69 protein-coding genes, 2 pseudogenes and 1 riboswitch (1 of these 72 only partly in view) are annotated in these 95,366 nt (G+C 49.0%); of the genes and pseudogenes, 26 read left to right on the plus strand and 45 right to left on the minus strand.

The window, feature by feature from the left end; translation table 11 throughout:
• Together CVT49_05850 and CVT49_05855 are read right to left on the minus strand one after the other, a co-directional pair.
• A protein-coding gene (locus CVT49_05850) for a hypothetical protein (protein PKK83948.1) crosses the window boundary here: on the minus strand, positions 1 to 762 show its 5' portion. It extends 804 nt beyond the left edge of the window; 762 of the gene's 1,566 nt are visible here — the first part of the coding sequence; its start codon is at positions 760 to 762; its stop codon lies off the left edge, out of view.
• 68 nt (positions 763 to 830) lie between these two features.
• Positions 831 to 2,582 carry a carbon starvation protein A gene (locus CVT49_05855; protein ID PKK83949.1) on the minus strand — a complete coding sequence of 584 codons (1,752 nt, stop codon included), beginning with the start codon at positions 2,580 to 2,582 and terminating at the stop codon, positions 831 to 833.
• Positions 2,583 to 2,743: 161 nt separating this feature from the next.
• Here CVT49_05855 and CVT49_05860 point away from each other — a divergent pair, with 161 nt between their 5' ends.
• Positions 2,744 to 3,913: a hypothetical protein gene (locus CVT49_05860; protein PKK83950.1), complete on the plus strand. Its 1,170-nt coding sequence runs from the start codon at positions 2,744 to 2,746 to the stop codon at positions 3,911 to 3,913.
• Positions 3,914 to 3,920: 7 nt separating this feature from the next.
• Here the strand turns inward: CVT49_05860 and ggt are convergent, their stop codons facing one another.
• From ggt to CVT49_05895, 7 genes are all read right to left on the minus strand, one after another.
• Positions 3,921 to 5,630: a gamma-glutamyltransferase gene (ggt, locus tag CVT49_05865; GenBank protein PKK83951.1), complete on the minus strand. Its 1,710-nt coding sequence runs from the start codon at positions 5,628 to 5,630 to the stop codon at positions 3,921 to 3,923.
• Between the two features lie 38 nt (positions 5,631 to 5,668).
• The gene (locus CVT49_05870; GenBank protein PKK83952.1) at positions 5,669 to 7,855 is read right to left on the minus strand and encodes a hypothetical protein; all 2,187 of its coding nucleotides are present in this window, start codon (positions 7,853 to 7,855) and stop codon (positions 5,669 to 5,671) included.
• A 369-nt stretch (positions 7,856 to 8,224) separates the two neighbouring features.
• Positions 8,225 to 9,163: a hypothetical protein gene (locus tag CVT49_05875; GenBank protein ID PKK83953.1), complete on the minus strand. Its 939-nt coding sequence runs from the start codon at positions 9,161 to 9,163 to the stop codon at positions 8,225 to 8,227.
• A 325-nt stretch (positions 9,164 to 9,488) separates the two neighbouring features.
• Positions 9,489 to 11,903 carry a hypothetical protein gene (locus CVT49_05880; protein PKK83954.1) on the minus strand — a complete coding sequence of 805 codons (2,415 nt, stop codon included), beginning with the start codon at positions 11,901 to 11,903 and terminating at the stop codon, positions 9,489 to 9,491.
• A 339-nt stretch (positions 11,904 to 12,242) separates the two neighbouring features.
• Complete coding sequence (locus CVT49_05885) at positions 12,243 to 15,683, minus strand: hypothetical protein (GenBank protein PKK83955.1); 3,441 nt, start codon at positions 15,681 to 15,683, stop codon at positions 12,243 to 12,245.
• 537 nt (positions 15,684 to 16,220) lie between these two features.
• Positions 16,221 to 20,927, minus strand: coding sequence for a hypothetical protein (locus tag CVT49_05890; GenBank protein PKK83956.1), 4,707 nt, complete (start codon positions 20,925 to 20,927; stop codon positions 16,221 to 16,223).
• An 18-nt stretch (positions 20,928 to 20,945) separates the two neighbouring features.
• Positions 20,946 to 29,414, minus strand: coding sequence for a hypothetical protein (locus CVT49_05895; protein ID PKK83957.1), 8,469 nt, complete (start codon positions 29,412 to 29,414; stop codon positions 20,946 to 20,948).
• 19 nt (positions 29,415 to 29,433) lie between these two features.
• Between CVT49_05895 and CVT49_05900 the strand changes: the two genes are divergently transcribed.
• From CVT49_05900 to CVT49_05910, 3 genes are read left to right on the plus strand one after another with little or no spacing between them, the layout of a single operon-like run.
• Entirely contained in the window at positions 29,434 to 29,688 is a 255-nt protein-coding gene (locus CVT49_05900) for a hypothetical protein (protein PKK83958.1), read from the plus strand.
• Between the two features lie 33 nt (positions 29,689 to 29,721).
• Positions 29,722 to 29,970 carry a hypothetical protein gene (locus tag CVT49_05905; protein PKK83959.1) on the plus strand — a complete coding sequence of 83 codons (249 nt, stop codon included), beginning with the start codon at positions 29,722 to 29,724 and terminating at the stop codon, positions 29,968 to 29,970.
• A 27-nt stretch (positions 29,971 to 29,997) separates the two neighbouring features.
• Positions 29,998 to 30,195: a hypothetical protein gene (locus tag CVT49_05910; GenBank protein ID PKK83960.1), complete on the plus strand. Its 198-nt coding sequence runs from the start codon at positions 29,998 to 30,000 to the stop codon at positions 30,193 to 30,195.
• A 13-nt stretch (positions 30,196 to 30,208) separates the two neighbouring features.
• On the opposite strand, the gene CVT49_05915 is transcribed toward CVT49_05910, so the two are convergent.
• The 6 genes from CVT49_05915 to CVT49_05940 form a co-directional block, all read right to left on the minus strand.
• The gene (locus tag CVT49_05915) at positions 30,209 to 31,330 is read right to left on the minus strand and encodes a hypothetical protein (GenBank protein ID PKK83961.1); all 1,122 of its coding nucleotides are present in this window, start codon (positions 31,328 to 31,330) and stop codon (positions 30,209 to 30,211) included.
• A gap of 42 nt (positions 31,331 to 31,372) precedes the next feature.
• A complete protein-coding gene (locus CVT49_05920) occupies positions 31,373 to 34,144 on the minus strand; it encodes a hypothetical protein (GenBank protein PKK83962.1) in 2,772 nt (923 codons plus the stop codon).
• A gap of 11 nt (positions 34,145 to 34,155) precedes the next feature.
• Entirely contained in the window at positions 34,156 to 36,159 is a 2,004-nt protein-coding gene (locus tag CVT49_05925; GenBank protein PKK83963.1) for a hypothetical protein, read from the minus strand.
• Positions 36,160 to 36,677: 518 nt separating this feature from the next.
• Positions 36,678 to 39,272, minus strand: a complete 2,595-nt coding sequence (locus CVT49_05930; GenBank protein PKK83964.1) for a hypothetical protein — start codon at positions 39,270 to 39,272, stop codon at positions 36,678 to 36,680.
• A 3-nt stretch (positions 39,273 to 39,275) separates the two neighbouring features.
• Complete coding sequence (locus CVT49_05935; protein ID PKK83965.1) at positions 39,276 to 39,461, minus strand: hypothetical protein; 186 nt, start codon at positions 39,459 to 39,461, stop codon at positions 39,276 to 39,278.
• A gap of 102 nt (positions 39,462 to 39,563) precedes the next feature.
• Positions 39,564 to 40,667 carry a hypothetical protein gene (locus CVT49_05940; protein PKK83966.1) on the minus strand — a complete coding sequence of 368 codons (1,104 nt, stop codon included), beginning with the start codon at positions 40,665 to 40,667 and terminating at the stop codon, positions 39,564 to 39,566.
• Between the two features lie 741 nt (positions 40,668 to 41,408).
• Between CVT49_05940 and CVT49_05945 the strand changes: the two genes are divergently transcribed.
• Complete coding sequence (locus CVT49_05945) at positions 41,409 to 42,338, plus strand: hypothetical protein (protein ID PKK83967.1); 930 nt, start codon at positions 41,409 to 41,411, stop codon at positions 42,336 to 42,338.
• Between the two features lie 29 nt (positions 42,339 to 42,367).
• Here the strand turns inward: CVT49_05945 and CVT49_05950 are convergent, their stop codons facing one another.
• Complete coding sequence (locus tag CVT49_05950; protein PKK83968.1) at positions 42,368 to 44,728, minus strand: hypothetical protein; 2,361 nt, start codon at positions 44,726 to 44,728, stop codon at positions 42,368 to 42,370.
• A gap of 665 nt (positions 44,729 to 45,393) precedes the next feature.
• Between CVT49_05950 and CVT49_05955 the strand changes: the two are divergent.
• Positions 45,394 to 45,796, plus strand: a pseudogene (locus CVT49_05955) (DNA methylase).
• 157 nt (positions 45,797 to 45,953) lie between these two features.
• On the opposite strand, the gene CVT49_05960 reads toward CVT49_05955, so the two are convergent.
• From CVT49_05960 to CVT49_06035, 16 genes are all read right to left on the minus strand, one after another.
• Positions 45,954 to 46,850 (minus strand): DUF58 domain-containing protein, encoded by an 897-nt coding sequence (locus tag CVT49_05960; protein ID PKK84017.1) that lies wholly within the window; start codon positions 46,848 to 46,850, stop codon positions 45,954 to 45,956.
• A 289-nt stretch (positions 46,851 to 47,139) separates the two neighbouring features.
• Positions 47,140 to 47,937, minus strand: coding sequence for a hypothetical protein (locus tag CVT49_05965; protein PKK83969.1), 798 nt, complete (start codon positions 47,935 to 47,937; stop codon positions 47,140 to 47,142).
• Positions 47,938 to 48,129: 192 nt separating this feature from the next.
• The gene (locus CVT49_05970) at positions 48,130 to 49,170 is read right to left on the minus strand and encodes a hypothetical protein (GenBank protein ID PKK83970.1); all 1,041 of its coding nucleotides are present in this window, start codon (positions 49,168 to 49,170) and stop codon (positions 48,130 to 48,132) included.
• A gap of 150 nt (positions 49,171 to 49,320) precedes the next feature.
• Positions 49,321 to 49,944: a hypothetical protein gene (locus CVT49_05975; GenBank protein ID PKK83971.1), complete on the minus strand. Its 624-nt coding sequence runs from the start codon at positions 49,942 to 49,944 to the stop codon at positions 49,321 to 49,323.
• 75 nt (positions 49,945 to 50,019) lie between these two features.
• Positions 50,020 to 51,018, minus strand: coding sequence for an AAA family ATPase (locus CVT49_05980; GenBank protein PKK83972.1), 999 nt, complete (start codon positions 51,016 to 51,018; stop codon positions 50,020 to 50,022).
• A 246-nt stretch (positions 51,019 to 51,264) separates the two neighbouring features.
• The gene (locus CVT49_05985) at positions 51,265 to 51,705 is read right to left on the minus strand and encodes a hypothetical protein (GenBank protein ID PKK83973.1); all 441 of its coding nucleotides are present in this window, start codon (positions 51,703 to 51,705) and stop codon (positions 51,265 to 51,267) included.
• Positions 51,674 to 52,462, minus strand: a complete 789-nt coding sequence (locus tag CVT49_05990) for a hypothetical protein (GenBank protein PKK83974.1) — start codon at positions 52,460 to 52,462, stop codon at positions 51,674 to 51,676. Before CVT49_05990 ends, CVT49_05985 begins: the two co-directional genes overlap by 32 nt.
• A gap of 13 nt (positions 52,463 to 52,475) precedes the next feature.
• Positions 52,476 to 53,327: a chromosome partitioning protein ParB gene (locus CVT49_05995; GenBank protein PKK83975.1), complete on the minus strand. Its 852-nt coding sequence runs from the start codon at positions 53,325 to 53,327 to the stop codon at positions 52,476 to 52,478.
• The gene (locus CVT49_06000; GenBank protein PKK83976.1) at positions 53,324 to 54,082 is read right to left on the minus strand and encodes a hypothetical protein; all 759 of its coding nucleotides are present in this window, start codon (positions 54,080 to 54,082) and stop codon (positions 53,324 to 53,326) included. Before CVT49_06000 ends, CVT49_05995 begins: the two co-directional genes overlap by 4 nt.
• 77 nt (positions 54,083 to 54,159) lie before the next feature.
• Positions 54,160 to 54,813: a hypothetical protein gene (locus CVT49_06005; GenBank protein ID PKK83977.1), complete on the minus strand. Its 654-nt coding sequence runs from the start codon at positions 54,811 to 54,813 to the stop codon at positions 54,160 to 54,162.
• Positions 54,797 to 56,683 (minus strand): tRNA uridine-5-carboxymethylaminomethyl(34) synthesis enzyme MnmG, encoded by a 1,887-nt coding sequence (locus tag CVT49_06010; GenBank protein ID PKK83978.1) that lies wholly within the window; start codon positions 56,681 to 56,683, stop codon positions 54,797 to 54,799. The genes CVT49_06005 and CVT49_06010 overlap by 17 nt, the downstream gene beginning before the upstream one ends.
• A gap of 29 nt (positions 56,684 to 56,712) precedes the next feature.
• Positions 56,713 to 58,134 carry a tRNA uridine-5-carboxymethylaminomethyl(34) synthesis GTPase MnmE gene (gene trmE, locus CVT49_06015; protein ID PKK83979.1) on the minus strand — a complete coding sequence of 474 codons (1,422 nt, stop codon included), beginning with the start codon at positions 58,132 to 58,134 and terminating at the stop codon, positions 56,713 to 56,715.
• A complete protein-coding gene (locus tag CVT49_06020) occupies positions 58,131 to 59,855 on the minus strand; it encodes a hypothetical protein (GenBank protein ID PKK83980.1) in 1,725 nt (574 codons plus the stop codon). Before CVT49_06020 ends, trmE begins: the two co-directional genes overlap by 4 nt.
• Positions 59,856 to 59,868: 13 nt before the next feature.
• The gene (locus tag CVT49_06025; protein ID PKK83981.1) at positions 59,869 to 60,123 is read right to left on the minus strand and encodes a membrane protein insertion efficiency factor YidD; all 255 of its coding nucleotides are present in this window, start codon (positions 60,121 to 60,123) and stop codon (positions 59,869 to 59,871) included.
• Positions 60,116 to 60,427: a ribonuclease P protein component gene (gene rnpA / locus CVT49_06030; GenBank protein ID PKK83982.1), complete on the minus strand. Its 312-nt coding sequence runs from the start codon at positions 60,425 to 60,427 to the stop codon at positions 60,116 to 60,118. Before rnpA ends, CVT49_06025 begins: the two co-directional genes overlap by 8 nt.
• A 38-nt stretch (positions 60,428 to 60,465) precedes the next feature.
• A complete protein-coding gene (locus tag CVT49_06035) occupies positions 60,466 to 60,618 on the minus strand; it encodes a 50S ribosomal protein L34 (GenBank protein PKK83983.1) in 153 nt (50 codons plus the stop codon).
• A gap of 343 nt (positions 60,619 to 60,961) precedes the next feature.
• On the opposite strand from CVT49_06035, the gene CVT49_06040 reads away from it, so the two are divergent.
• Positions 60,962 to 62,884 carry a hypothetical protein gene (locus CVT49_06040; protein ID PKK83984.1) on the plus strand — a complete coding sequence of 641 codons (1,923 nt, stop codon included), beginning with the start codon at positions 60,962 to 60,964 and terminating at the stop codon, positions 62,882 to 62,884.
• A 74-nt stretch (positions 62,885 to 62,958) separates the two neighbouring features.
• Here the strand turns inward: CVT49_06040 and CVT49_06045 are convergent, their stop codons facing one another.
• Positions 62,959 to 63,210, minus strand: coding sequence for a hypothetical protein (locus tag CVT49_06045; protein ID PKK83985.1), 252 nt, complete (start codon positions 63,208 to 63,210; stop codon positions 62,959 to 62,961).
• A gap of 30 nt (positions 63,211 to 63,240) precedes the next feature.
• Entirely contained in the window at positions 63,241 to 64,218 is a 978-nt protein-coding gene (locus tag CVT49_06050; protein ID PKK83986.1) for a hypothetical protein, read from the minus strand.
• Between the two features lie 246 nt (positions 64,219 to 64,464).
• Here CVT49_06050 and CVT49_06055 point away from each other — a divergent pair, with 246 nt between their 5' ends.
• Positions 64,465 to 66,120 (plus strand): hypothetical protein, encoded by a 1,656-nt coding sequence (locus CVT49_06055; protein ID PKK83987.1) that lies wholly within the window; start codon positions 64,465 to 64,467, stop codon positions 66,118 to 66,120.
• A 63-nt stretch (positions 66,121 to 66,183) separates the two neighbouring features.
• Positions 66,184 to 66,402, plus strand: a complete 219-nt coding sequence (locus CVT49_06060) for a hypothetical protein (GenBank protein ID PKK83988.1) — start codon at positions 66,184 to 66,186, stop codon at positions 66,400 to 66,402.
• Positions 66,403 to 66,563: 161 nt separating this feature from the next.
• On the opposite strand, the gene CVT49_06065 is transcribed toward CVT49_06060, so the two are convergent.
• Both CVT49_06065 and CVT49_06070 read right to left on the minus strand, forming a co-directional pair.
• The gene (locus CVT49_06065) at positions 66,564 to 67,922 is read right to left on the minus strand and encodes a succinate-semialdehyde dehydrogenase (protein PKK83989.1); all 1,359 of its coding nucleotides are present in this window, start codon (positions 67,920 to 67,922) and stop codon (positions 66,564 to 66,566) included.
• A gap of 12 nt (positions 67,923 to 67,934) precedes the next feature.
• Positions 67,935 to 69,590 carry an acetolactate synthase large subunit gene (locus CVT49_06070; protein PKK83990.1) on the minus strand — a complete coding sequence of 552 codons (1,656 nt, stop codon included), beginning with the start codon at positions 69,588 to 69,590 and terminating at the stop codon, positions 67,935 to 67,937.
• A gap of 218 nt (positions 69,591 to 69,808) precedes the next feature.
• Between CVT49_06070 and CVT49_06075 the strand changes: the two genes are divergently transcribed.
• On the plus strand, positions 69,809 to 70,288 hold the full coding sequence (locus tag CVT49_06075; GenBank protein ID PKK83991.1) for a hypothetical protein: 480 nt from the start codon (positions 69,809 to 69,811) through the stop codon (positions 70,286 to 70,288).
• On the opposite strand, the gene aceE is transcribed toward CVT49_06075, so the two are convergent.
• Entirely contained in the window at positions 70,289 to 72,988 is a 2,700-nt protein-coding gene (gene aceE / locus CVT49_06080) for a pyruvate dehydrogenase (acetyl-transferring), homodimeric type (protein ID PKK83992.1), read from the minus strand. It lies immediately after the preceding gene.
• A 346-nt stretch (positions 72,989 to 73,334) separates the two neighbouring features.
• On the opposite strand from aceE, the gene CVT49_06085 reads away from it, so the two are divergent.
• The 3 genes from CVT49_06085 (at position 73,335) to CVT49_06095 (ending at position 76,647) form a co-directional block, all read left to right on the plus strand.
• Positions 73,335 to 73,853: a flavodoxin gene (locus CVT49_06085; protein PKK83993.1), complete on the plus strand. Its 519-nt coding sequence runs from the start codon at positions 73,335 to 73,337 to the stop codon at positions 73,851 to 73,853.
• 155 nt (positions 73,854 to 74,008) lie between these two features.
• On the plus strand, positions 74,009 to 74,620 hold the full coding sequence (locus CVT49_06090; protein PKK83994.1) for a flavodoxin: 612 nt from the start codon (positions 74,009 to 74,011) through the stop codon (positions 74,618 to 74,620).
• A gap of 305 nt (positions 74,621 to 74,925) precedes the next feature.
• Positions 74,926 to 76,647 (plus strand): alpha-amylase, encoded by a 1,722-nt coding sequence (locus CVT49_06095; protein PKK83995.1) that lies wholly within the window; start codon positions 74,926 to 74,928, stop codon positions 76,645 to 76,647.
• Between the two features lie 72 nt (positions 76,648 to 76,719).
• On the opposite strand, the gene CVT49_06100 is transcribed toward CVT49_06095, so the two are convergent.
• The 3 genes from CVT49_06100 to CVT49_06110 all read right to left on the minus strand — a co-directional run bounded on the left by CVT49_06100 (position 76,720) and on the right by CVT49_06110 (position 79,177).
• Positions 76,720 to 77,142, minus strand: a complete 423-nt coding sequence (locus CVT49_06100; GenBank protein PKK83996.1) for a ferritin — start codon at positions 77,140 to 77,142, stop codon at positions 76,720 to 76,722.
• A 130-nt stretch (positions 77,143 to 77,272) separates the two neighbouring features.
• Positions 77,273 to 77,812 carry a hypothetical protein gene (locus CVT49_06105; protein PKK83997.1) on the minus strand — a complete coding sequence of 180 codons (540 nt, stop codon included), beginning with the start codon at positions 77,810 to 77,812 and terminating at the stop codon, positions 77,273 to 77,275.
• A gap of 159 nt (positions 77,813 to 77,971) precedes the next feature.
• Complete coding sequence (locus CVT49_06110; protein PKK83998.1) at positions 77,972 to 79,177, minus strand: hypothetical protein; 1,206 nt, start codon at positions 79,175 to 79,177, stop codon at positions 77,972 to 77,974.
• Positions 79,178 to 79,335: 158 nt separating this feature from the next.
• Positions 79,336 to 79,431, plus strand: a riboswitch (TPP riboswitch).
• Positions 79,432 to 79,499: 68 nt separating this feature from the next.
• Here CVT49_06110 and CVT49_06115 point away from each other — a divergent pair.
• Positions 79,500 to 81,953 carry a hypothetical protein gene (locus CVT49_06115; protein PKK83999.1) on the plus strand — a complete coding sequence of 818 codons (2,454 nt, stop codon included), beginning with the start codon at positions 79,500 to 79,502 and terminating at the stop codon, positions 81,951 to 81,953.
• A gap of 17 nt (positions 81,954 to 81,970) precedes the next feature.
• Positions 81,971 to 83,365 (plus strand): hypothetical protein, encoded by a 1,395-nt coding sequence (locus CVT49_06120; GenBank protein PKK84000.1) that lies wholly within the window; start codon positions 81,971 to 81,973, stop codon positions 83,363 to 83,365.
• On the opposite strand, the gene CVT49_06125 is transcribed toward CVT49_06120, so the two are convergent.
• On the minus strand, positions 83,342 to 84,628 hold the full coding sequence (locus tag CVT49_06125; protein PKK84001.1) for a hypothetical protein: 1,287 nt from the start codon (positions 84,626 to 84,628) through the stop codon (positions 83,342 to 83,344). The two genes, CVT49_06120 and CVT49_06125, sit on opposite strands and share 24 nt — an antisense overlap.
• Positions 84,629 to 84,958: 330 nt before the next feature.
• Here CVT49_06125 and CVT49_06130 point away from each other — a divergent pair, with 330 nt between their 5' ends.
• Both CVT49_06130 and CVT49_06135 read left to right on the plus strand, forming a co-directional pair.
• A complete protein-coding gene (locus CVT49_06130; GenBank protein ID PKK84002.1) occupies positions 84,959 to 86,131 on the plus strand; it encodes a hypothetical protein in 1,173 nt (390 codons plus the stop codon).
• 10 nt (positions 86,132 to 86,141) lie between these two features.
• Positions 86,142 to 86,693, plus strand: coding sequence for a hypothetical protein (locus CVT49_06135; protein ID PKK84003.1), 552 nt, complete (start codon positions 86,142 to 86,144; stop codon positions 86,691 to 86,693).
• Between the two features lie 18 nt (positions 86,694 to 86,711).
• On the opposite strand, the gene CVT49_06140 is transcribed toward CVT49_06135, so the two are convergent.
• Positions 86,712 to 87,143 (minus strand): hypothetical protein, encoded by a 432-nt coding sequence (locus tag CVT49_06140; protein ID PKK84004.1) that lies wholly within the window; start codon positions 87,141 to 87,143, stop codon positions 86,712 to 86,714.
• 249 nt (positions 87,144 to 87,392) lie between these two features.
• On the opposite strand from CVT49_06140, the gene CVT49_06145 reads away from it, so the two are divergent.
• The 7 genes and pseudogenes from CVT49_06145 to CVT49_06175 all read left to right on the plus strand — a co-directional run bounded on the left by CVT49_06145 (position 87,393) and on the right by CVT49_06175 (position 91,952).
• Complete coding sequence (locus CVT49_06145; GenBank protein PKK84005.1) at positions 87,393 to 87,872, plus strand: hypothetical protein; 480 nt, start codon at positions 87,393 to 87,395, stop codon at positions 87,870 to 87,872.
• A 170-nt stretch (positions 87,873 to 88,042) separates the two neighbouring features.
• Positions 88,043 to 88,540 (plus strand): peptide-methionine (R)-S-oxide reductase, encoded by a 498-nt coding sequence (gene msrB, locus CVT49_06150; GenBank protein ID PKK84018.1) that lies wholly within the window; start codon positions 88,043 to 88,045, stop codon positions 88,538 to 88,540.
• A 133-nt stretch (positions 88,541 to 88,673) separates the two neighbouring features.
• Positions 88,674 to 89,111: a hypothetical protein gene (locus CVT49_06155; protein ID PKK84006.1), complete on the plus strand. Its 438-nt coding sequence runs from the start codon at positions 88,674 to 88,676 to the stop codon at positions 89,109 to 89,111.
• A 191-nt stretch (positions 89,112 to 89,302) separates the two neighbouring features.
• Positions 89,303 to 89,644, plus strand: coding sequence for a GYD family protein (locus CVT49_06160; GenBank protein PKK84007.1), 342 nt, complete (start codon positions 89,303 to 89,305; stop codon positions 89,642 to 89,644).
• A gap of 163 nt (positions 89,645 to 89,807) precedes the next feature.
• Positions 89,808 to 91,382, plus strand: a complete 1,575-nt coding sequence (locus CVT49_06165) for a hypothetical protein (protein PKK84008.1) — start codon at positions 89,808 to 89,810, stop codon at positions 91,380 to 91,382.
• Between the two features lie 14 nt (positions 91,383 to 91,396).
• Complete coding sequence (locus CVT49_06170) at positions 91,397 to 91,792, plus strand: hypothetical protein (protein PKK84009.1); 396 nt, start codon at positions 91,397 to 91,399, stop codon at positions 91,790 to 91,792.
• 40 nt (positions 91,793 to 91,832) lie between these two features.
• Positions 91,833 to 91,952: pseudogene (locus CVT49_06175) on the plus strand (sulfurtransferase TusE).
• A gap of 21 nt (positions 91,953 to 91,973) precedes the next feature.
• Here CVT49_06175 and CVT49_06180 read toward each other — a convergent pair.
• On the minus strand, positions 91,974 to 92,333 hold the full coding sequence (locus CVT49_06180) for an anti-sigma factor antagonist (GenBank protein ID PKK84010.1): 360 nt from the start codon (positions 92,331 to 92,333) through the stop codon (positions 91,974 to 91,976).
• Between the two features lie 200 nt (positions 92,334 to 92,533).
• Between CVT49_06180 and CVT49_06185 the strand changes: the two genes are divergently transcribed.
• Both CVT49_06185 and CVT49_06190 read left to right on the plus strand, forming a co-directional pair.
• On the plus strand, positions 92,534 to 93,235 hold the full coding sequence (locus tag CVT49_06185) for a hypothetical protein (GenBank protein PKK84011.1): 702 nt from the start codon (positions 92,534 to 92,536) through the stop codon (positions 93,233 to 93,235).
• Between the two features lie 76 nt (positions 93,236 to 93,311).
• Positions 93,312 to 93,824 carry a hypothetical protein gene (locus CVT49_06190; GenBank protein ID PKK84012.1) on the plus strand — a complete coding sequence of 171 codons (513 nt, stop codon included), beginning with the start codon at positions 93,312 to 93,314 and terminating at the stop codon, positions 93,822 to 93,824.
• Positions 93,825 to 93,927: 103 nt separating this feature from the next.
• Here CVT49_06190 and CVT49_06195 read toward each other — a convergent pair whose 3' ends face one another.
• Complete coding sequence (locus CVT49_06195; GenBank protein PKK84013.1) at positions 93,928 to 94,416, minus strand: hypothetical protein; 489 nt, start codon at positions 94,414 to 94,416, stop codon at positions 93,928 to 93,930.
• Between the two features lie 195 nt (positions 94,417 to 94,611).
• A complete protein-coding gene (locus CVT49_06200; GenBank protein PKK84014.1) occupies positions 94,612 to 95,100 on the minus strand; it encodes a hypothetical protein in 489 nt (162 codons plus the stop codon).
• Positions 95,101 to 95,366: the final 266 nt, after the last annotated feature.

The raw sequence follows: 95,366 nt of genomic DNA on the forward strand, positions 1-95,366 counted from the left end.
CTGGCCGGCAATATTGCGCCCTCTGTAAATAAAGTTATTTCCGGGGCCAACCAACAGTAGTCCGCTGGCAGGATAAGCCAGGATTGACCCCATAATCTTCATAACGCCTTCGGCCATGCCATCCACATCAAGCGTTCCACCCAGAATACGGGAGTTCTCATATATCATTTCAAGGTGGGCCTGCGATTTCTCGAGCTCCGAGGTCCGCTGATTTAGAGTATCAAAAAGTTTAAGCAGCCGCCGTTCGGATCTCCTGACATAATCGGAAACGAAGGCAATAGCCAACGGCAGGCACCAGATCAGACCAATCCTGAGAATCAGGCCGAAGATATTGTTCATTTCCAGGTTTAAAATCGAAATTACCAGATAAGCCGCCGTCGTAATGCCGACCAGAATCAGAGTGGCACTCATAGTCAGCAAATAGGCGGAAAATCCAACCATGACAAAATAAAGCAAATAGAAATCGGAATGATAACCGCCCGAATATTTTATCAGAACGGTTATGAACACCAGTTCAAATATAATGATCGAGAGGTATGGCCGTCTCAGGTCGCGTTGACTCTGCTTGAGAAGCCTCCAGAATATGACTAAAGTCAGGAAATAAGTAAAAGACAGAATAATTATGGGGATCATTCCCCAGAATTGCGGAGTCGAGTTGACGATAAACCATCCTGTCCCCAATAGAATGAGCAGCCGCGACAGAAGAAAAATGGAGTCCACGCGGGGTAGGATTGTTTTTCCTTTATCCTGAAATATCTTCATATATATAAATCTGCTGTTCAAAACATTTATCGGCAGAAAATTGGGTTTATTTATTGCCGTTTAACAGATTATGAAGAAATTCGAGGAGCTTTGCGAAATTGCGGGGAAAGAATGGTTTTCCTGACCGATTGAATGATGACGCCAATCGACAAAATCAGGAGGATAATATCGGTAATTATCAAGATCACATTAAAAGCGGGAATATAATGTTCAAATAGATAATATATCAATGCAGCTATTGTGGTTACAACCATTATAACCGCCGGCACCAGGGTAAACCAGCTCTTTCGTCCTGACATATTGAGCCAGACCGTCACGGCAATAAGTGTCAGAGCGGCAAGCAATTGATTGCTGGCGCCGAAAACCGGCCAGATAAGTTTGTAACCATTGCTGACGGCCAGAACGAACATAAGGATCACGGCCAGCCCGGAATTGAACCAGAATTTCCTGAAGATAGGAGGAACGGTCGTGAAAAGACGCGCCCAGAATTCCTCGAATATGTATCGATTCAGCCGCACCGCCGAATCAAGGGTTGTGACGACAAACCCTTCGACCATCAAAATCCCGATGATAGCGCCCATGGCGGTCGGGATGCCCAGCGCGAAGTTGACCAGATGGCCGATCGACAGCGCAAAGGCCAGGACCGGATTTCCCGCTCCCCCGGTCGGCCAGGCAATGGCCATATAGTCCGGCATTTTTAACGAGGAGGCAATAGCCAGGACCACCAGAATGGCCAGGATCGATTCCAGAATCATGGCGCCGAAACCGACCTTGCGGGCATCGCTTTCGCGAGCCAGCTGCTTGGAGGAGGTCCCGCCCGCGACCAGGGCGTGGAAGCCCGAGATGGCACCGCAGGCAATGATGATAAACAGAATCGGCCAGACCGGCCCCATATGCTGATTCCCGGCGGAAAGATTGAACATCGGCATCCGTGTACTCAGGCCGTTAAAGCCGCCGATAATAACGGCCAGCATTATTACTCCCAGACCGGCATAAAGAATTTGCACATTGATAAAATCGCGCGGCTGCAGAATTACCCAGACCGGCAGCCCGGCCGCGAACAAAACATATATCGAGAGTATAATCATCCATGCCAGACCCGGCAACTGCACTGGAATGATGAAACCGACATATATCGAGACGATGCAGACTAACATGGCCAGGGCAAAAGCCAGAGATGTTTTCAATGATTTCCTGAATATCAGAAATCCAAGCAAGGGCGCCATGGCGGTGATAATAATGACCGAGGTTGATGCGATCCCGCCGATAATTCCCATTTCGCCGCCATCAACCATTTTGGTCTTCAGCAAAGTCTGGCTGTGGTCCAATCCAAGTTTGTCGATCGGCCAAATCGAGGTCAGCGAAACCGCGGTCAGCGATAGAAAAGCCGATGTCACTAATAGGAGCATGATCGAAGTAAAGATAATAAACATCAAAAAGCCGCTCTCTCCCAAAGCCTTGCGGGCGATTTCGGCCATCGAGCTTCCATTTTCTCTGATTGAGGCAAAAAGGGCGCTGAAATCATGAACCGCTCCGAAAAAAATTCCGCCGATAACGATCCAGAGCCAGGCCGGGCCGACGCCATACAATATTCCGAGAGTCGGGCCGATAATCGGGCCGGCCCCGGCAATCGTGGCATAATGGTGCGCAAAAAGGACCGCGGTGCGGGTCGGCACATAATCGACCCCGTCGTTCCTTTCCACGGCCGGTGTTTTTCGGCCGGGATCTTCGCCCAGTCGGGAAGCTATAAAACGGGCATAAAAGCGGTATCCAAGGATGAAGCAGATCAGCGCAAGCAAAAACAGGTAAAGTATATTCACGGCAGTTTTTTATTGCATTTCAATTCAGTCTTTATCATTATAAATATACGTCCATAATTTGGCAATAAGTTTTATGATTCTGTGTATGAGGCAACCTTCTATAATTCTATACGTAGATTAATACAGGAGAAAAAACGCCGGGAAAACGGCCCTGAGACATTATGAGCAAAAAACTGACCACATTATTGATCCTGCTGCTGGCCCTCGGATGGACATCTGCTTACGCATCCGTTTTCATGTCAAAAGAATCCAATGTCGTCTCCAGCCTCGATTCTCTTGATGACGATCTTTATATTTTTTCCAACTATGGTGAGGTTTACGGCATTGTCGATGGTGACCTGTCCGCTTTTTGCTTTAATTATGAGGCCGACGGTTTTATAACCGGTAATGCCAATATTTTCGCATATACGGTGCGTCAGGCCGGTGATGTCAAAATGTCGGCCAGGATATTCGGCTATGACGTTTATATCGACGCTGTAATCGGCCGCAATTTACTTGTTTATGGCAATGATATTGAAATTAGTCCCGATGCATCGGTCGGAAAGGACCTTAATTGCGGCGGTGATATCATAAATATCAAAGGCAACATCAAGGGCAATGCCGATATCAAGGCACGGGTCGTATATATCACCGGCGTGATTGACGGCGATGTTGAAATAAAGGCGGATGAAATATATATCGATGCTCCCGCGCAGATAAACGGTGAGTTGATATATACCTCGAAATACAAAGCGGAAATTGATGATGACGTCATAATCGGCGGCGGTGTCGATTGGATCGAATCAGAGGAAGACAATAGTGGAAAAGGCACGGGATTCCATCTCCCGCCGATTATTCGGGCCATTTTATTCATGATGACGCTTTTGACGGGATTCGCTTTAATTCTGGTCCTTAACCGGCATACACGGGAATCCGCCCTGCAGATCGAGCACAAATTCTGGCGGACGCTGGCCATCGGTCTTCTGTCGGAAATAATCTTTATCGGGGGATCGGTGGTATTATGCCTGATGATTATCGGCATTCCTCTGGCCGTGATACTCTCCTTTATTGGCTTTGTCCTTTTCTATGTCGGCAAGATATATGTATCGATCGCAATCGGGCGATTCATCTTTGGATTGCTGGCCCGGGGCAAGAAAGTGGCCATGGGCTGGGAATTCCTGGTGGGTCTGATTATCCTGACCATTCTCTTCAGGATTCCGGGGCTCGGAGTTATTGCCTACATTGTTGCTTTTGTACTGGGAACGGGCGCGGCCGTGACCGGCTACATATCCCTGTGCCGGATGCTGAAAAGCCAGGACAAGCCTCCTGAAATCGTCGAATCTGCTGCGTGAAGATAAATTAAAAACCGGCCGACCGGCCGTTTTTCCTCGGATCGGATGCTCCCGACATCAAGCCGTTGACGGCAATATGAACCATTTGTAAATCGGAATAAGGCTCTATTTCTTTGATGACATGACCCCGCGAAATCAAATCCTGTTTGACATTAATGTCAAAACCGCCCAACTCGAGATATAATGTGTCGGGCATCCACTGATGATGGAACCTGGGACATTCAACCGTCTTCTGAAGATTCAGGTCAAAGCGGGTGAAATTTATAATCGCTTCGGCTACAGTCGTGATAATTTTGGATCCGCCCGGCGCACCGAGCGCCAGAAAAGGACGGTCCTTCAGCATCACAATCGTGGGCGACATCGATGAAAGCATTCTCTTCCCCGGTTCGATTTCATTGGCGCGGCCGCCGATCAGCCCATACAGATTGGGCACACCCGGTTTTATCGAGAAGTCATCCATCTCATTGTTGAGCAGAAAGCCGGCCCCTTCGACGACCAGTTTGCTGCCAAAAGAGGCATTGATGGTATATGTCAGGCTGACCAGATTGCCGTCCTTGTCGGAAATACAAAAGTGCGTCGTCGATTCCGATTCGACCGACTTATCCGGCAATCCGGAACCAATCTCCTGGGAATTGGCCGCGCTCTGAAGATTGATCAGGGCCCGTCTCGATTCCAAATAATTGGGGTTCAGCAGTTCCGCCACCGGATTATCGACAAAGGCGGGGTCACCGAGATGCACGGCGCGGTCAGCATAAGCCAGCCGGCAGGCTTCGGTGAAAAGATGAATATATTCCGCATGATCGGGACTGTATTGAAAGAAATCGAACGGCTCGATTATCTTGAGAATCTCGCCGATAATAACGCCGCCCGACGAAGGCGGAGGCATCGAATAGATATCAAGTGAATCGAACTTGAAATGTACCGGCTGACGCCATACGGGCCGATAACCGGACAGGTCCTCATGGCTGATCATGCCCCCGTTTTTTTCCATGGATTGGACGATCAGGTCGGCGGTCTCCCCGGAGTAAAAGCCATCGAGCGAGTCAAGACCGATTCTTTCCAGCGCCGAAGCCAGCTCTTTCTGGGTCAGCTTTTCGCCTTTGGCAGGGGTCGAACCGCCCTTGAAGAAAACGCTTTTGGTTTCGGGAAAATATGAAAGATCCCGGGCATATTGGGCCAGTCTGCCGGCAAAGTAATCATCCAGCAGAAAACCGGTGTCGGCCAGCTTTATGGCCGGCTCGATTAAGCGGTACCAGTCAAGGGAGCCATATTTTTTCCACATTTCATAAAGACCGGCCACCGTCCCGGGCACTCCGGCCGCCTTGGCCCCAAGCAAAGAGCTGTTCGGGATGACATTTCCCTGCTCGTCAAGGTACATTTCCTTCGTGGCGACAGCGGGTGCGGTCTCACGAAAGTCCAGCGCTTCGATCCGGCCGGTTTGGGCGTCACGAATCATCGCAAAACCGCCGCCTCCGATATTGCCGGCTTCCGGATAACAGACAGCCAGTGCAAAGCCGACCGCCACGGCGGCATCAACAGCATTTCCGCCTTCCTTCAATACCTCAAGGCCGATATCGGTGGCGATGGGTGAAGCGGTTGCGACGACACCGTCGGGATAATACTTCTCGACCGTCACCATGCCGCAGGCAAAAATCAGAAATGAAACAGCGGCAATCAGCAAAATCGCCGGAAACAAAATAGGACTATGTTTTCTCATTATCTGCTCGAAGCTTAATCGAAAGCCGCCAAGATGCCTTATTTCTTTTCGATCAGGAAAATGCGCCCGTCGGGGAAGTCAATTTTCACCGGTATACCCTTGCGCATATTGTCCGAAGTTATAACCACCGGTTCCACGCCCTCACCCGCCAGCAGGTCGGTCATTTTGAGACGGGCCGAGGCGATTCCCAGCTTACGCAGATCCACCCTGACGATAACATCGCGGGAAGAGGTATCATTGATCGACGATAATTCACCCGCCGGCGGCGCCACCATAAACAGCACCGCTTTCTTGCCCGATTTATAAACCGAAATATCGACCGAAGGATCGGAACAATACAAATATGGCTGGATGCCGTTTTCGGCCAGAAGGTTTTCCAGAAAGACCATCTTGTTATGGTCGCAGTTGGAACCAAGATTGAATGTGAAAAGATACAGGGTGCCCTTGTAGCGGGATGAGGCCACACCCACGTTTTTCTTGCTCAGAGTAGCCAGCTTCCGGACCTTGTTGTCGGTCGAAAGCACGTTGCCGTAGTAGCCGGCGGTAAACTGGATACCTTTCAACTGGATCAGTTTAATAATGTCGATGCCACCGCCAAGAGCGGTCTTGATTCTCATATGTCGAGATAAAACCGGGCAATCCTTGAACTCTTCGTCATACTTGGGCATCAGGCCGCACATAATGACATTGACGCCTCTTTTCAACAGTTCGATAATGGCCTCCTGCTGAGCCTCCGGCATAAATTCGGCGCTGGGCATGATCACCAAACTGTATTTCTTCAGCGTATCCGGGTCAATGGTCTCCCGGATGTCATAGTCGATCTTGAGGCGCATCAAGTCGCGGCACAACCCGCCCTGAGAATCACGCATCAATGACTCAACATAAGTGAATTGCTGAGGATTGTTAAGTAGATTCATCCACTGATAATATCTATTCCCTATAAAACAGACCTTGGTTTCTCTTTCCATTTCATTGAGTTTAAGATCAAGGATGGCGCTGTTGAAGAGCTTGATGACTTCATAACCGCCGGTGATGGTTCCATCGACGGCCAGCGGCGCCCCATGCCAGTGGTCGCGATCGACAAACATATAATGATTGAAACCATTGAAACCGCTGAGCAGACCGGAGATTAAATAGAAGCGGCGTAACCCGTCCGGATATGAAATATCGCCCATTTTTAATTCTTTGTCAGTGGCCGGTTTGCCCGATGTGAACGAGGAGGCCCAGGCAAAACCGTATTCACCGCGTAAATAGCGCCCTTTCTGGACGAGGTCGAAGTAGGTCCCCTCCGGAAAGACATTGGTCCCAATAACCAATTCCCGTTCCTTGGAATAAAGATTAAAGGCCGGCAGAAAATCTCCCGGTCGGAAATAAAGAGACCTGAAAAATAACGGCTCAACCGTGTATGACTTGAATAAATCTTCCAGAAGGGCCAGATATGACCGGATCATAAACTCGCGGAACCGGAACCAGTCAAAAACCTTCGGCAAATCCCGGATATCGAGATCATTGAAGACTCTGGGCGGCTCGATCGCCTCGAAGGTTTCATCCTTGCTTTTATATACCTGTCGTAACTTTTTGATATCTTCATACCTGGAAGCCAGAAAACCGGGATAGTATTTGGCCAGGACATCAGGGTTGAAGTCAGCCGAACCGGGATCCAGATACCGACCGAATGATGTCTCGAAATCAATCTCCAGCATAAAAACGGGGCCGCGCGGATAAATATAATTCTTTGTCGCTTCGATAAGGTTCTTAAAATAGGAAGTCAGGAAATGATGAAAATGCGGGTGCATATAACTGGGTAAATATCCACCTTCCACGCCGGCATCGTTCTTAAGTTTCAGTTCCTGGCCTTTGGCATCGCGGGCAAAGATTTTTAAATCGGAGAAAAGGAATTTCGGCAGCCCGCCGTTCGGCCACTGGGCGGATACCCATGGCCCGGGCCGAAGAATTACCTTAAAGCCGAACTCTCGGGCCAATTCAAGAAAGACAAGCAAATCCTTCCTGGGGTCGGAGTATCCGGTAAAATCGACATCTCGCTTGTTGTCCTGATGGAGATTCCATGGAACCGAGGTGGAGATAATTCTGAATCCGGCCTTTTTGATTCTCTCAAAACAGATCGACCAATATCTCTTATCGACGCGGAAATAATGCATTTCCACTGAAAAGGGATAATATTGTTCCTTCCCGATTATGAATTTGTTGTCAGCGACTCCAAGCATATAACACCTTATCCTTCAAAGAATTACAAAATCCATGGGTTTTCCCCCGTTATCTTGAATCTTAATGAAAATAGAGAGATAAGTCAACAAAATTTATTTTTTGTCAAAAAATATATCATCAGAATATATTTTAAATAAAAATATAACGCGATAACTCCTTGTTGTATAATATCATAAAATATGAGATAATTTTGCATAAAGAGGACATAATGGACTAAAAAACTTTCAAGAACCATAACTCATTGTTCTTAATGGGTTTACAAACTGAATGAAAGATACTGCAGAATATCAAACCTAATCCATTGTTGTACAAAAAATTAACCCCCCGGCCTTATGGGGCAGGGGGGTCAAATTTCCAAAATCAAATCATTATCTAATCAGCATCAACTTCTTCGTATTGGTGTAGTTATTGGCTTCGATTTTGTAGAAGTAGATACCGGAAGCGACTTCGCTACCATTATCTGACCGGGAATCCCAATCCACCGAATAATATCCCGCGGCATATTCGCCGTCAACCAGAGTGGTTATTTTCTGGCCGAGAATGTTGAAAACCGAGATGTTGACATTGGATTTTTCCGGAACCGCGAATTCAAACCGGGTGGTCGGGTTGAACGGGTTGGGGTAATTCTGGCCCAGTTCAAACTGAGTCGGCAGGATATTCTTGTCCAGGTCGCGGACATCGGTGCCGGCGGTATCGACAACCTCCCAGCACAGCGGCGTGGACGGGCCTTCAGAAGCGCCAAGGAAAAATGCGTCCATATCTTCCCACAACCAGTCAAATTTTTGAAGCACCGGAGTCGTATTCGGAACGGAACAGGAATCGATACAGAAAAAGCCTTCGTTCAGGATCTGCATCGCAAAAGTAATATGATTGGTAGTATCCTGAATGGGCCAGGCGACTATACCGGCGCCGGTCCAGTTCAGGGTATCGGGAAAGATTGCGTCACAACCAATGCCGGTGTAATCGTCATAAACATTGAAGTAACCGGGCCAGGCGGCCGACTCCGAAATAAATGTCTCGGTCACCGTGGAGCCCCGATAATCTATGGGAGCCTTGGTTCCGGTACCGATATACTGAACATTCATCGGGTTGCCATCTTTCTCAAACAGAGCAAATGGAATACTTCCGCCTGCATGCTCACCATAATCATTAAAGAAATAAATCTTGACGGCGATTGTATCATTCAGGGCGATTTTCCCATCAATCAGAGGCTCGACTTTCGCCGTAATGGTCGTGGCCGCATTGGCGACTCCAAATGAAAGAAAGATTACCGCGACAGCAAATAATAACATCAAATTTCGTTTCATGCTTTTAACTCCTATGTTGGCAGATTATTTTTGTTCCTCACCCAAGTTTTCGACTAACCTTTGCCTTTAACACGGTCATTATATAAAGACTGACCAGAGGCGCTAAAGGATTAATCGAATTTTAAAGATTGCTAAAAAACGCCTCCCTGCGAAGCAAATTTAAGATAGCGTTATCAATAAAGTCCCTGTCTCACCTCCCTCTATTGGCCATCAATAGTTTAGGCATATTTACCCAATATCTGTTTAATCACAGATTATACAATCTGATATAAATTCCGTCAACAAAAAAATCGATCAACTGCAAAAAATACGTAAAAACCGGCAATCACAACGGAGGTGGGGGACCGCCTTTATATAAATAACTTATAAGATAGGTCGCATCCAGAATATTCATGGTTCCGCTGGCGTTGGCATCGCCGCAATATAAGTCGGGCGCCGGGCCGCCTTTGTATAGGTAATTGATTAGAAATGTCACGTCAAGAATGTTGATGGTGCCGCTAAAGTCGGCATCTCCCCGATCACAAGCAGCAACCGATATCTGCCCCGCAATCTTAACCGGAACATAATTACTCACCACCGATCCCAGTTCCAGAATACGTCCGGAAAGCGTGGTGTCCGAAATGGTTAAGACTTCGTTCGAGGGCGGATTTCCGATATAGAAATACAGCTTCAAAATAACGCCGGTATCGGCCGGCAAATAACTGGAGCCGGGAGTGGTGGTATTGGGAAGCATGCTGATCATAAAACGCTGGCCGACCGGGTCGAAATAGATATTTTTGACCTGGTCAAAATACTCGGTGCGCAGACCGACTACGGAAGCCGAGTCAAATCTGACATATGCCGGGTATGCCGGCGGTTGTCCATTGGGACGCCTGATTTTGAAGGGGAACATGATCGAGCTGTTCAAATATTTGTTATCCAGATAGACCGGAACCACAATACTGTTATTCGGCTGGGTCGAAAGGGAAGCTATCCGCAGGGTGTCGGCGGTGACCATGACAAGGTTTTTCTGAGTTTCAGTCGCGGTTCCGTTGGCATCGTCAACAGTCAAGGAAACGGTTTTCAGACCATAATCATAATAAGTGTGGCTCGGATTTTGACCCAATGATGATCCTCCGTCACCAAAATCCCAACTCCATGTGGTCGGCGAATTGGGTGACTCATCGACAAAATCGACCGCCAGAGGCGCTCCGCCCTTTAATACCGGTCCGGCGCTGAAAGCGGCGGTGGGAAGATTTTGCAACGCTTTGTAAGCGTTAAGCCTTCCCGAACCGAGTTTACCCTGAAGCCAGAGCGGTTCACTGTACATATCATCGGTATTGTTCAAAATCAGGGGCATTATTTCATCATAACCATAGTCCGGCATATGCGACTTGATTAAGGCCACGACACCGGCCACATGCGGTGCGGCCATGGAAGTGCCGCTTAACGAAGCATAAGTCTCCGCGCCGAAATTACAGAAAGTATTATAAATATTGGTGCCTGGAGCACAAAGATCGACCCACGTCCCATAATTTGACCAGGTATTTTTCCTGTCATCAGAGTTGGTCCAAGCCACCGATATGAACAGCGGATGGCCGGCTCCAAAAGGATCTTCCCAGGTATCATAATAGTCGGGATTGTCGGCTCCGTCATTGCCGGCCGCATGAATCACCGGAATACCGGCGCTGTCGGCCCGACGAAGAGCCGCGGTCATGGCGGTTGACTGACTTGTGCCGAAACTGCAGTTCATGACACAGGCCCCGGCAGTAACGGCATAGTCAATGGCGGTGGCCACGTTGGCGCTGTTAACATAACCGGTATAACCGGCCTCCGGCGTGTAGCCGTAGCCGCCGACCCGAAGACACATAATGCGGGCACCGGCATTGGGGCCCTTGCCGCCCCCCCAGCCGCCGGCAACACCGGCGACGCCGTAGCCATTGTTGCTTACGGCGGCCGCAATTCCGGCCACATGCGTTCCGTGCCCGTCATAATCGGACGGCTTATTATCGGGAATACTGCAGTCGGCATCATAACAGGTGGCCCCGCTGAATCCGGTGAAAAAGTCGTATCCGATAAGGTCGTCATAACCGTTTCCATCGTCATCGACCATATTCGAATCATCGACATCAAACACGATCATGTCGCCGTCAAGATCCTCACCAGGATTGACCCAGATATTATCTTTCAAATCGACATGGTTAAACATAACGCCGGTGTCAATTATGGCAATCTTGGCGGTATCCGAGCCCTTTTCTATTCCCCAGGCAAGAGTATCCTGGATTATTTTGACGCCCCATTGAAGATTGAAACTGGGGTCATTGGGAATCCACCCGCGGATCGGTAAAATATAAACCGGTTCGGCGGTTCTGACGTAAGGGTTCTGCAGCAATTTATCAATAACCGCCTGCAAGTCTTTTTCTTCCGGAAAAATAATTTCATAAAATTTCGACATATTGACATTGCCGAAATTATCTTTGTCCTCATTATGTCCCGGGAACATTCTGTTTACCTGGTAGACCTCGATCTCTTCAAGAGTATTATCCAGGATTGGTATTCCGAAACCAACTTTATCAATCGACGCCGACAACTTATCGGGCAGCACATCGGTTTCGAATTGCACTTCAAGCCGTCCCGGCATAACTTTGGCGCCGTTGCCGGTTTGATTATCCATGAACCTGGCTTCAAGCGAGGCGGCTGTAAGAAAACATGTGAGGGTCACTAAAAGGATGGCAGGGAGGAACTTAGCTCTTTTCCTCATGTCTAATTCTCCGGTTAAAGACCTATCTTAACACCATTTTTTCAAATTTATTTCAAACACTTATTTTCGACTTAAAAGGCGGCAAAGAACCACCCCTATCTGTTATTAACAACTGATTTATCAAGTTGTTTCTACTAATTTGGCTTTGTTACTATATCGGAAAATTATTTAATCTCTCAAATAAAACAAGCGAGTAAAATGATCCCCTTTTAATGTCTCTCTTGCGTGGTTCAAAATTCCCGGGGAGCCGTTGTTAGCGGCCCCCCGGTTTAATTACAGCGTAAATTCTGCTGCCAAAATCTTTAATTCAGATTTAAGGCAACATTCAGTAATCCGTTTCTATATACCGGTACACAAAGCACATGGCGGGGTCGGACACTTGGGTGCCGCACCGCCCTTGTACAGGTAACCAATGGTATAAGTCACGTCAAGAATATTAATCGTGCAGTTGCCGTTGGCATCAGCCTCGGCCGGACACGGCGGAGGATTGCCACCCTTGTAAAGGTAACCGATCGTATAGGTTACGTCAAGAATGTTGACGGCACCATTGTTGTTGGCATCGCCCGGAAGATTACAGCAGCACAGTGCTTCTGAACGACTCGGCCAACTGAAGATATCCGGTCTCGCGGCGATCCAGGCGCGAGCTCTGTCGATAGTAGCCTGGAGGTCGGAAACACCGCCACTCTTCTCGGCCGCAAGAATCTTGACGAAGACAAGCGTATCGGTCGTCTTAAGATTAAATGTACCGAAGACCGAAACCATATTCAGATCCTGATACAGCGAATCTTCCATCGACGGGTTGGTTGCTTCCCAGGTTTCCCAGGAACTGCCCATCGCTTTGACCTTTTTGTACAGCTGTCCGGCGACAAAATCACCGGTAGGACCGACCCAATCATCGTTGATATGAGTCCACCACGGACCAGCCGGATTTTCAAGACTGTCAACGCCATAAACAACCGGTGAACCTTCGTACCACGGCGCTCTAAAGCCGTTATAGAAGGCCATACCACCGACACGCTGATCGGCCAGGATACAGTCGTTATTTTCAATACTGTCGGCGTCATATTCGGCGCCATAGCAGTACATCAGGTCGCGACTGGTTGTGCCGGTACCGCGATCAAAGCCGGAACCGTTTTCAACGCCGGAATCGGAAGGAATATCCCAGTCAAAGATATCGCCGATGATAACATTGTTAAGGTTGCCGCCTTTGTTGATATAGAATCTCTCTTTCATAACGATGAAATCGCAGTCCACGGGAGTGGTCGGGGCGAAGTACTCAACCTCGACGCCAATGGCCGAGTCTTTGGTCAGGTACTTTCCGGTATAACCATAATTGTAGTCGGCATAAGAAGTGGAATCAATAAGGAGACCCTCAGTGGGACGCATGGCGTATTTGGAAAGCCAATCGGTATCGAACATGTAATAGTTCAGGATGGTGTCACCGGCCTGGTTTATCCGCAGGATAAACGGACTGGCCTCATACAGATAAACACTGATATTGTCATCCTGCCCGGCCACGTTAGCCGTGGTATCGCAATCACTGAAGTAGCTCATGTTGACACCACCGGTGGGATAATTGCCGCCGTCACCGATATTACCGGCATTGTTGATGCTAATGCTGAGGCAATCGGTTCTGATGACAGCCTTCTCCGGGAACTGAACGGTGTCGGCCACAATCAGATAAATCGGGAAGTGGAACAGCGATTTGCCGGCCGCATCGGAATCAATAATCAGTTCGCCTTCCAAACCAACACCGTCGGTAGTAACGACACCGCCGGCATTAAGCGTTACGGAAAGCTCATAGAAGTTGGGCGACAGATGAGAAATGGTAAGCGGGCCGCTGTTGCCAACACTGATCCAGCCGGTATAACCGGGGGTGATATAGTTGGCGGAAATCGAGGTCACATGCAGCACGGCATTACCGACGTTCTCCAGTTTAATGACGGTATCGAGCGGAATGCTCGGTTTTGTCCAGGTGGGATCGTCAATCGTCGCAGGAGAAATGGACAGCACCGGATTCGGAACCGGATCAACGCAGGGAACGCGGAACCATTTCAACGGGTTATAGGTCCAGATCGCCTTATCCTGGACGGCCCCGCCCGGATGTCTGTCATTTACATAAAAGACATCAAGGAAATAATCTCCGGTATATCCGCCCGACGGATCAACTATGGTGGCGTCGGTGAAATCGCCGGAGACAACCTGCATACCGAATCTTGCGATCGACGGCCAGTTGTCAGCCTCGCAGAGGACGGCCCCGGTAGTATCGCAGAGCGGGGTATAGGTATTGGTCAGGTTACGGGAGATATCCCAGTTATATCCGCCATTGTCGGAAACCGAGATATGGAGCTCGCCGTTGGCCGTTCCCGAAACCGAACCAAAGTTGGTGGCATCTTTATGACAATCGTCGTAAATGCCGGCATTATAATCGTTAAACTGCACGAATACCGCATAGAATTTGCCGTCGCATTCGGACAATTGCATTTTGACAACCGACATTTCGTTCCAGGCACCACCATAGCACCAGGTTCCATCTTCCGGAGGAGCCCAACTCGAGAAATCCTTGATGGTACGCTTTTCATCGGTGGTCTCGTCCCAATGCCAAAGACGGCCGGCTGTCGGCCAGCCCTGGAAACTGCCGCCATTGACCGGTGACCATGCGAAAGCGTCCCAGATAACATGCAATTTGTCATCGGTGCCGATCAAGGCTGACAAGTCGCAATGCGCGCGCCATCCAACCACCGAAGAGTCACTCTTGGTGATATTGATCTTGGAACCCCAGGAGGCGCCCATGTTGGTTGAAGTCATATAATAAATATCATTTTCTCTCTGGCTGCCGCGGGTGACCGACTCGCCGCCACCGGTGACAGCGGGAAGGTTGGCAATCCAGACCAGACAGACTTTGCCGCTGACGCGTGAAGCAGTCACTATTTCACCGAGGTCATCAACGGTATCGACCATCATCGGAGGATATGACCAGGCACCCAGAGTATCGCTGCCGACTCTGCGGAAATAAGCGATACCGCTGGAACCCTGGGTATTACCCTGCTGGGCAATAAGATGGGTTACCGTATCGCCGCCAAAAACATGATATTCATGGTTCGGCCAGATATATTCCGGATCGCCGGTGTGCTCCAAAGCAGGATAGGCATAAAATGAATCCGGAATGCGGCTCTTATGCGGTGAGAAGAAACAGCCGCCCGGGAAAAAGTCATACCAGAGAGTCGATGAGTAGCCAGCGCCCTCTTCGTGATGGTTGCTGATATTAACCTTTCCGGTCGTACCGACATCAAGTCCGACATATCCGGAATAGTTGATGCCCTGTCCAAGGCGAGGATGAATATCGCAACCGCCGCCGACGCCGGCCTGTGAAAAATCACCGGTCTGGTCGTCCCAAGCTTCATAGCCGGTACCGCGGTCATCACCCAGGATGCGGGTCAGTGACTTCATCCAGGCAAAATGAACCATTTCGGTGCCACGCCAATCGACCTGGCGGTTCATACGACCGTTGGACTGATAGTCATAAGTCGTATAACCAACCACCTTACCCGGAGAGGCCGCATTAACCTCATCAAAACCCAGAGACTGGGTTCCGCCGGGATTATAAACATAATCCAGATCTCTCTCGGCCCCTGCCAGTTTGTACTTCGGAAGCGAACTGGCCGGTGTCAGTTTGGGACCATGATTCTTCTTGGACTCGTGCATACCGAAGGCAGTAACGGACAGCAAAGCAAAGATCAACAAGGAGAGGAAAAGAATCGTCCAAAGATTCCTTGTCATGTTCTTGCTCCTTTCAAATTTTTTACAAATTCCCAATTGAATCCCTAAATTCCTCAAGGCATTTTTGGATTTTTTCAAAACGATTTCGAGATTGAATCCCGAACAGAAAATTTTTACAAAAAGAACTTATTTTCCCGGATCTCACCTCCTCAAAGAACACATAGACGTTTATGACAATAACCAACTACATTTATTGTGCAATTATCATTGGTCACATTAACCAATACGTTCCCGTTTCGATATGCTGAAGCATAAATTAAGATATTGCCCAGCATATAATTATAGCGTCAGATGTTTACAATACATTAAATCACTTAACGAGTGTACAGCAAGTGAGGCTATACGGGTAAAACCGTCGTACAGTCAAATTTGTCTATAATTCCAAAAACCCTTGTAGCAACATTAAAATAATCAGAAGTGGTTCTTTTGTCAAGGTATTAATTCTTTTTCCCCAATAAAGAATCTGTCTTTTGGGCCAAAAAAAAGACCGCCCGCAGATGCGGACGGTCCGGAAGTAAAGAGGTCTTATATACTAAATTATTGCGGCGGAGGCGGCCCCGATTTGTAGAAGTAATTCACCAGATAAATGGCATCCAGCAGGTTGAGAGCAGTGTCATAATTGGCATCGGCCGCCTCACTGGAAACCGGCGCATCTCCGGCCTTGTACAAGTAGTTAATAATAAACAAAACATCCATCAGATTTAGCAGATTGTCGGTATTGGCGTCACCGCGCAAGGTCTGAATTACCCTGTAAGTGGCAGTCATAACATTGCTTCCGCCAAGGTTATCGGTAACGGTGAAATTGACCGTGTATGAGGTCCCGGTCTGAGTCATATTGGGAACAAAAGTGAAGGCGGCGGTCCCGTTGCCGGAATCGACAAATGTAGCGTATGGAATCAGGTTATCGATGGAGAATGTACATGACCCGCCCTCGGGATCCATCGCATGAAGGACATCGACATGTGTGAAATCGACCACGGTCACGATGGTATCCGGCAGTTCGGCCATGAAGATCGGCGCCTGATTGCCGGCCTCGACCACCGTTATATGGCCCACCAGGGTATCTTCGGAAACACCATCCGAGGCAATAAATCTGACATTATAGATACCGGCCTGGGTGAAATTGGGATAGAATTGGAAGGTTTTGCGATAGACAAAGATACCGGTAAAATAGGAATTGACCGGCAGGTTTTCGCCACGAAGCGCCGGCAGGCCACCGTCAGGATCGGACGAGATGACTTCGAAAGTAAGCGTACCGCCCTCGAGGACGGAGAAATTAAGAGTGTCGCCTGTCAGAGTCGATCCCAGGTACTGGACCTGAAGCACCGGCTTTTGGTTCCTGTTAAATACATTTATTTTTACAGGATCAATTACGGTAGTATCCGCAGTGTATATCTCATCAACTGCCATAAATGCAATATAGTAGATCACGGGAATGACAGGATTCGACGAATTTCCCTGAGTATAATCGGGCGCAAAACTGAAGGATCCGGTCCCGTTACCATTGTCGACAAATGTCATGTTTGTCACATATGTCGAAGTTGACGTATACACGCCAACACTTGGAATAGTGCTGTCACGATCCAGAGTCAGCACGGTTATACTAATGACATCACCCTCAAAAATATTATAAGTCAAAATATCAGGGTCAATCGCAATCAGCGGAGGTTGATTCAAATCGGTAACCGTAATACTAACAAATATAGAATCCTGCAAACCGGGATCATCCGAATCGGTAGCGACTATTTTGACGGTATAATTTCCGGCAGTATAATAGCTCGTGGTCCAGTTGAATCTTCCTGTAAAATCGCCGTTGTCGGTGAATGTCGCCCCGGTCGGGAGCCCGCTGGCAGTCAATGTCGGCGGAACCATATCCACGTCCGAAGAAGTGACATTGAAAGTAATCACGGAATTCTCAGAGCCGGTAATGGCGCTCACCGGTGTCAATGATGGCGGCTGCGGGCCGGCATCGGTAATGACAATAACAACAATGATGGTATCGACGAACTCGGCATCGGCGGCCATTATATATACATTATAGGTTCCGGAATCGGTAAAACCGGGCTGAATGAAGATACTTCCCGTGCCGTCACCATGGTTGGTAAAGGTTGCAAATGTGGGCAGCGAATCAACTGTCAGAGTCGGTATCGTGCCATCGGGATCAGTCGCATTGATGGCAATTGTCATGGTATCCGTTTCGACGACATTCGGGCTTGTAATCGGATCAATAACCGGTTCCTGGTTGCCCGCTTCATAAACCTGAATCAGAACATTTTTCTTGGTGACGTCAATGCCGTCATAGGCCTGGACGACGATTCCATAAAGCCCGGCCTGAGTGTAGGCGGGACTAAAGGTAAACATCCCGGTGCCGTCGCCATTATCGACGAATGACGAATTGGCCGGAGCCTTTGAAACACTCAATTGCGGGAAGCCGCCGTCGGGGTCGGTCGCCGAGACCGGAATGTCGAGAGTTCCGCCTTCCCAGACAGTGAAGGCACTGCCTACCACCAGGACCGGCGGGCGGTTCTCCAGAACGATGGTGATCGTTACCGGCAGAGTCGCCGTCAGCTGCGGGGCACCCATGTCGGTAGCAATAAAGGTCACACTGATGACGCCGGTTTGAGTCGAATCAGGTGTAAAAGTAAAGGTTCCGGTGTTATTGGCATGATCGACAAAACTGGCATGGGCGGGCGTGCCGACAGCCGTCAGGAAGAGTCGATGAGCGGCGACCGGATCGGTGGAGTCGGAAGCAGTAATTGTAAAGGTCAGCGTTTCATCGACCACCACACCAAAAGGCCCGGCCGGTTCAATAACCGGCGGCCGGTTGACATCGGTAATAGTTACCAGCACCTCATTGGTGGATACGGCCGGAGGACTTTGGAAATCAAAGGCCGCAAACCAGATCGTATCCTGGCCGGCATCGAGATAAGTGGCATGATAGCGGAAAACAGCGACACCATTACCGCTGTCAACAAAGTTGTAATTTAACATGGTGGTGTTGGCCGTAAGATTCACGCCGGAACCATCGGGATCGGTAGCCGTAACCACTATTACCAGCGAATCACCCTCGAAAATAGTCGTGTCATTGACAATGCTCATAACCGGCGGCTGGTTGCCCGATTCGGTAACACTGATCGCGACCAGTTCCGAGTCGGCCAGAGAGCCATCGGAGGCATAGAACAGGACATTGTAAACGCCGGCCTGATTGAAGTTGGGATCAAAGGTAAAGGTCCCGGTGCCGTCGCCATTGTCCACGAAACCGCCATTGGTCGGTATCGATTCGGCAATAAGCCCGGGGATGGTACCATCAGGATCGGTCGCGCTGACATTAAATGTCAGGTTGCCGCCCTCAGACACAAACTTCGCGCCGATGGCGACCAGAACCGGCACCTGATTGCCGGCATCATTGACCGTTATATTAACTAACTCGGAATCAATATCAATATTATCAGAAACATAGAATGTCACCGGATAGAGGCCGGCTTCGGTGAATCCCGGTGTCCAGTCGAAGGTGCCAGTGCCGTCGCCGTTATCGATAAAGGTAGCGGTTCCCGGCAGCGCCGAAGTGGACAAGACCAGAGGATCGCTATCGCCATCTGTCGCCGTAACCGCGAAATTGAGATTGACCTGCTCATCGGTTGCGCGAGGTCCGATTGCGGCCAGAACCGGCGGCTGGTTGGTAGTAACAACATCTATCTGAACGACTTCCGAATCGACTAAAGCGCCGTCGAAAGCCTTAAAGGTGACGGAATACGTTCCGGCCTGAGTGAGGTCGGGATTGAAGTCAAAGACACCGGTACCATCGCCGTTATCGGTGAAGGTGGCATTGGTCGGAACATCGGTGGCTGACAATGACGGCGGAATTCCATCAGGATCGGTGGCGCTGATGGCGAAGTTCAAATTCCCACCTTCGACAACCGACCGCGGGCCGATGGCCGCGAGCACCGGCGGCTGATTGCCGGCATCGGTAACGGTTATGTCAACCAGCTCAGAGACAGTATCGATATTATCGGTAACATAGAATGTCACAGGGTATACTCCGGCCTCGGTGAATCCGGGCGTCCAGTCGAAGGTCCCGGTTCCATTGCCGTTGTCAATAAACGTGGCCGCACCCGGCAGGGCGGAGGTATAGATAATCAGCGGATCGCTATCGGAATCAGTCGCAGTCACAGTGAAATTTAAATTAACCGCCTCAACAACATTCCGCGGGCCGATAGCAGTCAGGACCGGCGCCGAATTAGCCAAATAAGTGTATCCGCTGACCAGCGGCGAGGAAGGAAGCCCTGATGCGGTATTGGTGACGACGATGTCCGCCAGTCCGGCTGTTCCGGGCGGTGTGATACCGGTGATCCGATAAGGCGAAACCACCACGGTCGAAACCAGTGAAGCTCCGCCGATAGCTACTGCAGCGCCGTTGATATCGAAATTGCTTCCGTTAATCGTTACGGCCGTGCCGCCGACATAGGAACCGGAACTGGGAATGACTGATGCCACGTTCGGTGGTTCGACCAGAGCGGAGTTGACGGTCATCAGGTCGGAATGCGGGCCGAGAATGCCCGAACCATTCTGCGCAATTACCATATAGGTGTAACTGTCGGTGCCGTTGACGGTATTATCGACAAAGAAACTGTCGGCAGTCCCGGGATTAGCCAGTGAACCGGATGGAGCGTCGATTCTGAAGAACGAGCCGCTTGAGGTCGAGGGCCTGCGGTAGACATGATATGTCTGCCCTGCCATATGGTTCCAGGTGACTATCACCGACGAGCCGGAAACAGCTCTCCCGGCCAAACCGGTCGGTCTTACCGGCCAGGTTACCGGACCAAGGGTTATATTTTCCTGCTGGAAGGAGTTATTGGGTATCAGTTTGGATAAGACTGCTCCTTCGCCGTTGGCAACATTATAGAAATAATAATCGTATGGAATCCCGGGGGCCTCGGTCAAATAATTCTGGAAATCATCGAACCAGTTGCCGGCGTCATAGCCCGCACCGATGGAAGTTTCAAGGCGAACTTCTTCATCGGTATCACCGAGAAATCCATAGAAATTGACTTCGCCGTTGACCGGGGTTGTCGCATTGGAATTGGCCACCGTTCCGAATATGGACCCCTGCGCAAAGGCTGAAGATGAATATAGAAGTAACATAACCAACAGCAGATATAGCCACTTTGGTATTTTGCGTTTTGACTTTTTGAAATGCACGTCGGCACCTCCAGATATGTAAAAAACTATTTTATTCATCATCATTTTTCTCCTTTCCTCTTCCTATGGTCCGGGAAAAACGTCAACTTGCGCGGCATTGGCCTGATACGGTTTGCCCGGCTTGACCGGGAAATTGACTCCGAATCCGGCCGCAAAGCGTGATTCATAACTCTGCGAGCCCGCAATATATCTATTAAGCGTATTGAAACTTCCTGGTAAATTATTCAGCACATCCTGCGCCCTCATAAAATCGGCCTCCCTGTCAAACGGTATCGACAGGAAGCTGAAGTCGGTTGTCGACGTCGTCACCAGTGAATAGCTGATGCTTCCCGGGGCAGGGACAGAACCGGCCACGGAGAAGATTGTCGCCGCGGCGGCGTTGACCTGATAAACACCGCCCGGAACAACCGCGAAATTGACACCAAAGCCGGCTGCAAAGCGCGACTCGAAATTTTGCGAAGCGCTCTGATAATTATTGACCGTATTGACATTGCTGCTGCCAATGGCCGTAATCAACTGAACGGCGTTGGTGATGCCGGTATTCTCGAAAGGAACGCAAACCAAATTGAAATCGGTCGTCGCCGTGACAATGATCTGATAATCATACTCGCCGACACGGTTGGAAACATCCGATCTGTTTCCGTAAATGTCGAAGGCCACCACGACATAGAAATATTGATGCAAGGTATCGCCGACGACATTGACCCCGTTAATATTAAAGTCGGTAAAGGTTAAAGTCAACGGATCGGTGGTACCGATAGAGTCGGCTGGCTCCGGTGTGAAATAGGCCGTCGTATCGCGATAGATTATATATCCGGCGACCGTCGTGGGGATACCGTCGGTGTCAAGCGTTATTTCGCTCCATGACAGATCGATGGCATCGGCATTAATCACCGCGGCCAGATCAGATATGGCCTGGGGCGGCGAAGCATTGATGGCCGTCACCAAGACCGTATCCGGCAGCGAGAACAGGGCGCCGTCATAAACCGTCAGCTCGAACAGGTAGCTGTCCGGCATCGGCGGCATAAAGCTCGGTGACGGATTGGTCGGGTCGGACAGGGTCACCGAGGCGCCACTCACCTGCACCCAGCTGTATGTCAGCGGGTCGGAGTCGAAGTCGCTCGAGTTGTTGCCGTCGAGGAAGACGGTCGAATTGACATAGACATCGAACTGATCCGGTCCGGCACTGGCCACCGGCGGCAGATTGACATGATTGACCGTAATGGTCACAAGCTCGCTGTCAATCGCAATGCCGTCATCGGCATAGAAGGTTATATCATAGATTCCTGATTGCGTATAGTCAGGTGTCCAGTCGAAGACGCCGGTGCCGTCATTGTTATCGGTAAAGACCGCGCCGAACGGCAAGGTTGACGTGCTCAAAGCCGGGAACGTGCTGTCGGCATCGACCGCCGAGACACCAAAATTGAGATTAACATTTTCATCGATAACTTTCGGCCCGATCGGACTGAGGACCGGCGCCTGGTTGCCGGCATCGCTCACGGTTATGCTGACAACCTCGGAGTCAACCGCTGATGAATCATCGGTGGCATAGAAGGTAACACTGTAAAGGCCGGCCTGTGTGAACAGCGGCGTCCAGTCGAAGGTTCCGGTGCCGTTGCCGTTATCGACAAAACCGGCGCCGAGCGGCAGAGTTGATGTAGTCAGAACCGGTATTGACTCTATATCCGTCGCAGAGATACCAAAATTCAAATTAACATCTTCGGTCGTTGTCTGCGAACCGATTGTCGCCAGAATCGGCAACTGGTTGCCGGCTTCAATTACGGTTATTGTTATCGTTTCCGAATCAACTGCCAGCGAATCATCGGTGGCATAGAAAGTGACATCATAAGTGCCCGACTGCAGGAAGGTCGGCGTCCAGTTAAAGGTACCGGTGCCGTTACTGTTGTCGGTAAAGCCGGCGCCAACCGGAAGCGTCGAAGTTGTCAGGGTTGGGATTGACTCTATATCGGTGGCAGATACGCTAAAATTCAAGTTTATATTTTCAGTCGTCGATTGCGCACCGATTGACGCCAGAATCGGCAACTGGTTGCCGCCCTCGATAACCGTGATGGTAATCGTCTCCGAATCGACCGCCAGCGAGTCATCGGTGGCATAGAAAGTGACATCATATGTACCGGACTGCAGGAAGGTCGGCGTCCAGTCGAAGGCACCTGTGCCATTTCCATTATCGACAAAGGCGGCGCCGGCAGGAAGTGCCGAGGTCGTCAGGGTCGGAATCGATTCTATATCGGTGGCGGAAACACCAAAGCTTAAATTAACATTTTCATTTGTTGATTGCGAACCTATTGCGGTCAAAATCGGCAACTGGTTGCCGCCGTCATTGACGGTGATGGTTACCACTTCCGAATCAACGGCCGATGAATCATCAGTCGCATAGAAGGTCACGAAATACGTGCCCGACTGCAGGAAGGTCGGTGTCCAGTCGAAGGCACCGGTGCTATTTCCATTATTGACAAAGGCGGCGCCGGCAGGAAGTGCCGATGTTGTCAGGGTCGGAGTCGATTCGATGTCAGTGGCCGAGATGCCGAAGGCCAGATTGACATTTTCCGTCGTTGTCTGCGACCCGATTGCCGCCAGAATCGGCAACTGGTTGCCGGCTTCAATTACGGTTATTGTTATCGTTTCCGAATCAACCGCCAGCGAATCATCGGTGGCATAGAAAGTCACCATGTAAATACCGGTCTGCAGATAGGTCGGGGTCCAGCTGAAGGCACCTGTGCCATTTGCATTATCGACAAAGGCGGCGCCGGTCGGCAGAGCCGATGTGGTCAGGGTTGGGATTGACTCTATATCGGTGGCAGATACGCTAAAATTCAAGTTTATATTTTCAGTCGTTGACTGCGCACCGATCGCGGTCAGAATCGGCAACTGGTTGCCGCCATCAATAACGGTAATGGTAATAGTTTCGGAATCAACCGCCAGCGAGTCATCGGTAGCATAGAAGGTGACATCATAAGTGCCGGACTGCAGGAAGGTCGGCGTCCAGTCGAAGGCACCTGTGCCATTTCCATTATCGACAAAGGCGGCGCCGGCGGGAAGTGCCGAGGTCGTCAAAGTCGGGATTGATTCTATATCGGTGCCTGAGACACCAAAACTCAAATTGACATTTTCGGTAGTTGACTGCGCCCCGATTGCGGCCAGTATCGGCAACTGGTTGCCCGCTTCGATGACATTGATTGTAATTGTTTCCGAATCAACCGCCAGCGAGTCATCGGTGGCATAGAAGGTAACATTGTAAATACCGGACTGGAGGAAGGTCGGCGTCCAGTCAAACGACCCTGTGCCATTTCCATTATCGACAAAGCCGGCACCGGCAGGAAGCGCCGATGTCATCAAAGCAGGTACTGACTCTATATCAGTAGCGGAGATACCAAAATTCAAATTGACATTCTCGGTGGTCGATTTATTCCCGATAGTCGCCAGAATCGGCAACTGGTTGCCGAATTCGGTAACATTAATGGTCACCACTTCCGAATCAACAGCCGAGGAATCATCCGTCGCATAGAAGGTCACAAAATAAGTGCCCGACTGCAGGAAGGTCGGTGTCCAGTCGAAGGCACCTGTGCCATTTCCATTATCGACGAAGGCGGCGCCGGCAGGAAGTGCCGACGTGGTCAGGATCGGAGTTGATTCTATATCTGTGGCGGATATGCCAAAACTCAGATTTATATTTTCGGTGGTTGACTGCGCACCAATCGCGGCCAGGATCGGCAGCTGATTGCCCGCTTCGATCACGGTAACGGTAATTGTCTCCGAATCGACCGCAAGCGAGTCATCGGTGGCATAGAAGGTAACATCATAAGTGCCGGACTGCAAGAAGGTCGGCGTCCAGTCGAAGGTTCCTGTGCCATTTCCATTATCGACAAAAGCGGCTCCGGCAGGAAGTGCCGAGGTCGTCAAAGTCGGGATTGATTCTATATCGGTGCCTGAGACACCAAAACTCAAATTGATATTTTCGGTTGTTGACTGCGCCCCGATTGCGGCCAGTATCGGTAACTGGTTGCCCGCTTCGATGACATTGATTGTAATTGTTTCCGAATCAACCGCCAGCGAGTCATCGGTGGCATAGAAGGTAACATTATAAATACCGGACTGGAGGAAGGTCGGTGTCCAACTGAAGGCACCTGTGCCATTGCCATTATCGGTGAATCCAGCGCCGGCAGGAAGTGCCGATGTCGTCAAAGTCGGAGTCGATTCTATATCGGTGGCGGATATACCAAAACTCAGATTTATATTTTCGGTGGTTGACTGCGCACCAATCGCGGCCAGGATCGGCAGCTGATTGCCCGCTTCGATCACGGTAACGGTAATGGTTTCCGAATCGACCGCCAGCGAATCATCGGTCGCATAGAAAGTGACATCATATGCTCCTGATTGCAGGAAAGTCGGCGTCCAGGTAAATGATCCGGTGCCATTGCCATTATCGGTGAATCCAGCACCGGCCGGAAGGATCGACGTTGTCAAAGCCGGAGTCGATTCTATATCACTGGCTGAAATACCAAAGTTCAGATTCACATTCTCGGTTGTTGATCGGTCACCGATTGCGGCCAGAACCGGTAACTGGTTGCCGAATTCAGTCACGGTTATGGTAACTTCTTCGGAATCCACGGCCAGCGAGTCATCGGTCGAATAGAAGGTAACATTGTAAATACCGGACTGGAGGAAGGTCGGCGTCCAGGTGAAGGCACCTGTGCCATTGCCATTGTCGGTGAAACCGGCTCCGGTCGGAAGGGTCGATGTTGTCAAAGCCGGGGTCGATTCAATATCAGTGGCCGATACGCCAAAACTTAGATTGACATTTTCGGTAGTTGTCTGGGTTCCGATTGCGGCCAGAATCGGCAGCTGATTGCCCGCTTCATTGACCGAAATCGTGATTTTCTCCGAGTCAACCGCCAGCGAGTCATCGGTGGCGTAGAAGGTAACATCATAAGTACCGGACTGCAGGAAGGTCGGTGTCCAGTTGAAGGCACCTGTGCCATTTCCATTATCGACAAAAACGGCACCAGCAGGTAGAGTCGATGTCGTCAGACTCGGGGTTGATTCTATATCGGTAGCGGAAATTATAAAGTTCAAATTGGTATTTTCATTTGTGGACCGCGCTCCAATCGCCGCCAGAATCGGCAATTGGTTGCCGCCGTCATTAACAGTAATCGTGACCACTTCGGAATCGACCGCCGCGGTATCGTCGGTAGCATAGAAGGTTACACTATAGATGCCGGACTGGAGGAAGGTCGGTATCCAGCTGAAGCTTCCGGTCCCATTATTATTATCAGTAAAGACGGCCCCGATGGGCAACGAAGACGTTGTCAGATGCGGGATGGTCAAATCGGCATCACTCGCTGAGACACCAAAACTGAGGTTCACATTTTCCGTCGTTGATTTCGGGCCGATAGCGGCCAGAACCGGTGTCTGATTACCGGCTTCGTTGACGGTAATGGTTACCAAATCGGTATCGGAATAGACACCATCGGTGGCATAGAAGGAAATATTGTACGATCCTGATTGCGTAAATCCGGGTGTCCAGTTAAATGTACCGGTGCCGTTATGATTGTCCACAAACGTTGCGCCGGAAGGCAGCGCCGTCGTCGTCATAACCGGATTGGTTCCATCGGGATCGGACGCGGTGACGCCAAAATTAAGATTGACGCCCTCGGTGGTTGACCGATTGCCGATGGTCGTCCAGACCGGAGCCTGGTTGCCGGTTTCAAAAACGTTTATGTATATCTGCTCGGAATCGGTGGCAACACCATCCGAGGCATAGAATGTCACGCTATAAGCGCCTGCCTGCGTAAAGTTGGGCGTCCAGGTGAAATTGGCGGTGCCGTTGCCGTTATCGGTAAAGCCGGCGCCGGAAGGCAGAGCCGAGGTTGTCAATGCCGGGGTTGTCGAATCCGCATCGGTCGCGGAAACATTGAAATTCAGGTTGACACCTTCACTGATAAATTTATTCCCGACTGCGGCCAGCACCGGAGTCTGGTTGCCGGCCTCAACGACGGTTATCGTCACAACTTCGGAATCAACCGCCAAAGAATCATCGGTCGCATAGAATGTAACGGTATATATACCGGACTGATTGAAGACCGGTGTCCAGCCGAAGGTGCCGGTGCCGTTTCCATTATCACTGAATGATGCACCAGAAGGTAATGAGGAACTTGTCAATACCGGTATGAAACCATCGGCATCACCGGCCGAAATACCAAAACTCAGATTGACCCCTTCGGTAACTGATCTTGGGCCGATCGCGGCCAGAACCGGCGGGAGGTTAACCTGATTGACGGTTATGGATATTACTTCCGAATCGACGACGAGCGAATCATCAGTTGCATAGAATGTGATCGAATATGGCCCCGCTTGGGTGAAATCAGGTGTCCAGATGAATGTCTCGGTTCCTGTGCCCGTGCTGCTGAATGTTGCACCGGACGGGAGCGCCGATGTCGTCAGAGTCGGAATTGTACCATCCGGATCGGTGGCCGAGACGGTGAAATTCAGATTGACGCCTTCGTCAACAATTTTATTTCCAATCGCCGCCAGAACCGGCGGGAGATTGACCTGATTAATGGTAAATGTAACCACCTCGGAATCAACCGCGGTAGAATCATCGGCGGCATAAAATGTAATATTATAAATTCCGGACTGCCCAAAATCGGGTGTCCAGTTAAATGTCTCGGTGCCCGTTCCGGCAGCCGTAATTGTCGCGCCGGTAGGAAGCAGGGAAGTGGTTATAGTCGGAGTCGATTCTATATCGGTGGCGCTGACCGTGAAATTGATATTAACATTTTCATCGGCCGATTTCGGGCCGATCGCGGCCAGAATCGGCAACTGGTTGCCGGCTTCGATGATATTTATCGTTACGATTTCCGAATCAACCGCAGAAGAATCATCGGTGGCATAGAACGTAACCGTGTATGGCCCTGATTGCAGGAAAGTCGGGGTCCAGTTGAATGTCCCGGTACCATCACCGTTATCGGTAAAGCCGGCGCCGGTCGGAAGAGACGATGTAGTCAATGCCGGTATGTCACCATCAGAATCGGAAGCACTCACCGCAAAATTGAGATTTATATTTTCGGTCGTGGATCGACTGCCGATCGCCGCCAGAATCGGCGGCAGATTGACCTGATTCACCGTAATAGAGACAACTTCCGAGTCAACCGCTGATGAATCATCAGTCGCATAGAAAGTAACCGAATATGTACCCGACTGGGTGAAGTCCGGTGTCCAGTTAAAGGTCCCGGTTCCACCGCCGGCACTCGTAAAGGTGGCGCCGCTCGGTAAGGCCGAACTTGTAATTATCGGGATGGTCCCGTTGGGGTCGGTGGCGCTTACGGCAAAATTCAGGTTTGCACCTTCGTTAATCGATTTGGAACCGATTGTCGCCAGAACCGGTGCCTGATTACTGTTGAAGACCTGGATGGTCACAGCTTCCGAATCAATGGCCAGTGAATCATCAGTCGCATAAAACTTGACGATGTAAACACCGGACTGCGTGAAGTTGGGCGTCCAGCTAAAAACACCGGTACCGTCATGATTATCGGTAAATCCGGCACCATCCGGCAATGACGATGTACTTAGGCTCGGAATGGACTCAATATCGGTGGCCGAAACACCAAAACTAAGATTGACACTTTCGGGTGCCGACTTAAAGCCGATTGCCGCCAGTACTGGAAGCTGATTGCCGGCCTCTATAATATTTATCGTAACGATTTCCGAATCTACCGCCAATGAATCATCGGTCGCATAGAAGGTGACCGTGTATGGGCCGGACTGCAGGAAGGTCGGGTTCCAATCGAAGGTGCCGGTGCCGGTGCCATTGCCATTGTCATTGAAAGCGGCGCCGGCCGGCAAAGTTGAAGTTGTCAATATTGGAGTTGATTCTATATCGGTAGCGGAAATCACAAAATTCAAATTAACATTTTCGATCGTGGACTGTGTTCCGATCAATGTCAGCACCGGAGCCTGATTGCCGCCGTCAATGACTGTAATGCTTACGACTTCGGAATCAACGGCTGAAGAATCATCCGTCGCATAGAAGGTCACGGAGTAATTCCCGGACTGCAAATATGTCGGTGTCCAATTGAATGTGCCGGTATTATTGCCATTGTCACTGAAAGTGGCGCCGCCCGGTAAGGTCGTATGGGTCAGCACGGCAATAGTGCCGTCAATATCGCTGACACTGATGCCAAAATTAAGATTGATCCCCTCAGTTGTTGACTGGGAGCCAATTGCGGCAAGAACGGGCGGCTGATTTATCTGGTTGACCGTGATCGTCACGACTTCGGAATCAACGGCTGAAGAATCATCCGTCGCATAGAAAGTAACTGTATATGGCCCGGCCTGAGTGAAATCAGGCGTCCAGTCGAATGTCTCGGTGCCGGTCCCGGTTGACGTGAACGTCGCGCCGGTATTCTTGGAGCCGATCGAAGCCAGAACCGGTACTAAATTAACCTGGTTGACGGTTATCGATACAACTTCGGAATCGACGGCTGAAGAATCATCCGTGGCATAAAATGTCACTGTATATGGACCGGCTTGCGTGAAGCCGGGCGTCCAGTCGAATGTCTCGGTGCCGGTTCCGGTTGACGTGAACGTCGCGCCGGTCGGGAGCGCCGAGGTTGTTATTATCGGGGTCGTGCCGTCGGCATCGGTCGCTGATACGGTGAAATTCAGATTGACGCCTTCATCGGTGCTCTTTGAACCGATCGAAGCCAGGACGGGTATTAAATTAACCTGGTTGACCGTGATTGAGACGACTTCGGAATCAACCGCCGAAGAATCATCAGTCGCATAGAAAGTAACTGTATATGGCCCGGACTGGGTAAAGTTGGGTGTCCAGTCGAAAGTTTCGGTGCCGGTTCCGGTACTCGTGAAAGTCGCGCCGGTCGGGAGCGCCGAGGTTGTTATAATCGGTGTCGTGCCGTCGGCATCAGTCGCCGAAACACTGAAATTCAGATTGACGCCTTCATTGATGTTCTTTGCGCCGATAGCTGCCAGAACCGGTGTCAGATTGACCTGGTTGACCGTTATCGATACAACTTCGGAGTCAACGGATGAAGAATCATCAGTCGCGTAAAATGTAACTGTATATGGCCCGGACTGCGTGAAGTTGGGTGTCCAGTCGAATGTCTCGGTGCCGGTTCCGGTACTTGTGAATGTCGCACCGGTCGGGAGGGCCGAGGTTGTTATTATCGGAGTGGTGCCGTCGGCATCGGTCGCCGAGACACTGAAGTTCAGATTGACACCTTCATCGGTGCTCTTTGAACCGATCGAAGCCAGGACGGGTGTCAGATTGATCTGACCAACTGTAATGGTTACAACTTCGGAATCAACGGCTGAAGAGTCATCAGTCGCATAGAAAGTAACTGTATATGGCCCGGCCTGAGTGAAATCAGGCGTCCAGTCGAATGTCTCGGTGCCGGTCCCGGTTGACGTGAACGTCGCGCCGAAACACTAAAGTTCAGATTGACACCTTCATCGGTGCTCTTCGAGCCGATCGAAGCCAGAACCGGTACTAAATTAACCTGGTTGACCGTGATTGAGACAACTTCGGAATCAACCGCCGAAGAATCATCAGTCGCATAGAAAGTCACCGTATATGGCCCGGCCTGAGTGAAATCAGGCGTCCAGTCGAATGTCTCGGTGCCGGTCCCGGTCGAGGTGAACGTCGCGCCGGTTGGGAGCGCCGAGGTTGTTATAATCGGGGTAGTACCATCGGCATCAGTCGCTGAAACACTGAAATTCAGATTGACACCTTCATTGGTGTTTTTCGCGCCGATCGAAGCCAGAACCGGTACTAAATTAACCTGATTGACTGTTATCGTCACAACTTCGGAATCAACCGCCGAAGAATCATCCGTGGCATAAAATGTCACCGTATATGGCCCGGCCTGTGTGAAATCAGGCGTCCAGTCGAAAGTCTCGGTGCCGGTCCCGGTCGATGTGAACGTCGCGCCGGTCGGGAGCGCCGAGGTTGTTATAATCGGGGTCGTGCCATCGGCATCGGTCGCCGAAACACTGAAATTCAGATTGACGCCTTCATTGGTGTTCTTCGAGCCAATCGAAGCCAAAACCGGTACTAAATTGACCTGGTTGACGGTGATTGAGACGACTTCGGAGTCAACGGATGAAGAATCATCCGTGGCATAAAATGTAACAGTATATGGCCCGGCCTGAGTGAAATCAGGTGTCCAGTCGAAGGTCTCGGTGCCGGTTCCGGTACTTGTGAATGTCGCACCGGTCGGGAGTGCCGAGGTTGTTATGGTCGGGATGCCTTCGGTGTCAGTTGCGGAGACGCTAATATTAAGATTAACGCCTTCATCAACCGATCGATTTCCAATCGCATTTAATACCGGTGGTTGATTGGCCTGGGCCATGGCCGAACCTGATAAAAAGACGGCCATTGCCGCGATGTATATTAGAATCCTTATATTCATACCTCTTATACTTCCTCTTGTATTCATTGCCAGTCCTCCGGTCTATTTCAGTAAGAGCATCTTTTTGGACTCGGCTCTGTCTCCGACCTCGAGTCTGTATAGATAAATTCCGGTTGCGACGCGCTTTCCATAGTTATCGGTCGCATCCCAAATCACTGTATGTCGTCCGGCCGACATTTCTTCATTTACCAGCGTCTTAACCTGTTGGCCAAGGATGTTATAGACATTTAATTTCACTTTTTCCATGGCAATTCCATTAAGACCGATTTCGAAATCGATTCTGGTCGCCGGATTGAACGGATTGGGGTAATTCTGATATAGTTCGAAAGTGGTCGGAAGAATCGGCGGATTATCAGGTTCAGTCGGTATTTCCGTGGCTTTGGCGGTCGACAAAAAGACCTGTGAAATTTTGATTTTCGACTTATCGTTGGCCTGAATATCCTGCTTTGCGACGGCCGGGATGCTGATAATATCAGAGGCTCCGGCCGGTATTAATGATTCGGGGTTGGCCAGGTCGAAGCTGTTATACATGACAATTTTCAGACGACCATTAAGATTGTCATTGGATATCAATGTGAATTTTTTGTCCGTGAAGGCCAGTTCCGGCTTCAGCAGATCGATGGCATGGGGGTCATAATCGACCCGCAATTCGATTCCGGCGACATCATCAGGAAATTCCCCGCGAACATTCAGAGTCGTAAATTTACCGGCCATCAGATTGTCGTAATCCATATCAACAGTGGCATAAACGCCATCATAGGACACCGGCGACGGGGTTGATTCGACCGGAATACCGAGTATCATATTAATGATACCAACCAAATCGATGACATTAACGATCGTATCCTGTATGATGTTGGCACAGTCGAAGTTACGTTTCGGGAGGATATTCAGTTCCAAAATGTGGGCCACAATAGCGGTCAGATCGGCGACGTCAATACGTCCTTCGAGGTTAACATCCCCAAGCCGATCAACCTGAATAATTCCGGAATCGACCTTGAGAGCCAGCGATGAATCCTGATAGCTCGGGCTGATTGACTCCCAGGCGTCGAAGAAATGCACCCAGTAATCGCCGGGCGTGGCCGATGAATCCATGGAAAAATAGGCGTTCAATATCGCCTGCGAGGAGCCATCGGCAACCGGCTCGCTGGCCAGACCAAAAGTAATGATCCTCATGACATCCGGTGTCTGACCGAGAGCATAGACAATGTATTCAGGAATTCGATCCGTTACGTTAACGGAATCCAATTCGACAATAGAAAGTGGAAATTGCATGTCAAAATTAAGGCCATAAACGGTTCGTGACGTGACAAGATCAATCGGCATTACGATAGGAGTTGTCCCTGGAATACCACCCACAGGCCAGTTGTTGGGACTCTTGACCGATGACGTAAAGAGTCGATCCTGATCAAGCTCTTTTACTACAACGGTTACTGTCTTTTCACCGGTAGCATTCAAAATATCAGTGCCTCTGAAAGTGATATTGAATGACCCCTTCTGGCTGAAATTTGGGGTCCAACTGAAAGTGGTTGTAATCGGCCCGACTCCGCAGGGATTTGCAGGAGATACGCTCGCGCCCGCCGGAAGAGTACCAATGGCGGCAAGACAAAGACTCTGGCCGTCGGGATCAGTAGCGCTAACCGTGAAGGCCAGCAATTCGCCCTGCATAATTTCATAACTTGACTGCGAAACCGTCACGATAGGAGCATTGTTTGTGCTGGTGCCTGAAACAGTAATCGTCACCGACTTGGTCACCGGCGCCGCGATACTGTCGGTCAGCTGAAATGTTGCGGTATAAGTGCCGTTAGCGCTCGGTACCCAGCTGAACTGGCGAGAGACCGCGCCCGCACCCGAAGCGGACGAAAAACTTGCGCCCGCGGGCAGGTTGGTGGCGGTCAAATAGATCATATCACCGTCGATGTCGCTGCCGTTGACCGTGAAATTGACCGCGGTACCGGGCGTAACATTATAAGTATCCGGAGAAATCGCCAGAACCGGAGCATGATTAATTTTGGGCGCCACCCGGAAAAGTCCCCGGGTTTTCATCGGCTCAATATAGAGAAGACCGGTGCTGTCGGAGAATTGGCAGACCGGGTCGGTCGCGTCATACTGGTTATTTTTCGGTGTAACCCACGTCGTTTGATCAAGAACAGCATTGGGATTGACCACCATCGGAATATACATGATAACATCCTGAGTAGCCGAAGACGGCAATAGCGGCCAGTTTGAATATTTCAGGGGATCAGGCGCCGTCGGCAAAAATTGAATATACATGACATCGGAACTTCGGGCCTCAGGCGGATCATTCTTGACATTAATATGACTATAAATCGTATCCGGAAGCTGCCCCGGCAATGGAAACAGCCCCATTTTAATACCACGACCCACCATCTCAAACTGGAAATAGTAAACGGCCGTATCGCCGGAAGGGAGGACGGCGGCTTGATCAACAACCGGGACAAGCAGCGGGTTGGTGGGTGTCCAAGCGGCTTCCGTATTTAGCTCGAATCTAAGTATAAAACCGCCCAGCGAACCGTCAGCGGCGAGCTCCTCACTGGTCACCGGGTCCGTCACCACGTGAGTCGTATCATAGTTCTTGATTATTATCGGCATCAGGACCGTATCGCCCGGCAAGGCCTGAAAGCCGCCGACAATGACGGTATAATTGGGATCATTAAAGACCGGTTCATTGACCTGTGAATTGCCATATATAGGCATCAGCAAAATCATCATTGACAGTAATAGCGGGATTTTGACAAATCGCATTACCCACCTCTCGGTATTATCATTTTTGAATATTTTTTCCCTGTTCATATATCAATACCTCACTTAAGAAGTAACATTTTTTTCCTGGCTGAAAATATATCGCTGTCCAGACTGTAAAAATATATCCCGCTGGCGACTGCCTGCCCCTGATCATCACGGGCGTCCCATACGGCAACATGTCGGCCCGCGGGAAGAATCTGATCGACAAGGCTCCGGATTTCCTGACCAAGAATATTATAAACGGTCAAGCGCACCGAAGCGGCCTGTGTAAGGTCGAATCTTATTTCTGTCGACGGATTGAACGGATTGGGATAATTCTGATAAAGAGTGAAAGACTCGGGAAGGAAAGCATCCGAATTATTTTCGAGACTCGATTTCATGATGTACCCGTCAACCGTCGAAAGTTGAATATCTTTTATCGTGAAACCGGAATGATTCACAACCTCGATAAACTCATGCCGGCCGGACGGCATAATCTCACCTTCATCACTGTAAATCAAAAACCTGATGAGATTGCCCTCCACGGCCGACTTCACTGTCATTCCGGACATTTCAAATTGCGACCTGATAACTGTTTCAATATCTAACTTATTATCTCCCTGCAAAGTAATGGCCAATCCACCCAGATTCTCCGGGGAATCATAAATAAGGCGGTAATAGCCTTCATTATTGTCAATGCCGATACGCACAATCCCGTCAAAGGGCGAAATTTTGGGACTGCCCATCCCCGCATTCACAATAACGTTAAGCAAATAGACCAGATCGGCGATCGTTCCGCCATGGCCGTCCCGGTTGACATCCGAATTGAGCCACTGAGCCGGTGACAACGGCACCAGGGTCGGATTAATAAAATAATTCGTAAAATAAATAACATCGCCGATCTCATAAGGGACGCCATTGAGGTTGATATCCCCCAGACTGTTGAGAGAAGTCGACTTAATTTTGATATAACCGCGGGTAAAAGTGATCTGATTCGGAATTATTTTATCACCGAGTTCATTGGTCAAAGAGTTGTCATTTTGCTCGATCGGATCGCGAAAAACAAATATCAAAGGAATTGAAAGACCGGCATACTGTAGATTATTACTGACGTAAAATTGCATCGCCGCCAGCGGCCCTGAACCGGGCTGAATATCGGTTCCAGCCACGCCCCCTTCAAGATCGGCGATACCGGTCAGAAGGACATCCCCGAAGATGCCGCGATTATTCAGCTTATATGTAAAATACTCAAAACCTCCCGACCTGGTCCCGGTTTTCGTGATTGAGGACAGTGTCAGAACGCTGACATCATAATTGAAAAGAATGTTAAATCCGGAAATTGCCTCAAGATTATCAAACATCAAATGTGCCGTCGCATATTCACCCGGATAAACCGAAATGGTGTCAAGCGCCAGACTGTAAACATCCGTCGATAGGACATTCAGGGCCACCGTGGCGGTATCGGCAGCGCCAAACTGATCGACCAGACAAACCTTAACATCATAAAAGCCGGAGTCGGAAAAAGCCGTTTTCCAGGTAAATGTTCCGGGATTGCCGCCGAGAAATTCCACGCCGCCGGGAGCGTCAAGTATCATCCAGTTGACCGGATCCAGGTCGGGATCGTAACCGGAAACATCAAAAGCCAGTTCTTCGCCCGAATTAATGGTCACGGTCCCGGGTGATGTTATAACAGGATTTCTATTACGATTTATTACAATCACTTCCGTCTGCAAAACGGCGGTATTCTGGCCGTCGCCGGCCCAGAATGTCAGGGCATAAGGCGAGCCCTCGGATGAATTCGGGCCGCCGAAATCGGTCTGCCATATTAAAACGCCGGTTCCATCTCCATGATCGGCAAACGAGGCGCCGGCGGGACGGGTCAAAGTGCCCAGCGAAAGCGGATCACCATCACTATCAACAGCTTCGACAGCCAGTTGAAGCCTATTACCCTCAAGAACATACTGGCGCGATATCGGCTTAAACTCGGGAACGGCGCTTCCGGCTACCGCCAAAGACGGTAACACCATGGCCCCCAAGCCGATTATGAGCAGGATTATGATAATAGTTACTATTCTATAAAACATATTTTCTCGAAGCAGAATTATCCGCTATCTCTTTGAGCAATTAGCAGACCAATAACCGGTCAATTTAAGACGCGGCTCCGTCACCGGCCCAAGCTGGGTCAGCTGCCCCAACTGCTCTTCCGCAATCTCCTATAAAATCTTATAATCCCTTATCAAACAACGCTTTACAATCCATGCAAACATTTTGCGCGCAATTAACTTATACTCAATACTCATCCCCTGAAAGAAAGCCTGTTGTTGTAAGGTTTAGTATGGCGGGTAATCTTGAAAACTTGTTACAGACTTTGCTATTTTGATGCAAACTGATGCAAATAAAAATGCTGGCTATCCGTGCCAGAACAAAAAAGCCCCGGTACCTCCCTGGTATCATATCTCTTAAGGTTTTAAGGGCCATTAAACTCTTTCCCAAGTAATTCGAAAATCTTTACTCTTATCGATCCCTCAAAAATTTTATCTCCCTCTCTTATTTATTCCCCGCAGGGAGGGTTACCCCTCCCCGCGAAGAAAATTAATGCCGTTTACTTCAGCATTACCATCTTCTCTGTAGCCGAGAAAGCACCGGCCTGAGCACGATAGAAGAATACACCTGATCCGACCTGTGAGCCGTCGAATTCGACAGTCACAATACCGGCTTCACTGGTGCCACTGTAGTTCGCAACCTTCTGACCAAGGACGTTATAAACGTCGATCGACCAGTCGGCGGCAAGCGGCAGAGACATCTCAATGGTGGTAGCCGGGTTGAACGGGTTAGGATAGTTCTTCAGGCTGAAATTGGCCGGAAGTATCTTAGCTGTGTAGCCAATACCATTGTAGTCGGCAGCTTCAACCGAAATGAGCTCGCCGTTGGTATTGATGACATTACCGGAGGCAGTCATGCCTTTTTCAAAGCTGTAAACCAGAGCGACGGTGTTACCATCGATCATTCCGGTCGCCAGCTCCATACCGGCAGCGCCACTACCCAGAGTCACCGGGACATCGCCGGCCAACACGAAGTAGGCGGCGCCGACTTCACTGTTGAGCACAACACTGTGGCCATCGGCAACAGCGTTCAGGACGATGTTTGGGTTTTCTTTCGGCAGCGGAAGGGCATCACCAACGATGACACGAATGAGATAAACGAGGTCGGCAACCGTCAGAGCGATACCGTCGCCATTGATCTCAGTCGCAGCCTTCTGACCTTCATAGTTGACTGTGAAGGCAGCGGGGCCATAGATGAAGTAGTTGGTGAACACAACCGCGTCCGCGATTTCGTTGGCAACGCCGTTCAAGTTGACGTCGCCGCGGGCATCGATCTCATCCGTTGAGATAATATCAACGCCGCCGCCATAGAAGTATACGAAATCAGCCGGTACCGGCTTGTCAGGAAGCGGATTCACGAAGCATTCTTCCTGAGCGCCGAAATAAGTCGGGAATCCGTACAGCGGATTGGTGACTTCAATATAAGGATTGCCGTTGTACCAGAAGACACCCAGTGACAAACCGGTGGTGACTTCAAGCGGACTGGACGATCTGTAGTTGAAAGCTATGGCGTTGTCGCCACAATCCATCCAGAAGAAATTCACCGGAGCGAACATGCCGGCGACATTATAGTTATTCGAGACCAGGAAGTCGAGGGTGAACAGGACTGTCCCGCCCGGAAGAACCATAATGGTCGGATTGTGCGGACCATCGTTGTATTCAGCCATACCGACGACACGGAGCAGGCCGCTCGGGCAGCCATTGCCGCAGTTGCCGTTATAGTTGTAACGATAGGTGAAGTATTCCCATTCATTGGCGCCCGGAATATCAAAGATAGCGCCGGGGATCGCGCCAACAAACGCCAGCACGGAAGGATCATAGCCGATCAGCATGTCAAAGCCGAGCAGGTTCTCGGAACCTTCTTCGACGGTGACATCGACATAAGCATGATGACCCTGGAGCTGACCATGGATCTTCTCGATGACGATCTTGAACGGAACTTCACTGATGACACGGAGTGTAAAGGTGCACTCTGAGAATTGACCGGCACAGTCAGTCACACGAACGGTGACGGTCCAGTCACCATCATCATCGGTTACCGGCGAAGCAGTTACAAGACCACTGTTATTAACAGTTACTGAACCCCCAAAAGTACCGGGACCAACTATTGATTCGACGGTCCAGGCTTTGGTATCACCCAGGTTGGCATCGGTAGCGGTAAACTGCAGGGTCTTGGTCGCGCCAGTACCCACGGTCAGTACCGAACCGCATCCGCCGCCAATAACCGGTGGTGTATCCAGAACATTAACCGTGAAAGCACATTCCGTGAAATCACTGTGCTCGGTATCCTGGACGCCGACGACGACATCATGGGAACCGACCTGCGCACAGGTAGGATTGAATGTCCAGACACCGGATGTCGCAACAATCGCGCCGGGACCGGAAATCAGGGCAAAGTTCAGAGGAAGATTGCCTTCCACATCGGTCGCATTGAAATCATAATTGAAGCCAACATGGAACTGAGCGGACAACTCCACTGTCGGGCAGTTGGAAAATTCCGCATTCACGTTCGGCTGCTTCTTGATGGTCATGCAATACGGGCCGCCAAATGTCGGGACTGGATCTTCGAACAACCAGTCATACTTTCCCGGAGGAACCTGATTCGGGATACTGCAGCTGTCGATACAGAATGTAGCGAGCTGGGTAGGATCCAGAGCGGGCGCCGTGAAAGTAAAGATAAAGCGAGGCACCATTGGAGCGCCATTGGGCATACCGGCAATACCGGAACCGGTCCAGTTTACGGTGTCAGCCACCGCACCGTTCCAGCCCCAATACGCGAATTCATTCATCAGGGCCCACCAGGCACTGCCGGCTTCAAAGCCGTTTAATCCCACAGGATTGTTGGTTGTCCAGGTAGTCGCATCACCGCTCATGTAAAATGTAAGCGGGATACTCATACCGGTGCGATCAAAACCATCCGGATTGTCCAAAGAAAGAGTAAGGGTGAACGTAGCGCCCGCCTTAATATGGTCGGCGCCGTCGTTCCAAATCGCAGTAGTTGGACCAAATTCATGCTGGATGGTCATCGCGTTTGCTAGCCCAAAAGAAAGAAGAATAATCGAAGCGAATACGAATGCAAACAAAACGCGTTTCATCTTTTACTCCTGTTTTGTTTCGTTAACAAATAAATTCATATTCAAATGACTCCTTTGAGTCAATTTCCCCCTCGGAATCCGAATCTTTAATTGTTCTCTCCGGCGAGAGCCACCAGGCCCGAGAAAAGCGACAGATTCGAAAAGAAGAATCTGAAGTATAAATTCTTTTTCTTCTGAGCGCGTGTCCAAAGAATTACCTCTCTAAAGTTTCACCTCCTTTCTTTCTTTTCAAAATAATTTCCAACTTATCAGTTAATGTCAGCCTTTTATTAAAGCTGTATAATTTTCATGTTAACCGCAATTGGGAGGCGGACCACCCTTGTACAGGTAATTTATCAGGTATGTGGCATCCAGCAAATTAATGCCACCCGAATGATTAACGTCGCACATAGCCGGCAATTCCGGTGCCGCGCCGCCCTTATACAGGTAATTTATCAGAAAAACCACATCCAGGATATTGATCGCACCGTTATTATTCATATCGCCGCACAAACCGGCAGGCAAAACAAAAAGAGAACCGTTGTAAATGGCAACATAGTCGCTGTCGAGACGGCCGCTCAAGATTGTGTCGCAACACCAGAATGAATCGTCGGGCCCATTTTGAACTTCGCTGAAATAATAACAGGTGTCGAAAGAGGCATTCCAAACATCACAATGATACCAGGTGGTATCAAAGGTGGTATCAGTAATAACACCAATGGCGTTGCCGGCCTCATCCGAAAAGCTGAAATTGTCCAGATTTGTCGCCTGAATAATAATATTCACCGTCCGATCTTCCTGATCATCCGGGATATTATAAATATCAGCCCTAATTTTGATTAAAGGCTTGTTGGTCGTTTGCGGATAAGGAATACCCGGTGTATATGGCGGCGCAATCTCGTTGGCATAAGCCGCTATTTTCAAATCATGCCCGGTATAATTGCTGGACCGGGAACGAACGAATTCCCATCCCGAACATAGGGTTCCGGTAGTGTCGTGATTTCCAACTAATAAACTATAAATGTTGACATCGACCGAATCGTAATCAATTTCCAACTCCGGGAAAGCTATCACCGAATCGGTCACATCCATCCAATACTGACAAATTCCCGGCGCGGCATAAGTGGTACAGCGCCAGAAAGCAGAGTCATAAAACGTTGCAGTATCGGTTTGAAATTCCATTATGTCGGGTCTGTCGAGAACCAGCCATAATTCAAAACCGGCCACGGTATCCGCATAGGACTTCATGTAAATCGAAATAACGGAATTTTGCTGTCCCGATGTACCCGTGGTATCACCAACTCTTACGCGCAGATTTTCAAACTGCCCGAAGGCTGGAAGCGCAAAAAACATGGCGACAGCCACGGCAATGGGAACCAGCCTGTTCAGCCGAAGGGATAAAAAGCTGAAGGACATTATCCTCCTCCTTGATTGAATTTCCAAGCTCGTCGACTCTTCCTTAGCTATTCCGGCCTATACAAAACACCTACAGCTTAACCGTTACAATCTAAGTGAATAGCCAAGGAGGTCTTAACCATCCTATCGGCCTTTTCACTTTTTTTTTCAGCAGCTTAAATCCATCAATCAAGTTAACGTGCAGTTGCTTCCTTTAAGCAGCTTCCCCCTCGCCAACTTAAAGCTGATTTTCGTAAATTTGACAGTGTACTTCTAGAGTATGTAGAAGACCAATTTTGTTCACCTTATTGTTTTAACAAGGTTGTTCTGCGGACATTACACCTATCATCCGAACTTGAATATATACATAAAGTCATTATCTGTCAATAAGAAAATCAGTATAATTTTACAATTTCTTTATATAGCAAATAAGCGACCAAACCGGCCGGGCCGGTCACAGCGCCGCCAGGCGGCGCCCCCCCTCTGACTAGTGTGAAAAACGAAGCATATAATAGGCAAGATAATGTTCATTTTACCGGACTGCTGCAATTACTAAATTTGACAATAATGACCCGATATGATGATAAAAAATATTTTTGTGACAAATTTGGTCGTAAGGAAGCCTGCCTTATAGACGGGATGATTTTTCTCCCAAAAGCCTTCAGCTTCAAAGCTGTGTCCAAAATTATGGTTGCGATAATCATAATTAATGCGTAACCTTAGCCATTATTAAAGCTCAATAACTGAGGGATTAGAATAAATATGGCCAAATTAATGAGTAAAAAAACCAAAGAAACCGTCCAGACAATCGTTGTTCTGGCCCTGATCATACTTTTCGTCGGCTTCTATATAATATATCCATTGATAACTGTTCGAAAAATGACCAGTCGTCCAGATGCCGGAAATTTCGGGGATCCGGAATACGTCCTCGAAAACAACCCGGCCGCTTTTGTCGAAGAAGGCCTCCGGCCGGACACTTTTGCTGTTTCCACCGATGATAATATCCGCCTGGCGGCCGCCTATTTTTACCCCGATTCCACCCTTTTTGCTTCGCCGCTCGCCACGGTGATTCTGATTCATGGTACCGGCCAGGACAGAACCGCGATGATTCCGTTTATTCGACCGCTTATCGATTCAGGCATGGCTGTGGCCCTATATGATCAACGGGCCGGCGGTGTTTCGGGCGGAAGATACCATACGCCGGGAAGGTATGAAGCGGAAGATCTCAACCAGTTGATTACCAATCTCAAATTCAATGATAGAATCTTCAGACCGCTGATAGCAGTCGGTTTTGGCGGCGGCGCTGATGCCGCCATGCTGGCTTCGGAAGAGGAAATGCGGCTTGACCGGATAATCGCCGTCGAGCCGAATTTAACGCCGAATCGATGGATCACAAATCTAAAGAACAGGCGCGGTTCACTGCCCATCCCGTTTTACCGAATGGTCTATTACTGGTGGTATAAAAAGATTTTCGGTTATCCCTATGACCGTTTCGGCACCGACGGCATCCAGGCCCTGACGGCCAAAACCAGTCTGATAATGGATGAAGGAAGCCTGGCCCTGGATGAGGTCGCGCGGCTCAAGGAAATATCGGGCGAACTTCTGACGACATTTCCGAAACCCGACAATGACCTGACCCTTCGGGAGATGATTCTTGGTGAGATATATTCGGCAGTTAAAGAAGCAAAGTAATAAAGACTTCTGCCAATAATTGTCATTTCTTAAAATTCTATGCCGAGATCAACCGAGAAATCCTCGGTATTATAATCGGATAATTGCCAGGTAAAAAGTAATTTCATATTCATCAGGGGAAGCCGCCCGATGCCAAAACCTATTTCGCTATATGGCCGGGCCGCCGACATACTCAGTTGGTCATCAGGAAGCGGGTCCTGATTATGGAAATCTGTCCAGAAAATCCCGCCATTTAAGCTCAAAGAAAAGGGAATGTTTTTTATCAGGGGAAGACCGCTTTTCTTGAAAAGAAGCCGCCCGAAATTATGGTCCAGATAGACCAGGGCGGCCCTGTTTCCGATAAAATTATTTTCGCCCAGAGTTTTAAATGAGCGATTGGCCACCATTTCCTCGGCCCCGAAATCGACCGTGAAATATCTTTGTGGAGGAAGGATTTTATCCGAGGCGCCGGCATAAATCGACAGTGAGCTGATGCCCAGACCGAGCGTCCGCTGGCGGCGCTCGAGCATCAGATAATATTTTGAAAACTCGAAATCATTGTCGATAAAATCGGGCGAAGCATACTCAATCCCGGCCTTGAAAATAGTATATGGTATGGTCTGAAGCCGCTGAATCTGTCTTTTACTTTTCATAAGCGGCCGGCTGTCCCAGGTAAATTGACCGGTGACAGCGCGAAGCTTGCCGGGGCTGATTCTTGGATTCAAACGATGCGGCTCGCCGTTATCGAAAAAGCTGAAAGTCGTATTATTGGGTGCCGAAAGCTGGTCGAAATCATTGTATATGATCGAGACCCTGGTCTGGTTAATGACTTTGGTTTCGACTCCGACTTCGAATCCCCGTTCATGGTAATAATCAAGATTGTCATAACGATTGAGCAGCGAAAAAAGGGTCGGATTGTATGCCGGACTTGATATAATTGTCGGGCGGCGGGCTATCAGATCCCGATATTCTATCCCAACCTTCAAAGCCTGCCGCTTCGAAAGCGTGTAGTCAAAGGCATAGCGGTGCTGCCAGTACTCACCATCGAAGGCCCAGCCGGTTTTCAGCGCAACATCAAGCCGCGGGAATAACTCCCGCCGGCTGAAAGCCGCACCAAGGTACGGCCCCTCGACCCGGTTGAAATGAAAATAATCATACGCCGCAATGGTCAGGGCAATGGCTCCCAGTCCGACCCGGGCCGCGATTTTGGCTATCGATTTGGGCACATTTTCGAGAGAGTCGATTCGCTTGTAACCGCCCAGCTCGTTCTCGGTCAGTGGTATCAACTGGCTGGCCAGCCAGGCCGAGGAATCGATATTGTCGGCATCTTCCGCGACCTCAAGAATATATTCGTCGAAAGTGTTATCGGGAAATTCGACATCAAAACGATAATTATGAATAGCCGCGGCATAATCGAAACGAAAGACCGGGATACCGGGAAAGGTAATATCGACAAGGGCGGCCATCCGCTGCTCGATCGGCATCCAGTAATTATTATCGAACTGGGCAAAACTCTGGCGGAATCTAAGGCTGTCGATAAACGGCAAATCGACCACATCATTGAAACCAAGGTCGGCCCCGACCACCGCGAACTGCGAATCGACAATGTCGATTGTCCCGTAAAAAAGCGGCCGGCTTTGACTTTTCGGTTCCACCTCAAGCCGGAAAATGGCGGTGCTGTCTATATATATGGTATCGAGCAGGTAGTAATTATAATGGTCGAGGGCATCGCGCGCGGTCGGTGAAACAATCGAATATTTGTCGATATCAAGGCGATTCCGGTTAAGATTCAATATCCCCCCGACCGATACCAGATTCTGCTCCGGGGAAAGATTAGCCGACTGCTTGCGGGCCGTGATAATTTCCTTTTGCTTATCCGGATATTGCCAGAAATATTTAACCTGGGTTTCGGTCAAAATTCTGATATTTTCGCTGTCGGCTTTGGCGGTATCCCGCACTACCAGCTTGGTATAGGCATCGAATGAATAACTCTTGAGCCGCGAAAGAATATCATCCTTGCGGTCAATCGCTTCGACAATAATCCGCTGGGCCGGATCATAAGCCCGCTGATAAACCTTCATGCCTTTAATCGTCAATACCGATGGGCGCAGCCTGATATCCAGGGTCAGCACCGAATCGACAATATCTACATTAACCTTCTCGGAATAATGGGCAATATGGCTGAACTTGAGTTGATATTGTCCTGGCTTAAGCATCAGCCGATACTGCCCGTCCTGATTGGCCACCATTGACCGCCCGGTTCCCTCGACGCGGATTGTGGCAAACGGGACCGGTTCGCCGGAATCATAATCGGTGACCAACCCCTCAACAACGGCATTGGCGGAAAAACCGGGCAGAGCGATAAGTATTAATATTATAAGGAGTAGTGACGGCGTCAGCTTATTTATCATAATACATTTTATCTATCATGATTTGGTATAATGTATCATACGCCGCTCAATGCTATTAGTTCTGAGTTGATGAGTTTATTTTGTATTAAATTGCCTAAAACATAACCGCCGGGACAAGTCCCGGCGGTTATGGTGTGTGAATGGGTTCGGGAGCGTTGCACCCCCGAGGATAGTAACAAGCGTGATAGAGTCTCTTTTATGTCATATAATTACGGCAATTCTAATTCGCAGAAGCTTCTTCAAAATCCCGGAAACTAATACCGGATGCCAAAGTGCCGGTTCCCGTTATGTTCTGTGAAACAAAAAAGCTTCAATAAAAAGGTGATGTGACCTTTTAAAAACCTTTCAACAAGTATGTCGAGTTAGACTAAGCTTCCCCTTAATATTTCGAGTATATAAAACAGGATATAATTTGTCAAGTTTATTTTTTGATAAATTTTGAAGTGTTTTTTTGATGAAGAACGCGCCGCCCTAGTTCACCCAGGCGCCCTTCGGGCACCCCTCTCAAGAGGGGAAAATAATAATCTTGTTTAAAAGTCATTTGTTCATGGATATTCCTCTTTCTTGGACCGAATTTATGATTGACTCGGAGATATTATTATCGATTATTTATCATTAAGTCCCCTCTTGAGAGGGGATTTAGGGGTGTGTAAAACAGCGCCTATATGAAGAAGAAAATCATTACATATAATCCCTCACTTAAAGATACTGCCCTGAAACTGCGGAAGAACAGCACCCCGGCGGAAATTCGACTATGGCAACACCTGAAAGGAAAGTAGCTTATGGGGTTTGATTTTCACAGACAAAAACCTGTCGATAATTTCATTGTGGATTTCTTTTGCCCGGCATTAATGCTGGCCATAGAAATTGACGGATCATCACATATATAGCAAATATGACGCCGATATAAAAAGACAGAAAAGACTTGAGTCTTTTGGGTTGAGATTTCTAAGATTTTCTGAAAAAGATGTTATGCAGAATATTGATGGCGTCATGACCACAATTGGGTCTTGGATTGAAGAACACACCCCGCCCTTCGGGCACCCCTCTCGAGAGGGGAAAGAGTGACGCAATATTAATTGCTAAAAGAATATCTGATTTATCAAAATCATCTCACCGTAGACCGAACCTGCAATCGACTGGGCGAATATATTATCTCAAAGATTATTCTTGATCCCCTCTTGAGAGGGGATATAGGGGTATGTAAAATGGTAATAATTAATTACTAATACAACCTCTCCCGTTTCGCCAGGAAGGCGTAAAGGGCGATGTCGAACGGGACCGAAGTATCGATCAGGTGGTAATCAATCCGGCTCTGGCGGCATTCGGCAGCAATACGGTCCGAAAATTCCTGCGTCATCCGGGCATAATGTTTCTTGATCTGCCACGGAAGCGTCGTCAGTTCCTCGCCGGTCTCGATATCCTTGAATATCGCCTCGCGCGGGAAAGCAAAGTCGCGCTCGCGCGGATCCAGAATATGAAAGACGATCATTTCATGATTTCTGTACCGGAAGTGCTTCAACCCCGAAATAATCTTGTCGGCGTCATCGAGTAGGTCGGAGAAGATAATTATCAAACCGCGGCGGTGAATCCGCTCGGCCATCTCATGGAGGGTCGATGAAATATCGGTCTTGTCCGACGGTGCCTGGTTGGCGATTTCCTGCAAAAGGACATGCAGGTGCCCCGATTTCGAGCGCGGCGGCACATAGCGCCGGATTTTCTCATCGAAGGTCACCAGCCCGACCGCGTCGCGCTGACGCAGCATCATATATGACAGCGCCGCCGCCAGGGTGGCGGCATAGTCATGTTTGACCGTGCCGCCGGAGGAATATTTCATCGAGGCCGAACAATCGAGAAGCAGATATGCCTTGAGATTGGTTTCTTCTTCATACTGCTTGATATAATACCGGTCCGATTTGGCATAAACTTTCCAGTCGATATCGCGGATATTGTCGCCCGGCATATACTGCCGATGTTCGGCAAATTCGACCGAGAAACCATGATAGGGCGATTTGTGCATCCCGGCGATAAACCCCTCGACCACCATCCGGGCGCGAAGTTCCATCCCTTTCAATTTCCCGACCACTTCGGGATCAAGATATTTTCTATATTCAACCGGCATATTTTCCACCATCTGTGAACGGTCGGTTCAGAAAAAAACCGACCGCGGCAAGTCTGAGGACTTGCCGATCACATGAATCTTTATATTTTCTATTATACGCTTTTATCGTCCAATCGGCAAATGGGAAGATTTGTTTCATAGAATTGATAAATATAAAAGTAGGGACAGCACATTGTGCTGTCCACGAATAACAAAGGACAGAACAATGTTCTGTCCCTGCACTTTAACTAAAGCACTGTGTCTTCGGCCCTGAAGACCCCAGACAGGGGATTTCGACGCCAGCCCGTTATTATTTCTTCAAAACGGCTCTTCCCGAAGCGGTCCCGATATGAACGAAAGGAACATCGCTGCCGCGAACAAATGATTTTCTGATATAGACCTGATCGCCGTTGTAATACTCTTCCTCGTCATCGAAATCATATGGGCATTCAATATGCCCCTTTCCCGGCCGGTATGAAAATTCGAAATTGCCTTTAATCTCATGACCGTTGTACATCAGAATCGCTTTGCCCGAGGCGGAACCGACCCGGATATCATACTCCGGGGTTTCGGCCAGATCGACCCGCACCGTCCCCGAAGCGGTCCCGAAAACGGCGTCATCCTCAATGGTTATCCCGGAAGCATCAATATCCCCCGAAGCGGTGTTGATATCGAAAACTCCGGAGCAGTTGGTAATGTCGATATTACCAGACGCGGTGTTTACTTTGAAATCTCCGGTCATATCCTCGACACTGAAACTGCCCGAGGCGGTTGTGAACTCGATTTTGGTACCTTCAGGCACACGGACAATCCATCTTGAGTCGCCCGAAGATGAGCCCCTGATGATTTCCTCCAGTTCCAGGACCGATGAACTCTCGGTAAATTTCGGCTTCATGGCCCCATCGGGCCGCGTGTGCTGGATAAAAGTGGCCGTTATTTCATTGGTCTCACTCTTTTCGACAATGCAGTCGCCGGAAACAGTGTTGACAGTAACTCGTTTTTTGGCCTCAAACTTTTTGGTGACTTCATCGCCATAGACTTGAACGGCAGCAAGCATAATCAAGAGAGCCGCCGTGAATATGACAATTATTTTGACGGATTTTGACATAAAACCTCCGGAGCTTTTAAGATTTGCTACCCTTGAATACGGAGATGCGGTCAATCTGTTTCGGCTGTGATTCGGAAAGGCAGCCGGATAGCTGTTTTTTGAACGGAATGATGATAAATGGTCAGCTGCTTGACGAGTTACGGCAGGTCACATCCCGTTTTTAACGGGACAAGACCTGCTACGACATTTAGGTTACTGACTCACTTTGCCATTGTAAAATATATTAAACATCCAAGTTCTGAGATTTTCAGATTTTGCAAGAAGTTTTTTATAGATACAAAGTAGGTCGATATTTCTATTTGCCAAAAGAAATTCTCCAAAATTTTGCATAGTATAATCCAATATTAAAAACATCTCTTTTTCAACATCGAAGAGACTGGAATCATTATAATCATAAAAGAATTGAAATTCACCAGTCTTAAGATCATAATGTGGGATACAGCTATAGGGGCTTCCATGCACATAGTTTGAATAATGTTTATAACTAAATAATAATGTCTCCAACCATGGATATTCTCCCAATTTTCTTGTAATTTCATCAATTGATGCTTCTTCCTGGATATCATTCGCAATAATATAATAATCAGAATGAGCTTTAATTGCATTCAAGATTTCTGATGGATTGTTTTTTATATCAGCAGTTTTAAGTAATTTTTCTAGTCTTGCCTTGCCTGTAATATTAATAACCCTATTTAGCTTATCAGGAAAACTTAAGCCAGACCAGTTTTTCTTATATATTGATCTAATTTTTTTATCAATCAAATTCGGGCCAATAATCGGAGATTTTTCAGATTCTGGATCATGGTTTAATTTCGCGTTTAATATGATATCTTGAAAATCAGAATATATATATTCATTGTATTCTTTTTCAATCCTTGGAATATCATCCTTTAAAAATTGGATGAGATCCTTTACCCAATATCTCTGTAATAAATAATAGTTTGAGAATTGCCGATTTAGTTTCACGTCATCGGATATGCATAAGAATTGCATATCAATCATATATTCAATAATACTTCTATTCACGATTTCACTAATAAGCTTATTTCTGATGACAATGCTTTGATAACAGCCCCGGATAGCCTCAAAAATGGTTGTTACAATGCACCTCGCTACCGAATCCGTCACTTGTAGATTCTTCGCAAATGAGTACTCTTTTAATTCAAGTTGAATTTGATTAATAATGTTTTCAATTTCATCCTTGAATCGCGGCTTATATAAATTTGTTTTCATTAAAAATCAAATCCCAATGTACCGGCGGGTCTTGGTCGGACGCCGCCAGGCGGACGAGTGTGATCCACTGGCGATATACTTAATGTCCTGTCAGGTCCTGTCCCCGATTTTAATCGGGGATGTGACCTGACAGTAAAAACTATATTTGTACTACGCTTTCTTCCGTACGTTCGTCAGGATCATCAGGGACATGATGAACAACGTGATCAACAGAAGCGGGCCGCATACCCAGGTGAAAAATTTAGCCGGCCAGCAGAAATCAAAACCGGAAATGCCGAGCACATGCAATATGATCAATATCGCCGGCAGCCATAAGAAGAATTTCTTGACCCCGGCCGGATAAGTCGTGAAGATAAACAGCAAACCGAGTCCGAAAAATATCAATGTCTGGGTGGAGAGATGCTCGATGGCCCATTCCATATTTTCCTTGAACTTCTCCCAGAAAGTCAGCGCCTCATCATCCGCGTCAACCTGATCCTCGGCATACTCTTCGTAATCGTCAAGTTCTTCCGAGTCGATCGGTTCCTGCTCGCCCGAATCGGACCAGTCGGGCGGGGTCACCGCCTTGTCATCCAGTTCGATCGTATTGAGATCGGCCTGGGCGTCATATTCTTCGAATGCCTGCTCTTCATTGGCGAAATCGCCGATAAGGCGCGCTTCCATCATTCCAAGTATGCTCATCCAGATGACAATGAATAATACCAGCACGCAGAAAAGTGTCACGAACAATTTTCCATACGGCGGCAGCTTGGTCAGATTGAAATCATTAAGCATAGTCTCCTCCTATCTGAGGGATCGGCCGGCATCCCTGCCGGCCTGTTATAAATTTTCCATGTAAACTATAAAAGATTAACTTTTTTCTTTGACAGTATCAAGAAGTTTTTGAACGATGGCCGGGGTATCGACACCATCAGCCTCGGCATTGAAGGAAGTCACGATTCGATGTCTCAGCACCGGCAGCGCCGCAAATCTTACATCCTCCGGCCCCGGTGTCGGGCGGCCGTCGAGAATGGCGCGTGTCTTGGCGGCCAGAATCAAATATTGCGAGGCGCGCGGGCCGGCTCCCCACGAGACCCAATTTTTGATAAAATCAAGCCCTCCGTTTTCGGGCCGGGTGGCGCGGGCAATATTGACGGCATACTGAATCAGGTGATCCGAAACCGGCACCCGCCGGACCAGCCGCTGTAAAGCAATTATCTGTTCGGCATTTAATATTTTTTCGAGTTTATATTCCGGGGTCACCGTGGTCGTTCGGACAATCTGCTGCTCCTCGGCATTGGATGGGTAATCGACACTGACATGAAACATAAACCGGTCGAGCTGAGCTTCAGGCAGCGGGTAAGTGCCTTCCTGCTCAATCGGGTTTTGCGTGGCCAGAACAAAGAACGGCTCATCAAGACGGAAAGTCTGGCCATGTGAAGTCACTTCATGTTCCTGCATGGCCTGCAGAAGCGCCGCCTGCGTTTTTGGCGGGGTTCGGTTGATTTCATCTGCCAAAATGACATTGGCAAAAACCGGCCCTTTGACAAACTTGAATTCACGCCGGCCGGTTGAGCGATCCTCTTCAATAATCTCCGTTCCGGTAATATCCGAAGGCATTAAATCAGGAGTAAATTGAATGCGGCTGAATTTGAGATCTAAGATATTAGCCAATACAGAGATAAGTAAAGTTTTGGCCAGACCCGGGACGCCCACCAGCAAGCAGTGCCCGGAGGCAAGAAAGGCAATCAGGAGTTGCTCAATTACTTTATCCTGTCCGACAATAACTTTGGCTATTTCTTTCTTTATATTCGCGTATGCGGCGTTAAGTTGTTCGACAGCTTGAAGATCACTTTTATTTTCGGCCATTTTATTCCTCCTATGAACCGATTAGAGGCAGAATATCGCACTGATCCAAGTAATCATTTCGGCACTATATATAATGGTAGCGGGGAAATAACAACCATAGCTATAAGTCTTTTAGGGCAGGCAATTTGTGGAAAAGCGGCTAAAATTAGGCTTCATATATATGATGCAAGCTTCAACCGCACATAGCAATAGCTACATATCCACAATATCGGTTAGTTATCCACACTATCAACCGCTTGTTGATAATTACTTCTTCAGCTCCGTACCGACCTTAACCTGATCCTTCAGTTGTTCATTTTTCTCCTGCGGCGGGATAAATCCCAAACTGGACTTTCCCTCTTTCATATGACAGGAGCCGCAAAACACTGCGCCTTGCTCAACCACCAAAGATTTAGTCCTGATATCACCTTCGATATCGGACTTGGCCTGGAGTTCTATCTTTTCGGAGGCAACCAGATTACCGACCACTTTGCCGGCGATAACGGCGGTCTGGGAATCGACATCCGCTTCAACATAGCCGCCGGATCCAACCGTGACCACATCGGAGCAAATAATCTTGCCCTTGACCGTTCCGTCGACGCGCACAGCGCCCTTAACTTCGAGTGTGCCGGTAAAAACGGTATCCTTGCCGATGATAGTGTTCATAACTCCACCTTCATTTTTGCTCATTAGTTCCCTCATGTTCACTAATATATATTAAAGGGTTAACTGGTATGTCATTTTCTCTAATTTCATAATGCAAATGCGGTGCCGTCGATTTGCCGGTATTGCCCGACAGGGCGATTCTTCCGCCGACCAGAACATCCTGACCCGCCTCCACCAGCAGTTCGCTGTTGTGACCGTATAGAGTCGAGATGCCGTCATCATGCTCAATAACCACCATCAGGCCGTAGGTCGAGTCTTCACCTGCAAAAGTTACTTTGCCCGAAGCGGTCGCCAGCACGGCGGTTCCTTCGGCCACGGCAATATCGACGCCGGGATGATAATCTTCCTGGCCGTCTTTGAAACCGCGTGTCATGTAGCCCTGCAGCGGCAATCCCTCGGGTCGTCCGAACCCCGACAATACCGAGCGAGTCATCACCGCCGGCCGGGGGTTATCGATCTCCGCGAAAATTATCGAGTCGGGAGGAATCTCGGCCAATTGGATATCAACTCCGGCCAGTTTCGAGATTCGGCTGACCACCTCGCGCGCCTCGCTCATTCTTTCTTCCAGAAGCGAAACCTTGTATTTATATCTCTTGAGCGATTCGTTTTCCTCTTCCAGCCGGCCGGCCAGGGCGGCCCTCACTACAATCTTGCCATAGAAGGCGAAAAACAGAATCAACCCCACCATTAATAGAGCCGCGATCGCAATACCGGTCTTGAACAGCCATGCCCTGACTCTGATTCCAAAGGGGTTCTCGACTCCGTCCGGAACAATCATCAAATTGTAGTACTTGCCCATGTTTATCAGTTTCTCAATTTATTTTGCGGAACAATTCCAGTAATCGCTCCAGATCTTCCTCACCATAGTAATCGACCTCAATCCGGCCTCGCTTGAGCCCCGGTGTAATTTTTACCGCCGTTCCTAACAACTGTTTCAAATAATTTTCCGTTTCGATAATCGAAGGATTTTTCCTGCGGGGCAGCGAACGCCTGCGCTTGCTGTGTCGGGCCGTCTCCTCGGCATCGCGCACCGACATATTCTCGCTGATAATCCGCTCTGCCAGCCGCACTTGCGACACCCCGCCGTCCACCGCCAAAACGGCCCGCGCATGACCCTCCGTCAATTTGCCGGCCCGTATCATTTCCTTGATTTTATCCGGAAGACCCAGCAGCCTGAGACTGTTGGCCACCGCGGCACGGCTCTTGCCGACCCTGGTCGCGAGCTGATTCTGTGTCATGGCGCCGTCATCCATCAGCCGCTGAAAAGCCTCGGCGGCTTCGAGCGGATTGAGGTCCTCGCGCTGAAGGTTCTCCACCAGGGCCATCTGAAGCATCTCGCCTTCGTTGCTCTGGTCGATGATAATCGCCGGGATGTTTTTCATTTCCGCCAGATGCGCCGCACGGTACCGCCGCTCCCCGGCAATAAGGATAAACATGTCATTATTTTGCCGGACAAGAATCGGCTGAAGGACACCCTGGCTCTTGAATGATTCGGCCAGTTCATGCAGGGAGCTCTCGTCAAACTGCTGACGCGGCTGCATCGGATTCGGTGCAATTTTATCCAGCGGGATCAACCGATATGTACCATTGGCCCTGGCCCCGCTTTCTTCCAGGGTCGGAATAAGGGCATCAAGGCCCCGACCCAATACTATCTTGCTGCTCATCGACTCAACACCTCCTTGGTCAGAGCCATATAATTTTCCGCTCCGCTCGACAGAATATCATAAAGGATGATCGGTTTCCCGAAACTCGGCGCCTCCGACAAACGCACGTTGCGATTGATGATGGTGTCATACACGCGGCTGTCGAAAAACCGCCGGGCTTCATCGGCCACCTGGCGCGAAAGATTCAAACGCCGGTCGTACATCGTCAGCAACACTCCCTCGATCTCCAGACCGGGATTGAGATTACCCTGCACCAGCTTGATCGTATGAAGCAGCTGCCCCAGCCCCTCCAGAGCATAGTACTCGCACTGGATCGGGATCAGCACCGAATGCGCCGCCGTCAGGGCATTGACGGTGAGCAGGCCGAGCGACGGGGGACAATCGATAATAATGTAGTCATACATGTCGATGATAGGTGCAAGCGCATGGGCCAGGATTTTTTCACGCGACATCATCCCGACCATCTCGACCTCGGCGCCGACGAGGGATATCGAGGACGGCGCGACGTTGAAATAGGATAATTCTGTCGGCGTTATAATATCGACCATATTTTTGCGGCCAATCAGGACATCATAGATTGATGATTCAACCTTAGCCTTGTCGAACCCGACCCCGGAGGTGGAATTGGCCTGCGGATCAATATCGATCAACAGCGTTTTCTTTTCCGCCACCGCCAGACAGGACGACAGGTTAATCGCGGTGGTGGTCTTGCCGACACCGCCCTTCTGATTGGCTACCGCAATAACTTTTGCCACACAAACCTCAACCGAAAGATTTTATTAATTTTACGTGAAGAGGTTACTTCTTTTATAACCTTTGCGCAAGTAAAATATCAGTCGCGTTTGGAAAAAATAGTTATGGCGCGAAGTTGTTTAATATCATCCAAATAATAATTGTGGATAACTCGCTCGAAAGAACCGGGGACGTCGCTGGAGATCTTTTCCGCGGAGGCATAATAAATGAGCCTCCCGCTCGGCCTAAGAAGCGAGCCGGCGCCGCGGAATATCTTTCTATCGGGGCGAACCAGCTTGATCGTGCCGAAATCGAAAGAACCCGGCTCGAGCCGGCGGACCGCTTCGGCAAAATCAAGGTCGATCACCTCGGCCGGGAGGTGAGACTGTCTGATGAAATCACGCAGGAAGACCGCCTTTTTCCCGATTCGCTCGAAAAGGGTCGCTTCCACACCGGGGAAGGCCAGAAGAAAAACGATCGCGGGGAAGCCTCCTCCTGAGCCGATATCGAAAAAACGGCCTCGAGGCAGCATTCCGAACTCAAGAGGAACCAGGCAGTCGGCCGCGATTTTCAGAAGATCCGGGACCGATGTTTCACGTGAAACAATATTGACTTTCTTATTATAATCCAGAACGGCGTTGATGAAGCCATTCACAGCATCTTTTATATTATATTTGGCGATAATATCTTCTGAGTGGAAAAGGGGGATTTTTGCCGAAACAGCCATACTCTGCCGATCAATGATTACTGGCATCGGGATGAATCGCCCGGTGCTTTTTGAGGTGAATCGATAGCGCCGCCAGGTCGCCGGTGGTGACCCCCTCAATACGCCCCGCCTGGCCAAGCGAAGTCGGCCGGAATCTGGCGAATTTCTCGCGGGCCTCATTGCGAAGGCCGGTCAGACTCTCGAAGGGAAGATCGTCCGGAATGATTTCACTTTCCATCCGCTGAAAACGCTCTACCTCACGCTCCTGTTTTTTGATATAACCCTCATACTTTATATAAATCGAAGCGCGTTCGATAATTTCCGGGAACAGAGCCACGGCGCTATTATCGGCGATGTCCATATGGGCAATCTCGGCGTAGGAGACGTTGGGGACCTTGAGAAGGTCGGCCAGCGAAATATGCTCCTTCTTTATAAAGTGCTGCGCCAGTCCGTCAAGCTTCGAAACCGGGACCACTATCTTTTTCAACCTTCGAATCTCTTCCTTAGTCGCCTTCTGAATCTGCTCAAACCTGTCATAATCCTCACCAGGAATCAGCCCCAATTTCCCGGCGTAATCAAAAAGCCGGTCTCTGGCATTATCTTCCCGAAGCCGCAAGCGGTATTCGGCACGGGAAGTGAACATTCGATAAGGTTCTGTAGTCGATAATGTTATCAAATCATCAATCATGACACCAAGATATGACTCAGCCCGACTGGGAACAAAGGGCAGCTGACCGGTGATTTTCAAACAGGCGTTGACAGCCGCTACCAGACCTTGTCCGCCCGCTTCCTCGTAGCCGGAAGTGCCGTTTATCTGACCCGCAAAATATAATCCCTCAATCTTCCTCGTCTCGAGTGTCGCCCTGATCTGATAGGCCGGGCAGTAATCATACTCAATAGCATATCCCGGCTTGGTGATAATAGCTTCCTCCAGGCCGATCACGGTCCGGATCGACTCAAACTGGACCTCTTCCGGAAGCGATGTCGAAAAACCGTTGGGATAAATCTCATCGGTTCCGCTTCCTTCCGGCTCAAGAAATATCTGGTGCCGCGGTTTATCGCTGAAACGATGTATCTTATCTTCTATGGAAGGACAGTATCGCGGCCCGATCGACTTAATTTGCCCGGAGAACATCGGCGACCGCAACAGGTTTCGGGTGATGATTTCCTTTGTCTTGTCGGTCGTATAGGTCAAATGGCAGGGAACTTGATCAATATGAAACGGTCGGGTGGTATATGAGAAGAACGGAATCGGCTCCATTCCGGGTTGCAGCTCACACCGGTCGAAATCAATGGTCTTACCATCCAGCCGAGGCGGCGTTCCGGTCTTAAGCCGGCCCACCTCGAAACCAAGGTTTCGCAGCGATTCGCTCAGACTATAAGCCGCTTTGTCACCACGACGGCCGGCAGGGATTTTTGTCTCACCAATATGAATCAGGCCGCCCAGAAAAGTCCCGGTACACAAAATCACCGCGCGGGAGAATATCTTATGCCCATCCTCGGTCTCAATCCCAATAGCCTTGCCGCCTTCAGTCAAAATTGACCCGGCGGTAGCTTCGATTACTGTGACTCCCGGCGCACTGGTGACAAACTGCGAGACGAATCTCGTATAGGCCGCCCGATCGGCCTGGGCGCGCGTGGACCATACGGCCGGTCCTCGCGAAAGATTGAGCTTCCGGAACTGTATGCCGGTGGCGTCTATGGCCTTGCCCATCAAGCCGCCAAGCGCATCTATCTCTTTGACAATATGTGATTTACCCAAGCCGCCAATCGCCGGGTTGCAGGACATCAGGGCCAGCTTGTTGCGATCCATGGTAACCAGGGCGGCTGTTCGGCCCATCCTTGAGGCCGCCAGAACCGCCTCGACCCCGGCATGTCCGCCGCCAACCACAATTATGTCAAAATCAATTTGTTTCACGTGAAACGAGCCGCAACCCGCTGTCCTTTCTACTTACCGATACAAAATCTCGAGAAAATATTCTCCAGTATCTCATCATTATATATTCTGCCGGTTATCTCGTCAATTTGATTTATTCCCGACCGCAATTCGAAAGCGATCAACTCCGGCGATTCCTCTTTGACAATATTCTTTCTTGCTTTTCCAAATGCTGCCAGAAAATCGTCCAGCTTCTTCTTGTGACGCGCCGAGGTCACCACCAGCCGATCGGTCAGATCCGGCATGCTTTCATTTATACGCTTAATCAGCTCTTTTCTCAAGAGCTTAAAACCGGTGTCAGTTTTACAGGACATTGGAATTACTTTGAGCGCTTTATTCTGACAGTCAATTGATCCGGCCGCACTTTTGTCGAAATTCCCTATTTTATCAATCTTATTGAGGGCAACTAATGTCTTTTTATCTTTGGATATCTCATTTATATCTTTGATTGTCTCAGACTTCCACTCTTTTCGGGAAATATCGACAATCCAGATCACCAGGTCGGAATCATTTATTATGCCTTTTGCCGATACCTGACCCGCCTTTTCGATTTGCCCGCCTTTGGCCCGCAGGCCGGCTGTGTCGGTTATCGAAACCGCGGCACCCTCCATATCAATCCATTCGGTCAGATAGTCGCGGGTGGTCCCGGGAGTGGGTGCCACAATAGCTCGGTTCTGATTCAGCATCAGGTTAAATAGCGATGATTTGCCGGCATTGGGACGACCCGCAATAGCAATCTTGAAACCTTCCTTGATAATTTGCCCGGCCCGGTATGATTCACTCAATTCCTTCGCATGGAAGATAATAGTGTCAATCGATTCCAGCAGTCGTGCTTTATCCCCGGCTTCCAAGCCTTCTTCGGGATAGTCAACCGAAACTTCAATCTCAGCCAGAAGCGCTATGGCGCCGCTTCGAATCGAGTCGATATAATCGGTCATCCGGCCCAGAAGATTGTTCATTGCGGCATGGTATGAGTACTCCGTCTTTGAAGCAATCAAATCGGCGACCGCTTCGGCTTTGGCCAAATCGATTCGTCCGGCCAGAAAGGCTCTCCTGGTGAACTCGCCCGGTTCCGCCGGCCGAACCTGATTCCCATAAATTACCTCAAGTATCTGCTTCAGCACATACTGGCCGCCATGGCAAAATATCTCGGCCTGATTCTGGCCGGTATATGATTGCCCCTGAGGCATTTGAACCATCGTAACTTCGTCGATTATATTACTTTGATTATTGATTATATGGCCATAATAAAGATGAAAAAAGCGATCCGGAGTTATTTCCGGATCAGCGGGACGAAATATTTTCCTGATGACTTTCGGGGTCTCGGGGCCGGAGATACGAATCGCCCCGATGCCGCCCTCACCGGGCGGCGTGATTATCGCGGCAATCGTATCATCTTTTGATATATTCTTTTTTTTTTCATCGAAGCCTATTTAAGAACCTGGACATCCGCCGTTTGCGGTTTTCTGAAAACAAGCTGCTCGACAAAGGAAAAGAGCGAGAAACAGGTCCAGTATAGCACCAATCCGGCCGAGGCGGAGTAGAAAAAGAAGCCCAGCATCAGCGGCATAATATATGTCAGAGCCTTATTCTTCGGGTCCGTCATGGTCATCTTCTGCTGGACAAACATCAGCGCCACCATCAGAACCACAAGAATAATATAGGGATCGGTCACCGACAGCGCCCCACGCGAAAGATCGTCCCACCATAAAATAAACGGTGCCTGGCGCAGCAAAATGGTCGAACGGAAGACGGCAAAAAGAGCAAAGAAAAGAGGCATCTGCGGCAAATACGGCAGACATCCGGATAACGGATTAATACCCCTCTCCTTATAAAGTTTCATCATTTCTTTATTTAACGCCTGAGGATTATTCTTGTGCTTCTCCTGAAGCTCCTTCATCCTCGGCTGAATTTCCTTCATGGCCTGCATCGACTGAACCGTCTTCCGGGACAGCGGCCAGGTGATCAGTTTGATAAATGCCGAGAAGATGATAATCACCAAACCATAGTTGGGGATGATGCTGTACATTCGCGGCAGAAGCCACATGATCGGAATGGCAAAGATCTTGATAATCCATCCGATAAATGGGGTCGTTCCGATATCGATTATATCGACAACACCATTGTTAAAATCTTTGAGACGTTCATAGTCCATCGGGCCGATATAAACCGAAAAGCTGTCTTTCATCGGCTCACTCAGTGGCGGCTCCATCAAGATACCGATCGCGAGCTCGCGAGCCTTGACCTTCTTGCCGTTAATAAGCAGATGATCCTGAATGCCCGAGGCAATGGTGCCGGTACCCAGTCGTGACCGTGGAATCATCACGGCCGCAAAATATTTCGACCTGGTGGCCACCCAGCTGGTGGTGCCGTCATATGTCCCGCTGAACTGATCATTATTGTAATCATCGAATTTTATCCGCTCGCCGGCCTGCAGGGCCATTGCCCACATGGAATTGTAGTCATCCTGAAAATCCAGCTCTGTCGGCATAAGCTTGTTGTTCCACTCCAACGTATATCGGCGGTCAAAACCCAGGGCCTCCGGATTGTTAACCTCAACCACCAGATCATAATCAAACCGGTCGGCATAAAAATGGTAACGCTTGGTGATAGTCGAATTGTCCTTGCGATAAGTATAGATAACATCAGCCGAGCCGCTTGAGATTCGAAAATTTCGCTCACGAGACTGGCAATTGAAAATATAACTTCCGGTCGAAATCGACCGGCTGCTAAACTTGAGTTCAGGCGTTGCGATTGCATTATCAGGAAGCATCTCAACCGGTTCACCATCACCAGGATACAAATAATTAACCAGTTTCAACGAAACCGGGCCGCCCCCATAGTTGGATAAGGCGACTTTCATGACGTTGGTTTCGACAAAAACAGTTTCCGCCGGCGGCGGTGGAATCGAGCCATTATCAGCCTGTGTCAATTCAGCCATTTGGGCAGTAACATCTGTCACATCGGCAGCAGTCGGCTGTGACGGAGTTGCCTGTTGTGTCTTTACTTGTTGTGTATCAGCTTGTTGTGTTATCTGTTCGGTGGCAACAGGGCGCTCAATTGGCTGGAGAAAGCCAAGCTTTGTCATTATTGGAACCCAGAATATTACTAGGACTCCGAGAAGTATTATTATTGGTATGGTTCTTTTGTCCAAAATCTAACTCCGTTTATATATCATCCTGATTTTTCAATGGAACCGGATCATAGCCGCCTTCATGCCAGGGGTGGCAGCGAAATATCCTTTTAACCGCCATAATTGCTCCGTGCCAGGCGCCGTAATGCCGGATAGCGTCCTCGGCATAATGCGAACAGGTCGGGTAGTACCGGCACTGATTGCCGATCATTGGCGACAATGTATATCGATAAATTGTAATAAGCAGAAGCAGCGGATAGCTGAATATGGATATTTTGCGGTCAAGCATTTAGATTCAACGATTTAAATAGACGTTCCAGTTCGCTTTCAAGCAGTTTATGGTCGATACCATCGGCCGCGCCCTTAAAACGGACAATAAAAGTGCCGGCGATATTTTCCTGCTCTTGAAGCTTTCTGAAGTCTTCTCGCATCCAGCGTTTTATTCGATTGCGCGCCACAGCCTTACCAGCCCGCCCCGAAATTAAAAAAGCAACCTGATAATTCCCGGCTTTCTCCGGCAGTGCCTTATCATAATAAAGCTCCAGCCGACTGGAAGTATGTTTTTTCCCGGAGCGAAGCAGTGATTGAATCATCGTTTTGCTTTTCAGGCTGTAACGGGACAATTATTATTCTATTTTTCTTTTTTGGTGCTGACAGTCAGTCTTTTTCTGCCTTTGGCCCGACGGCGAGCCAGAACCTGACGGCCCGTCCGAGTGGACATTCTTTTCCTGAAACCGTGGTCGTTTATCTTCTTCCGGTTCGATGGCTGAAATGTTCTTTTCATTTTCGTCTCACTTTCAATTCTATTATAGAATGGCTAATATAACCAAATTTCCGCAATCGTCAAGCAAAATTGCCGACTATATACCCCATAAATTATACCTCCAAATCTATTACGGGTCGAATATCAAAAAGTTTAAAAATGCAAAACCCCGAATTTCCCAACCAATTAGGGAATAATACGGCCCATCAGCGGGTATCACGCGATATACCTATCATCAATCCCCGGCCGGCTGTATTTTTAACCTGGGTTCTTCAGGAAATAATTGTTTTTATATATTACATTTAAATTCGATTATATAATATACTGCTGACGGATAGATCAAGGAAATCATAACCTCTGGACCATGGAGGGAGCCATGAGATTCATGATTGACAACACCGATAAAACCATCATTTTTCTGGCGGCAATACTGGCCGCAGCCATATTAATCCTGCCATCATCAGGGCAATCAGCCGGTCTTTCTAAAGAATATCAGCAGGAACTTGATGCCCGCATACTGTTTCTCCGAAACATGGGGCCGGCGCCGGTCCTGGTCAAAGATCAGCCGCCGCAGCGCTGCGGCACTCCGACCGCGCTCGAGTATTTCATACGCCTCGATAATTTAACAATTAAATCCGAAACCGCCGCCACCGCCTACAACCGGCCGTCGCTGCAATATTCTTATAAATCACCCGGCGGATATTTCTGGGTGCATTATGACATTGACGGCGCCGATGCCGTTTATTTGCCGGGAACCGACACCCTTGCGGGCGGCGATGGGATCCCCGATTATGTCAACAAAATCGGCGAAATGGCCGACTCGGTCTGGGAATTCGAAATTAATCATCTCGACTATCCGGCGCCCTACGACCTCACCGGCGGCGGCGACTCGCTTATGGATATATATATTATCAACCTGGGCACCGGCTACTACGGCATCACTTATCCGGAATCGACTTTGAGCGTCCAGGCGGTTACTTCATACATCGTTATCGACAACAACTACGATTTCTGGCCGTACAACACCGGCCCGGAGCTGAACCGGCGGCTCGATGCCGCCCGGGTCACCGTGGCCCACGAGTTTTTTCATACTGTCCACTTCATTCTCGATTACACCGAATATGAGGAAGAGGACAGTTATTTTAAATTGTATTGGTGGGAGATGTCTTCGACCTGGATGGAAGAAATGATGTATGACGGCATCAACGACTACTATTACTATCTCGAATATTATCTCGATTACACCTGGCTCGGTCTTCAATTTGTCGATTATCCATCACAGACCATCCATCAGTACGGCGCCATGCTGTTCCCGTTATTTTTAACAGAGAAATTCGACACTTCGATCGTGTACGATATTTGGGCGCGCTGTCAATCATATGGTCCCGGCTCGCAGTTTCCGCTGGCGGCCAATTCGGCCATCTTAAATATAAGCGCCGGCACTTATGACCTTCTGATCGCTTTCAACGAATTCGCAGCCTGGAATTACTTTACGGCGATTGGTTTCGATGCCGCCCCCAATGAAATGGGTTACCCTGAAGCCGCAAATTACCCGGCCATCCCCGACTCGGTCATACTTGACATCAACGATTATGCCGATGTCAATCTGGTCTGGCCGGTCTGGCCGGACACGCTGCCCGATGGTTCCTCGCTGACTTTTTTCAAGACGCACATGCCGCAGAATATGGCCGCTCATTATGTAAGATTAAACAATCTCGGTCAATTCAATGACACTCTCTTTATCGGCGGTGACCCTTCGATTGACTGGGCCGTTATCGCTTTCGGCTATAATCCTTACACTTTCCACTATGAGTTCATGCAGCAGTCGGAAATGTCGGGCGGGGATGTTTTGAGATTCACGAAACCGGCCTTTGAATACAGCCAAATCCTTATTATCTTATCACCGGTTTCGACCAGTATCGACCTTTATCCCGATAAATTTGGATACAGTTTGGTTGCGGGGATTTACGCCGACGTCGATGATCAACCGGAGAATGACATTCTTCCGGAGCAGTTCCTGCTTCAGCAGAATTATCCCAACCCGTTTAATCCGATAACAACCATTGCCTATTCGGTACCGTGGCGGTCTGAGGTAAAACTGGTGGTTTATAATGTCCTTGGTCAGGCTGTCAAAACGCTTTTACAGGGAACCCGGGCGGCCGGGGATTATACTATTATATGGGATGGAACCGACCAGTCGGGAAAACCGGTCCCGTCGGGCATTTATTTCTATCAGTTCAGTTGCGGCGATTTCCAGACCTCGAGAAAAATGATCCTGTCCAAATAGACGGATATTATCGGTGGCGAAGACTCAGGATTTCGAACGGCGGGTCAAAAAAATGACCCGCCGTCTTCATTGCTTTAATTAATCAGGAATTGGTTAATAGCCAGAAGAATTAATCCGGCCATCAATGTATATTGTCCCAGCATAAAGATTAAATATCCCGACGAAACCCACATCTGCTTATACTTCCACGGGAAAATGGAATATCTCCAGCTGCTCTCGCCTGTAATCGTCGGGTGATCCGGCTTGCGAAGCCACATCGAGCGCATCAACAAAATGAAACCGATCAAAACCAATATTAATCCGGCCAGCGGCAATGCTGTCTGCATAATGCTAATCCCGCCTTAAATGGGTTTTACCTATTTCTTATTTTTCTTACGCTGCTTTGCTTCCCAATCCTTGTGGCGACGCCAGATATGAAGCCATACTCGCGCGATCGAATCGATGGCATCGGCAAGCATTATGGCGCTCATTTTTTCAAAATCATATTTCTGATTCTTGAGTGAACTCAGGTTTGTCTTGGTAACATTGTTCTGGTTATAGTTCTTTGGAATAAAATCAAAGGAAATCAGGTACGAGTACTGACAGACGGCATACATAAAATCCCATATATTATTATTACCCTTACCATAATCCCACAGGAAATCCCTCTTCATCGACTCTTCTTCCACTTTTTTCAAAAATGATCCGCTGAAGGGATGCTTCGGATCATCCTGGAAAAGAGGAAACCCTTCCGGGTCATACAGAAAACGTTCATTGTCCTTATCGACCTGATAGTACTTTGCAATTTCCTTATCCCACAATCCCTCGACATGCCCGTGAATATTCTTCCCCTTGGAAAATTGTCGGTAGTCGCTGTGAAACGGTACATGGGCATCGGCGACATAGTGACTGAGCATAAAAAATCGCAATGTTATATGATTATCGGTGGTGACAACCGGGGAGCCTTTGTGTTCCATTTCCAGCATTTTCAAATTATCTATAATCGAATGTGCGATCGATTCACACCGGTCCGGGAGATTGTTGCCTTCCTCGATGGAATATGGTTTTTTGTAAAGTGAAGATGTTTTCCCGGCGGCATACATCTTATATGTTTTCGGCAGTTCCCGGAAATGGTCTTTTCCTTTTACGACCGGCTTCATCTTATAGACATGACTGGTGGCCATATCCTTGATAACTTCATCGGGGTACCATGCGCCCTGCATTACATCATCTTTGTGGTCACCGAACCAGTCAACCAGACCGTCAGCATAAGTTCGCAGGTCTTTTTTCAATTTGGCTCTTTTAAGTCTTTCGACCGCCTTAAAGGCCAGCCATGCATGCGAATATTGTTTCATAATTCCTCCACGGAAAGATAGTAAAAAACAACTTTCGTTTTTAACAATTCGGATACTGTGGCAAATTCCCAAAGATGTCTTGACGCTGATGTCGTGTGCCTGAATTGGACCGTCAATTTAATAGTAGCCTGCTTGGGGGCTGTCTGTCAAGCCAAAATAATCCTCTGAATCTTCTTTTTTGTCCTTGTCCGGCCATACAAACTTGATTAAGATTATATCAAAACGACTTCCGGAGAGGATAAGACTATGAGAAATTCCGCCAAAATACTTTTGCTGACGGCGATTTTTGTCGCAATGACATTCATGTCACCTTATGCCTGCACCAATTTGCTGGTGACCAAAGGAGCCTCGGCCGACGGCTCGGTGATGATCACTTATACCTGTGACGGCGAGTTTCACCCGCACATGGGCTATTCACCGGCGGCCGATTACCCGCCGGGCGATTCGCTCAAAATCGAGGACTGGCATGGCAATGCTCGCGGCTATATCAAACAGGTCCCCCACACGTATGCCGTGGTCGATATGATGAATGAGCACCAGTTGGCCATCAGCGAGACGACTTTCGACGGCCGCGAAGAACTCCAGAACAAACAGGGGATGCTGGGCTACTGGGATCTGATCGATCTGGCTCTTCGGCGCGCCAAAACGGCCCGCGAGGCGATCAAGGTGATGATCGACCTGGCGGAAGAATACGGCTATCGCTCGACCGGCGAGTCGATCTCAATTGCCGACCCCAATGAAGCCTGGATTCTGGAAATAATCGGGCCGGGCGAAGAGGGCAAAGGAGTGGTCTGGGTGGCGGTGAGAGTCCCCGACGGTTATATTTCCTGTCACGCCAACAAGGCCCGAATCGGCACCTTTCCGACCGATGACCCGGAAAACTGCCTTTATTCCAAAAATGTCAAATCATTCGCTGTCGAAAAAGGGTACTACAATCCCGATTCCGGCGAACCGTTCCGATTCTGCGAAGCTTACTGCCCGGCCACGCCTAAAAACCAGCGCTGGGCCGACGGCCGGGTCTGGTCGATTTTGCGCCGCGCCGCCCCGTCGCAGAATTTTTCGCCCGACTATTATCGCGCCGTTTCGGGCACGGAGCCATATCCACTCTGGATCCGCCCCGATAAGAAGCTTTCTCTTTCAGACGTAACCGCCCTTATGCGCGACCATTTCGAAGGCACCGATTGGGATATGACCAAAGGGGTCGATGCTGGCCCGTACGGTTTGCCGTATCGCTGGCGGCCGCTCGACTGGAAAGTGACCGATGAGAACGGCGACAGTGTCGAGTATGCCTGGGAGCGGGCCGTCTCGACCCAGCAGACCGGCTTCACGTTCGTCTCGCAGTCGCGTTCCTGGCTTCCGAATCCGGTCGGCGGAGTGTACTGGTACGGTCTCGATGACACCTGGTTCACCTGCTACACCCCGATGTACTGCGGTATCGATGCCATTCCATATTCATTCACGGTCGGCTCGCTTCAGAAATTTTCATGGGAATCGGCCTGGTGGGTGTTCAATTTCGTCTCCAATATCGCCGGTTTGAAATATTCGTTCATGATCGAAGATATTCAGAAAGTGCAGTCTGAAATCGAGGGGGAATACATCGCCCTGCAACCGGCGATCGAAAAAACGGCGCTTGAATTGCATAAGTCCGATCCCGCTCTGATGACAAAGTACCTGACCGACTATTGTGTCAGCCATGCCGAGACAATGGTTGACAAATGGCGCGCACTGGGCGAACATCTGCTGACTAAGTACAATGACGGTTATGTCAAAGATTCGACCGGCGAGCCGCAGAATGCCGGTTATCCCGAAAGCTGGCTGCGCGCGGTCCTCCGCGAGAACCCGGAAAAATACAAATTGCCTGTCTCAGACACCGCCAAAGCCGAATCGAGATTGGTGGATTGATCGCGTCAATGGCTGAGTACTGATATTCTGTCATGTCTTGTCCCGCCCTTGGCAGGATGTGACATGACGGACTTTGCCGATAATGTTTCATCGATCGGGTGGCCGCGCCAAATTTATTTGGGGCGGGGCTTTAAAAAACATCCCCAAACAAGTTTGGGAATGCCACCCGCCCGCAATTATACCTTATTGGGGGCAGACTATTCATTGCCGGGGAATGAACATTCAAATATTTTAAAAACGCAAAAACAAAGCCAATTTCTTGTAAGCGAAAGGAAACATTAAAATTACACGTAATTTTCGACCCGTAAAAACCACCGCATTACATCATTTTGATAGTAATTTTGTTGGGCCGGATTGCCATAACAATCGAACCCACAGCCCGCCGAGGCGGGTGGGGCACCCGGTCATCGGCGAAGAAAGGACCTGACACAAAGAAAACTCCATCATGCGATCCAGATGCTTTTGATGTTGACGAATTCCCTGATGCCGTAATGCGACAGCTCACGTCCGTAACCGGAGCGCTTGATACCGCCGAACGGCAAACGCGGATCGGATTTGGTCATGCCGTTGATAAAGACCGCGCCCGTCTCGATCCGCCGCGCCAGCGCCTCGGCTTTCTTTATATCCTTCGACCAGAGCGCACCGCCCAGCCCGAACACCGAATCATTGGCCACCGCAATAGCTTCCTCGGCGTCTTTCACCGGGATAATCGCCGAAACCGGGCCGAATGTTTCCTGCTCATACACCGGCATGCCTTTTTTGACATCGGTCAGCACGGTCGGCTCATAGAACGCGCCCAGCCGGTCGACTTTTTTGCCGCCGCAGAGAAGCCGCGCGCCCATCTCGATCGACTGTTGCACCTGCTCATTGAGTTCCTCGAGCAGATCCATCCGCGCCATCGCGCCCACTTTGCTGCTCGGATCGAGCGGGTCGCCGATCTTGAGTGATTGCATGATGGCCGCCTGCTGTTTTTCGAATTCCTTCACGACCGCTTCGACCACAATAAACCGCTTGGCCGCAATACAGCTCTGCCCGGCATTGATCATACGCGCCGTGGCCGATGTCGCCACGCACGCCGGAAGGTCGGCATCTTCGAGGACAATAAACGGATCGGATCCGCCCAGCTCAAGGACGGTCTTTTTCAACTCGCGTCCGGCAATCGAAGCCACCGACATCCCGGCCGGCTCGGACCCGGTCAGAGTCACCGCTTTGATCCGCCAGTCCTTGATGGCATCCTCGACCAGCTTCGATGATATCAGCATGGTGCGGAAAATATGTTCCGGAAAGCCGGCCTCGCGGAAGATTTCTTCGATGGCCAGGGCGCTTCCGGGGACATTCGAAGCGTGCTTCAGCACACCGCCGTTGCCGGCCATCAACGCCGGCGCCGCAAACCGGAACACCTGCCAGAACGGAAAATTCCACGGCATCACCGCCAGAACAATCCCGATCGGTTCGAACGCCACAAAACTGCGGGAAGCATCGGTTTGCACCATTTCATCGGCCAAAAATTTCTCGGCATTGTCGGCATAGTAATCGCACACCCAGGCACATTTTTCGACTTCGGATTTAGATTCATTGATAACCTTACCCATCTCGACTGTAATTATGCGGGCGTACTTATCGCTATTTTTCCTGAGGACAGCCGCCGCCTGGTGCATCAATTGACTCCGATGCGCAAAGGTAGTGGTGCGCCAGAGCTTCTGGGCCTCATCGGTCAGACCGATAATGTCATGCACATCATCAACGGTATGTTCCGGGTAATCCATAATAAGTTCATTGGTCGCCGGATTAATTGCTTTCATAATATCCTCATTCTATTCAAACTTAAACAATTCACACAGATTGGAATTCAGCTTTTTGGTCAAATCATAATTGACCGACGGCTGAATCGGTATCTCCACCACTGACAGTTCCTGACTGGTGATGGCCTCTTTCAAATTACTTTCCAGTTCGGCCGGTGTCAACGGACAATATCCCTTGATGCCGAAACTTTCGGCGTATTTCACAAAATCGGGATTGGTCAACGCCGTCGATGTTGACCGGCCGGTATGGCTCATCTGTTTCCACGATATCAAGCCATAATCGTTATCGTTAAGCACGATAATGGTAAAACCGACGCCGATTCTTTTGGCGGTTTCGATTTCCTGCGAATTCATCATGAAACCGCCGTCACCCATGACCGCCACCACTTGCCGCTTCGGATGCGCCAGTTTGGCCGCGATGCCGCCCGGCAGGGCGATACCCATACTGGCCAGACCATTGGAAATTATAACCGAGTTCGGTTCATAGACCGGGTAATTGCGCCCGATCCACATCTTGTGGCTGCCGACATCGGAAATAAGAACATCGCCCGGATTCATCAGGCCGCGAATAACATGCAGGACACCCGGGATGGTGAATTTGTCGCCGTCTTTCAAGCGGTATGATTCGAAATCGGCCATGATATGGTCGCGCAGAGATTTAAACCAGTTGGGGCTGAAAGAGATGTTTTCCTTCTCGACGATTTCATTGAGATCCCAGAGCGCCGCGGAGACATCGCAGACAATCTCGACATCAGGCTGATAAAAATTATAAACCTCGGCGGGCGTGAAATCGATATGAATAATCTTCTTGTCGCGCTCACCGTTCCAGTGTTCGGGGGCATACTCGGCAATATCATAGCCGACCGTGATAATCAGGTCGGCCCTGTCGATGGCACACATGACAAAATCGCGCGCCTGCAGACCGACTGTGAACAGCGAATGCGGATCATTATCCGAAACCGCGCCCTTGCCCATAAAGGTCGAGACGACCGGGATATGGGTCAAGCTGACAAACTTCCGGAGATGTTTCGAGGCCATTTTCCTGATAGCGCCATTGCCGGCAATAATCAGCGGGACCTTCGACTTTTTCAACAGTTCGACGGCGTTTTCTATTGCCTTATAATCGGGTGCGGCGCGGCGCAGCCGCACCGGCGGGATCGGATCCAGATCGCAGTCCATTTTAGCGACATCTTCGGGAAGTTCAAAATGGGCGGCGCCCGGTTTTTCCATCTCGGCCAGCTTGAAGGCCTTGCGGATCACTTCCGGGGTGATTTTCGGATTCTGAATCGAGGCGTTCCATTTGGTAATGGGGCGAAACATGTTGACAATATCGATATTCTGGTGGCTTTCTTTGTGCGTGCGATCGGATGAACCCTGACCGGTGATGGCCACGACCGGAGATTTATCGAGATGGGCATCGGCTACCCCGGTTATCAGGTTGGTTGCGCCCGGCCCCAATGTCGAAAGGCAGACCCCGGCTTTGCCGGTGAGACGGCCGTAAACATCGGCCATAAAAGCGGCTCCCGATTCATGGCGGGTCGGGATAAATTTTATAGATGAGTTCTCCAGCGAAAAAAGCAGGTCCTCGGTTTCCTCGCCGGGCACCCCAAAAACATATTTGACACTTTCATTCTCAAGACATTTAACAACCAGATCAGAGACTTTCATGCTATCCTCAGGCTTAAGAAAATAAAACTCCCAACGACGGGATTACTAATTTGCCACTCTATAACAATTTCCGTGGGTAAATGTTCTTATATTATACGGTTAACTTTCCGGTCTTTTATCAATATTTAAACAATCACCGTCTTGATTCGTTATTTAATATGGCATAAACATTTTAATTTTAGCAATTTATTTATCGTAATATTTGGGTGGGAGGTCACATGAAAAAACTAATCATATTTATTATTCTCGCTATGCTTGTTGGGTGTTCTTCTGACAAATCACCTATAGATTATGATGATCCATGGACGTATTCGGACAACTGGTACGGCGTTGCGCAACTTATTTATCCGGGGCCCGATGACGCACCATTGTTTGACAGCGCCGCAATTCTGGATCTTACTCTTGATGAAAAAGGGAACTATTATTATTCGGCCTATGATATTCCTAGAGTCCCAATACCGGTTGTTATCAATGAATTCAAAGGAAAATTTTATATTTTTAGTGAATCGATTAAATTTATTCCTGAAATCACGGATCGGCCGCCGAGAAAACCTTATATCCTCGAAGGTACCTACGGCTTTCAACTGCAGGGGACGCAAATGACCTTAAAACAGATATTGCATCCCGATTCCTGGCCGGAGATTCATACTATTACGCTGACTCAAATCGATGAAGGATATGTACTTTTCGACCAATAATCATGATATCATCGGGTTCGACTTGTCCGGATTTATGTTTAGTTCCTTAATGGCTTTTTGCACCACTGCCATATTTATTTTCTTTTCGTTCGCCAGCGCATATAACGCGGCCAGGGCAATGTAGCGGGCATCGACTTCAAAGAAATCGCGCAATGAGGCTCTTCCGTCGGAGCGTCCGAAGCCGTCGGTCCCGAGTATCTCGTACCGTCCGGGTATCCATTTGGCAATTGATGCCGGCAGCGCCTTGATATAATCACTGGCCGCCACAAAGACCCCTTTCTCATTCCCGAGCGCCTGGGTAATATAGGGCATTTCCGGCTCCTTGTCGGGGTGCAGCATATTGGACCGTTCCGTCATCATGGCATTATAGTACAATTCTTTATAACTCGTCACCGACCAGACATCGGCGGCGACTTTGTACTTCTCTTCAAGAATCTTCTGTGCCTTGATCGCTTCATTCATAATGGCGCCGCTTCCGAAAAGATGCGTCTTGCTTTCCGATTTACTCAACTGCGAGGCTTTGAATTTGTACAGACCCTTCAGGATTCCTTCTTTGATATGCTCCCCTTCCGGCATAGGGGGCATATGATAAAACTCATTCATGGCCGTGATGTAATAGAATATATTTTCCTGCTTCTCGAACATGCGATAAATGCCGTCGCGGACAATGACCGCCAGCTCATAGGCAAAAGCCGGATCGTATGCTTTCAGGTTGGGAACCGGCAGGGCCAGAATGTGGCTGTTGCCGTCCTGGTGCTGCAATCCTTCGCCCGCCAATGTAGTCCGGCCGGAGGTGCATCCGACCATAAAACCTTTGGCCTGAATATCTCCCGCCGCCCAAACCAGGTCACCGACCCGCTGAAGGCCGAACATCGAATAATAAAGGAAAAACGGCAGGCAGTTGATGCCATGCGTGGCATAAGCGGTCCCGGCGGCGATAAACGACGACATCGAACCCGCTTCGGTGATGCCTTCCTCGAGGATGGTGCCGTCTTTTCGCTCGTTGTAAAACATCAGCAAATCCTTATCGACCGGCACATAGAGCTGACCGACCGATGAATATATCCCGAATTTGCGAAATAGCGATTCCATCCCGAAGGTGCGGGCTTCATCGGGCACAATAGGGATGATATATTTGCCGATTTTTTCGTCATTCAATAGTTTCGACAGAATATGCACGAAGACCATGGTGGTCGAGACCTCGCGGTCGGAAGTACCTTCATAGTACTCTTCAAAAAGTTCTTCGGGCGGCGTTTTAACCGGGCCGGTTTTGATGGTGCGTCCGGGGACATATCCGCCGAGCTCTTTTCTGCGATCGAGAAGGTATTTTATTTCGGGGGTATCATTTTCCGGGCGATAGAAAGGGGCCTCCGAAAGTTCGCCGTCCGAGATCGGGATACCGAAATGACTGCGGAACTCGCGCAATTCCTCTTCGTTCAACTTTTTCTGCTGGTGTGTGATGTTTTTCCCTTCGCCCGCTTCGCCCAGACCGTACCCCTTGATCGTTTTGGCGAGAATTACGGTCGGTCGGCCCTTATGCTCGACCGCCGCTTTATAGGCGGCATAAACCTTGACTGGGTCGTGACCGCCGCGTTTGAGTTTGTGAAGATCCTCGTCGGAAAGATGCTTGACCATTTCGAGCACCTCGGCATCGCGCCCGAAGAAATCCTTGCGGATATAATCGCCATCAGATACGGAATACTTCTGGTACTGGCCGTCAGGGGTTTCATTCATTATTCTGACCAGTTTGCCATCATGATCCTTTTCCAGCAGATGATCCCAGTCGGTTCCCCAGATGACCTTGATGACATTCCAGCCGGCGCCGGTGAAAATGGCCTCGAGTTCCTGAATGATTTTGGCATTGCCGCGGACCGGCCCATCGAGTCGCTGAAGGTTGCAGTTGACGACCCAGATGAGATTATCGAGCCGCTCGCGCGAAGCCAGCGTGATGGCGCCAAGCGATTCCGGTTCATCCAGTTCGCCGTCACCCAGAAAGGCCCAGACTTTCTGATCGGTCGGTTTTTTGAGGCTGCGGTTTTCGAGATAGCGGTTGAAACGGGCCTGATAGATCGACATGATCGGACCGAGACCCATCGAGACGGTGGGAAATTCCCAGAAACCGGGCATCAGCCAGGGGTGCGGGTATGACGGCAAGCCCCCGGCGGGCCGTAACTCGCGGCGGAAGTTTTCGAGATCCTTCTCACTGAGGCGCCCCTCCAGAAAGGCGCGGGCATAGATTCCGGGGGCGGCATGGCCCTGGAAATAAACGATATCGCCGGGATGCTCCTCGTTGGGAGCGCGGAAAAAATGGTTGAAAGCGACTTCGTACAGGGTGGCCGATGAGGCATAAGTTGAGATGTGCCCGCCGATTCCGCTTTCCTCGCGGTTGGCCCGAACCACCATGGCCATGGCATTCCAGCGGATGATGCTCTTAATACGCCGCTCGATTTCGCGGCTTCCGGGATATGGCGGCTGGTCATCGGGAAGGATCGTGTTGACATAGTCGGTGACACCGGGGCGCTGGAGCGAAGCACCGAGACCGGCCGCTTTTTCGGCCAAAATTGCCAGCACCTGGCGGACACGGTCGGCCCCGCCGGTATCGAACAGGTCATCGAGCGACTCGAGCCATTCCTGGTTGACCTCGGCAGTTTCATTTATATCGTCACTGATTTCAGGGTCAATATTATCATTATCATCCATTTTAGCGCCTCATCTGCTGAAAGACAAGTTATTCCAAGTTTATAGTATATACGGGTTTTAAAGAGATTTGAAAAGATTAAACAAAAATCGGCGATTGTCTAATACTTTAAACTTCACTTCGGAATACGCGGCATCCACAGGCAGAAATAATCCGGCCGGTGCTGCTCTCCGATCGCAAACAAAGACTCAATTAATCCAATATCAAAGATAGCCGCGCCGTATATGTTGTAGCTTGAATCCTTATATTGGAAGTGAGCGAAAGCATGATATTTTATGGCACTTTCCGTGGTAATAATCCTGAATACATGATTTCGGTATTATCTTATATAAAGAGAAAGAAGATGTTATGTCAAAAATAGGCATTTTTTATGGCAGTACCACCACCAATACGATCGGGGTGGTGGCAACCCTGACTGACGAATTGAGCAAGGCAGGGTTCCAAGTTGACCGCTACGACGTCGCCGACGGCAACCTGAAGTCGATGAATGACTACAACTTACTTATTCTGGCTACACCCACCTGGAGCGGCGGGGAATTGCAGGATGACTGGAAACACGTCTTTGAACAGTTCGAGTCGCTTGATTTTACCGGCAAGCGGGTGGCGCTGCTGGGTATCGGCGACCAGTTGAATTACCCTGATCATTTTGCCGATGCCATCGCCGAACTGGCTGACTGCGTGTATCTTGGAGGCGGGCAGATTGTCGGCCGCTGGCCGACCGACGGCTATAAATTCCGACATTCGGCGGCGGTTGAGGATGATCTTTTTATCGGGCTGGTGGTCGATCAGTACAGCGAGAAAGAACTTACGGCCGGGCGAATCAGGAAATGGACCGGGATGCTTCGGCAGGAATTCGCCGGGCTCTGATTTTTTAACAACAAGGCCCTATTTATAAGGCAGACTAAGACGACCTCATATATCCTATTTGCTTTCGTATAAAACTATATATATTATTGATTGCCTTCGGGCCGATCGCGGGAGCTTGTAAACTGAAATCAAAGCAAGGCTTGGAGAAAAATAACATGACAAAAATTGGATTGTTCTATGGAAGCAATACCGGCCACACGGAGGAAGTCGCCGGTAAGCTTAGCGAGTACCTTCGGGATGCCGGTTATGATGTGGAGATGCACAATGTCGCCGGTACCGATTCCAATGACATGATAAAATATGACATGCTGATTATGGCGGCCTCGACCTGGAAGGACGGTGAGCTTCCCGAGGATTGGAAAACTGCCTATAACGAGTATGCCAATTTTGATTTTTCGGGAAAGCGGGTGGCCTTTGTCGGACTTGGCGATCAGGCCAATTATCCGCAGAATTTTGCCGATGCCGTCGGTAAGTTGGCGCGACCGGTGGATACCAATGGCGGGCGTATCTTCGGCCGGTGGCCGACAAGAGGATATGATTTCGAGTCTTCCCGCGCCGTCAAAGAGGATCATTTTTACGGATTGATTCTTGATGAAGATAACGAAGATGACCTGACGGACGAAAGAATTCGGGAGTGGACGGCACTCTTGAGCAGTGAACTTCAGGGCGGGGAATATTCGGTAAGCGGGGAAATGGTAGATGACACCGCCGAGCTGAACGACGGCGATGACATGGAACCCGACAACAACGACGATGATATAAAATAAATCAGCAAATGGCTGAACAACGTTGACGGCATATTCCGGACGCCAAAGCCTGATATGCCCGATAACGGCCTTTTGTAATTTCGGTCTATACAGCCAAACGGCCGGAATGGATTCCGGCAGAAAAAACCGGGTGAAAACACCCGGTTTTTTATTCTTTGTTATATCTTTGACACCAATCTGAATAGAATAACGTATATTCTTTGCGGTCATCCTGCTCGACATCGTGAATATCCGCTGAAATGATCAAAACCGATGAAGCCGGCCAGGCGCTTCTCAATTGCCTTGGCTGCTCATAGGAGGTAAATATGTCTGGTGAGGTTAAGTCTGTAAAGGAATTGGACTTTATACCGCCCGAGTCGATCCACCCATCGCCCGCCGACTGGCGGGATCAGTTTATATATTTCCTGATGGTCGATCGCTTCGATAATAATCAGGATAATATCCCCGCATACGACCCGGCCGCGACTCCCCAAAATCGCCGGGCCGAATCGGGCCGGAATTTTCAGGGAGGAAATCTCAAGGGAGTAATGCGACGGCTGGATTATATTAAAAATCTTGGCTGCACGGCTATCTGGCTGAGCCCCATATTCAAAAACCGCCGCGAAGATGATTTCACATATCATGGTTACGGCATTCAGGATTTTTTGGAAGTGGATCCCAGATTCGGGACATTTGCGGATCTCAGGAACCTGGTCCGCAAGGCTCATCGAAAAGGGATGTATGTGATACTCGATATTATTATCAATCACACCGGCGATAACTGGTCCTATCCTGAAGGTGTCGATGCCCTGTATCGCACGGAGCCATATCCCTTCGGGAAATGGCGCGAAGCCGACCCGGCCCCCGGCTTCCAGATGGATGACGCAGTCTGGCCGGAGGAACTTCAGGCTCCCCATTGCTATAAAAGACGCGGGCGCATCCGGGATTTTGCCAGTGCAAGTCATGATGAAGCTGTCAACGGCGATTTCTGTGATCTCAAGGAGCTGGATATAAAAAATAACACCGTGCTGGATACAATAATAAAAGCCTACAAGTACTGGATCGGCGCCGCCGATATCGATGGTTTCCGGGTCGATACGGTCAAGCATATGGAAAGCAGCGAAACCGCCATATTCTGTAATGCCGTCCGGGAGTACGCCCGCCGAATCGGAAAGACGAATTTTTTCATTTACGGCGAAGTGGTCGGTGATGATGCCGTGCTGCAAAAATATATCGGCCGCAACAGCCGAATAGACGGCACCGACGAGCGGTTCCCGTCACTCGATGCCTGCCTTGATTTTCCGTTGTACTTTATCCTTGAGGAAGTCATCAAGGGCTTTCAGTACTTTGCGGATTTATATAACAGGTACGAGCGATTCAAGACATTCTATGCCGACCATGGCGCCTCGGGGCAGTATTTTGTCACCTTCGTGGATAACCATGATCAGATGTCGCGGCCGCATCGCCGCTTCATGCATAATAATCCGAATACCCGACAGGCCGTTCTGGCCATAAGTTATTTGCTGATGAGCCAGGGGGTGCCGTGCATTTATTACGGGACCGAGCAGGGCTTCGACGGCGGCGGCGACAATGACAGGTATGTCAGGGAGTGCATGTTCGGCGGCGAATGGGGCGCCTTTGAGACCACCGGCGTGCATTTCTTCAATTCCAACCATGAAATATACCGCGGCATAGTGTGGATTGCAAAGGTTCGTGCCGAGCATGCCGCGCTCCGATACGGGCGGCAGTACTTTCGCGAAATATCCGCCGATGGCATATCCTTTGGTTTTCCGATAAAGGGCAACTGCACCCTGGCCTTTTCCAGAATACTTGACACCGATGAAATCCTGGTGGCACTGAATCTTGATGCCTCACCGCGGAATGACTGTATTACGGTGGACAGCAACCTGACACCTCCGGGAAGCGAGATGACGGACCTTCTCAATGGCGGCGCGCCGATTGCCGTCAGACAGGCCGGCGGCCGGGCTTATGTCCGGGTTCCGCTCGACGGGCACGGGGCGGCGATTTTAATGCGCAAACCGGCTTAGTGCATTGTGAATGCAATAATTAAAAAACCGGATGGGGGCACCCGGTTTTCCCATAAATGCATGGGATATATTTTATAGTTCCAGCGCCGTCTGGAGATCGCGCTCGTGCTCCTCTTCCATTATCAGAATATCTTCCAGCATCCGGCGCAAACCATAAAGACTCAACTCTTCGGCCTGTTTGATTCGCTCGCGGTATCTTGAAACCGCATTTTGTTCTCCGGCCAGGTCTTGTTCCAGCATGGTTCTGCTTGCGGGTGAGGTTTCGATTTTCTGCACTTTGGTGGTCGGCACACCGCCCAGGTAATCGATCTGTTGGGACAAAGTGACCGCATGCTGCATTTCTTCCTGCGAGTGAATTACCAATTCCTTGATAACGCCTTCATAATGCGGCCCGGTTATAACGGCGGTATGCTGAACATATTGAATTGCGGCCGCGAACTCCCACTCAAGATCTTCATTCAAAAGAGCAATCAATTGCTTCTTGGTGATAGGCATAGAAATACCCTCCGGATTTTATCTTGATATTAGTATAGATTGAAATAAATATACTAATCCCTTTCGGGATCGGTCAATCTCTAAAAGAAAAAAGCGGAAAATAAAGCGCCCGACAATAAAGTCGCCGCTTCTATGCAAACATCTCTTCGGCTTCTTTTACTTTACGTTCGGCTTCGAGCCAGTCGCCCATATCATTGCCGTGCGAATATCCGCGCCGTTCATACATCGAATAGGCTACTTTTCTGACAAATGTCTCGACACGCCCGCTTCCGGTGTTTTCAGCAAGTTCAATCATGGCGACACCGCCGTTTTTGGTGTGAACCTGCAAGCCGATGTCGTTGCCATCGGGATCCTTCTCGACAATAATTTCTTCGGGGTCCTTGATTGAGAGAATCGGCTGGGCCACTTTTTCTGGGGAGGTCCATCCGGCGTAGAACAATATTCCATCGATCAGCCGGCCCTTTTTCTCGACGGTCAAACCCATCAAGGGATATTCGCCGGAAAACTGAATATCGTTCTGATCCCTGTCGTTAAACCTGATGCTTGCCCCTCTCAACATGTTATCCGCCGAAAACTTGCGGCAGAACTTTCCCCATGTGTTGCGTTTTACTTCCTTTTTCATTTTATCCTCCTGATACTCGACATCGAATTTATATTTTATAAATACCAAAGGTGCTCTGCAGTTTGATCAAACCTTAAATTACAATAACTTGTTTTTATTCATATATGCCAATAGATTATTACGAATTGATTCCGCGATTATTATACAATCGTTTGAATATTATTTTTCTACTATTATTTTCGACAAAAAATGCCCTGAAATAAGGCATTAAGAGTCGATTTTTGTGGTCAGTTCGATAATCGGAGCCTCGGGCGGGCAGCCCAGACGGAAGGGGAACCAATGACCGATTCCGGATGATAAATACATCTGCGAGTTATTCTTGCGATATTGCCCCCATAAATACCGGTCGGTGAAGGCCGACCAGAGGCTGTGCCCGTTGATTCCGGCCTGGCCGCCATGAGTGTGCCCGGACAGGACCAGGTCAATGTCCTTTTCTGCCGCCGGGTCAAGCCCTTCCGGGCGATGCGACATTAAAACGGTGAAAGCTCCGGAAGGCCTGCCGACAAGCCCTTTTTCCATGGAATCACCCAGAAAATCATGATTTAGCCCGTGAATTTTGACTGGATCGTCACATCCCGCCAGATATAATGTTGCGCCGTTGATGTCTATGGTCTTGCCGGATGATCGGAGAAGCTCGATCGGGCCGCTTTCGAATGAATTGAGAACCTGGCTGATACCGCGGTAGTATTCATGATTGCCAAGCGAAGCATAAGAGCCAAAGCGCGGTTTAAGGCCATCCGCGATTTTGAGGGCATCGGGAAGGATTGTCAGATTGTCGGAAATGTCGCCGGTAAGCAGGACCAAATCAGGTTTGTATTCGGCGGCTTCCTCAAAAATTTCCTCATAATCTGACAGAAATTTGTAAATCCCAAGGTGCGAATCGCTTACATGCAAAATCCTGAAGCCCTCGAGTTGCGGCGGAAGATTTTCGAAGCTCATCGGCAAAGTATAAATATTGGTTTTTTGGAAAGAGCTGGCGATGCCGCCTCCACCGGTGGAAAGTGATATCAAAGGAATGGCCGCAGCGGCTCCCTTGAGAAAACTTCGGCGTTGAAGACTGATTTCATCCGATTTTTCAGCGGCTGACCGTTGTTTGCGCTTTTCCATCCGGGCCGATATCAGATTAAGCAGTCCCGAAAAAGGCAGGGCCATTATCAGGGCCAGCAGCGAAATCGCAATTAGAATAACCAGAATCGAGCCGATTTTTGACATCCATATCGATTTTGCCTGATAGCCCATTCCCCAGACAATCGAACCGATCAACCCGATAACCGGAAGCAGGACAACGGTTATGCGGATGAATTTCTTCTGCCACCAAGCCTTATTCAGGTACTTTAGCATCAGGATGTTGACAATGGTTAAAATAAGCAGGATTAAGATACCGAAGATGAAAGGTCCCAGATTGTGAATCATTATATTGTCTCTATATCAATAATAGTTTTGCACTTATAATCAGTTCATACGCCGCGTACACAGTCTTATAACGACAAAAACAACTATACGTTTCCACATATTTAAAAAAGAGCTTGATTTTCTTCTGGTTTGCGGCGTAATTGTTTATTGTAAAAGACATAGACCGTTGGGGGTGGCGCAAAGTTAACGCCTGAGATTATACCCCCTAACCTGATCCGGGTAATGCCGGCGTAGGGAAACGGGCCGAATCATATCAGATTCCAAACGTCCACTGTGCCGGTTCTGTGCGGCAGGTGGATTTTTTAGTAGATGGGAGTCCGATATGAAAAAGATGTTAATGATATTACTCCTGACGCTTTTCCCCGCCGCCTCCGCTTTGTTCGCCGCGGTTATTGATGGGAGAGTGCTTGATCGCGACGGACGACCGATCGAGGGCGTGAATATTCAAACCAATATATCATCGCTTCATTCCCGAACCGACCAAAGCGGCCTGTTCACACTCAATATCGGCGATCAGATGCCGGAGCATCTGACTTTCAGTCATGTCAGCTATCAGCCGTTTATGATTCAGTTGAAGAGCGGCATGAAGACAACCGGTCTGGAAATCATCCTCGATCAGGCGGTATATCCCGGCCAGAAAATCAAGGTGACGGCGATGCGCGCCGAGGCCGGGCTGACCCCGGTGGCTTTCGCGGATTTCACCGATGAGGATGTCGAACGGGAATATACGGTTCAGGATTTTCCCAAATTGCTGGAAACGACGCCCAATATGTACTCATATTTCTACACGGGCGGGAGCACCGGGGCCTCGGATTACAAGATTCGTGGTTTCGATTCGCAGAGAATCGGGACGTACATCAACGGCATTCCACTCAATGATCCCGAGGATAGGTTCACATACTTCTATGATATGGCCGACTTCGCCGCGGATGTCGAGGATATCCAGGTGCAGCGCGGTGTGGGCAATTCGCTTTATGGCGATGCCACTTTCGGCGGTTCGATCAATATTGCTTCGGCGGGGCTCGAACGAGTGCGAAAAGTCTCGGTCAGCTCAGGATACGGACAGTACTTCTATAATGGAGATCATATTTCGGATACCCGCAAGCAGGCGGTGGAGTTTTCATCGGGGTTGATCGACGGCCGCTGGTCGCTGGCCGGAAGGTACTCCAAACTTTACAGCGGCGGTTTTCGTGAGCATGCCTGGTACGACGGTTATGCTTATTTCCTGTCGCTGTCCAGGCTCGACCCTAACATGACCACCATCGTCAACATCTATGGCGGGCCGATGCAGGCACATCTTGCTTTCAATGGAATCGACCGTGCCACCGAAGCGGCCAACCGGCGCACCAACTGGGATGCGTACACCAACGAGATTGACGATTTCAGTCAGCCGCACTATGAATTGCATAATACATACAAGCTCAATGATTACACGACCCTGAAAAATACTTTGTACTATATCCGGGGCGAAGGGTACTATGAGCAGTACAAATCGGGCCGTGACATATTCGAATACAACATTCCGGCTTCATCGTTGATCGACCCTGAAATGAGCGAAATCGATTTGGTGCGGCAGAAATGGGTGACCAAGAACCAGTATGGCTGGAACCCCAGCCTGGACTGGGATCATGCCAACGGCACTGCCGTTTTCGGCGGCGCCTTCTACTATTTCGATTCGGAGCACTGGGGGCAGGTGATTTGGGCCGAGAATCTTTCGAGCCGTCTCGATCCGCGTCATCGGTACTATGAATATTTCGGCAGGAAATTATCGGCCTCGGTGTACGGGCTCGAATACTACTCCCTCACCGATAAGATCAAGCTGATGGGCAATCTTCAATTCCGGTTTCTGCGATATGATTTTGATCAGACCAGGCTGGGGGCATTGCCGGGGTACCAGTACGATATCAACTGGACCTTCATCTCGCCCCGCACCGGAATTACATACCAGCCCAATGTAAACAGCGATATTCATTTCAGCTTTGCGATGGCCTCGCGCGAACCGACCGATGTAACCATATATGATGCCGAAGAAGTCACCGCCTTCCCGAATCTGGCCGTTGAAAGCTATAATGTAAATCTTTCCGGCGACACGCTATATACCTTCGGCGATCCGACAATCGATCCGGAGCGGGTTTACAACTTCGAGCTGGGCGGCAATATCAAGAACGACCGCTATAAAGCCGGCTTGAACTTTTACTGGATGGAATTCAGGAATGAAATAATTCAGGATGGAGAGCTTGACGATGACGGCCGGCCGCGATTGGGCAATGCCGAGCGCTCGGTGCATGCCGGGGTGGAGTTCGACGGGAAATTCACCTATGATAAACATGTTTCACTCTCGGGCAATTTTTCATACAGCTACAATCGCCTCAAAGAGTATCTTGTTTACAAGGGGGCCGACAGTACAATCGATTACTCCGGCAATCCGACCGCCGGTTTCCCGGATTATATCGGCAACCTGATGATCGACTACAATAAGTCGCCGTTCAGACTGTCATATCAGTTGCGAGCAGTCGGGAAGCAGTACGTCGAAAACGGGAAGAACGAAGAACTGGCTATCGGCAGTTTTATGATATCGGCGATATCCGGATCGGTCTCACTGGGAAATATTACCGGGTTTGGTCGCTTAGTATTGTCGGTCCGGATCGATAATCTTTTCAACGCCAAATACGAGCAGGCCGGTTATGCCTATGAATGGGACGGCGCTTGGTACGGTGAGTATTATCCGGCGGCGGAACGGAATTTCTTTGCGCAGATTAAGTGGGAATTTGAATAGAACGGACACGGTAATTATTGGCGACGATTGATTACATCATAATTCTGGTCTATCTGGCGGCACTGATCGTTATCGGGTTCACCCGCCGCTCCGGCCGGGAAGAATCCGCGGCCGGGTTTATTCTGGGCGGGCGGATGCTGACCCTTCCGGCTTTCGTGGCGACGCTTGTCTCCACCTGGTATGGCGGCATTCTGGGTGTGGGTGAGTACTCCTTCCGGTTCGGTATCTCAAACTGGCTTGTTTTCGGCGTACCTTATTATATTGCCGCTTTGGTGTTTGCCTTATTTCTGGCCAAAAAAGCCAGAAGGGCCGAGATTCTTACTATCCCCGATCGGCTCGAGTCGGTTTATGGCCGCGGCACGGCGGTGGTCGGATCGGCCATACTTTTCTTTATGACATTGCCCGGGGCCTACATCCTGATGCTGGCGGTATTGATCGAATTTCTATTCGGCTGGCCGCTCTGGGTGGGCGCGGTGGTCGGAACGTTGTTCTCCCTGTTTTATGTTCACCTGGGCGGTTTTCGATCGGTCGTCCGAACCGACATGCTTCAATTTGTTTTGATGTTCCTCGGTTTTATCACCTTATTCATAGTCCTCGTTGCCCGTTATGGCGGCCCCGCTTTTATTATCCAATCGGTGCCGCCGGAAAATCTTACCTGGCACGGCGGCAACGGCGCCGCATATATCGCCGTATGGTATGTTATCGCGCTGGCAACACTTATCGAGCCGGCTTTTTATCAGCGCTGTTATGCGGCCAAAACAGAAGCGGTCGCCAAAAAAGGTATTCTGATTTCCATTTTATTCTGGATTGCCTTTGATTTTCTGACCACTTCCTGCGGCCTTTATGCCCGGGCGCTTCTCCCCGGCCTGGCCAACCCGATCAGTTCCTACCCGTCACTGGCCGCCCTTGTCCTTCCGGCCGGGCTTCTGGGGCTGTTTGCGCTGGCGTTATTGGCGACCGTGATGTCAACCGTCGATTCATATTCTTTCCTGGCCGCATCGACCTTTGGCCGCGACATAATCTGGCGCCTGTTTAAATTACCGGAGAGCAGGATTACTTTCTATACCCGCGTCGGGCTGTTTTTATCGGCCCTGTTGGCGCTGATGGCGGCGCTTTATTTTGATTCGATTGTGACTATCTGGCACCATTTCGGCTCGGTCGGAACCCCGGCTCTGCTGGTTCCGCTGTTCTCTGCTTTCAACGGCAAACGCCGGATGCCGCCCAAGATCGCCTTGATTTCGGTGGTTCTGTCGGGCGGATTGTCGCTGGTCTGGCTGCTGTCGGAAAATTTCGGCTCAACCGGCGACTACTGGCTCGGAATTCAACCCATTTTCCCCGGCCTGATTATTTCGATTTTAATATTCCTGTTCGGAAGCAAAAAAGAGATACTATCGTCTAAATCGTCTTCTTAGTGCGAGTAAGAATAGGGATAATAAAACAGTCAAAAATATTTTTTGAAAAATACTAATAACATCTGTGTAAATTGAAGCCGATGATAAATCGCTTATTTTATAGAAGGTCATATTAGCCAAAGAATAAATTAGGACACATAAATAATTATTGCAGCCATTAATACCCGACTTCACAAATAAGAGACTTGATACAAGAGAGAGGGCAACAAGCCATATTAATGGCTTAATATAACTTTCACCATAATTTGAAAATAATTTATATAATGCAATAAAAGAAAAAAGTTCCCTGCGTAACCACCTTAAAGGTTTCAACTTGTTTTCAATCTGGTTTCTCCTCGCTTCCATTTCTCTATAATGCCAATCGCTAGCCGTATCATAATCTCGTTTTTCTTCACAATTTTTTTTGAGCTGCACGTAAAGGCGTCTTAATTCGGCATTGTTAATAATTAAGGGCTCAGTCAATTCATTCCACAGAATATTCCTATTATTTTTTTTGGGCCAAATTGGATTGATAAAATAGATCTTTTCAATAATAGAATTCTCAAAAGTAGTTTTAGTTAAGTCGGCGTCTAAGAATTTTGCGCTCTTCATTTGATCAAAATTAATATTGTCATAAAATAAATATGGAACATAGCTGTATTCTTGTTTCCAATTAGCAAATTGAAAATTTCCTGAAAAAATGATACCGCTTAATATCAATCTATCAAGATTGCCAAGAATCATATGAAAGACATTGAATACTTGATTGTCTTTGGCCCATAATCCTATTGAAAAATCACTGGATTCTATTGTCGCACTGTTAAAGTCAATCTCTTTAGCTGAAAAATAAGAAGATGCAAATGGCCTTTGATCACAAGCCCATTTTAATTGGGATAAATCAATTCTATCCAAATCCAAAAATGCGCAGTGATCAAATATTCGGGAATGATGATTTTCATTAAACTCCGCATTAAAAAAGGATAAATTTTTTCCATTAAACTGGCATAATTTAAAATAAGTATTTAGAAATTTCGCAGAACTAAAGTCAGCATCAAAAAAATGGCATTTATCAAAAATACAATTGAAAAATTTGCTGTAGCAAAACATTACCTGGCGATTTTGAAAAATATCACCTTCCAATGTGACGCCTTTTGGGAATGTCATATCGTTCATATATATTATGTCTGCCCTGGTCTCATCAACATAGCGCTTAAGGGCTGCGACAAAATCCTTTGGTGAATTATGTAAAGATGTGGAATGTATATCACAGTAACCATGTGGCATAGGTTTTCTGCCACAGATTTCGCCATTAGATAATCTATGAGGGCAGGCATCCGACATAAAATAAGAATAGTCTTCTTTTCTCAAAAAGTCCATAAGTATTTCTGGTGTGGTATATCCAAGATTATTAGTAAAAACTTCGCTAACCTTAGGGTTTCGGTTTGAATGCGACACCCAACTCCTTGAGTATTAATAAAATAACCTATGATTTTACTGTCAGATAGTTATGGCTTGTAAATTATCTATTTGTTCTTTATTTTAACTTTTTAATTACGTTCCTTAGGCAATACAGGCAAAGAAGTAGGGGAAATAATAATTATTAACGGTGGCAATATGATTGATATCGAAAAAATCCAGCGGTTTCTGAAAGATGAAAAACTCGACGGCTGGCTGATGGCCGATTTCCACGCGCGCAACAGTATTGCCGTCGAATTTCTCAGCCTGACGGTGCACCTGACCCGCCGGGCCTTTTATTTTATACCGGTCGATGGCGAGCCGGTCATGATCGTGCACAATATCGAAAAGGACCGCTTTCTGCATCTTCCCGGAATCAGAAGGTATTTCTCATCATACAAGCATCTGGAAACGTACCTGGCCGAAACGCTTAAGGGTCACAAAAGGATCGCCATGGAATATTCGCCCAACGGGCGGCTGCCGTATATCGGGCTGGTCGATGCTGGCACCATCGAGCTGGTTCGATCGACCGGCGTCGAGATTGTCCCATCGGCCGATATCGTGTCTTATTTTCAGGCGCGGATGACTTCGGAGCAGGTGCAAATGCACCGGAAGGCGTCCGACCTGGTGATGCGGATCAAGGATGATGCTTTCAAGTTCATCGGCGACTCGCTAAGGCACAAGCAGTTTGTCAACGAGCGGATGGTGGTGCTTCATATATTGCGCCGTTTCGAGGAGTACGGCATGACGGCCGACTTTCCCCCGTGCGTGGCTATCGATACCAACATCGTCAACCCGCATTATGAACCGAGCGAGGACAGGTCCTCGCCGATTGTCAAAGGCAACCTGGTGCTGATCGATATGTGGGCCAAACTGAAAACGCCGCACTCGGTTTATGCCGATATTACCTGGATGGCCTATGCCGGCGAGGAAGTACCCAAAGAGTACAGCGAAATATTTTCGGTTGTCACCTTTGCCCGCGATAAGGCGATTAATTTCATCCGGCAGAAAATGCTCGAAGGGCCGGTTTTCGGTTATGAAGTCGATGATGCCTGCCGCAGTGTTATTCGAGAAGCCGGCTACGGCGATAATTTTTTCCACCGCACCGGACATTCGATACTTGACAGCGTGCATGGCCCCGGCCCCAATATCGACAACCTTGAGACCGAGGACCGGCGGCGGCTGCTTCCGGGACATCTTTTCTCGATCGAGCCGGGAATATACTTGGACAAATTCGGGGTCAGGACGGAAATTAACTGCATGCTGACCGAGTCGGGCCCGGAAGTTACCACCCTTCCGATGCAAACCGAAATTTTACCGCTGATACGATAAAATATGTAATATGTATTTTACTCCGCGAATGATTCAGATCGTGGCCGATCAGTACGGCTACCCGCCCGTGCTGGCCATGAATGTGCCGGTCAGCCAGGATGAGTATGATTTTATTCGGTCAACGCAGTCATACGGGCGATGCCATGATATCACGATGTACATCTTCAAGGGCAGTCAGGTCATTGTCAATTCGAAACATCATTACCCGGACGGTCTCTACCGGGCGCCTTCGGGCGGGTTGAAACCGGGCGAGGATTTCCTCGAAGGGGTGTACCGCGAAGCCTATGAAGAAACCGGGTGCAAGATCGAATTGCAGAAATATATTCTTCAGATCAATGCTTATTTTTCAAGCGGTAAGAAGTCGATTCCATGGCGGACACACATTTTCACGGCCAATTATAAGTCGGGTAAAATCAGGCCGGTCGATATTCGCGAGATCCGCGAGGCCAAACTGGCCGATTTATCCGAATTCGAAGAGTATAAGAAAATAATCAGGACATTGGAATCGGGCGGGTTATCATACCGCGCCCGCCTTCACGACGAAGTGCTGCGGTTTTTGTAGATTTATCGAGACAGGTACTTACCCCAGCGGGGCTTTGGTCAATCTGATGTCATCGATCCAGACAACGCCGGTGCCGTTGACCACCAGGTTAAGCTTGATCCGGTCCGGAATCTGACCCTTCTGCAGGAAAAATGGTGTCTCTTTATGCCGCCAACTGCTGGTGCCCGAAATGGGCGACTTTAAATCGCGCGAGAAATATTCGCCCAGGCCGTCGAAACAGCAGTACATCTCGAGATAGGCAAGTCCTTTGAGTTCGGCCGAACGAAGTTTGGCTTCATAGACCAGTTTGGCATCATCGATATCAATGCCTTTCAAAACATACAGTTCCACCACAATCGGCTCATCGCAGTCAATCTTGATGGAGCCGTTGCCGTCGGCGCTGATACTCGGGTCGAATTCAACATATTCTTCCGAAATAATATCATTCAGGTCGGATATGGGCAGCCGCATGATTTCGGTAGTGGTCAACATGGCCCCGGAACAGCCGCATAAAAACATGATTCCGGCAATAATTATCGATATCAATGCATTTAATTTTCTCATTATAACTCCATGGCTGATATAATTGTTATCGGTTGTGGGGCGGCAGTCTTAAACATCATCAAAGAAATGGCGGAGATTTAATTTTATTTGCTTCAGAATAAGATGTTTTTACATTGTTGCCAAAACTTAATTTTATATTAACGAAATGGCTTTAAGATGATCAGGATGTTGGATAAATCGGAATTCGAATGTTTTTTCGAGCTTATGGGCGAAGTCGAACTGGGCAAACACTTCCGGCCCGATGATGCGAAACATGTCGCGTGGCTCAATAGAAAGATCGACCGGTATTTCTATATCGGCGCAAAATTTTTCGGATTGTTTCTCGACGATAACACGCCGGCCGGGTTTACTTCTTTGCTGATCAATGAAAAACTATTCTGCCCAAATAATGCCGAGATACTCGATATCGGCGTTTTTCCGAAATTTCGCGGCCAGGGCTTTGGTTCGGAACTGTTTAAATATGCCGAGAAACTGGCACAAGGGGCGTCGGTTTACTGTCTGTTTTCCCGCACCTATGCCGCCGATTATAAAGTGTTATCATTCTATGGCAGAAACGGTTATGTACCGGTGGCGGTGATGCCTGATCTCAACGGACCGAACGACGAAGGCGAGATTTTTGTCCGAAAGTTGCTTTAAGTCCTGATCTCATTTGGTTCTCTTCACCAAACGGGGGAACCAGTCTTCACTCTTTATTGTTTTACCATTAATTATATAGCCGCTGAATGCGGAAATAACTAAAAGGGGTATTTATGTATAGAACCGGCAAAGTTGCCATAATTATAATTCTGTTATTTGTCAGCGGACCCATGATAATTTCATTTCTGGAGCGGGATTCGGCCGGGATGATGTCGGCTGTCGCTGACAATGCTGTCACAAGCGATAGTTCCAAAGGAGAAAAAATGCCCGATAAAATAGTCAAAACCGATGAAGAATGGAAAAAGCTGCTGACGCCCGAGCAATACCGGGTTGTCCGTGAAAAAGGGACCGAAGCTCCGTTCACCGGAAAATATTACAAAACCAAAGAAGCCGGCGTTTATGTCTGTGCCGCCTGCGGGAATGAATTGTTTACATCCGACACTAAGTATGATTCCGGATGCGGCTGGCCGAGTTTTTACAAACCGGCCATCGAAGCCAACATCGAAACACATTCCGACAGCAGTCTGGGTATGCGGCGGACCGAAATTGTCTGCAGCCGGTGTGGAGCGCACCTGGGACATGTTTTCGATGACGGCCCGAAGCCGACCGGCCTTCGCTACTGCGTTAATTCGGCCTCCCTTAATTTTGAAAAAGCCTCCGATAAATAAATTCGACAACACATAATTACATCTTTCCGGTTGACAAATCGTCATTAATCAGCTTTTAATATCTCTATTGGGGTTTGTTGAAAGTGAATGGCACAACCTCGATTTGTGAACCTTTAGATGGGAAGATTATATCATGAAATTACCGGTATATGTGACGGTCGAAGAAGTTCAAAGAGTCTGCAAAGAATTAAAGATCAGTGACTGGACAAGAATAACCAAGCCGGCGGTCTCCGAGTCGGAAGCGGCGATAGTCCTCAAGGAAATCGATGCGGGCGATATGAAGGTCAATCTGGAAGATTTCCGTCAGGGGCTTGAGGTCGAACTGGAACATGGCGTTATGTTCAGTGAAGCCAATGTCACCAATAATCATCCTGTGCTGACCGGTAAAATTGTCCTGGCGCATTTCAAGGAAACGCTGGACTATTATAAACGCCTTGATGTTGCCGAAATTGAAGGGGATATTTTCAAGGCGGTCAAAGCGGGTAAAATCGAAAAACTGGATCGACTCTACCGTAAGCTGATCGCGGCCAAAAAAATCATGGCCGACACCGAAGCCGACCAAATCGGCTGATAATCAAAGTTTCCGCTGCCGGGTTTTTCTGAATCCGGCAGCTTTTTTTTCTCAATTTTCCCGGAACAAGAGTATATTATTGTAGACGCTTAATGATTTGGGCCGATGTCTCTGGCATTCCATCTGATATCGACAGCATTTTATTCGAAGACTAAAAACTTTGGGGCCCCAAAACTGCAGGGAGGTGTTCAATGAAGACCTTTGTCCTGATGACTAAACTGGCATCCCCCAATGCACGTCTGGTCGAAATCGGTGCCAAGCATAAGGATCGCTCATGGAGCGGACGCGCCTGGTTGAAAGAAATAGAGGATAAATGTCCTGAAATCAAGTTCCTGGCACATTATGCTCTGATGGGTTACTGGGATTCGATGCATATTTATGAGGCGCCTGATGAGGAAACGGCCGCAGTGGTATCCATGATGACGCGCTCTCATGGCGCCGCCCAGGTCGAAAGCTGGCTGGCTCTGCCTTATGAACGCATCCTCAAATTGACCGAAGATATGGAGTGTCCGAAAACCGAAAAAACCGAATAATTCTGAGCAACCGTCACCACCTGAATCTGCAGTCCGCGGCTGCCGGGTCACCGCCCGGCAGCTTTTTTTTGCGACCCTGTCCGGACACCGCCAAAATGCATTTGCCTCGACGCCCATAATCATTTAATATTATCATAAACATATTAACGGCGCGGAGGTTTGAATGTTTTCTCGAAGGACCGTGGCGGGGCTGCTGATAATTGCTGTGATCATGATTCATTCCGCTTATGCGGGCGATAGTACTATATATCCCGATGATGTCGCCGCGGTTCTTGATTCCGCCGGGAATAATCGGGGCGAACTGGAAAAAGTGCTGATGTACTACCACGACGGCGCCGACACGCTCAAATATGATGCCGCCTGTTACCTGATCGGTAACATGCAGGGTCATTGCTACGCCACCTATGCCCTGAAAGACAGTCTTGAAAATGAATACGAACTGAATGTCCTGGCATATCCCGATTTCGAAAGCCTCCTGGTCGATTTCGACAGCATGCAGACCCGGTATGGTGCCCTTGATTTCGGCCGCAAGGATTTAATCTATGATGTAGATTCAATAACAGCCGATTTCCTGATCAATCAAATCGATTATGCTTTTCGCGCCTGGCGCGAACGGCCCTGGGCCAAAGCTTTGACATACGATCAATTCCGCGAATATGTCCTGCCGTACCGCGGAAGCGATGAACCTCTCGAAGAGTGGCGGCAGTATTTCTGGGATAAGTACAACGGCATCGACAGCATTATGTATGACCCCAATGACCCGATTGAAGCGGCCTCGATTATAAACGACAGCGTTATGTCATGGTTCAAGTTCGACCGTCGCTATTATCTGCACCCGACCGATCAGGGTTTGTCGGAAATGCTCGACACCAAAATGGGGCGATGTGAGGATATGACCAACCTGACCATTTACGCCATGCGGGCCAATGGTCTGGCCGTTACAAGTGATTATACTCCATACTGGGCCAATGCCGGGAATAATCACGCCTGGAACGCCATTGTCGATGCGGAAGGCAAAGTGGTTCCGTTTATGGGGGCGGAAAGCAATCCGGGCCGGTATGCGCTTCAGTACAAACCGGCCAAAGTGTACCGCAAGATGTTCGGACTTCAAAAAGACAACCTGATTTTCCGGGAACGTAAACAGGAGAAAGTCCCCGGCTGGCTGGCCGGCAAAAGTTATATCGATGTCACCGCCGCCTATATTGATGTTTGTGATGTCTTGCTTCCACTTGAAAACTCCGATCCCGACTCGATTGATATTGCCTACCTGTGCGTTTTCAACGATAGCGACTGGCGGGCGATTGACTGGGGAGAAATAAAGAACGGTGCGGCCCTGTTCCGCGATATGGGCGTAGATGTCGCCTACATTCCCGCCTTATATATAAATGAGAAAATCGAGCCATGCGGCACGCCGATTATATTGCATGATAATGCCGCTGTCGAAAAACTTGCAGCCGACAGCAGCAAGCTTATTTCGATAATCGTCACTTCCACGACCAAAGTGAAACAGGACACTTCAACCGATGGCGTCGAGAGAACATATTTGACACCGGACAAAGAATATGAGTTATTTTTCTGGGACGGCGGCTGGAAAACCGCCGGGAAGAAAACCGCCGGTGAGGAACCGCTTGTATTCGAGAAAGTCCCGGCCGGGGCGCTTTACCGGCTGGTGGGCGATGGATCGGACAACGAAGAGAGAATTTTCACCTATACCGATGACTGCCAGGTATGGTGGTAACGGGGGAGACTAAAATGAAAATGCCGATTCTTACCATTATATATGCGGTTGCATTGATACTTCTCGGAGTCATCGGTTTTGGCGTTACCGGCGCCGCCAGTGTCACCGCATTGATACCGGCTTATTTCGGAGCCGTCGTTTTGATTTTTGGCCTTCTGGCCTTCCGTGATAAATATCGCAAACGCGCCATGCATGCCGTCTCATTGCTAAGCCTCATCGGATTTATCGCGACTATTTCCGGTCCGGCAAAAATGTTCACGCTGTTGTCCGGGGGTGAGGTGGCAAGACCGGCGGCAGTGATCAGCCAGTCGATTATGGCCGTTTTATCATTATTGTTTTTCTTGCTTTGTCTGAAATCATTCATTGATGCCCGCGGGGGGGCGGCCGGACCGGGAGGTAAAACATCATGAAATCAATATTTATTACGACCAATTTAAAACAATTGCTATCGTACCCACGGTCTATGAAACCTGCGAAACATTCGGGATTGAAATAGAAGAACTGGAGCAACTTTTCCCCGACGGCTATCATCGCGGGGCGGTAAAGATTGCCGGTTTACGGGTTCGTTAAGATACGACAGGCAAAGCCTCTTCAGCTTGCCACCTCGGTTTTCTTTCCAAAGGCGCCGATCGCGTCCTCAATCGAATCGTACACATCAAAAATCGACAGCAGCCGCGTTATGGTCAATAGCGAATTGATCCGATCGGTAATATTGACGATCTTCAAATGTCCCTTGTTGTTTTTCATGGCTGCCAGCGCCGTTATCATCATACCCATCCCGACCGAACTCATCCACTCCACTTTGGCAAGATTAATAACTACTTTTTTAAAGCCGTTGTTGATGTACTCATGCATCTTCCCATGAAACATGGTCGCATCATTGCCGCCGATCACCTTACCTTCAAGACTGATTATAGCCACTCCGTCCCTGAAATCATCCTTCATCTTCATTTTAGATCTCCATCTTTCGAATTATTGGCCGGGGCCGATTGGTACATATTGAACGAAAATGATCTATGATTGTTTCGTCTATATGTTATATACGTCAAAATCGGCACACATATATCTCTTTTAATGAAAATACTTGAATCCGGGAATAATATTCAATAGCTTTTATTGTCCGAGATATAATATCCCGGGAGGTTCTCTTTATGACCACAAAAAAACAGCCGGAGAAACTTATCTGCCCGATTTGCAGTCTGGATAAACCGAAGGCCGAAGTGCGTTCCGCTTATCTTGTTCACGGGCCGGTCGGAGAACTGATCCGAAAACAGCATCCCGACTGGGACCAGAGCCATGTTATCTGCAATTCATGTCTTAATAGCTTCCGGGCGGAATATGTCGAGGATATCCTTGAAGGCCAGCGCGGCGATCTTTCAACTATTGAGAATACGGTCATCGACAGCCTGAAAGAACAGGAAGTTCTGTCCAAAGACGTGAATGAAGAATTTAATAAGGAGTTGACTCTTGGCCGGAAATGGGCCGACAAGGTGGCTTCTTTTGGCGGAAGCTGGAACTTTATAAGCATTTTTGCGGCTGTCTTATTCATCTGGATTCTGATTAACAGTATTGTTTTACTGGCCCGCCCCTTTGACCCGTATCCTTTTATCTTGCTTAATCTTGTGTTATCCTGTCTGGCCGCTATTCAGGCTCCGGTGATTATGATGAGCCAGAATCGGCAGGAAGCTAAGGACCGCCTTCGGGCCGAACATGACTATCAGGTTAACCTTAAGGCCGAAATCGAGATACGGCACCAGTTGATTAATCATTTCTGGCAACGCTTGCTGGAAATCCAGCAAATCCAGACCGATCTTATGCGTGACCTGACCGATAAATCGGATAATAAAGAATAGCATATTCCGGCGACTGATTTTTTTGAATACCGTTGCATTAATTAAAGTATATTATGAAAACAAGGAGTGATTATAAATGTCCGGAGCACCCATAATAGCATCATCAGTCGGGGCCATTGCCGCCGCCGAGCGGATGAGAGAAGAGGAGGAGAATATGACCTCTTATGATAAAAATGATATCAATGGCTGGGAATTCAAAATAATGCGCAGCAACCTGGGCCGGTTCTCCAGCTATGAGACGGTCAAAAAGATATGCGAGCAGGAAGCTAAAGCGGGCTGGGAACTGGTGGAAAAATTCGACCAGTACCGCCTTCGCTTCAAGCGCCGAATCGAAATGCGCGCTAAGGATCAATATCTCGATTTTGATCCGTATCGTACCGGCATCAGCGGGGGCGGCGGAATTGCCGCCATGATAATCGGGCTTTCGCTGCTGGCGCTCGGCGCCCTGATCTTTGGGATAATTTACCTTAAGGGTCAGCATATCAGGATTGAGCCGGGCGGAATCATCATGATTATTGTCGCGGTCGGCATTGTGGTCCTGCTGATCGGCCTGATTGCCATGAGAATAGGGCGTGTGGGCCGGCGTTAGCGGCAAGTATCGAATAAATGCGCATGGTCAGGATCATTTGGATCCTGACCATTTTTTATTTTATTTGCGTTCACAAATTTAATGTCAGAAAACCGATTGGCGACTACACCCCGCGGGGCTTGATGCCAAGAATCCGTAAGTACTGAAAAATCTGGCTTCTGTGATGAATTTCGTGCTGGAAAATATGCGTAAATATTGTCAGTCCGTTGTATTCGATTTTATACGGTTTTCCGTCCTCCTCACCTTCTCTGGTGTATACTCTATCCAGGACATCCGGCGGTTCGGCAAAGAATTGCTCCAGGCGGTCCCAGTGCGCATCGAGATACCGGGCGATCTCCTCTTTTGAGGGGCACTTCTGACCGGCGACAGACAGATCAGTGTTTTTCCGACCCTTCACAATGTCGCCATACCACCAACCTGAAGTCTCGCAGATATGCAAAAACACCTTCCCCAGCGGAATCATTTCTTCGGTCGGCATCCAGTCGAGTTTATCTTCCGGCGTCAGTTCGAAAGCTTTCATCAGTCCCGACTTCAAATTCCCGTGCCAGAATTCGATTTGCCGCGCCAGCAGTTTATTGTTATCGGACAACATGTTACCTCCGGAATAAATTAGTACTGAGGTTTCTGACTATATCACTAAGTTTGTCTATTAGGTTTTCGGGGATAGGAAATATTGCAGATAGCTCAAACTTTAACAATAGTATCGGAATTCAAATAGTTCGGGGCGTATTTTGACGCCGGCCTGCCGCCACAAATTTATTAGAAATATTGAACCAATATCCTCCAATCAGGCCCGCGGCGGCTTGATGCCCAGGATCCGCAAATAATGAAAAATCTGGCTCCGGTGATGAATGTCGTGCTCCAAAATATGCGTAAAAATCCAGTAGCCGTTTTTTTCGATCTTCCATTGCCGGCCTTCATGGACACCTTCACGGATATACATCTTGTCAAGTATCTCCGGCGACTCGGCAAAAAAGCGCTCCAATCGCTGCCAGTGCTCATCGAGATGTTTGGCGATGTCCGCTTTGGGCGGGCATTTTTGCCCTCGCACGGCCAGCTCGACTGAGGCTTTGCCTTTCATGATATCTGCGTACCACCAGTCCGAAGTTTCGCAGATATGCAAAAAGACCTGCCCGAGCGGGATCATGTTCTCGGCCGGTGTCCAGTCGAGTTTATCCTCGGGCATTTGCTCGAACGCGGCCATGAGCGCTTTTTTGTATGGCCCGCGCCAGTATTCCACCTGCTGCACCAGCAGCTTGTTGTTATCGGACAGCATCTTTTCCTCCGGTGGTTTGGATTTATAGGATATACGGGAAAGGTAAACCTAAGTTTTATCCATAGTCAACCTTAGAATTGCGGGCAGATGTGGACATCTGCCGCGCACAAAAACAGCATGCTGTGGGGCACTCAGGCGCGGCAGTTCTGGGATGCACAAAAAACCCGTTGTCATTCCCGCGAAGGCGGGAAGGTGGATTCACATTTGAAGTGCAACAATTGCTCTAAAAATACTTCAGACGGTGTTTGAAAGTCCAGACATTTTCT

It is taken from the genome of candidate division Zixibacteria bacterium HGW-Zixibacteria-1 (assembly GCA_002838945.1).
Classification (GTDB): domain Bacteria; phylum Zixibacteria; class MSB-5A5; order GN15; family PGXB01; genus PGXB01.

Coding starts and splice junctions, on each gene's coding strand:
- ggt (PKK83951.1), bottom strand. CDS start 5,630: ATGAGAAAACATAGTCCTATTTTGTTTCCGGCGATTTTGCTGATTGCC.
- CVT49_06140 (PKK84004.1), bottom strand. CDS start 87,143: ATGCGGCTGCCCATATCCGACCTGAATGATATTATTTCGGAAGAATAT.
- CVT49_05915 (PKK83961.1), bottom strand. CDS start 31,330: ATGAATATAAGGATTCTAATATACATCGCGGCAATGGCCGTCTTTTTA.
- msrB (PKK84018.1), top strand. CDS start 88,043: ATGATAATTTCATTTCTGGAGCGGGATTCGGCCGGGATGATGTCGGCT.
- CVT49_06165 (PKK84008.1), top strand. CDS start 89,808: ATGTTTTCTCGAAGGACCGTGGCGGGGCTGCTGATAATTGCTGTGATC.
- CVT49_06195 (PKK84013.1), bottom strand. CDS start 94,416: ATGTTGTCCGATAACAATAAACTGCTGGCGCGGCAAATCGAATTCTGG.
- CVT49_06160 (PKK84007.1), top strand. CDS start 89,303: ATGAAGACCTTTGTCCTGATGACTAAACTGGCATCCCCCAATGCACGT.
- CVT49_06100 (PKK83996.1), bottom strand. CDS start 77,142: ATGCCTATCACCAAGAAGCAATTGATTGCTCTTTTGAATGAAGATCTT.
- CVT49_05940 (PKK83966.1), bottom strand. CDS start 40,667: ATGTCCTTCAGCTTTTTATCCCTTCGGCTGAACAGGCTGGTTCCCATT.
- CVT49_05960 (PKK84017.1), bottom strand. CDS start 46,850: ATGCCGGTTGAATATAGAAAATATCTTGATCCCGAAGTGGTCGGGAAA.
- CVT49_05925 (PKK83963.1), bottom strand. CDS start 36,159: ATGTTTTATAGAATAGTAACTATTATCATAATCCTGCTCATAATCGGC.
- CVT49_06170 (PKK84009.1), top strand. CDS start 91,397: ATGAAAATGCCGATTCTTACCATTATATATGCGGTTGCATTGATACTT.
- CVT49_06125 (PKK84001.1), bottom strand. CDS start 84,628: ATGCCACATGGTTACTGTGATATACATTCCACATCTTTACATAATTCA.
- CVT49_05860 (PKK83950.1), top strand. CDS start 2,744: ATGAGCAAAAAACTGACCACATTATTGATCCTGCTGCTGGCCCTCGGA.
- CVT49_05890 (PKK83956.1), bottom strand. CDS start 20,927: ATGATGATGAATAAAATAGTTTTTTACATATCTGGAGGTGCCGACGTG.
- CVT49_05870 (PKK83952.1), bottom strand. CDS start 7,855: ATGCTTGGAGTCGCTGACAACAAATTCATAATCGGGAAGGAACAATAT.
- CVT49_06130 (PKK84002.1), top strand. CDS start 84,959: ATGATTGATATCGAAAAAATCCAGCGGTTTCTGAAAGATGAAAAACTC.
- CVT49_06190 (PKK84012.1), top strand. CDS start 93,312: ATGTCCGGAGCACCCATAATAGCATCATCAGTCGGGGCCATTGCCGCC.
- CVT49_06155 (PKK84006.1), top strand. CDS start 88,674: ATGAAATTACCGGTATATGTGACGGTCGAAGAAGTTCAAAGAGTCTGC.
- CVT49_06005 (PKK83977.1), bottom strand. CDS start 54,813: ATGCCAGTAATCATTGATCGGCAGAGTATGGCTGTTTCGGCAAAAATC.
- CVT49_06115 (PKK83999.1), top strand. CDS start 79,500: ATGAAAAAGATGTTAATGATATTACTCCTGACGCTTTTCCCCGCCGCC.
- CVT49_06040 (PKK83984.1), top strand. CDS start 60,962: ATGGAGGGAGCCATGAGATTCATGATTGACAACACCGATAAAACCATC.
- CVT49_06035 (PKK83983.1), bottom strand. CDS start 60,618: ATGAAAAGAACATTTCAGCCATCGAACCGGAAGAAGATAAACGACCAC.
- CVT49_06050 (PKK83986.1), bottom strand. CDS start 64,218: ATGAAACAATATTCGCATGCATGGCTGGCCTTTAAGGCGGTCGAAAGA.
- CVT49_05880 (PKK83954.1), bottom strand. CDS start 11,903: ATGAGGAAAAGAGCTAAGTTCCTCCCTGCCATCCTTTTAGTGACCCTC.
- CVT49_05945 (PKK83967.1), top strand. CDS start 41,409: ATGGCCAAATTAATGAGTAAAAAAACCAAAGAAACCGTCCAGACAATC.
- CVT49_06095 (PKK83995.1), top strand. CDS start 74,926: ATGTCTGGTGAGGTTAAGTCTGTAAAGGAATTGGACTTTATACCGCCC.
- CVT49_06025 (PKK83981.1), bottom strand. CDS start 60,123: ATGCTTGACCGCAAAATATCCATATTCAGCTATCCGCTGCTTCTGCTT.
- CVT49_05970 (PKK83970.1), bottom strand. CDS start 49,170: ATGAAAACAAATTTATATAAGCCGCGATTCAAGGATGAAATTGAAAAC.
- CVT49_06110 (PKK83998.1), bottom strand. CDS start 79,177: ATGATTCACAATCTGGGACCTTTCATCTTCGGTATCTTAATCCTGCTT.
- CVT49_06070 (PKK83990.1), bottom strand. CDS start 69,590: ATGAAAGTCTCTGATCTGGTTGTTAAATGTCTTGAGAATGAAAGTGTC.
- CVT49_05990 (PKK83974.1), bottom strand. CDS start 52,462: ATGGGCAAGTACTACAATTTGATGATTGTTCCGGACGGAGTCGAGAAC.
- CVT49_06135 (PKK84003.1), top strand. CDS start 86,142: ATGTATTTTACTCCGCGAATGATTCAGATCGTGGCCGATCAGTACGGC.
- CVT49_06045 (PKK83985.1), bottom strand. CDS start 63,210: ATGCAGACAGCATTGCCGCTGGCCGGATTAATATTGGTTTTGATCGGT.
- CVT49_06085 (PKK83993.1), top strand. CDS start 73,335: ATGTCAAAAATAGGCATTTTTTATGGCAGTACCACCACCAATACGATC.
- CVT49_06065 (PKK83989.1), bottom strand. CDS start 67,922: ATGAAAGCAATTAATCCGGCGACCAATGAACTTATTATGGATTACCCG.
- CVT49_05965 (PKK83969.1), bottom strand. CDS start 47,937: ATGTCAAAATCCGTCAAAATAATTGTCATATTCACGGCGGCTCTCTTG.
- CVT49_06055 (PKK83987.1), top strand. CDS start 64,465: ATGAGAAATTCCGCCAAAATACTTTTGCTGACGGCGATTTTTGTCGCA.
- CVT49_06200 (PKK84014.1), bottom strand. CDS start 95,100: ATGCTGTCCGATAACAACAAGCTGCTGGTGCAGCAGGTGGAATACTGG.
- CVT49_05995 (PKK83975.1), bottom strand. CDS start 53,327: ATGAGCAGCAAGATAGTATTGGGTCGGGGCCTTGATGCCCTTATTCCG.
- aceE (PKK83992.1), bottom strand. CDS start 72,988: ATGGATGATAATGATAATATTGACCCTGAAATCAGTGACGATATAAAT.
- CVT49_06060 (PKK83988.1), top strand. CDS start 66,184: ATGACGGACTTTGCCGATAATGTTTCATCGATCGGGTGGCCGCGCCAA.
- CVT49_05980 (PKK83972.1), bottom strand. CDS start 51,018: ATGGCCGAAAATAAAAGTGATCTTCAAGCTGTCGAACAACTTAACGCC.
- rnpA (PKK83982.1), bottom strand. CDS start 60,427: ATGATTCAATCACTGCTTCGCTCCGGGAAAAAACATACTTCCAGTCGG.
- CVT49_06185 (PKK84011.1), top strand. CDS start 92,534: ATGACCACAAAAAAACAGCCGGAGAAACTTATCTGCCCGATTTGCAGT.
- CVT49_05975 (PKK83971.1), bottom strand. CDS start 49,944: ATGCTTAATGATTTCAATCTGACCAAGCTGCCGCCGTATGGAAAATTG.
- CVT49_06075 (PKK83991.1), top strand. CDS start 69,809: ATGAAAAAACTAATCATATTTATTATTCTCGCTATGCTTGTTGGGTGT.
- CVT49_06145 (PKK84005.1), top strand. CDS start 87,393: ATGATCAGGATGTTGGATAAATCGGAATTCGAATGTTTTTTCGAGCTT.
- CVT49_05885 (PKK83955.1), bottom strand. CDS start 15,683: ATGACAAGGAATCTTTGGACGATTCTTTTCCTCTCCTTGTTGATCTTT.
- CVT49_06090 (PKK83994.1), top strand. CDS start 74,009: ATGACAAAAATTGGATTGTTCTATGGAAGCAATACCGGCCACACGGAG.
- CVT49_06180 (PKK84010.1), bottom strand. CDS start 92,333: ATGAAGATGAAGGATGATTTCAGGGACGGAGTGGCTATAATCAGTCTT.
- CVT49_05930 (PKK83964.1), bottom strand. CDS start 39,272: ATGAAACGCGTTTTGTTTGCATTCGTATTCGCTTCGATTATTCTTCTT.
- CVT49_05950 (PKK83968.1), bottom strand. CDS start 44,728: ATGATAAATAAGCTGACGCCGTCACTACTCCTTATAATATTAATACTT.
- CVT49_05875 (PKK83953.1), bottom strand. CDS start 9,163: ATGAAACGAAATTTGATGTTATTATTTGCTGTCGCGGTAATCTTTCTT.
- CVT49_05920 (PKK83962.1), bottom strand. CDS start 34,144: ATGAACAGGGAAAAAATATTCAAAAATGATAATACCGAGAGGTGGGTA.